Source organism: Gilliamella sp. B2785, from assembly GCF_026537005.1.
In the GTDB taxonomy this organism is placed as follows: Bacteria; Pseudomonadota; Gammaproteobacteria; order Enterobacterales; family Orbaceae; genus Gilliamella; species Gilliamella apicola_E.
The window spans coordinates 1-115,343 of the sequence record NZ_JAFNNC010000008.1 but is presented as its reverse complement, the minus strand read 5'-3'; the positions used below and the strand labels follow the sequence as shown (position 1 = coordinate 115,343).

Here is a 115,343-nt window from a genome sequence, read left to right as displayed (position 1 = left end):
AGCATTAACCGATGTTGCTGTTGCAACAATAATCAAACCAATCTCTTGTTTATCGATTTTCGCCATTTCAATCGCATTAATCGCCGCTTCATAAGCCATACTAGTAACGGTTTCATCGGGTGCAGCAATGCGTCTTTCTTTAATACCAGTACGGGTAGTTATCCATTCATCACTAGTATCGACCATCTTTTCAAGATCGGCATTGGTTCTTATTTGTTTTGGAAGATAGCTTCCTGTTCCTAATATCTTTGTATACATCTAATTATTCGCTCTTAGGTAGTGCAGAAGAAAGACTATTGGCAATCTTCTCAGGTATATTCGTTTCGATAGCTAAAATAGCTTGCTCAATTGCTGCAAAAAATGATTTTTGATTGGCACTACCGTGACTTTTAATCACAATACTTTGAAGTCCAAGTAAACAGGCACCATTATATCGTCCAGGATCTAAATAACCAAAATTTTTTACTATTTTTCGTTGAAGCCATTTACTCAAAAATTTCATAATTAATGAGTTTTGCCCTAATAGCATTTTAAATGATGACATGAAAATTTTGATTAATCCTTCTACTGTTTTGAGCGTCACATTACCAACAAAACCATCACAAACAAGCACATCAGTTTTACCGGTCAACAGCTCATTGCCTTCTAAATAACCGATATAATTAATTTGATCATTGGCTTTCAAAATAGACGCCGCGGCACGAATTTTATCTAGCCCCTTAATATCTTCTTCACCAATATTAAGCAGAGCAACGCGCGGATTTTTAATATGAAGGACTGATTTTGCTAGTATTTCGCCCATTATGGCAAACTGCACTAGCATATCACTATCGCATTCTGCATTAGCACCTAAATCAAGCACAACAGTATTTTGGTTATTTAACGCAGGAATGGTGGCAACTAATGCCGGGCGATCGATACCAGTTAAAGAATGCAACAACAGCTTAGATAGCCCCATCAACGCACCAGTATTACCGGAACTGACACAAGCCTGAGCCTTACTACTTTTCACTAACTCTAATGCAATCCTCATTGAGGAACCTTGGCTATGCCTAATTGCATATGATGGTTTCATATCGTTAGCGATGATCGCAGTAGATTCAGTTAACATCAAACGACCATTTTCTTGATATTGAGTAACCAGCTTTGCATTTTCTTTAGACAAAAAAAAGCCAACTTCCTTTAAATCACCGACAAGAAAGATAGAAAGGTTTGGATAATGGTGTAATGCTTGAATTGCAGCAGGAACAACAATACGAGGACCGAAGTCCCCGCTCATAGCATCTAACGCAATGGTTAGATTATCCAAAATGTCACCTGAAGATTTCTAGTTACTAAATAATTATTTAGAAATCACTTTACGACCGCGATAATAACCATCAGCGGTTACGTGATGACGTAAATGTGTTTTACCTGATTCATCAACTGAGATATTAGCAACAGTTAATGCATCATGAGAACGACGCATACCACGTTTTGCACGAGTTTTACGATTCTGTTGAACAGCCATGGATTTACCCCTTATTCTTTAAACTAACTAAAATTGCAAATGGATTTGGTTTTTCATTCTCCGCTGGAATTTCACCAAATACCATATCTGCCTCTGACACTTCGCAGTGTTTACTATCATGCACCGGCGCAATTGGTAATGAGAGAATAATTTCGTCCTCAATTAACGCTAATATATCTACTTCACCAAACTCGTTAACTAAAACGGGTTCATAATGTTCCGGTAATGCCTCTGCTTGAGCATCGCTCTTAACAGGGCTGAATTTATTCATCACATGGACTTCAGTGATAAAAGGTTTAAAACAACGCTGACAAATCAACTCAAGCGTCATTTTTGCATCAATGGTGATAACGCAAAGTCTTTGTTCATCATAATCAAAAGATAGATGACATTCGATATCACTTTTTGGACTTTCAATCCTCGTTGCACTTTTTGCTGGATAATATCCAACATAATCAAGTCTTTTTTGTGCTGCTTTGATTGGGTCAATTGTTAATGGTAATTTATTTTGCATAAGATATGCATGTCTACCTTAAAAATTATTAAGTGCAGCTAAAAACCACACAAAGCCATAAGGCGCGCATATTACCTTTAAATCACTGTTTCGTCAATGGGTAAGCACAAGATAATTTGTTTTCATTATTAATTATTCCTTTAATATTTATCATTTTTATTTCCTGACATTAGTATTAGAAAAAAAAGTTGAGGAGCGGGGTTTTTTAATATCCAAAATCGTTATTTATTTGATCATTGAAATTCTATTCACTTAATAGAAATCGCTTTCCCAATTTCAAATTTAAAGCAAATTAATTATGATAGCCGCCCAAAACTATCTTTTACTATGGCTTGAAAATCATCGAAATTTCGACTATTTAGTAACCGCTTAGTTGATCTTTCTTTAACAAAATTAACCACTAAATTATAGATTCGCATCGCATCTTCATATTCATCTTTACTGATTGCTAATAAGAAAATAACATGCGCAATCTCATTTTTATTCCATTCAATACCTTGAGGAGCCAAAATAGTTGTTACCACTGTCTTTTTAGCCAACAACCCTACTGAATGGGGAATAGCAATATTTTCACCAATTAAGGTTGATACAATATTCTCTCGCTCCACCACCGATGGATGAAAATCTGATCCAACATATCCTGATTTCTCAATGCGCTGACAAATTATCTGAAACAGTTCATTTTGTGTCATTGGCTTATCAATAATTAGGAAAAACTTTTCATTAAAAAAGCGCTCAATAATATATGGCATTGTGCGATCTACCATAGACAATCGCCCTAATTGTTCAAGTTGATAAGGTGTTGGAAATGGCGCTATTTTTACTATTTGCTTATCTTTTTCGGTCAAGCGAACGGTAGAGACAACAAAATCTTCCTTAATATGAGTTAACTGCTCGTATTCTCGATAAGAAAGCGTTCGTTTAATTAAAATATGAGGGAAATCTCGTTTAATCTTTGATTCAATCATACGCAAGGTGGCATTACCTAATTCACTAACGAGTAAAATTTGCACTAATCTTTCATATCCAGCACTATAGTTACGCTCTAATGCGACGCCTATATGAATTGCTAAATAACTAATTTCATCTTCAGTCATTTTAACATCAGTAAATTTATGAATATTCGCTAATGCCGATAAAGTAATATCATAGGCAAAAGGGTAATATTGCTTAATTTCATGTAGTAATGGATTGGATGTATGAATTTTATATTTGATCCGAGATAGCATCGACGAAATATGGATTAACATATCTTGGCGAAGTTTCATGTCATCTTTCAAATTATAGTGATAAGAATCATTGATATAAGACAATATATGTTCAAATAACTCTAGGCTTTTAGCTTGATTAGGTGATTGCATAATAGTGCGCGACATAATCTGCACACATAAATAATTAAATTCAGCATCTGAAAGTGCACTGCCTAAAAAATAAGAAAAGCCTTCAGAGACCTCTCGTGCAGCTCCAATTACTGTAGAATCAATATGATCCACTTGATAGTCCAATAATTCATGACCTTGCGTAATTCTAGTTATCGAGACTGCACAACAATAGAGCAAATACCCTTGCCCTTCCGAAGTTAATTTCAATTCAAAACGTTCAAACTGGTCTTGTAATAGGCTTTCAAGATACTCTAAATCAATATCAGGCAATATTGCCTGTATTAAACGATTAACATTGATAGTATCGCCCGTTATATGGTGTTGCCATAAAATATCAGTTAAACAAGCTCGGATAGCTGATTCCTCTCCGACTAATCGCATACCAGAATAAGGACGATTATCGAGCGATAAATGGTATTTGTCTAAATACTGCTTAACTTCAATAACATCATTTTGCAATGTATTACGGCTTAAAAACCATTCACCAGCAATATCATCCAATTTTACAGATTTAGATTGTGTTAAAAATGCAATAAGTAAGGCGGAAACACGTTCTTTATTAGTGCGAGGAACCCGTTCAATTTGCTGAACGATGGGTATTGTTGCATAAAGGTTAGAATCAACTATTACAAGGCGATAACCAATATTTTTAATATAATCAACCTGCGCACCATAAGTTTGTAACACATCATTTAAAGCAGAAATATCCGAACGAATAGTTCTTATCGATACTGAAAAACGATTTGCTAGCTCTTTTTGAGGTAGCAATTCATTTTTTATCGTATCAAAAATATAAGCTAATCGTTGATAAGGGAATAGCAATTTAGATGCCATTACTCATCCTGCTAATTTTTGCGTAATAGCTAAAAGTTGTTTAACATCTTCAGTTCTTGTCGCACCAGTTTCTTTATCAATAATTGACGTATAAATATGTGGAATCACTTTTTTTACACCTGCATCTAAAGCAATTTTCAAAATGGCTTCATAATTGTCTAAATCTATTCCCCCTGTAGGTTCTAGATAAAAATCATATTCAGCACAGCATTTAGCTACATATTCATATTCATCTACATGTTTTAAACCACCCATAGGAAAATATTTTATAGAGCTCCCTCCCATATCTTTTAATAACGCAATAGCGGTTTCAACAGGTACGATTGCAGCGGGTGATTTTGAACTTAATGGTCCGGTTGCGATATTAACCAAGCCCACTTTACCTGTTGGTGACACAAGTCCATTGATCACGGTTTCTTTTTGCCCTAATAAAGCGCGACTAGTTCCTACTCCAGTAAAAACTTGATTGACATGTTGAGGCTGAAGAACAGCTGATATTTCCGACACCATGTTAGATTGATTTGGATCTCCCGCGCCAAGACCAACTGAAATTGCATTATCAATGGCTAAAGCATATTTTTTCATATCAGTGATTGCTTGATCATTATCTGGATAGTTTTTTGATAAGACGCCAACAACAACATAAGTTTGAGCGGCTTCATAAATAGCACGCGCATTATCAATTGAATTGGCTAGTACATTCAAACAGACACGGTCATTAAAATAATTTGGTGTTAATTGCATTATTTTACTCCTTGGATAATTTTTTTAATTTTGTTATAGATAATATCAAGCTGTTCGGCAGTGACACTGCGAACATCTGCATCTACTTTGCCTTCATTGGCCTTATATTCCCTAAAATAGACTGCAACTTCACCTTGCTTCATCAGCTCAATCATTTCAATTGCTGTTTTACCAATAACTTTTGAATCAAATGATATTTCGGCTCGAGCAATATCGCGCCCTGCACCATCCCAAACAACTTTTGCTGATATGCCATCAATTGAATTTAATTTTTCAATAAATGGTGTCATTTTAGAAACCATTTCTTGTCCAGTTTCTTGTTTTGGATCATTAATATATAATTCAATAGCCTTTGTTAAACCTAAAATACCTTCTTTCCCCACTTTCATTGGTCTTCCAATACCTTGGGACTGAAGTTTAAGCCACTCAATTGCTTGATGACGACCAATGACTAATCCACTAGTCGGCCCTTCAATAGCTTTTGCACCACTATAGATAACTAAATCCGCACCTTGTTGATAATAGGCTTGTAAATCCTCTTCTGCAGCGGCATCAACAATTAATGGAATATTATATTTTTTGGCAATCGTGGCGGTTTGAGCTACGGATAACATACTTTTTTGCACGCAATGGTGTGATTTAACATATAAAATAGCTGCAGTATCAGGATTAATTAGTGATTCAATATGCTCTGGTTTACACTCATTCGCATACCCCGCCTCAACGACAATCCCACCACCTAAAGACACCATCGTACCGATAGGAGCACCAAAATTAACGTTATGTCCTTTGGGAACGATAATTTCACGAGGTACATATTTATCTGAACTATGGAGATTAAATAGCAGATCACGATCATCTTTAACAATTAAACCCGCGACAGCTTGCGCAATTCCAGCAGAAGCACATGACACAACTACAGCATTTTCTACATTAAGTAATTTAGCAATGTATTGGCCTGTTTTATCAACAAGATCTTTTATTTCAAAATATTCATTTAAGCCATGAGATACGGTATCTACCACTTCTGCTCTAGGGGTTGATACACCTAAAATAGTCATTCGCCCGGAAGCATTAATCACTTTTTTCAAATGGTATTTACTGTATATTTCTTTTTCAGTTTGAGATTCTGAGCTCATTTTTACTACCTTCTTGTATTATTTCAATAATATTATTAACGATAGAAGCCAAAGGAACAAACTGCTCATGACATTCACGCACATCACCTTCTGAATCAGTAAACAAAACAGTCTGCTTTCTTACATCAAAAATAGTCAAATCAGCATCATAGCCAATTGCTATTTCTCCTTTGTTTTTTAAATGCAATATTTGTGCCGCATTTTTCGTCACACTATCTATAATTCTAGTTTTGCTATAACCTAAACAAATAAATTTACTCATGACATTAGCCAAGCTAAATACTGGGCCTTGTAAGCGATTTTTAGAATAAATATCAGAACTGATAGTGTTAGGATAAACATCTAAACATTTAGCGCGCTCGGCAACAGCAAAACTAAAACTTTCACCGCCATGACCAATATCTAAAATGACGCCACGCTCAATAGCGCGTTTAATTGAATCTCGCAGATTATTTTGTTTATCGAATATTTGATTTGGTTTACCATTAAAACAGTGAGTAATAATGTCGCCTTTAGTTAATAAATCTGCAATTTCATCAAGTTCAGGAGGATTATTACCAACATGAATCATCAGTGGTAAACCAGTCTTTTTCTGCATCTCTTTCGCTTTGATTAATGGTAAAATACCATTGTCACCAACAACGCTACGGCTCATCCTAACTTTTATTCCAATAATAAAATGAGGATATTTAGCGAGTGATTTGTCAAATAACGCAGCATCAACATCTTGCATATCAGCAAGCTCATTTTGCCTTATTAAGCCAATTTTTGAGATATTTAAAAAAGAATAAACATGAGTTTTAGCTTGCATAGCTAAATCATAAAACTCATCAATATCTAGGGCACCAACACTGCCGGCGTCAACAACTGTCGTCACCCCAGCCTTAACACCAATTAGATCGGGTTCATCATGATATATAGGTGAGCGTGCAAAGCAGTGAGTGTGAGAATCGATCCAACCAGCACTGATATAGTGTTGACTTTTTAGATCCAACACCCGTTCAGATGGGGCTGTTATATCCTTGCCAATTTCAACAATTTTGCCATGGTTAATAGCGATATCAGTTACTGAATCATTAATAAGTTTGGCATTTTTTATAATTAAGTCATACATAATTTAATCCAACCCCTCCACCATGTTATAAATAGAGGGGAACATGACGTTATATAATTGGGAAGATACCACCAAAGATCATGGCACCCAAGATTGCACCACCAGTAATAGGTTTTTTCCACACATAAAATAGTAGTGCACCAAGCAGTGAACCTATACCGATTGGAATAGAAGCAACCATAGCTGATAAAATAATCATTGGACCAAGAAATCTACCTGAAGCATTCCCCGCGCCCATCATGACATCAGCCCCAAAGGTTGAGCCACCGCCACTGTTAACGGTAAATTTACGTATCAGGATGATAATTAAGCCTATTGCTAAACCGAGAATTAAACCTGTTACTAATGCCACAAAAAAATTCTCAATTGGCAATGTATAGCCACCAGCTAATAACAGCGCAGGTACCCCTAAACCAATACCGGTTTGTAGTGCACCGCCGATATCAAGGATACCAACTAGCGATCCTTCAATAACACGTGCAAATAAAAAGCTCGCCCCAAAAGCTGCTACAGCGCCATAGTCGCCCGTTGTCATTCCTGATTTAAGCATTGCAACAAAGGCAATTTCATTAAAAGCGCCAATACCATATACATAGAAAGTATGCGTCCCAGCAAAAATACCAGCAGAAAGTAATCCACAAAGAATAGGGAAAGACCAATCTGCATACCAAAAACTTTTATTAATGGTTGTTTGAGTATTCATAATGTGTTGTTCCCTATATTATTTAAACCAATAAGACAAACCATCTCGAAATGAATTTATCATCTTCATATCAAAACCACGGAAATATCCGCTCATGACAAATAAGATGATTACTGCAACAAGCATGATTTTCATTACCCGATTCCAACCACTGTCATCTACACCTTTGCCAATCAAGATTCCCAGAACTAATCCTGGCACTGCATTACCCATAATTAATTGGGCAAGGCCACCAAACAATGTCCCCCAAAAACCACTTCTTCGACCAGCATCTAAGGCAGCTAACCAGAAAATAACTGGCATCACTGTAGCCACAAGCAAATTCGCAGCTGGAACTAGGACTTTTGTTGCCGTAATTTTTAATGAATCAGGAATAACTGATGTCGTTGTATTTAAAAATAACACAACAATCACACCGATAAATGCGCAAGCAAACGCCATTTTCTTAGGATCATGTAGCGTTTGAGCTAAATTTCGGTTCTTTATCATCAATAATGCAGCGCCCCAGTTTGGGATAATACGATGATCAACATCTTGCGTGAATGAACCCGCAGCAACTGATGAAGCCCATGCATTAAAAAAGAATCCTAAACCAAATGAAAAGTGAGCAGCTGGATCACCCTCACATGAATTGAGCTCACCTAGGGTACGAAATGCCCCCATACCTTGATAGGTTGGAGCATGAAACATTCGAGCGGCACCCGCTCCTACTCCAAATCCACACAGTCCACCAATTACAATAGACTTTAACGCTATAATTAGAATTTCCATGACTTTCCTTTTACGTTATTTAGAGATAAATTTAATATCGCTTAGATCGATAAACGTAACATTTACTGATACATCAAGAGTGATGTCATAAAATGCTTTTTTTCTAGGTAAAAAGATAAATAAAAAACGTTCTGTAGTTATCTTTTCTGTAGCAGAAACAACACTAATATCTAGGGGTTCAATTCGTAACATTACATTATTCGTATTTTTAAGCACCTGTTTCTGCACTTGGCTTAAGGCTATGGCAAATGCACGCTGCTTTGAATCCCCTTGCCCGGTTACTCTTACTTGTATCTGCTCAGTTTTTTTCATATTTCAAACCTATTTAAGAACGAGGGTATTTTTTTAAAAATGCTTGGGCGATACGCTGACCAAGCTCTACCGTATCCATAAAACCAAAACCAAGCACTTTACAACCATCATTAATGGCAGTTTCACCTTCTTCAATCGAACGCATACCATGTCGTTGTGAATAACCATACTTATTTTGGGCTGTTATCGCACCCGCGCCACCACTTCCACAAAACGAAAGCCCTAAATCCGCATTTTCTTGATTCATCACATCACCTAATTTCATATCGGCGGCCATACCTGGTATAACAATTGCGCGACATCCATCAATAGAATTGATTCCTTCTGCAATTTTTTGTCCTTTTCCCATTCTATCGCCGATTACGATGACTACTTCAGCCATAATTGTTCTCCTATTAATTATCGTTTTTTATATCTAGTAACTTGTTTAGTTGGCCATGGCCACCTCATAATGAACAGCCAATAAATAAACCTCTTCCATTGGAAGATTATTGAATAGTTCTACTGTTTTACGCGAAAGAGCTAAAGCTTGCTCTGATAATTCATCAAATATAGTGGGATCGACTTCGGGGAGTTTTTCTAAAGTTTTTGCTCTTTCTACCATCGCTTTAACATGTGATAACAGCATCGCTTTTTGCACATCATTTTGAGTGATTTGATGCTCAGCTAACCAATGATTAATGATTTTTATCGTTTGCTCAGTAACAACTTCGGGATCTAAATCATCTTCGACCATTCGGAATTGTGGCATAGTCATTATTATTCTCTTGTTTATTTATAAGATGACTTAGCCTAAATGAAATAACAATCAATGTGGAGAGAGACTTTTTCCTATTGCAAAAGGAAATTTATTGTCATGATGAGTGAGTTCTGTAACTAACAAGGATTGTCGTGTTGGACAAGTAATTGAGTAAATTGATTTTAAACTTAATCATTAAAAACGATTAAAAACGTCATTAACACCCTAAATTAATATTAAAAAACCCCGTTCCTCAACTTTTTTTATGGTGACCGGGGTTTTTACGTTAAAGCTGAATTTTGTGGAGAAGATATATAACCAAGATCGTTTTATTAAAAATTACCAGCTACCGGAGGCACCACCTCCACCGCTAGAACCTCCACCGCCGCCGCTAAAGTCGCCGCTATCGCTAAAACCACCGCTAGAATCACCAAAATCGTCACTTCCTCCGTGACTATTTCCTCCTTCGCCAGCTCCAGGAGTTAAAAAGTTGCTAACCAGAAGGCTGAAAAAAAATACGACAAACATTATAACAAACAGAAAAAATGCTATCTCAAGTATATATTCCACATGCCAAAGAGTGTATCCAGCAACAGATAATGCGTTAAATAAACCAGTACGAAAACATTGTTTGGTTTTATCTTTACGATACAATAATTTGGCAAGTATAAAACAAATAACGAATGACACCAGCGCATAATAAGCAAAGTTTTCTGTAAATAACCGTTCAACCCTGAGGCCTTGTTCATTATCTTCACATTTCGGGGTAGGATTATCGATTTTTTGTTTCAGCACAGATAAGGCATTATCAATACCTTGATAATAGTTATTTTGTCGAAATTCTGGCGCTAATTGCTCACGAATGATTTTACTGGCCACTAAGTCGGTAATAGTTCCTTCAAGCCCATAACCAACCTCAATTCGCATGAGTTTATCATCTTTAACAATAAGTAATAAAATACCATTGTCTTGTCCTTTTCGACCGATTTTCCATTGAATAAAGACTCTATCTGCGTATTGTTCTACCGTTTCATCATCCAGTTTGGGAATCATTAAAACCGCTATCTGGGCACTATCTGTTCGAGGCTTTTCAAAGCCAATTAGGCTTGATTCTAATGACTCTTTTTGAGAATCGGTTAAAGTTTGAGTCGTGTCGATAACACGATGTGCAAATTCCGGGATGTCAGTTAGCCCATAACAAAACCAACTGAATATTAACAATAAACTACTTAGAAAATATCTTTTCATTATATTTTCTGCCTCATGACTAACAACGCTAAATAAAACTATTATATAGTCAAATCAAAATCTTACTATTAAAACTTAAAGAGTATGATCTTTGTTCATCTCATTACCAACGACCAGATGCACCGCCACCACCACTGTGGCCACCACCGCCGCCGCTAAAGCCGCCGCTATCGCTAAAACCACCGCTAGAATCACCAAAATCGTCACTTCCTCCGCGACTATTTCCTCCTCCGCCAGCTCCGGGAGTTAAAATGCCGCTAGCCATGGTACTTAAACCAAATACGACACACATTATAATAAACATCAAAAATGCTATCTCAAGTATATATTCCACATGCCAAAGAGTGTATCCAGCAACAGATAATGCGTTAAATAAACCAGTACGTAAACATTGTTTGGTTTTATCTTTACGATATAATAATTTGGCAAGTATAAAACAAATAACGAATGACACCAGCGCATAATAAGCAAAGTTTTCTGTAAATAACTGTTCAATCCTAAGGCCTTGTTCATTATCTTCACATTTCGGGGTAGGATTATCGATTTTTTGTTTCAGCACAGATAAGGCATTATCAATACCCTGATAATAGTTATTTTGTCGAAATTGTGGTGCTAATTGCTCACGAATAATTTTACTGGCCACTAAGTCTGTAATAGTTCCTTCAAGCCCATAGCCAACCTCAATTCGCATGAGTTTATCATCTTTAACAATAAGTAATAAAATACCATTGTCTTGTCCTTTTCGACCGATTTTCCATTGAATAAAGACTCTATCTGCGTATTGTTCTACCGTTTCATCATCCAGTTTGGGAATCATTAAAACCGCTATCTGGGCACCATCTGTTCGAGGCTTTTCAAAGCCAATTAGGCTTGATTCTAATGACTCTTTTTGAGAATCGGTTAAAGTATGAGTCGTGTCGATAACACGATGTGCAAATTCCGGGATGTCAGTTAGCCCATAACAAAACCAACTGAATGTTAACAATAAACTACTTAGAAAATATCTTTTCATTATATTTTCTGCCTCATGACTAACAACGCTAAATAAAACTATTATATAGTCAAATCAAAATCTTACTATTAAAACTTAATGAGTATGATCTTTGTTCATCTCATTACCAACGACCAGATGCACCGCCACTGCGGCCGCCACCTCCGCCTCGGCACTCGAATAGCTATATGAAGATCGACTGCTTCTGCCACTCCCGCTACGACTTCTTCTTATGCCGTTTTTACGACTGATAGCGATGAATAACAAGTTAGCAAACACATAATTTATACCAAAAATAAAAACGACATCGGTAAGATATAAGTAACTAAAATCGTGAACATACCAAGTTACAATAAGGAGAAACAAACTATTTGATAGTGATGTGATGATAATGCGTTTAAATTCACTTTTTTCGAATTTAACTGTGAAAACGAACAAACAAAAAAGAAAACACTTTCCAGCTTTGTCGAATAATCCAGTTAAACATCATATCTAACATTTCACTTAACCCAATTCTATAATTATTCTGGGTTTGTTTCTCTGGATGAATTTCATTACCTATTATGACATCTTTTAATACCGAAATTGCATCATTAATACCCTGATAATAGTTCTTTTGCTTAAATTGTGGGGTTTGCTGTTCTCGAATGATGTGGCTAGCGATTGTTGTAAAAAATAAACTGCTATTAATCGATATGATTAAGGCGCATATAGCGCCTTATTTTTTATCCTATTTACCAGCTACCGGAAGCGCCACCGCCACCACTGCGACCACCACCGCCGCCGCTAAAACCGCCACCTCCGCCGAAGCCACCGCTAGAACCACCAAAACCGCCTCCTCCTCGATGATTTCCTCTTCCGCCACCTGCTCCGGGAGTCACAATGCGGCTGGCAATGGTACTCAAAATAAATACCACAAACATGATAAATACTATAATAAATATATCGCGCATATGCCAAAGGGTAAATCCACCAACAGATAGAGCGTTAAATAAACCAGTAAGAAGACATTGATTGGTTTTATCTTTACGATACAATAATTTGGCAAGTATAAGACAAATAACGAATGACACCAGCGCATAATTACTCAACATGGAAGTAAAATCTTCTGATGATAACAAGTTAAAGCCTTGTTCGTTATCTTCACTTTTCGGGGCAGGATTATCGATTTTTTGTTTCAGTGCAGATAAGGCATTATCAATTCCTTGATAATAGTTATTTTGTCGAAATTGTGGTGCTAATTGCTCACGAATAATTTTACTGGCCACTAAGTCGGTAATAGTTCCTTCAAGCCCATAGCCAACCTCAATTCGCATGAGTTTATCATCTTTAACAATAAGTAATAAAATACCATTGTCTTGTCCTTTTCGACCGATTTTCCATTGAATAAAGACTCTATCTGCGTATTGTTCTACCGTTTCATCACCCAGTTTGGGAATCATTAAAACCGCTATCTGGGCACCATCTGTTCGAGGCTTTTCAAAGCCAATTAGGCTTGATTCTAATGACTCTTTTTGAGAATCGGTTAAAGTATGAGTCGTGTCGATAACACGATGTGCAAATTCCGGGATGTCTGTTAGCCCATAACAAAACCAACTGAATATTAACAATAAACTACTTAGAAAATATCTTTTCATTGTATTTTTTGCCTTATGATTAACAACGCTAAATAAAATTTTACTTTTTACAACAAACAGTTAATTGCGATCCATTTAATAAAGCGTTTAGACAAGATATCATTGGTTAACTAAAACTAGTATATAGCCGAATCATAATCTTACTATTAAAACTTAATGAGTATTATCTTTGTTCATCTCATTACCAACGACCAGATGCACCGCCACCACCACTGCGGCCGCCGCCTCCGCCGGTTCGGGAACTTCTACTCGAATGGCTATATGAAGATCGGCTGCTACTGCCACTCCCGCTACGACTTCTTCTAGTGCCATTTTTAAAACTGATAGCGATGAATAACAAGTTAGCAACTACATAATTTATACCAAAAATAAAAACGACATCGGTTAGATATAAGTAAGTAAAACCGTGAACACACCAAGTTACAATTAGAATAAATAAACTATTTGATAGTGATGTAATGATAATGCGTTTAAATACATTTTTTTCGAATTTAACCGTGAAGGCTAAACAAACAAAAAAGGAAAACACTTTCCAGCTTTGTTGAATAATCCAGTTAAACAACATATCTAACATTTCACTTAACCCAATTCTATGATTATTCTGGGTTTGTTTCTCTGGATGAATTTCATTACCTATTGTGACATCTTTTAATACCGAAATTGCATCATTAATACCTTGATAATAATTATTTTGCTTAAATTGTGGAGCTAACTGTTCCCGAATGATGTGGCTAGCAACTAAATCAGTAACAATGCCTTCAAGCCCATACCCCACTTCAATACGCATCTGTCGGTCATCTTTTGCTACTAACAATAAAATACCATTATCCAGCCCTTTTCTTCCAATTTTCCATTGGTTAAAAACTCTCTGCGCGTACTGCTCTATGGTTTCGTTGTCGAGATTTGCGATCATCAAAACCGCTATTTGCGCCCCATCAGTTTTCGAGTGTTCAAATTGAATTAGGCTTGATTCTAAAGACTTGACTTGCGATGCACTTAAAGTATTGGTTGTATCAATAATATGACTATTAAAAGCAGGAATTTCAGTCAAACCATAACTAAACCAACTAAGCATTAACAACATACTAAAGAAAACATATTTTTTCATTATATTTTGACCAAAATGACCTGCAATAGAATAATATTATTACTTTTAAAAAACGCATATCAAAAGCTAATCTACTCTATTTTAGGTTTAAGTAGTATAAGACATCAATGGGTAGAAATGACTATTATATAGCCAGATAACAATTTTGCTATTAACATCAGCTTTTTTTATCAAGTTTTGCCGTCATGGAAATTTGGCACTATTTATTTTGTATTGGGGAAACTTAATAGAGCTTTAGTGTAAAATATTTCTATGAGATCGAGTTGACGTATGGTCATAACTCGATCTTAAAGGAAGAGAATTTCAGTTGATCGATACCAACTGATGATTAACAGCAAACTTAACACTCAATATTTTTTGAGCAATTATGTTTATTGAAAGTTAACTGCGGGTGCATTTGAAATTTCTTTTTCATTATCAACCGTAAATTGCTGTTTAGGTTCTACACCTATAAAGCCAGCAATCCACTTATTTGGTATTTTTCGGATATAAATATTAAACGATTGAACTGCTTGTATATATCGTCCTCTGGCAACTGCGATCCGATTTTCAGTGCCTTCTAACTGGCTCATAAGATCCTGAAAAAGTGAACTGGCTTTAAGATCTGGATAGTTTTCACTGACAGCAATTAAGTGGCTTAAGGCAGTACTTAATTCTGATTGCGCTTGTTGGAATTTAGCAAATAAAGCCGGATCGGTTAGCTGATCAGCGTTGATTTGAATTGAGCCAACTTTACTTCTTGCTTCGGTCACTTGAGTTAACACTTCTTTTTCGTGTGTAGTATAACCTTTAACCGTATTAACTAAACTTGGAGTTAAATCAGCCCGACGCTTATATTGGTTGACAACTTCTGACCATGCAGCTGCTACACCTTCGTCACGAGTTTGGATATCATTGTATCGACTAAAACAAAAAAATGCTCCAACAATAATTAATACCAAAACACATAATAGAAATTTTGATTTCATTGTATATTCCTATAAATAGTTGAATTTATGGATAGCTTAACAAATGAATACATCAAAAAATAGAATTAAAATAAGCTATCTGCGATTTTTAAACACTTATTTATACCTCAAGTTTAAATCTCACTAACAAATTTATACCGATATTTCGATAAAAAGAACAAGCTCTGAAAAAAACAAGGAATGTAAGTTATCAATCTGTGGACTCACTAATATTGAATTGGCTATATTGCAAATTAATATCGCCTTAATCCACACCGTTTAAGATAATTTACTCAATATTATTATAGCCATTTTTATAATGCATGCTATGTATAATCCTAATTTACGCATAAAAAATATACCGCTTATTTTTATTCTTGATCATAAAACTTTTATTAATGATGATTTAGGTAGATTTTACCAATTTATAATAAGCGGTTTATTATTTGATAATTATTTATAATACACTTTCAAAGCATTCTAACTGTGCCGGCTCATAGTAAATATCGTTATTATTTGGTCTATTTCCGGTATTACGATGTGTATGTTTGAATTGTTCTGAGTTTACCCAAGCGTCGAAATCGGCTTTTGATTCCCACTCAGCAAATGATGAAAATAACGTATAATTTTCCTCAGTTTTCCCCTTTAAAAAATAAAAACGATTAAAGCCTTTCATCTCTTTTAAATGGGTATCACGATTACGCCATATTTCAATAAAAGCCTCTTCACTACCTCGTTTTACTTTAAATCGGTTCATGACAATATACATATCAAAACTCCTTTTTTTAAATACACATAAAAAAATAGCACGTGCTTACACGTGCTATTTTAATAACTTAGTCCTACTGACTATTGATTTTCTTCTGCAGAATTGAGTAATTCTGCTAAGTTAGCTGTTGCTTCTTCAGCTGAAACAGTTGGTTGAATTTCATCATCAATAGGCATTGTACGTTTACGCAAACGTTCTTTATGATAAGCATAACCAGTACCAGCTGGAATCAAGCGACCAACAATAACGTTTTCTTTCAAGCCACGAAGCTCATCATTTTTACCAGCTACTGCTGCTTCAGTTAATACGCGAGTCGTTTCTTGGAACGATGCCGCAGAAATAAATGATTCAGTAGTAAGTGATGCTTTAGTAATACCAAGCAAATCATGCAAGTAAACAATTGGCTCTTTACCTTGTGCCTCAAGCTCACGATTAATAATCTTCAAGCGTGAAACTTCAAGTTGTTCGCCGTCAAGTAAACGAGAACCACCCGGATGAATAACTGTCGCTTTACGTAACATCTGACGAACAATAACTTCAATATGTTTATCATTGATTTTTACACCTTGTAAGCGATAAACTTCTTGAACTTCGTTAACGATGTAACGTGTCACTGCATTAACACCACGTAAACGTAAAATGTCATGTGCAGATTCTGGACCGTCAGAAATCACATCACCACGTCCAACTTGTTCGCCTTCAAATACGTTGAGTTGACGCCATTTTGGAATCATCTCTTCATATGGATCACTACCATCTAGTGGAGTGATAATTAAGCGACGTTTACCTTTGGTTTCTTTACCAAACGAGATAATACCATCGATTTCAGCAAGAATTGCTGGCTCTTTAGGTTTACGTGCTTCAAATAAGTCAGCAACGCGCGGTAAACCACCGGTAATATCTTTAGTACCAACCGATGCTTGTGGAATACGTGCAAGTGTATCACCCACATTGATTTCAGCACCATCTTCTAATTGTACTAATGCTTTACCTGGTAAGAAATATTGAGCAAGCATCTCTGTACCTGCAACATAAATATCTTTACCTTTAGCATCAACAATCTTGATTGCTGGACGTAAATCTTTACCAACACCTGTTCGTTCAGCGACATCTAAAATAACAATTGATGATAAACCTGTTAATTCGTCGGTTTGACGGGTGATAGTTTGACCATCAACCATATCAACAAATTTAACAAAGCCTTTCGCTTCAGAGATAACTGGCATAGTATGTGGATCCCAGTTAGCAACTGTTTCACCAGCATCAACCGCTGCACCATTACCTTTAGTTAGAATCGAACCATAAGGAACTTTATAAGTTTCTTTCATTCGACCTAATTCATCGATAATCGTTAATTCAGCATTACGAGATGTAATAACCAGTTTCTTATCTGGGTTAGTTACAAATTTAGCATTAGATAATTTGATGCTACCTTTGTTTTTAACTTGAACACTTGATTCTGCTGCTGCTCGTGATGCCGCACCACCGATATGGAACGTACGCATGGTTAACTGTGTACCTGGCTCACCGATTGATTGAGCAGCGATAACACCGATTGCTTCACCTTTATTTACTAGGTGACCACGGGCTAAGTCACGACCATAACATTTCGCACAAACACCAAAGTCAGTATCACACGAAACAACTGAACGAACTTTAACGCTATCTACAGATTCTTCTTCAAGTAAATCACAATAGTTTTCATCAAGTAGTGTATTACGAGGAATTAAAATATCCGCACTACCTGGTTTCAATACATCTTCTGCTGTTACACGACCTAATACACGTTCACGAAGTGGCTCTTTAACATCTCCACCTTCGATAACTGGTGTCATCACTACGCCTTCTAACGTACCACAGTCATCTTCAATAACGACTAGATCTTGAGCTACGTCAACTAAACGGCGAGTTAAGTAACCTGAGTTCGCAGTTTTTAATGCGGTATCGGCAAGACCTTTACGCGCACCATGGGTCGAGATAAAGTACTGAAGAACGTTTAACCCTTCACGGAAGTTTGCCGTAATTGGTGTTTCGATGATTGAACCATCCGGTTTTGCCATCAATCCACGCATACCAGCTAACTGACGAATTTGAGCTGCAGAACCCCGCGCACCAGAGTCGGCCATCATATAGATGCTGTTAAATGAAGATTGAACTTCTTCTTTACCTTCATGATTGATCACTTTTTCAGTTGATAAGTTATCCATCATCGCTTTAGCAACACGTTCATTGGCTGCTGCCCAGATATCGATAACTTTGTTATAACGTTCACCAGCGGTAACTAAACCTGATTGGAACTGTTCTTGAATTTCAGCAACTTCAATTTCAGCTTCATTGATGATTTGTAATTTTTTAGCTGGAATTTCCATATCATCAATACCAACCGATACACCAGAACGTGCTGCATAAGCAAATCCGGTATACATTACTTGGTCAGCCAAGATAACAGTTTCTTTCATGCCTAATTGGCGATAACAAATATTTAAAATTCGTGAAATCGCCTTTTTACCAAGTGGTTGATTGATGACAGAGAAGCTCATACCTTTAGGCATAATTAACCATAAGATAGCACGACCAACTGTAGTATCAACCACAGAAGTTGTATCTTCCCACTCACCAATACTATTGCGGTGGCTTTCAGTAATACGTACTTTAACTTTAGCATGTAGCTCAACAAGACCTAAGCGATACAGTTTTTCTGCTTCTTTAGGTCCGGTTAAAATCATACCTTCACCTTTCGCATTAACTTTATCACGAGTCATGTAGTAAAGACCTAATACCACGTCCTGAGAAGGAACAATGATAGGTTCACCACTCGCAGGTGAAAGAATGTTGTTGGTTGACATCATTAACGCACGCGCTTCTAATTGCGCTTCTAACGTTAATGGTACATGAACCGCCATTTGGTCACCATCGAAGTCAGCATTGAATGCCGCACAAACTAATGGATGTAACTGAATCGCTTTACCTTCAATTAGGATAGGTTCAAATGCCTGAATACCTAATCGGTGAAGTGTTGGTGCACGGTTTAGTAATACCGGATGCTCACGGATAACTTCATCTAAGATATCCCAAACAATTGCATCTTCACGTTCAACCATTTTCTTGGCTGCTTTAATGGTAGTTGCATAACCACGACGCTCTAATTTACCGTAAATAAATGGTTTGAATAGTTCAAGTGCCATTTTCTTCGGTAAACCACATTGATGTAATCGTAAGTATGGACCTACAGTGATTACTGAACGACCAGAGTAGTCAACACGTTTACCTAATAAGTTTTGACGGAAACGACCTTGCTTACCTTTAATCATATCGGCAAGTGATTTTAATGGACGTTTGTTTGAACCGGTAATTGCACGGCCACGACGACCATTATCAAGTAATGCGTCAACAGATTCTTGTAACATACGTTTTTCGTTACGTACGATGATATCTGGCGCTGCCAAATCTAATAAACGTTTTAAACGGTTATTACGGTTAATCACTCGACGATATAGATCGTTCAAATCTGATGTTGCAAAACGTCCGCCATCTAGTGGTACTAATGGGCGTAAATCGGGTGGCAACACAGGTAATACGTTTAAGATCATCCATTCTGGTTTATTTTCTGATTGAATGAATGCTTCAATAATCTTAATACGTTTAGTCAGTTTTTTACGCTTAGTTTCAGAATTGGTAGTTTCAAGCTCATCACGTAGTGCTTCACATTCAGCTTGCACATCGATATTACGTAGTAATTCTTGAATTGCTTCGGCACCCATACGAGCATCGAATTCATCACCAAACTCTTCTAACGCATCTAAATATTGTTCTTCTGTTAAAATTTGACCGCGTTCTAAGTTTGTCATTCCGCCGTCAAGAACCATAAATGATTCAAAATAAAGCACACGTTCAATGTCACGAAGTGGCATATCTAATAATAGACCAATACGTGATGGTAATGATTTTAAAAACCAGATATGTGCAGTAGGTGATGCAAGCTCAATATGCCCCATACGCTCACGACGTACTTTAGCTTGAGTAACTTCAACACCACATTTTTCACAAATTACACCACGGTGTTTTAAACGTTTATATTTTCCACATAAACATTCATAATCTTTTACTGGTCCAAAAATACGTGCACAAAACAATCCGTCACGTTCCGGTTTGAACGTACGATAGTTAATTGTTTCAGGTTTTTTAACTTCACCAAAAGACCATGAACGAATCATATCAGGAGAAGCAAGGCCTATCTTGATAGCATCAAAATCTTCAGTTTTAGTTTGTGCTTTTAGAAACTTTAGTAAGTCTTTCACAATTGACTCCTATGGAGTTAAACCAATTAGATAACTTATCATTGCTGATAAGTTATCCCTATAAATAGAAATCATTTCAGTTAGTTAAGATTACTCTTCATCTAACTCGATATTAATACCTAACGAACGAATCTCTTTTAATAATACATTAAATGATTCTGGAATCGCAGGCTCCATACGATGATCACCATCTACAATATTTTTATACATCTTAGTACGACCATTCACATCATCTGATTTAACAGTTAACATTTCTTGTAGAGTATAAGCAGCACCATATGCTTCAAGTGCCCATACTTCCATCTCACCGAAACGTTGACCACCAAATTGAGCTTTACCACCCAATGGTTGTTGTGTAACCAGACTATATGAACCTGTAGAACGCGCATGCATCTTATCATCAACTAAGTGATTCAATTTCAGCATATACATGTAACCTACAGTTACTGGACGTTCAAATTGCTCACCTGTACGACCATCAAACAATGTAATTTGACCTGACGTTGGCAAATCACCAAGTTCAAGTAATGCTTTAATTTCTTGCTCTTTTGCACCATCAAAGACTGGCGTTGCAAGAGGCATACCATTACGTAAATTTTGTGCCAATGTCATCACTTCTTGGTCAGTAAATTCAGCAACATTGACTTTCTGTGCTGCCCCTAAACCAAGGTCATAAGCTTTCTGAATGAAATCACGTAATTTAGCTAACTCTTGCTGTTCTTTTAGCATTGCATCGATCTTCTGACCAATACCTTTTGCCGCCATACCTAAGTGAGTTTCTAAAATCTGACCGATATTCATACGAGACGGAACACCAAGTGGATTCAATACGATATCAACTGGACGTCCTTTATCATCATATGGCATATCTTCAATTGGGTTGATTTTAGAGATAACCCCTTTGTTACCATGGCGACCCGCCATCTTATCACCAGGCTGAATTTGACGTTTAACTGCTAAGTAAACTTTAACAATTTTGAGAACTCCAGGTTGTAAATCATCACCTTGAGTAATCTTCATTCGTTTAGCTTCAAGCTTCTTATTAAATTCAGCTTTGATTTCATCATGTTGTTCAGCAAGTTGTTCTAATTGAGCTTGCTTACTTTCATTAGAAATACCAATGGTTAACCATTTTTCACGTGGTAAAGCATCTAATTTGTCAGCTTTAATACCACCAGAAATTAATACATCACGGATACGAGCAAACAATGCTGCTTCTAAAATTTTAAGTTCTTCAGTTAAATCTTTTCTTACTTGCTTGAGTTGCATCTCTTCAATTTCAAGTGCACGTTTGTCTTTTTGTACACCATCACGAGTGAAGACTTGAACATCAATAACCGTACCTGAAACACCATTTGGTACACGTAATGAAGTATCTTTAACATCAGATGCTTTTTCACCGAAAATAGCACGTAGTAATTTCTCTTCTGGTGTTAATTGCGTTTCGCCTTTAGGCGTTACTTTACCAACAAGAATATCACCACCTTTTACTTCAGCGCCGATATAAACAATACCAGACTCATCAAGTTTAGAAAGTGCTGCTTCACCCACATTTGGAATATCAGCAGTAATTTCTTCGGCACCAAGTTTAGTATCACGAGATACACAAGATAGTTCTTGAATATGAATCGAAGTGAAACGGTCATCTTGTACCACTTTTTCAGAGACTAAAATAGAATCCTCAAAGTTATAACCGTTCCATGGCATAAATGCCACGCGCATATTTTGACCAAGTGCTAACTCACCTAAATCCGTTGATGGGCCGTCTGCAAGTACATCGCCACGCTCAACTTTTTCACCTAATTCCACGCATGGAATTTGGTTAATACAAGTATTTTGGTTAGAACGGGTATATTTAGTTAAGTTGTAAATATCAATACCTGTTTCACCGGCATACATTTCATCATCGTTAACGTTAATAACAATACGTGAAGCATCAACATATTGTACTGTACCGCCACGACGAGCAACCGCAGTTACACCTGAGTCAACCGCAACCGCACGTTCCATACCAGTACCAACAAAAGGTTTTTCTGCTTTTAATGTTGGTACAGCTTGACGTTGCATGTTCGCACCCATCAAGGCACGGTTCGCATCATCATGCTCAAGGAATGGGATTAATGAAGCACCAACAGAAACGATTTGTTGTGTTGATACGTCCATATAATGAACTTGTTCCGGGCTATATAAACCAGATTCACCATTTAAACGGCAAGTCACTAAATCTTCTTTAAAGCGACCATCGTCATCAAGATTTGAGTTAGCCTGAGCTATAACAAACTCACTTTCATCGATTGCTGATAAATAGTTAATCTCATCAGTCACAACACCGTCAATCACTCGACGATATGGCGTTTCTAAGAATCCATACTCATTGGTACGTGAATAAACCGCTAATGAGTTAATTAAACCGATGTTTGGACCTTCCGGCGTTTCAATCGGACATACACGACCATAATGTGTAGGATGTACGTCACGCACTTCAAAGCCTGCACGTTCACGAGTTAAACCACCTGGACCTAATGCAGAAATACGACGTTTGTGAGTAATTTCAGATAATGGATTGTTTTGATCCATAAACTGAGATAATTGGCTAGAACCAAAGAACTCACGAATTGCCGCTGAAATTGGTTTAGCATTGATCATATCTTGTGGCATTAATGAATCAAGATCACCTAAAGATAGACGCTCTTTTACAGCTCGTTCAACACGAACTAAACCAATACGGAATTGGTTTTCAGCCATTTCACCAACACTACGGATACGACGATTGCCTAAGTGATCGATATCATCAACTTCACCATGACCATTACGGATGCTGATTAATTTCTTCATTACATCAACGATATCAGCTTTTGTTAAGACGCTTTCGCCTTCAATATCGTCTCGTCCTAAAGAACGATTGAACTTCATACGACCTACCGCTGATAAGTCATAACGTTCGTCGGAGAAGAATAGATTATCAAATAACGCTTCGGCTGCTTCTTTTGTTGGTGGCTCGCCTGGACGCATCATTCGATAAATTTCAACTAATGCACCTAATCGATCACGTGTTGAATCAACATTTAATGTTTCAGAAATAAATGGTCCATGATCTAAATCATTAGTGAATAATGTTTCAATTTTCTTATAACCAGCATTGGTTAATTCAAGTAATAGTTCTAAAGAAATTGGTGTATTGGCAAAAGCAATAACCTCACCAGTTTCTTCATCAACATAATTTTTTGCTAAAACTTTATTTACAATATATTCAACTGGAACGTCGATTTTAGTTACTTTATCTTTTTCAAGCTCACGAATATGACGAGCTGTAATACGACGACCTTTTTCTGCGTAAACTTTGCCTTTAGATTCGATATCAAATAGCGCTGTTTCACCACGTAAACGCTCTGGCACAAGCTCCATTTTTAATTTTGATTTGCCTACTTCGAAAATAGTTTTTTCGAAGAACATATCTAAAATTTCTTCAGTTTCATAACCTAACGCACGTAAAATAATTGTTGCTGGAAGTTTACGACGACGGTCGATACGAGCAAAAAGATTATCTTTTGGATCAAATTCGAAATCAAGCCAAGAGCCACGATAAGGAATAATCCGAGCATTATATAAAACTTTACCAGAAGAGTGCGTTTTACCTTTATCACTGTCAAAGAACACACCTGGACTACGATGTAATTGTGAAACGATAACACGTTCAGTACCGTTAATCACAAAAGTACCATTGTCCGTCATTAAAGGGATTTCGCCCATATAGACGTCTTGCTCTTTAATATCTTTAACTGTTCCTTCTGGCGCATCTTTATCATAAATAACTAAACGTAATTTAACGCGCAATGGTGCTGAGTAAGTGATCCCTCTGATTTGACATTCTTTTACATCAAACACAGGTTCGCCCATTTTAAAGCTTACGTATTGTAACTCAGCGCTACCACTATAACTTTTTATCGGAAATATTGAACGGAATGCGGCTTCTAAGCCATATTGACCTTCTGGGTCTTGCTCAATAAACTTCTGGAACGAATCAAGTTGAATAGAAAGAAGATACGGTATATCCAAGACTTGTGGACGCTTACCAAAATTCTTACGAATTCGTTTTTTCTCGGTATAAGAGTAAACCATTAGTTCCTCAACTTGCTTATCTGCTATTTTAGCATGATTAAATATTCATCAGGGTACTACGAAATGATAACGCCTGACACCTCATCGAAAATATCTATAAATATCAATTGATTAGGCTTAATAAATATATTATTTCTTTATTACTTTTTATTGATAATCTTCAAATAAAATTATTTGACTTATTACAGCGCAAAAAGGCTGGAGGTATAAAACCCCCAGCCGTTTAGCTTGCTATTGATAAACTTACTTAAGTTCGACAACTGCACCAGATTCTTCAAGTGCCTTTTTAAGTTCATCTGCGTCAGCTTTGCTAACACCTTCTTTAACTGTTGCTGGAGCTGATTCAACAAGATCTTTTGCTTCTTTTAAGCCTAAGCCTGTTGCACCACGAACTGCTTTGATAACAGCTACTTTGTTAGCGCCAACATCTTTTAAGATTACATCAAATTCAGATTTTTCTTCAGCTGATTCAGCTGGACCAGCTGCTGCAACTGCTACAGCTGCTGCTGCAGAAACGCCAAATTTTTCTTCCATCATTGATACAAGTTCAACAACATCCATTACAGACATTTCTGCAACTGCATCTAAAATTTGTTCTTTAGTGATAGACATAATATAGTTTCCCAAATTTACATTTTTTTAATTAATAAAATTCACAATCACAGCGCTATTAAGCAGCTTGTTTTTGATCGCGAACCGCTGCAAGAGTACGAACCAATTTGCCAGCTGCGGCTTCTTTCATGGTTGACATCAAGCGAGCTAATGCTTCTTCATAAGTAGGTAATGTTGCTAAGCGATCAATGTTCGCTGCAGTAATTAACTCACCTTCAAAGGCTGCGGCTTTAATCTCAAAATTATCATTTTCTTTTGCAAACGCTTTAAAAATACGCGCAGCAGCACCTGGGTGCTCATTTGAAAATGCAATTAGAGTTGGACCAACAAACGAATCTTTTAAGCACTCGTATTGAGTTCCCTCAACAACACGGCGTAATAAGGTGTTACGAACAACACGCATATAAACACCAGCTTCACGAGCAGATTTACGTAATGCAGTCATGTTTTCTACAGTTACGCCACGAGAGTCAGCTACAACTGCAGATAGCGCACCTTTGGCGATTTCATTAACTTCAGCAACAATTTCTTGTTTATTTTGAAGATTTAGTGCCATTGGTATTGCTCCTGGATTAAACTAGGCAAAGCCTAGAATTATTTAAACTAACTACAAATGTAGTTAGCACAATCACGATGAGCAGAATGCCTGTATTATATCTTATCAGGTTCTGTCACCGTCTACGTAGGAAGATTAAGTAATTAAATATCAATTACACCTACGGTCTTGGACGGGGTCTGGTTAAGGCCAGACACCAACCGATTCTTTGTTTAACAATTAATTAAACAGATGCATTTAAAGTTGCTTGGTCGATAGCAACACCAGCGCCCATTGTAGTAGAAAGACTAACTTTCTTCACAAATACACCTTTTGAAGATGCTGGTTTTGCACGTTTTAATGCAACAAGTAATGCTTCTAAATTCTCTTTAAGCTTATCTGCATCGAAATCAGCTTTACCGATAGTAGTATGGATAATACCATTTTTATCATTACGGTAACGGATTTGACCAGCTTTAGCGTTTTTCACTGCTTCAGCAACGTTAGGTGTTACAGTACCAACTTTAGGGTTTGGCATTAAACCACGTGGCCCTAAAATTTGACCTAATTGACCAACAACACGCATTGCGTCTGGAGATGCAATAACAACATCAAAGTCCATTTCGCCTTTTTTGATTTGATCCGCTAGATCATCCATACCAACTAATTCAGCACCAGCTTCTTTAGCAGCATCAGCGTTTGCACCTTGAGTAAATACAGCAACACGTACACTACGTCCAGTACCGTGAGGAAGAACGATAGCACCACGCACATTTTGATCTGATTTACGTGAATCAATACCTAAATTAACTGCAACATCAACGCTTTCAGTAAATTTAGCAGTAGCAAATTCTTTTAATAAAGCGATTGCTTCATTGATTTCATATTGTTTAGTCGCGTTTACTTTTTCGCGGATAAGTTTAGCTTTCTTAGATAATTTAGCCATGAATTAACCCTCCACTTCCAAGCCCATTGAACGAGCAGTACCTTCAATAGAACGCATCATCGTTTCAATAGTTGCACCATTCATATCAGCAGCTTTCAATTCAGCGATTTCACGAATTTGAGCGCTTGTTACTTTACCTACTTTTTTCTTATTAGGCTCACCAGAACCAGACTTGATTTTAGCTGCTTTCTTTAATAATACAGCCGCAGGAGGAGTCTTAGTTACAAAAGTAAATGAACGGTCAGAATATACTGTAATAACAACAGGAATAGGTAGACCTTTTTCCATGCTTTCTGTTTTAGCGTTAAATGCTTTACAGAATTCCATGATGTTAACACCATGTTGACCAAGTGCTGGACCAACTGGTGGACTAGGATTTGCTGCACCAGCTGCAACTTGCAACTTGATGTAGGCTTGTACTTTTTTTGCCATTTTAGTTTCCTTTTTCTCGGGTGCAAACGCTTCTATTAATCAATAGACAGCTCCCCTAAGTTAAATGAGGGCGAAATTATCCTACAACTAATACAAAAATGCAAGACTTTTTATTAGCGGATAAAATAAAAGCAGGAATAGCCCTGCTTTTATATAATAATGAATGATATTAAAGTACGTCGATCGCATTAAGTTCTTTAAATGCAAGTTCTAAACGAGCAACTAAAGATTCTTGACCTTTACGTAACCATACGCGTGGATCATAATATTTTTTATTTGGAGCATCAACGCCTTCAGGATTACCTAATTGACCTTGAAGGTAAGCTTCATTTGCTTTGTAATATTCTAAAACACCAGCCCAGTTTGCCCATTGCGTATCAGTATCGATGTTCATTTTAACAACACCGTAACTTACTGCTTCTGCAATTTCTTCAGGAGTAGAACCAGAACCACCATGGAACACAAAGTTCAATGATTTAGCTGGTAAATTGAATTTCTCAGATACATATTTTTGAGAGTTATCTAAAATTTTTGGCGTTAATTTAACATTACCTGGTTTATAAACACCATGAACGTTACCGAATGAAGCTGCGATAGTGAAACGTGGGCTAATTGCACTTAAACGCTCATAAGCATAAGCAACATCTTCAGGTTGAGTATAAAGTGCTGAACTATCCATATGGCTATTGTCAACACCATCTTCTTCACCACCAGTACAACCAAGCTCTAATTCTAATGTCATTTTCATTGCTGACATACGAGCAAGATATTGACAACAAATATCAATATTATCTTTTAAAGATTCTTCTGAAAGATCGATCATGTGAGAAGAGAATAGAGGTTTACCCGTTTTAGCAAAGTGAGCTTCACCTGCGTCAAGTAATCCATCAACCCATGGAAGAAGTTTTTTAGCACAGTGGTCGGTATGAACGATAACTGGCACACCATATTTTTCAGCCATAAGGTGAACATGTTTAGCGCCAGAAATTGCACCTAAAACAGCAGTTTCTTGCCCATCTAATTTCAATCCTTTACCTGCGATGAATTGAGCACCACCATTAGAGAATTGAACGATAACAGCAGAACCAACTTTAGCCGCAGTTTCGATTACTGCATTAATTGTATTAGTGTCAACACAGTTAACAGCTGGTAATGCAAAATTATTTTCACGAGCAACTTGAAACACTTTTTGAACATCATCACCGGTTACAACACCAGGTTTAACGACATCAGAAATCTTTGTAGCCATTTTAATACCTATAGATTTATTTATATAAAAATTAAAGGATGAGTGATTGGCTCATCCTTCATATAGAAAATTATTACGCTTTTGCTCTCTCTTCTAGCATTGCAACAGCAGGAAGTTTTTTACCTTCTACAAACTCTAGGAAGGCACCACCACCAGTTGAAATATAAGAGATTTTATCTTCAATACCAAATAAATCAATTGCAGCTAATGTATCACCACCACCTGCGATTGAGAAACCTTGGCTATCAGCAATTGCTTTAGCAACAATCTCGGTACCACGACGGAAATTAGGGAACTCAAATACGCCAACAGGGCCATTCCATAATATAGTTTTGGCTTTTTTGATAATGTCTGCTAATGCTTCAGCTGATTTATCACCTAAATCAAGAATTTGTTCATTCTCTTTTACATCGGCAACTGATTTTTCAGTAGCTGTTGCAGTTTCACTAAATTCTGTTGCTACACGAACATCAGTAGGAACTGGAATATGACAATTAGCCATTAATTTTTTTGCTTCAGGAATTAAATCAGCTTCATAAAGTGATTTACCCACATTATAGCCTTCAGCTGCGATAAATGTATTTGCAATACCACCACCAACAATAATTTGGTCAGCGATTTTTGATAAAGAATCAAGAACAGTCAATTTTGTTGATACTTTAGAACCAGCAACAATCGCAACCATTGGACGAGCTGGATTATCTAACGCTTTACCTAAAGCATCAAGTTCAGCTGCTAATAATGGACCTGCACAAGCAACTGGAGCAAATTTACCAGCGCCATGAGTTGAAGCTTGAGCACGGTGAGCAGTACCAAATGCATCCATTACATAGATATCACAAAGTGCTGCATATTTTTTAGATAAAGTTTCATCATCTTTACCTTCGCCTACATTAAAACGTACGTTTTCAAGAACAACTAGTTCGCCTTCTTTAACGTCAACACCGTTAAGATAATCTTTTACTAGACGAACAGGGAAAGAAACATGTTCTTTTAAATAATCAACCACTGGTTGTAGAGAGAACTCAGGGTTATATTCGCCTTCAGTAGGACGGCCAATATGAGAAGTAACCATTACTTTAGCGCCTTTTTTAATGGCTTCTTCAATAGTCGGTAATGATGCTTTAATTCGAGCATCAGAAGTAACCTTACCATTTTTGACCGGCACATTAAGATCTGAGCGAATAAATAAACGTTTCCCTTTTAGATCAAGATCTTGCATTCTAATGATAGACATGAGACTTCCTCTTTTAAATATAAAAACAATAAAATTTTTGCTATTCTAACATAAAATTTCTTTTTAGGTTACATCCATTATCGGTTATATAGTAAACATTTAGTAGAAATTAGTAATTTATACTATATAGGAAATTTTTTTATGTAACAGCATTGACAATAGAAAGAAAATCAGGCATATTTCCCCGCCTTATTAATATGTATTTTTTATCTAAACTTGGGAGTTGACTTTGGCTAATATCAAATCAGCTAAGAAGCGTGCGGTTCAGTCCGAAAAACGCCGTAAACATAATGCTAGTAACCGTTCAATGATGCGTACTTATATTAAAAAAGTTTACGCAGCTGTAGCAGCTGGTGATAAACAAACAGCTGAAGTAGCATTCAAAGACATGCAAGCAGTTGTTGACCGTCAAGCGGCTCGTGGTCTAATCCACAAAAACAAAGCAGCACGTCATAAAGCGAATTTAATTAAACAGATTAAAGCATTAGCTTAATTTTCTAATCTGTTGACAATAGAGTTAAAGAAAATTAAAAAAAAGTGGTGTAAGCCACTTTTTTTATTTATATACTATTATTTAAATTTATGTGAATAAAAGAAAAGAGAGCGTATTGTGGTTCAGCGTGATTATGTAAGAAAAAAGAGCCAATCAAAAGGAAAAGCTAAAAAAAATAAGTCACGATTATTCCCATCTTTAATGATATTCCTTGCAATCATCATTATTATTTTGTTTTCTTCTATTCTATATTATCTTTCAACCAATTCTTCTGAAAAACCAGTTGAAAAACCAAAAGTCAAAACTGAATCTCCAGCAATAACCCTGCCGGAAAAACCACAAGAACGCTGGACTTACCTTAAAGAATTGGAAACACCAAATGCTAGTAGCAACTCAAATAAAATGGCAAGTGAACGGCAACAAATATTAGATAGCTTTATGAATAACACCACGACCACATCGACTATATCATCAAGTAATGATAATAATAAATGGTTACTACAATGTGGTGCTTTTAAAGATAAAACAAATGCAGATACATTAAAAGCATCTTTGGCAATGACCGGTATTAGTGGTAACATATCTTTAAGTCAGCAGTTATATCGAGTTACCGTTGGGCCTTATACAAATAAAGGTGATGTGCAAAAAGCATTAAACACTTTAAAAACGAATGGAATTAATAACTGTATTATTTCTAATTAAATAAGATATATTATGAATATACTTAAGCATATACAGACCTTTTTGGTAATGTTATGGTCTCGTATAAATCATGATCGTTTAACCTCATCCTCGGCAGAACTAGCTTATACGACAATACTTGCATTAGTCCCATTAATAACTGTTGTGTTTTCTTTACTTTCTGCGTTTCCTATGTTTAATGAAGTTAGCCAATCATTAAAACAGCTCATTTATAGCAATCTTGTCCCTACTGCAAGTGACACCATTCAAAATTACCTAGAACAATTTATTGCCAATACAAAAAAAATGACATTTATCGGAATTATCGGTTTAATAGTAACATCATTACTACTTATTAATTCTATTAATAATGCACTAAACCGTATCTGGCAAACCAAACGTAAACGTTCATTCATGTATAACTTAACCATGTATTGGACAATTTTAACATTAGGTCCTATTTTAGTTGGCTCAAGTGTTGCAGTAAGTTCTTATATATTTTCCCTAAAATGGTTATCGAATGCTGCTAGTGGTGATCTCCTACTAAGTACTTTACCATTTATCATATCGGTTGTTGGATTTTGGTTGCTCTACAGCATTATTCCAACTGAATCAATTCCATTTAAAGAAGCAGCAATTGGTGCGTTAGTTGCAGCAATATTATTCGAAATTGGTAAACGTGCTTTTGCGCTGTATGTTACTTCTTTTCCGACTTATCAACTTATTTATGGGGTAGTTTCCTCAATTCCCATTATGTTAGTTTGGATCTACTGCTCATGGTGTATTGTTTTGTTTGGCGCCGAATTTGCAGCAACACTCGCTGACTATAATAAACAACAAAAAGCGCTATTAAAGCCCCAATCTTAACTGGAATAATATAAATTATGATTGCCTTAATCCAACGTGTAAAACAAGCATCGGTTTCTGTTGATAATCAAATTATTGGTCAAATCGATCAGGGATTACTTGTTTTACTCGGTGTTGAACAAGATGACAACGAGCAAAAAGCAATACGCTTGAGTGAAAAAGTACTCGGCTATCGTATTTTCAGTGATATTAATGACAAAATGAATCTCAATGTTCAGCAAATAAATGGAAAATTGTTGGTTGTTTCTCAATTCACCCTGGTCGCTGATACTCAAAAAGGTATGCGCCCAAGTTTCACAAAAGGAGCTCCACCCGATAAAGCTAATGAACTTTATCAATTTTTTGTTAGACAATGTCAGCAACAAATTGAGACACAAACTGGACAATTTGCCGCTGACATGCAGGTTTCTCTTATTAACGATGGACCCGTAACTTTTTGGCTACAAGTTTAAAAATTATTTTACTTTATTTAGCCATTCTAAAGATGTGTTATTATCAGTAAGACCCAGTTTACTCAGCTTATTTTCATAAAACTGTTTTACCTCGTCCCAACGGTAGTACGGATAATTATCGGTTTTCAATGGTAAATGCACTTCTCTTTCATTTAACATCACTTTGATTAAAATGGGTTGATGGGGTTGATTGCTTTGGTAAAAAATCCATTGAATATTAGCGCCCATAGGAATAATTTTTTCTGCTTGCCAAACGAATGGATAATCCGCGACTAAGTTAACAGCAGTATAAGTGCCTTCAAGTTCAAGCAATGTTGCTAATGGCGAAATAGTTTCAGCATGAGCAAACCGTAAATTAGCATCAATATTTTTATCAGTTATTGCCTTATCAGCTGTTTTTAACATATCCAACAATAATGGCGCAGCAATTTTAATCTGGATACCATTCGCATCAAACGCTGGACCAATTTGTAAAAAATTTTTAGAAGTGACTACCGTGTCAAACCATGATAACTGATTTTTAGTGAAATAAAGGCTAAAATCAAGATGGTTATCAGCTAAAATTTCAGGAGAAAATGATAATAACTCCTGATAAAGTTGATAAACTGCAATGACAAAATCTGCTGTTTTAATTGAAGATTTTTCAGGTAAAGAAATCCCATTATTCAACTCATTACAAAAGCCTTGAGTAAATATCAAACTTGCAACATTTTGACTCATCTCTACTGTTTTAGTCGAATTTTCTAGCGATTTTAAGGCATTTTTAACACTTTTACTCTTTTTATATTCTTTATAAGTCGGAGAATATTCAAAAAAACGTAATAGAGTTTGTTGATCTTCTGGTTGTTGATAAATATTGATATCAGAATAGTTATTTTTAAATGTTTTAATAAAAATTTCTGCTGTTTCTTTAGCTCTTGGTGAGGTTGATGATATCACTTCGATTTTTTGTCCTTTAAAAACCGTTGGGTTATTGGCTAACATGCGTTGACTAATTAAACTAATATCTTTTCGACCAAGATCAGTAAGCTGACCATAATGATTTTTATTCAATGCTTTAATACGAATAATTTGCCTTAATAATGATTTTCCCATTTCGGTTAATTGATTATTTTTATCAGCTAAAATTAATACGTTATAAGCAATATCTTCATATTTAGGTTTACTAATATAACGTGAACCATGCCGACCAATATGATCAATATAAAATGCTTGATATCCATCTGGTGCAGGAGTCTGTTGTTTATCATACTGATACGCGGTCTTTGAACCTGATGTTATCATTTCTGCAAAACTTAATGGTGAAAACATCAGTAAACTGATGACTAAGATTAAAAATTGGATAAAAAAAGATTGTTTTATAAAAGACATAATGACTCCTACCTAATAATATAAGAGCAAAATAACAAGAGCGTGCTTTTAAAGCATTTTATACCATTAATCACATAATTTAACTGAAAATCATACAATTATTTTTAGAATACTCTTTCAATTTTTTAAAAAAAGATTATCTTATTAGCTACTTTTTATAACTCATTTAACTGCTTTAAAACATAATGAAATTATATGGCCTTTCTGGTATTAAAATAAGCTGTGCGTTTATATCTGCATGCATAAATACTCCTTACAACACAACTCGTTTTCTTAAAGATTTAATTGCCGGAATAACGGTTGGCATTATTGCTATCCCGCTTGCTATGGCTTTAGCTATTGCAAGTGGTGTTGCCCCTCAACATGGCCTCTATACCGCAATTATAGCAGGCTTCGTGATAGCTCTCACTGGAGGATCACGTTTTAGTGTTTCCGGCCCAACTGCGGCGTTTGTGGTCATTCTATATCCTGTTTCCATACAATTTGGCTTATCAGGTCTATTAATTGCCACTCTACTTTCAGGCATTTTTTTAATATTGATGGGTGTAATTCGTTTAGGTCGATTAATCGAATACATTCCTCTACCAGTGGTGCTAGGTTTTACTTCTGGTATTGCAATAACCATCGCCACCATGCAGATAAAAGATTTTTTTGGCTTAACACTAGAACACATGCCAGAAAATTATGTTAATAAAGTTATTGAACTAGTTAAAGCTTTTCCAACCATTAATATCGCAGATACCTTTGTTGGCTTAGTTACACTGATTGTTTTAATCATGTGGCCAAAATTTCGAGTAAAAATATCTGGCCATTTACCGGCTTTAATTGCTGGTATACTAACCATGTTAGTATTCAATCAATTTGGCTATCAAATCGAAACAATCGGTTCACGATTCACTTATACATTAGCCGATAACACTGTTGGTCATGGTATTCCGCCTGTTTTACCAGAATTTATCTTACCATGGGAACATGCAAGTTTCACATGGGATTGGTCAACAATAACCGCTTTAATTCCAATCTCATTAACGATGGCTATGTTATGTGCGATTGAATCACTACTATGCGCAGTTGTATTAGATGAAATGACCCATACCAAACATCATTCAAATAGCGAACTGATTGGCCAAGGTTTAGGAAATATCATTGCGCCATTTTTTGGTGGCATTTCAGCAACAGCGGCTATTGCGCGTTCAGCGGCAAATGTCAAAGCGGGCGCAACATCGCCAATTGCCGCCGTATTGCATTCATTAATCGTATTATTGGCACTTATCTGTTTTGCCCCACTTTTATCATTTATTCCATTATCAGCTATGGCAGCATTATTATTAATTGTTGCATGGAATATGAGTGCCATTCAACGCGTTATCTACATTATTAAATGCGCACCTAAAGACGATATCATGATCATGCTTATTTGCATGTCCCTTACCGTATTATTCGACATGGTAATCGCTATTACGCTTGGAATTGTATTAGCCTCAATACTGTTTATGCGTCGTATTGCTAGTATGACTCGTTTGGTCGAATTGAACCAAAGCAATGAAAAGACGTTAGTGCTAAGAATTAATGGTCCATTATTCTTTGCGGCTGCTGAACGGACTTTTTTAGAGTTATACCAAAAAATCAATGGTTATCAACATATTGTTTTACAATGGGATGCGGTACCTATCCTAGATGCAGGAGGCTTAAATGCACTTATCCATTTTATTGATGAATTACCAGAGTCAGTTGATCTATCTATTTGCGAATTGCAATTCCAACCATTAAAAACCTTAGCTCGGGCGAGAATTGTACCTGTATCAAATAAATTAATGTTTTATTCAACTTTAGATGAAGCACTGAAAGATAAAATTTAATATCAAAATTGATTTTATTATATTGATTAAATATTATACTTAGTGAAAGTAAATCGTCCGAGTTTTCACTAAGTATTTTTTATCAGCTATGTACACTTCCCTTTTTCATATGAGTCAAGATTAACTCAGAAAGATGGTGTTCATTTAATACATTACATTAACAACAGGAAATAAATATGATAGCTAATGAAAACACTATTCAAAGTTTTAAACAAAAATCAAATTGGTTTATTATTATTGGTATAGTTTTAATTATTCTCGGTTGCTTGGCATTAGGGTATCAATTCATAGCCACCGTTTTTTCTGTTTATTTTATCGGTTCACTCCTTTTTATCGCAGGGATTATCCAAGTAATCCACTCTTTTAACATCAAAGGATTTGGCCAAACTGCTTTATGGGCAATCATGGGGATTTTATATATCTTCATTGGCGCTATGTCGTTTTTCCAACCGATCGCGGTCTCAAGCGCATTAACATTATTAATTTCTTTATTATTGACGATTAGTGGATTTACTCAAATTTTTGCTGCAATGAGCAACCGCAACATACCTCGTTGGGGATGGGTCGTCTTTTCTGGGGTGATTAACATCATTTTAGGACTTATGTTAATGGCAGGCTGGCCATATGATAGCGTTTGGGTATTAGGAATGTTTTTAGGTATAGATTTAGTTTTCCAAGGCTTTGCTTATATTGCAATTGGTTTTGCACTAAAAAATCATAGATCTTAAATTTCATTTTATTGCTCACAACATGGCTTGTGAGCAATAAGCCTCAACAGTTCAAAAATAAAACGTTCTAACCAAAAGCAACTATTTATAACTTTTATTGGTTTTCGCTTTGACTTCGCGCATTGAATGTAATATTCGATGGTAATTATCTAACCTTGATGGTGCAATCGCGCCTTGTGCAACAGCTTTCTGGAGTAAACATCCCGGTGTATCTAAATGATTACAATCACGAAATTGGCAACCTCCTAAATAATCATCAAATTCAACAAAACCAGCAATAACTTGCTCTGGCTCTAAATGCCATAAACCAAACTCACGAATTCCTGGTGAATCAATAATATCCCCGCCATTTGGTAAATGATAAAGCCGAGTTGAAGTTGTGGTATGTTGGCCAAGCCCAGATATTTCAGATACTTCACCGGTTAGCGTAGCTTGGTTGTGAGGCAATAGTAAATTGATGATACTGGATTTACCGACACCTGATTGACCAACTAAAATAGAAATTTTACCATCTAAAACCTTCTGTAAAGGTTCAATACCTTGTTGTGACTGACATGAAACAAATAAAACCTGATAACCAATTTTAGTGTAAATAAGAAACTGTTGCTCAATTTCTTGTTTTTTTTGCTCATCAAGTAAATCAATTTTATTCAATACGATAATAGGTTTAATTTTCGTCACCTCACAAGCGACTAAATACCGATCGATGATATTAAACGATAATTCAGGTAAAACGGCTGAAATAATAACAATTTGATCGACATTTGCTGCAACAGGCTTAACTCCATCATAAAAATCAGGCCGTACTAACTCGGAATGACGAGGATGAACTGCTTCAATAATACCATTAGTATTCGGTTCCAAACTCTCACGCCACAATACTTTATCCCCCGTCACTAATGACGGTAAAGTACGGCGAATACTACATCGATAAATAATCCCAGCATTATCTTCAACATCCGCTGATTTGCCAAACCTACTTACCACCACCCCTTCACGAGGCGCAGAGAAATTTGATAGATTTTCATCCATCTTAGTTTCTAAACGTTGTTGATGCTTAGCGGCCATACGCCTTTTTTGATTTTTTGAAAGTTGATTTTTTGCCACGGTTGCTAATTTTTTTGGTCAAACAGTTTAGTACTTATGCTACACTACTCAGCATTAAAAAGAAAATTTATACCACAAATTATGACTACTCTATCAAATAATCTGATATGGATTGATCTGGAGATGACAGGCCTCAATCCAAATAGCGATCGCATTATCGAAATCGCAACTATTGTAACTGATTCTAATTTAAATATTCTCGCTGAAGGTCCAGTCATTGCCATTCATCAAACAGATGAACAACTTGCGCTTATGGATGATTGGAATCAAAAAACGCATGGCAAGTCAGGATTAATCGATCGTGTTCGTCAAAGTACGGTTACCGAACAACAAGCTGAACAACAAACTCTTGCGTTTTTAAAACAATGGGTTCCCGAAAACTGTTCACCAATCTGTGGTAATACGATTGGTCAAGACCGACGTTTTCTGTTCAATTATATGCCAAATCTAGAAAAGTATTTTCATTACCGTTATTTAGATGTCAGTACGATTAAAGAATTAGCCAGACGCTGGAAACCTGAAATATTAAAAGGTATCAGTAAACAGAGTTCTCACCAAGCGTTAGATGATATTCGCGACTCAATCGCTGAATTACTTTATTACCGAGAACACTTTTTCAATCTAACTAATGAGTAATCATGAATATTTTATATACGATTTTACTTTATTTAATCCAACCGCTTGTCTGGTTTAGACTGCTTTGGCGCAGTCGCAAAGCACCAGATTATCGTAAGCGTTGGTTAGAACGCTATGGATTTTGTAAAAATAAAGTCAAATCAGGTGGAATTTTAGTTCACGCGGTATCTGTCGGCGAAACACTCGCAGCAATTCCATTGATAAAAACACTTCAAAAACAATATCCGCAGTTACCAATTACCGTTACAACAATGACACCTACTGGCTCTAAACAAGTTAAGACGCTACTCAAAGATAGCGTTAGCCATGTCTATTTACCTTATGATTTGCCCTGTGCAATACATCGTTTTCTAAAAGCAGTTAAACCTAAATTAGTCATAATCATGGAAACCGAACTTTGGCCAAACTTAATTAGCCAATGCCATAACCAAAAAATCCCATTAATTATTGCTAATGCGCGATTATCTGAACGTTCAGCCAATAGGTATCACAAATTAGGAAAAGCGATTAGTAAACTATTAACTAAAATCAGCACTGTCGCCGCTCAAAACGAACAAGATGGAGAGCGATTTTTATCGTTAGGTTTGCCAACAGAGCATTTAACCGTAACCGGTAGTATTAAATTTGATATTGAACTAACTGATAAACAAAGTCTTGCGCAATTAAAACAGCAATGGCAATTAAATCGACCAGTTCTTATAGCAGCGAGCACACATTCAGGTGAAGATGAAATCATTTTATCAGCATTTCAACGACTACTAAAAAATCACTCTAACTTATTACTTATCTTAGTTCCGCGTCATCCAGAACGTTTTAAAACTGTTGAAGAACTAATTTCCGATAATAAGTTAAATTATATCAAACGAAGCACGAAGCAAATCCCAACTGAGCAGACGCAAGTGATTTTGGGCGACACCATGGGAGAACTATTAGAACTTTATGGCTTAGCTAATATCGCTTTTGTTGGCGGTAGCTTAATTGAACATGGTGGTCACAATCCATTAGAACCGGCACTACACCATATTCCAATTATTAGCGGTAAATACTTTTTTAACTTTAAAGTGATTTGTGAACAGTTAATTGAAGCTAATGGTATGTTGATATGTGACAGCACAGCTGATTCACTCTATTCAACTGTAAACAGCTTATTGAATGACGACAATCGTTGTCAGCAAATCGGCGAAAACGCATATCAAGTATTAAAAAGAAACCAAGGAGCACTAAATCGCCTACTTAAGGTTATCCATCACTATCTTGAACCATATAAGGATAACCGATGAAAAACAAACAGGGAGTATTAATTGTTAATTTAGGTACGCCAAGTGCTGCAACGCCAGAGGCAATTCGCTCTTACTTAACAGAGTTTTTACTCGATCGTCATGTTGTCGATCTTCCTGCTTTTATTTGGTATCCAATACTAAAATACCTAGTATTACCTAAACGCGTTCCCTACATCATTAACCATTATCAAAAAATATGGATAAATGATGAATCACCATTACTCCATTACAGTAAACGCTTGATGAATCAATTACAACAAGCATTACCTGATATACAATGCGAATTAGCCATGACCTATGGTGAACCGAGCTTACAATCCGCACTAAATAATTTAAAATCATGTGAAAAAGTAACACTATTACCGTTATTTCCACAATATTCTACAACTACAACTCAGGCGGTATTAGATAAAATTAAGCAACTTATTCGTGATTGTGCGTTCAAGATTAACTATATTCGTGATTATGCAGATGACGAAAGTTATATCGATGCGCTTTATTCACAAGTGCAACAAGCTTTTTCAACGCAAGGACAACCTGATGTATTGCTTCTTTCCTATCATGGCATACCTCAACGCTATATTGATAAACGGCAAGATGACTATGTGCAAAGATGCCAGTTAACAACCCAGTTATTGATAAAAAAATGCCAAGATAATGGTATCGACTTACCAATCAAAATGGCTTATCAATCAAAATTTGGTAAAGGGAAATGGGTTGAACCAAACACCAGCGATATATTAGAAAACCTAGCTAAAACCGGGACCAAACATGTCCATGTTATCTGCCCGGGTTTTTCGGCGGATTGCATTGAAACACTCCATGAAATTGATGAGCAAAACAGAGAAATATTTTTAAATGCTGGTGGTAAACAGTTTTATTACATTCCAGCCTTAAACGATACGCCATTACAGGTGGAATTAATCAAAAATATACTTCAAAAACCCCGTTCCTCAACTTTTTTGACTAATTGATATTTATTCTAACGATAATAAACTACCCAAAATCACATCAGCTGAACGTAAAATTGATTAAGATTAAAGCTAAATTACCAACTAATTTAACCTAGATGATAACCTGTGTTAGGATGATAGTTAAAAATTATCTGCGCTCAAAGGAGAATTATCGATGAAAATAATCATCATTGGCGCTCAAGCAGCTGGAGCAAGTGCTGCTGCAAAAGCCAAAAGAAGGGACCCCAATACGACAATTTGTATCTATGAAAAATCAGATATAGTTTCATTTGGAGCTTGTGGATTACCTTATTTTATTGGCAATCATTTTGGCGATGAAAATGAAATGATATCCAGAACGCCAGAACAATTTGCTAAAGATGGCATTGAAATCAAAACATTACATGAAGTTATCGCTATTGATCCTAATTTAAAAAAAGTCACCGTCAAAGATATCAAAAACAATAATTGCTTTGACGATGATTATGATAAGTTACTCATTGCCGTTGGGGCGATACCAATAATTCCACCTTTAGAAAATAGACAACTGGAAAATATTTTCACTTTACGCGATATGTATGATGGTCTAGCAATAAAAAAAGCCTTAAACCAAAATACCAATGTCGTGGTCATTGGTGCTGGCTATATCGGGCTAGAAATAACCGAATCGTTAGTAAAATTGAATAAAAACGTAAAATTAATTCAATTAGATGATAGAGTTTTGACCGATGCCTTCGATCCAGAACTTACTGAGATAATTGAAGAAAATCTAAAACAACATTGTGATTTACATCTACAAGAGCAAGTACAAGGCTTTGAAGGTGAACAAAAAGTTACTCATGTTATCACCGATAAAGCTAAATATCCCGCCGACATTGTCATTATTGCCACAGGAGTAAAGCCTAATAGCGAAGTTTATAAACATCTCAATATTGAAACTCTTAGTAATGGTGCAATTGTCGTTGATAATTATGGACAAACTAACATAGCTGATATTTATGCTGCAGGCGACTGTGTCGCGCTTCATCATCGCGTTAGCCAATCAATGACTTATATTCCATTAGCGACCGGAGCGAACAAATTAGGTAAAATTGTTGGTGACAATTTAGCAGGCGGTAACAATCAATTCCCAGGAACCCTTGGGACATCAGCATTAAGGGTATTTGATATTGAAGCCGGTCGAACAGGATTAACCGAACAACAAGCTATTAAAACTGGTATCCCATATAAAACAGTAGTAGTTAAAGATAAAAATCATAGTAACTATGTTGAAGGGCAAACTAGCGTCACGGCTAAACTTATTTATCACGCCGAAACTCGTATTTTATTAGGTGGACAGATTGCTGGGGGCTGTGGTGCTGTATTAAGAACGAATAGTTTAGCCACCGCTATTTGGGCTAATATGAAAATTGATGAATTAGCCATGATGGACTTTTTATATGCACCACCTTTTTCAAGACCATGGGATATTTTAAATATCGCTGGGGGCATTGCTAAATAGTATTGAAATATCTCAAATATTTGCAAAATTATTAAAATTCAAAATATGTGGTTTGGTTTTAATCCAAACCATAAAAGATTATTAAAAATTAATTCAATTTTATCCAAAAGCTGGGGGTAAACATGTCAGATGCCATTTTTCAGGGCACTTTTTTCGAAAAGTTCTTATCCATCACCCATTATCAAACTTTAATCGGGATTGGTTTATTACTGCTTTGCTTTTTTGCCGTCATGCGACCGATGCAAACCAAAAAAGTTAATTTTTCCATTAGAATGTTAGTCGGATTGGTGCTTGGTGCTGTTATTGGTTTAGGTATTCAAGCTGCAGCCGGTTTTCCAGAAAGTTCAACTGTTTGGATGCAAGAAACAGCAACATGGTATGGTTTGTTTGGTCGTGCCTTTATTGCCTTCATACGCATGTTAGTGATTCCATTAATTTTTGTCTCAATTGTAAAAGTGATTATTGATTTTTCTGGTAAAGACAATTTGCCGAAAATAGCATTCAGAGGAATTTTTTGGTTACTATTCACTACAGCCATCGCTTGTATTGTCGGTATTATTTTAGCAAATTTATTATCATTAGGTGAGTTGAGTTCAGCATCAACCAAAACGGCTACCGCCAAACAATATACCAATATTATTGACACTTTCGTGAATCTTATTCCAAGTAATATCATCGGCTCTATGGTAAAAGAGAATATTGTAGGCTTAGTTATCTTTTCAGCATTGATGGGACTTGCCGCTAACCGAATGGAAAAAAAGAATCCACAACCTATTGCTCTTTTTAAAACCTTTATTGAGGCGCTCTATAAAATTATCATGTCAATTGCCATGACGATTATTAAATATATGCCTTATGCGGTGATTGCTTTACTTGCTCGTACAATTATTTCAAACGGTATCCCAGCAATTATTGATGTATCAAGCTTTGTATTAGCGATTTACCTTGCAACCATAATAATGCTTGTTGTGCATATTGTGATTGTCATGCTTCATGGAATTTCACCTATCGTATTTATCAAAAAAGCACTTGGCACATGGTTACTTGCTTTCACTAGCCGCTCATCTGTTGGTACATTACCGATGACTATCTCAACATTGACCGTTAGAATGGGGGTAAATACAGGTACAGCGAATCTAGTTGGCTCACTCGGAAGTACAATGGGAATGAATGGCTGCGCTGGCTTTTTCCCAGCCTTACTCGCGGTTATGGTTGCTCATATGGTAGGCATTAATACTGATATTCAATTCTATATAATGCTAGTCATTGTGGTAGTTATCGGATCAATTGGTATCGCAGGTATTCCAGGCACTGCAACAGTTGCAGCGACTGTCGTACTTTCAGGCATGGGTATGGCTGAATACTTCCCATTAATTGGTATGGTGTTAGCCGTCGATCCAATCATTGATATGGCTAGAACGTTAGCTAATGTATCTGGATCAATGACCGCTGCAATAGCAACCGATCATGAAGTTGGATTAATGAATATGGATATTTATAATGATCCTAATGTGACTTTGGATAATGAACAGTCTGAAGTTTAACAATAAAGATAATTTTCAGTTTAATTTAATTAACAAAAAGACGCCAATTGGCGTCTTTTTATATCAGCGGAAAAACAAAATTAAATGGTTTTTAACCATGCTTTAACATCATCACCTAAACTTTTGTGACGCATTGCGTATTGTACAAAAGTTTGTACATAACCCAATTTATTTCCACAGTCGTGGCTTCGGCCTTTAATACAGTATGCATCCACTCGATCTTCATCAAGTAACATCGCAATTGCATCAGTCAATTGAATTTCACCTCCAGCACCTAAAGGCGTTTTAGCTAAAAGTGGCCAAATTTTTTCAGATAAAACGTAACGCCCAACAACTGATTGGTTAGATGGAGCTTCTTCAATTGACGGTTTTTCAACTACACTATACATTTGCGCTATATTACCAGCTGATAACTCTTCACCACGGCAGTCAACAATACCATAAGATGAAACAAGATCTTTTGGTACAGGTTCGACCATGATTTGGCTATGTTTAGTGTTATGATAATTATTAATCATCGCCGCTAAATTATCTTGAGCAAGATCACTATCATACTCGTCAATAATCACATCCGGTAATACTACAGCAAAAGGCTCATCACCAACTAAAGGATAAGCACAAAGTACAGCATGACCAAGTCCTTTTGCTAATCCTTGGCGAACACTAGTAATCGTCACGTTTTTTGGCAGAATCCCTTGTACTTCTTGCAAAAGTTGACGTTTAACTCGGGCCTCAAGCATAGCTTCAAGCTCAAAACTGGTGTCAAAGTGATTTTCTATAGAATTTTTAGACGAGTGCGTTACAAAAATAATTTCAGTTATCCCTGCCGCAATACACTCTTTGACAACATACTGAATAAGTGGTTTATCAACCACAGGTAACATCTCTTTAGGAATCGCTTTGGTTGCAGGTAACATTCTTGTGCCAAGACCAGCAACAGGAATAACTGCTTTTTTAACTTTTCCTTTAACAGATGATTCAAAATTTAATGGCATTTTAATTCCTTAAAATAATAAAATGATAAATTAATTAATTATATTGTTATGACTTTTACATTGTCCTTCAACAAAGGTATTTACAACTCGCTCTGATCTTAATATATAAGCAGCCCAAATACCGCTCCAAATGAGTTGTTTTACTGTTTTAGCTATCTCTCTTGATTCGATCGGAAGTTTAGTATAATGATAACAAAGATATTGGTCCAAAAGAAGAAATGAACATGAAGTGACTAGATAACCTAGCATATAATAAGGAAATTTATAGTTTTTAGTAAAAAAAAGATAAAGCAAATAAATAGCAAAAAGAATTAAAATTGCGTTTAGACCTATTTCTACAAATAAAATCCAACTAATATTAGGAATATATTGGTCAGAAACTTGATTAATAAAATCACTCCCATGGAACTTCAAAGTCATTACAATAAAGCCAATAGTGAATAGATTTAGTACAAGCGTAAATACGATGAATATTGCAACAACTATAAGCCAGCCACCTAATCCTTTAAGTTTTGGATTATCCGTCATATAAAGATCCTTAATTAATAATAGATAAATCATTAAATTTAATTAATGACGAATTATCACTGTCTTTAGCTAAAGAATCAATGGAAACATAAACAATTTGACACGTTTCTAACACAGCTTCTTTAACAACAAACTTTGCTTTACGATCGCGTTCTTCTTTCTGTTTGGCGCTAATGTAAAGATCATCATAACCATCATCATACATTGATGCTCTTTCAAATATATTAGTACTACGCCAAAAAGTCTCTTTTGGATAATCTCGCTCAAAAGTTTGACCTGTTAATTTGCCTTTTAAGCCAGCATAACTCATGGGTAAGTGTCGACTAGCTCGACTTTGTGAAAGATAAATATGGGGATATTGTGTAAGATTGGATTCAAGTTGGTTTAACTTAAATTCAACACCAGAACGATTTTGATACTGGCAATTATCCATGATTAAAGGTGCAGTTCGAAAGTTCAACGAACCACACCCTACAAGTAAAAATGCTAAAATAAATAGTCGATACATATGGTTTTGTTTGCTTTTAAGAAGCTATAAGCAAACCCATTTATTATTTACAATTTTTCACTAACATCTTCGGCAGTATTGGTAATAGCTTTACCGCCTGATTGCACGTCTTTACCTACACCTTTAACCGTGTTACAACCTACTACAAGTGTTGTCATCGCGATACTTACCAATAAAATAAATACTTTACGTAACATGTGATTCTCCTCTAGTTAGTCACATTATGATTTGATTGTGGCAAATGCTTCTGCTACACGATGTATATTATGGTGATTTAAACCCGCCACACACATTCTCCCGCTGCCCACCAAATAAACAGCGAAATCATCTTTTAGTTGTGCGACTTGCTCTTTAGAAAAACCGGTGTAACTAAACATACCTCTTTGTTTAAGTAGGTAGTCAAAATTCTGTTTAGGTGCTGCTGTTTTTAATAAATCGACTAATGTTGAGCGCATGATAACAATACGATTACGCATTGATTCGACTTCTGTAAACCATAAAGCTTTAAGTTCAGCATTATTTAATACGTATGATACAAGTTGTGCACCGTAAGCGGCAGGACTAGAATAATTTCGACGAACCGTTGCTTGTAATTGACCAAACACTCGATTAGCCACTTGGTTATTATCACATAAAACGGATAAACCGCCCACTCGCTCACCATAAAGTGAAAAAGTTTTAGAAAACGAATTGCTGATAAACCCACACAATCCTCGCTCAGCCACTTTTTTTATTGCATAACTATCACTTTCGATACTTTCGCCAAAACCTTGGTAAGCGATATCCATAAATGGAATGAGATCTCGGTTTTGTAAAACATCAATCACTTTGTCCCATTGTTGGTTTGTTAATTCTGCACCAGTTGGGTTATGGCAGCAAGGATGCAATAACACAATACTTTTAGCTGGTAAGGTATTAAGTGTTTCTAGCATCGCATCAAAATTCACGCCACAAGTCTTAGGATCAAAATAAGGGTATTTATTTACCTTAAATCCTGCGCCATTAAAAATGGCAATATGATTCTCCCAAGTTGGATCACTAACCCAAACTTGAGAATTAGGGAAATAACGATATAAAAAGTCAGCACCGACTTTCAGCGCACCTGATCCCCCTAATGTCTGAACAGTGGCTATCCGCTTCGTTTGAAAAGCAGGATTATCTTCACCAAAAAGCAATGATTGGATTGCCTGACAATAACTCGGTAAGCCACTCATCGGCAAATAAAGTTGTGCGCCTTGTTGATGATGATAAATATAGTCACGAGCCGTTTTAATACACGATAATTGAGGAACCACACTATTTTCATCATAATAATAACCTATACTTAAATTGGTCTTGTTTTCGCGCTTATCATTATTGAATTCAGCAACTAATGATAATATTGGATCCCCTGCGTACGACTCTACTTTTTCAAACATTTTCCCAACCTAATTAAATCAGTAAATATCAATGGATAATTGTAGATTATTGCACCAACTTAATTGGCAATCAATCACTAAATAATAGTTTAAATATAAATAATTTTAGGATACTAAAATAGACCGTTTAAAAGACTGATTTGGATATAAAACGTTAGAATAGATGGTCAAAAAAGAGATTTTAAATAAAAAAAACCTCAAAAACCCCGTTCCTCAACTTTTTTTACTTCATTAGCACCTTTCGGTGCTAACAATTATAAGTCGATTATTTAACCGCAATAACTTCTATTTCAACTTTCGCATCTTTAGGAATGCGAGCAACTTGCACACAAGAACGAGCAGGGAATGTTGCCTGATTCTCTGTAAAAAATGCCTCATAGACACTATTCACATCCGCAAAATCATTCATATCGGCTAAAAAAATCGTCGTTTTAACGATATTTTTAACTTGATATCCTGCCTCAGTAACAATTGCTTTTACATTCGCTAAACTTTGTTTAGCTTGCTCTTTGACACAACTTGGCATCTCACCTGTAGCTGGATTAATTGGAATTTGACCTGATGCAAATAACATGTTGCCCAAATCAACACCTTGAACATAAGGACCTATTGCTGCTGGTGCTTTGTTGGTATTAACAACTTTTACCATATATGATTTCTCCTTTCATCTTGTTATGCATCTCATTTCAACAGGAACCAAATTTGGTGTCAAGTCATGGTAAATTTATGATCATGGGACTTCTGCCAATTTTCTGATATGATAGTTGAAAATTTTTTCATTTGTTGAGAGTTAGCATGTTTGAGAATTTAACTGACCGTTTATCACAGACATTTCGCAATATTAGTGGGCGTGGACGCTTATCTGAAGATAATATCAAAGATGCCCTACGTGATGTCCGTATGGCATTACTTGAGGCTGATGTTGCCCTACCTGTGGTACGAGAATTTATTAACCAAGTTAAACAAAAAGCTGTTGGTTTAGATGTTAATAAAAGCCTAACACCAGGCCAAGAATTCATCAAAATCGTTCAAGCAGAACTTACTATAGCTATGGGTGAAGTTAATAGTTCACTTAACTTAGCCACCCAGCCTCCAGCCGTCATTCTCATGGCAGGTTTGCAAGGTGCGGGTAAAACTACCAGCGTCGCAAAACTAGCAAAATTTTTAAAAGAAAAACAGAAAAAGAAAGTGTTAGTTGTCTCTGCCGACGTTTATCGCCCTGCGGCAATAAAACAGTTAGAAACACTAGCTAAAGCTATTGATGTGGAGTTCTTCCCGTCAGATATCAATCAAAAACCTATTGATATTGTTAACAAAGCAATTTCACATGCTAAATTACAATTTTTTGATGTCCTTATTGTCGATACCGCTGGTCGATTACATGTCGATAGCGAGATGATGGATGAAATCAAAGCACTGCATGATGCAATCAATCCAATTGAAACGTTATTTGTGGTCGATGCCATGACCGGGCAAGATGCTGCTAATACGGCAAAAGCATTTAATGACGCATTACCTTTGACCGGGGTTATTTTAACTAAGGTGGATGGTGATGCTCGTGGCGGTGCGGCGTTATCGATTCGTCATATCACCGGTAAACCAATCAAATTCTTAGGGATGGGTGAAAAGACGGATGCATTAGAACCTTTTTATCCTGACCGTATCGCTTCACGTATTTTAGGGATGGGTGATGTACTCTCTTTAATTGAAGAGTTACAGAGTAATGTTGATCGTGAAAAGGCAGAGAAAATCGCCAAAAAACTCAAAAAAGGCGATAAGTTTGATTTTAATGACTTCCAAGATCAACTTCGACAAATGCGTAATATGGGTGGAATGGGCGCTATGCTGGCTAAACTACCTGGCGTTGGTCAACTTCCTGATCATATCAAAGCACAGATGGATGATAAAATCACCATCAAGATGGAAGCCATAATTGGTTCGATGACATTAAAAGAACGAGCTAATCCCGAAATCATCAAAGGCTCACGCAAACGCCGTATTGCTAATGGTTCAGGTACCCAAGTGCAAGATGTTAACAAGCTGCTTAAGCAGTTTGAAGATATGCAAAAAATGATGAAAAAGATGAAAGGTGGTGGCATGATGAAGATGATGCGCCAAATGAAAGGTCTAATGGGTGGAGGCATGGGCTTCCCACCTAGATAACATTTTACTTCGCTTTTCTTTCAATAAAATACTATCGTGCAAAGTTACACGATAGTATTTCAATAAACTCAATTTTCTCGATTTAGCGCTTTAATTTTAGTTGGACGCTGCATAGTTAATACAGTACCAATCGATGAAACTATAATAAATAAAATAGCAATCCATTGATAATGAGTTAACTGTTCGTGTAAAACAATTAATCCAGAAAACGCAGCAAATACAGGTGACAAGCTCATCAGAGTACTAAAAGTTTGTGCGGGTAATCGTGGCAAAGCGATCATATCTAGGCCATATGGAATAGCAGACGCCAATAATGAAACGACAAAAACGAGAGGCAACAGATCCATCGAAAACATGGTGCTACCACTGTGCCATACACCAATAGGAAAGAGTAATATTGAGGCAATAATCGAACCTACCGCAACACTTGAGGCACCATAAATTTCACCCGCTTTTCGCCCAAAAACAATATAACCAGCCCAACAGCTTCCTGCACATAAAGCTAGTAATATACCGATAGGATCCAAATCGTTAGAAGCCTGATGAATAGGAAGCAACATCACCAATCCAATGATCGCAATAGCTAACCAAACAAAATCAGTTAATCGGCGCCCAGAAAACATCGCAACCATAATTGGTCCAGTTAACTCTATTGCCACAGCAATTCCTATTGGGATTCGAGATATGGCATTATAAAAAGCCAAATTCATACATCCCATAGCGACACCATACAGAATAATATATTTAATGGCTGACTTAGTAATAGTTTTACGCCAAGGTTTAAAGATTATTACCAATAAAATCGCTGAGAAAAACAACCGCCATGCTGTCATCGCCTCAGGCCCTAGTACAGGAAACAAGTATTTAGCAAATGAAGCACTTGCTTGCACTGATATCATCGAAATAAAAATTAAAAAAACAGGCCAAGATCTTTTGAGCATAATGACTACCTAGATTAAAGTAATTGCATATTAAGGGAAGCAATTTGTTTACATAGCAACGTAAAATCAATTTAAGATTATTACGATATTTCGCTAAAAGCTTTATTATTAAACGAATCGTATAAATAATATTTTTTCAATATCACATCACGTTTAGTTATCCCTTTTTACTGATAGTAAAGCCAGATCTTGTAGCGCTTTTTTATAAGGGGAATCAGGTAAGATTGAAATAACATTGAATGCTTTATTGGCCTCTTGTTGAGCCGTTTTTAAAGTAAATTCAAGAGATCCACACGACTGCATAACTTTTAAAATATGATCTAATAAATGCCTGCCATTACCTTGCTCGATAGCTTGACGGATTAATGTCGCATCTTCTGAATTAGCATGATGCATTGCATGCAATAATGGTAAGGTTGGTTTACCTTCATTGAGATCATCACCCAAATTTTTACCTAATTTTTGATTACTATCCGCACTATAATCTAATAAGTCATCAATAATTTGAAAGGCGGTTCCCAAGTATTTTCCATACTCTTGCAGTGCAAATTCTTGCTCTGGTGTTGCTCCTGCTAATACTGCTGCTGAATGCGATGTTGCTTCAAACAGTCTTGCTGTTTTGCGATAAATAACTTGTAAGTATTGCTCTTTAGTAATATCAGGATCATTACAATTTATCAGCTGTTGAACTTCACCTTCAGCAATAATATTTGTTGCTTCTGACATTATCTTCAATACTTTGAATGATTCTGTGCGTACCATCATTTGGAAAGATCTTGTGTAAATATAATCACCAACTAAGACACTTGCCGCATTACCAAATAGCGCATTAGCAGTTGATTTACCTCGCCGTAAATCAGATTCATCAACAACATCATCATGCAATAAAGTTGCAGTGTGAATAAATTCGATAAAAGCTGCGGTAATAATATGTTTATCACCCTGATAATTAAGCGCTTTAGCTATTAACAAAGCAATAACTGGGCGAATCCGTTTTCCACCACTACTAATGATGTAATTCCCTAATTGATTAATTAGTACAACATCAGAACTAAGTTCTGCTTGTATTGCTTCATTAACTTTAACTAAATCATCTTGCACTAGATCGAGTATTTGTTTTATCGATGGATTATTCATCAGTTTAACCACTACAAATGGGAGATATTTATTTACTATTATCTGATAAATATTTTTATGCAACAAGTACTGCTAAATCATATTTAAAAAAATACTACAAATGATAAGCATTTTCATTTAGAATACACACCTTAAATGAACATTAATTACTGTTATGAAGATCAACTTTGATATAGATATCAACAACGAAAAAGAGCCGCAATCACCTGCTTCTAATAAGCAAAAGGATGCCTATATATATACATCGATCTCTGTAATATCACATTTATTTTTATTTGGATTACTGTTCAGCTCTGCACTGTTTGCAAATAATATCGTTGTTGATGAAGGTGATAATTCAATTAAAGCTGTCATGATTGACCTTACTCAGTTAGCAGCTCCGGAACAATCATTGGTTGAAGAAACACCTGAAATCAAAGGTGCTGAAAACAGTGAAATCATTGACAATAAACCAATTGAAGAACCAGTCGTAGAGCCAGAAGTCGTTGAAGAAAAGATTCCGGAACCTACACCTGAAATAGAACAAAAAAAACCAGCAACAGAGCCAGATAAACCAGTTATTGTTAAACCTAAACCAAATAAGAAAAAACCACCGACACAAAAATCATCTCGTCAACAAGTTAGACAAGATGTGGTAAGTGATAATATAGCAAATACTTCAGTAGCTCCTAAAGTATCTGATAATCGACAATATTCTGGTAATCCCTCTCCAATTAGTCGTAATCGACCAGAATATCCTCGAAGAGCACTAGATATGCGCTTAGAAGGTTATGTTGTTGCTATGTTTGATGTAACTAGTGAGGGTCGCGTTGAAAATATTAGGATTATTGAAGCCCAACCTAATAATATTTTTAATCGCTCGGTTATCTCAGCAATGAAAATGTGGAAATATAAGCCGATTGCCGGAAAAGATCTCAAAATAAAAATTGTTTTCAATCGTGATAGTTCAATTAGCTTAGGAAGCAATTAATCACTCATTCCTCAATCAATAACCATTATTGAATAAAAAACTGAAAAAGCACTAATTTTATAATTCAATTAGTGCTTAGTTGATAAATAGTTTATCTATTCTTTTGCATTAAAAGTTCAATTTCCTGCGGTTGTTTAGGTACCGTTGAGGTTAAAATTTCGTTGCCAGATTCGGTAACCAAAATATTATCTTCGATACGAATCCCAATACCTTTATAACATTCTGGCACATCAGCATCTTTATTAATATAAAGTCCAGGCTCAACGGTTAAGACCATACCCGGAGCGAGTATGCGATCACGATCACTGCCAACATCATGCACATCAATACCTAACCAGTGACCTAATCCATGCATATAGAATGCTAAATAAGCTTTGTTTGTAATCAATGTTTCAACATCACCTTGCATAATTCCAAGCTTAACTAATCCTTCAACCATAATCCGAATAATTTTTTGGTTAACTAATGATATTGAGGTGCCTGGTTTCAATAATTTGATAGCTGTACATTGCGCAGTTAACACAATGTTATATATTTCGAGTTGTGCTTGACTAAATTTACCATTAATCGGAAATGTTCGAGTAATATCACCTGCATAATAATGATATTCACAACCAGCATCAATTAAGACTAAATCGCCATCTTTGAGCCTGTCGCTATTATTTTCATAATGCAATATACAACCATTATTACCTCCGCCAACAATAGTATTATATGACGGCCATCGAGCGCCATGCCATGCAAACTCATGTAATATTTCAGCTTCTAATTGATATTCATACCAATTAGCCTGGCATTTTTGCATTGCCCGAATATGGGCTTGAGCACTGATTTCGCACGCTTTACGTAAAAGAGCCATTTCATATTCAGACTTAAACATTCGCATTTCATGAACAATTGGTCGCCAATCAATAACTGTACTCGGCGCAGAAAGTTTAAATCGAGCACCTTGCCGTAATGTATTGATTGCTTTCTTAATTATCTCGTCAGCATAATCATATAGTTGGTCTGCATAATAAATTGCTTTTTTTCCATTTATTAAATTTGGTAGAACACTCTCTATATCATCGAAAAGATAAGCCTCATCGACTAAAATCTTTGTTAATGCCTCTTGCTGGCCTAAGCGATAGCCAGTCCATGTTTCGGCTAAAGGATCTTTCTTGCGATTAAATAAAATATATCGTCCTTGACCGTCTTGTTGTTTAATTATTGCCAAAAGCGCTTCTGGCTCTGCAAAAAAAGTAAAATACCAAAAGTCACTATCTTGTCTATAAGGATAGTGGGTATCATTACTTCGTTTAACTTCTGGTGAAGCAAAAAATAAGGCAATGCTATTTGGCTCCATCTGAGCCAATAATTTATTTCGCCGATCTAGCAGTTCTGTCTTGGTCTGAATATCTATCATAGCGTTTACCTTGATAATCAGTAATATTGAATATTAGTGAAGTGTTGGTGTAATATCGGGTTCATTAAATTCATCAAAACATAACATCGTCGTAATGCGAACGTACTCTTTGATCTCTTCAAATGCAAAGCCCAGCTCTTGCTGATCTTCATCTTCATCATAACCGAGTTTAGCTATTTGTCTTAGATCATATATTGCTTCACCCACATCACCTTTAACTCGATTAAGTTTAGGTTGAACTAAACCAATACCCAATAAAAAATGATTTACCCATCCCACTAAATCGTCAATTTGCGTAAACAAATCTTGCTCACCAAGTAGAAGTTGGAACTCAAAATCTTCATCAATAAATTGTTGTTTAGTTGTATGATATAATTCTTCCACTTCCTTATTTAAAGGTTCAGCTATTTTTTGCCCATCATTCAACATGTCTTGAACTAACACTCTCCAACTTTCGTCATGATTTCCTCCAGCTAATAAGCCAGATAAGAATCCATGTAACTCGGCTGCAGTTATGCCAACTTTATTTTGGATAAGTTGACGATTAAGCTCGTCATAAATCTTGGTATTAGTCATTAACTCCACCTTATTAGTTTATAATAATAGTGAAAATACATCCCTCTGCACTTTCACTCATTATTAGTATATAATTTGTGCCTAGCTGTAAATAATAAACAGGTTATTGTGCTTTATAAAGGAATTATTTTGAACATTTTTAGATTAATTTTAACATCACTATATATAGTTATATCGTTAACTGCTTGTAGTTCATGGCTGAAAAATAAAGGTGTGATTGTTCTTGATGTACAGAATAATACCTATATAACCAGCCAAGACTTACCTAAAGATTATCAGTTAGGCAATGGAGAACAAGAACTTGATAAGTTTGAAGCTTTCTGCCGAGACGAGATCCGTGCCTCACAACTAGATGGTAGCGAAGAGATGGTATTTGAAAATATCAAACGAGGAATTCACGGTCAGGTTGAATTTAAAAAATGTAGTGATAGAGTCACTCGAATTTACCGATATTAATAAATATTTCAGCTTACTTTGTAAAGTATCGCTAATAAGATTGACTAATTGTCACATATCCGTGAAATCTTACTAGCCTTTCAAGCTGTTTTTATTTATATTGTCGCATGAACAAATATATTTTTGGGAGTAAAATAATTATGTACAAGCAAGATGTAACCATTACTGCATCGAACGGTCTTCACACCCGCCCTGCTGCACAATTTGTAAAGGAAGCTAAAAACTTCAATTCTGAAATTACTGTCACATCAAATGGAAAAAGTGCAAGTGCTAAAAGCTTATTCAAATTACAAACATTAGGCTTAACTCAAGGTACAACTATTACTATTTCAGCCGAAGGTGAAGATGAAAAAGAAGCAGTAACTCATTTAGTAAAATTAATTCCTGAATTGGAATAATACTCCCATGTTAGCGTTGAACGGTTTTAATATTAGATAAGGATTAAATGTTATGGTATCAGGTATACTTGTTTCCCCAGGTATCGCTTTTGCAAAAGCGCTATTATTAAAAGAAGAACCTATTGTTATAAATAATAGGCAAATTCTTGATAACAAAATTGACGCTGAAATTGATCGTTTTAAAGAAGCACGTGAAAAATCAAGCGAACAATTACATGCGATCATGGAACGAGCTAAAACCACTTTAGGTGAGGATAAAGCTGCTATTTTTGAAGGTCATATCATGCTTCTTGAAGATGAAGATCTTGAACAAGAAGTTATTTCACGCATCAAAAGTAAACACTCAAGTGCTGACGCAGCTGTCCAATCTGTATTTGAAACCCAAGCAAAAGAGTTAGAAAATCTAGATGATGAATATCTAAAAGAACGTGCTGCCGATATCCGTGATATTGGTAAACGACTGCTAAAAAATATTTTAGGCATCGAAATTGTTGATCTAAGTGCTATTAGCCAACCTTGTATTTTAGTTGCGACTGATTTAACACCGTCTGAAACTGCTCAATTAAATTTAGATATGGTGTTAGGTTTCATCACTGATGCGGGAGGGCGCACTTCACATACATCAATCATGGCCCGTTCATTAGAAATTCCAGCAATCGTGGGTACATCTAATGCAACACAAGAAATCAAACAAGGTGATTTTGTTATTTTAGATGCAATCAACAATGCTATCTACATTAATCCAGATCATGCAACTCAAGAAAAACTAAAACAAGTACAAACAAAATATCTTGCTGATAAAGAAGAGTTAGCAAAATTAAAAGATCTACCAGCTGTAACACTTGATGGTCATCAAGTTGAAATTTGTGCAAATATTGGTACTGTTCGTGATATTGCTGGTGCAGATCGTAATGGTTATGAAGGTGTTGGGCTTTATCGTACAGAATTCTTATTCATGGATCGTGAAGCTTATCCTAATGAAGATGAACAATTCAAAGCATATAAAGAAGTTGCTGAATCAACTAATGGCCTATCAGTTATTGTTCGTACAATGGATATCGGTGGTGACAAAGATGTACCATATATGCATTTACCAAAAGAAGAAAATCCATTCTTAGGTTGGCGTGCAATTCGTATCTGTTTAGATCGTAAAGAAATACTACATGCACAGTTACGAGCAATCTTACGCGCTTCTGCATTTGGTAAATTGCGTATTATGTTCCCAATGATTATTTCGGTAGAAGAAATTCGTATTCTAAAATCTGAAATTAATATCCTTAAAGAACAATTAACATCTGAAGGTAAAGCATTCGATAAAAGCATTGAAATTGGTGTGATGATCGAAACACCAGCCGCTGCGGTTATTGCTAGACATTTAGCTAAAGAAGTTGATTTCTTTAGTATTGGAACTAACGATTTAACCCAATATACACTTGCTGTTGACCGTGGTAATGAGCTTATTTCACATCTTTATAATCCACTTTCACCATCAGTATTAACTTTGATTAAAAATGTAATCGATGCTTCTCACAAAGAAGGTAAATGGACAGGAATGTGTGGAGAGCTTGCTGGTGATGAAAGAGCAACAATTTTATTACTAGGTATGGGGCTTGATGAGTTCAGTATGAGTGCGGTATCAATTCCTAAAATCAAAAAATTAATTCGTAATACTAATTATGAAGAAGCGAAGAAATTTGCTGATACTGTTCTTGAAAAAGCAACAGCTAAAGAAATAACCGATTTAATTGAAAAATATACTGCTGAAAAGCAAATTTGTTAGGAGGCAATGATGGGTTTATTCGATAAAATAAAGCAATTTGTATCTGATGATAACAAAAACAGCATCGAAATTATTGCACCTCTTAGTGGTGAAATCGTTAAGATCGAAGATGTGCCAGATGTAGTTTTTGCAGAAAAAATCGTTGGTGATGGTGTTGCTATAAAACCTTCTGGTAATAAAATTGTAGCACCATTAAATGGTAAAATTGGTAAAATTTTTGAAACCAATCATGCATTTGCTATTGAATCAGATGAAGGTATCGAACTTTTTGTTCATTTCGGTATAGATACGGTGGAATTAAAAGGTGAAGGTTTTACACGAGTTGCCGAAGAAGGACAACAAGTTAAAATTGGAGATACTATCATCGAAATCGATCTGCCTTTACTTGAAAGTAAAGCCAAATCAGTGTTAACACCAGTTGTAATATCTAATATGGAAACTGTTGTTGAATTAACTAAGTTATCCGGCTCAGTTGAGGCAGGTAAAACACCAATTATGCGTGTTAAAAAATAACATCGCACAACGTTACTACTCATAAAAAAACCTTCAGTTTTCGCTGAAGGTTTTTTGTTGAAAATAATCAAACATAGAGTTCAAATAATTCGTTTAACGCCATTTTTTGTATTGATTAATCAAGCTGTTGGTTGATTCATCATGCGAGCTGACTGGTTTATCATCAGCAAGTTCAGGTAAAATGCGACCAGCTAACTGTTTACCCAATTCAACCCCCCACTGATCGAAGCTAAAGATATTTAAAATAACGCCTTGCGTGAAGATTTTGTGCTCATACATCGCCACTAATGCGCCTAAAGTGTACGGTGTGATTTTTTTCACTAAAATAGAGTTAGTCGGTTTATTGCCTTCAAAAACTTTAAATGGAACAATAGATTTAACTTCATCAAGCTTTTTACCAGCGGCAAGAAATTCTTGTTCTACTTGTTGGGCAGTCTTACCAAAAGCTAAAGCTTCTGTTTGAGCAAAAAAGTTAGAAAGCAATTTAGGATGATGATCGCCAACTGGATTATGACTAATTGCCGGTGCAATAAAATCACAAGGAATAAGTTTAGTACCTTGGTGAATTAATTGATAAAACGCATGTTGACCATTTGTCCCTGGTTCACCCCAAATAATAGGACCTGTAGTATAAGTAGTCTTGTTGCCATTACGATCAACACTTTTACCATTTGATTCCATATTCCCTTGCTGAAAATAAGCTGCAAAGCGATGCATATATTGATCATAAGGTAGAATTGCCTCGGTTTCTGCACCATAGAAGTTATTGTACCAAATCCCAATTAAAGCAAGTAATGTTGGGATATTTTTTTTAATTGGTGTGCTTTGGAAATGTTTATCCATCGCATGTCCACCAGCTAAAAACTGTTTAAAGTTTTCAAAACCAATTGAAAGTACAATTGATAAGCCGATTGCAGACCAAGAAGAATAACGACCACCAACCCAATCCCAAAATTCAAACATATTGGCAGTATCAATACCAAATTTTTCTACTTCTTTGGCATTGGTTGATAAAGCTACAAAGTGAAGCGCAACAGCTTTATCATCTTTTGCAGCATCAAGTAACCATTGACGAGCGGTTTGTGCATTAGTCATAGTTTCTTGAGTTGTAAAGGTCTTCGATGCAACTAAAAATAGCGTTGTTTCTGGATTTAAACCTTTTAAAGCTTCAACAATGTGAGTACCATCGACATTAGAGACAAAGTGCATAGTTAGATGGTTTTTATAAGGGCGTAATGCTTCGGTAATCATCACTGGCCCTAAATCTGAACCTCCAATTCCGATATTAACTACATCAGTAATCGCTTTACCAGTATAGCCTTTCCATTCACCACTAATAATTTTTTTACTAAAGGATTCCATCTTCGCCAGCACAGCATTGACGTCATCCATAACATTTTTACCATCAACATAAATTGGTGAATTTGATACATTGCGAAGCGCAATATGTAAAACGGCTCGGTTTTCGGTCCGATTAATTTTTTCACCACTGTACATGGCATTAATAGCCCCGCTTAAATCACACTCGTCAGCGAGCTGATAAAGTTGCTTTAAGGTCTCCTCAGTAATGCGGTTTTTAGACAGATCAACCAAGAACTCATCTTCAAAAGGAATACTTAACTTTTCAACTCGTTTAGGTTCATCTTTTAGAATTTGAGCAATCGTCTTATCGCAATGCTTCTGATAACTAACTTGAAGGGACTTCCAAGCGGATGTAGTAGTTGGATCTATTGACTTTAACATAACTTATTCCTTAATTAATATAGCACTATTAACCATGATATAACTATGGATAACATGATGCAAGATAAGGATTTATCCTTTCAAATCGAGTTGATAGAAAAATAATAGAAGTTATTTTCTTTTCCAAATCAAATAACTTGAATATAATGTAAAAAATAAGATATTTGATACACATAACCGTTCAAAAAATGATTTTTTAATAAATTAGAACCAATAAACTAAATAAATTTCTTACATTATTATATTAGGATATTTCATGCCAAATATTCAGACTCTAGTACCAGCCTTGGATAAAATTGTTCGCATTTGTGATTATTTAGATGGAAATAAAGGTGCAACTTTTAGTCAAATATTTCAAGACCTTAATTTACCTAAAAGTAGTACTTCGACACTGCTTAATGCGTTAGTTATGCATGGTATTTTACGTCAAGATCAAAATAAGTTTTATCTTGGACTAAAATTGCATGAATGGGGAGACAAATCGTTAGAACAGTTCGATATCACAAAAATCGCAGAACCATTGATGACTAAATTAAGAGATCAGACCAACTTAACCTGTCATCTAGGTGTTCTTGATGGGCTTTACTCTGTCTATATTGCAAAAATTGAAAATGACCAAGCTATTGGTATTCGTACTTGGATTGGCAAAAAATTACCATTACATAGTTCTGGTATTGGTAAAGCATTAATAGCTTGGTTACCTGATGAGAAAATCGATCAACTGATACCCGAAGACAAATTGCCCAAATATACCGATACCACTATAACCAGCAAAAAACAGTTAAAAAAAGAGCTAGCTAAAATCCGGTCGCAAGGTTGGGCTTATGATAATCAGGAAGATGTAAAAGGCGTACATTGTATCGCAGCACCGATATTTAATAAAAATCATGAACCAATTGCGGCTATAAGTATTTCCGGCGTTCTTTTTCAACTACCGGTTGATAAAATTGAAAAATACTCAGAGTTAGTCCGTAAAGCCTGCCAACAGTTAACCAATAAGTTTTAAAATAATATTGAATAATTATAATTCAATATTATTTTAACTATTTTATTCAAGAAGTTATTAAGCGATCTGTTTAAATAGCTCAATAAGTTTTTGTTTATCAAAAAATACGGGATTGGCACCAGCACAGGCATCTTTCATTGAATTTTCCGCCAATAATTCAAAATCAGGATTATTAACCCCCAATTCCTTTAATGATTTAGGAATGCCGACTTCTTGCGCTAAATCTTCAATTCTTTTTATCACATAATCAACACATTCTTGATCACTTCTATCTTTTGTATCAAACCCGATTGTTTCAGCAATCACTCTAAATTTTTGTGGTGCATGTTTAGCATTTTCTTTTTCGACTACCGACAATAGCATCGCATTACAAACACCATGAGGTAAATCATAAAGCCCACCTAATTGATGTGCCATAGCATGCACATTACCTAGCCCAGCATTACTAAAAGCGATACCATTTAAAAAGCAGGCATAACTCATCTGTTCTCTGGCTTGAATGTCATTACCGTTTTTAACTGCTCTGGCTAAATATTTAAAAGTTTGAGCTATGGCATATAATGCGGTTGAATCAGTAACATCCATCGCACCTTTAGCAACTACCGCTTCAATTGCATGAGTTAACGCATCCATACCTGTTGCAGCGGTTAAATTGGCAGGTTTGGAAATCATTAAATCAGGATCGCTAACGGTTATTGATGCCAGCGTATTGGGATCGACCATAATCATTTTTACATGTCTACTTTCATCGGTAATAACATAATTAATGGTAACTTCAGCAGAAGTACCTGCAGTGGTTGCTATTGCCACAATAGGTAAACATTTTTGTTTACTTTTATGCATCCCTTCATAATCGGTAATTTTGCCACCGTTAGTGGCCAAAACAGCAACGGCTTTACCACAATCTTGAGGTGAACCTCCACCGATTGATACAATAAAATCACACTCTGATTCTTGACATAATTTTAATGCATTTTCAACATTGGCAACCGTTGGATTTGGTTTCACATCATAAAAAATAACTGATTCAATACCCTCTTTTTTTAAGATATCAACTACTCTATCTACAGTGCCATTACCAATTAAAAACTTATCACTAACAACGAATGCTTTTTTGCAATTTAATTTTTTCACTGGTACGCCTAACTCAGACAGGCAACCTTTACCTAATAAATTAACGGGTGGAATGTAATAAATCATATTTACCTCTTAAATTAATAACACTTTAAAAAATTCCCAGAAAAGAACTCAATTTCATTATACGGAAAAAATAAACTACCCAAAAAAATAATCTTTACAATGAGAGAATGATCACAAAATTAATTTTCTTTTGTATTAATTGATTGCAATTCGAAATTTTTTCACCAATAATTTGTTCACAACAAAGAAATTATGTTCTACTCAGTGAACAAGGAGAAGAGATGAATATAGAAAAATTTAAAGGGATATTCCCTCCCGTTCCGACAATCGTAAATAAACAAGGAAAACTAGATAAAAAAGGAATGGCCAACCTATTAGATCATCTTATTAAAAATGAAGCGGATGGCGTTTTGATTTTAGGTAGCGGTGGTGAGTTTTGTCATATGCCACCTAAACTAAGGCTCGAAGTCGCTGAATTTGCGGTGAGGCATATCAATAAACGTATTCCCGTTATGATTGGAATATCAAGCCCAAGTACCAAAGAAACGATTGAATATGGTCAACATGCTGCTCAAATAGGTGCGGACGCTGTTTTAGTTGTGAATCCTTACTATGCCTTATTGAATAGTGATGCAATTTATCACCATTATAAAACTGTCGCTGAAAATATTAGTATACCGATCCTACTTTACAATTTTCCTGCACTAACTGGTCAAGACATTGGTATTGATGTAATTACCCGGTTGGCAAAGGATCTGCCAAATATCATCGGGCTAAAAGATACTATTGATAACATTAGCCATACACGAGAAGTGATCAACAAAGTCCATTCTTTCCGACCCGATTTTATCATCTTTAGTGGTTTTGACGAATATATGCTAGACACGCTGATTTTAGGTGGTCATGGTGGTATTCCGGCAACGTTTAATTTTGCACCTAAAATTACTAAGGGAATTTATAAAGCGTTCATACAAAAAGATTATGAAACAGCATTTAAATTACAACGTCAATTAGCAAAATTGATGCCTATCTATGCCATTGAAACCCCTTTCTTTGGTGTGATTAAACAAGCAATCAAACTAACAGGTGTGAAAATATCAACTGAAGTTTTAGCTCCAGTAATGCCATTAACTTCCGATAAAAAGAAAATACTTAAAAAATTATTATCTGATTCAAAAATTTTATAAGAATTTATTATTAATTAGTTTTAGGAGCAAATTATGAGCGAAGTATCTAAAGTAATTATACTTCATCCTAATGATGATGTTGCCATAGCTCGTTTTCCGGTAACCAAAGGGTATGTAATTCAAGAAAAAAATATTTCAGTATTAGCTGATATTAAAGAAGGCCATAAAATAGCACTACACAATATTGAAAAAAATCAACCAATCAAACGCTATAATCAAATTATAGGTTATGCAATTTGCAATATCCAAGCAGGAGAACACATACATTTACATAATCTAAAAATGGGTGATTATGGACATGAATATGACTTTTGTGCAGATAAGAATGAAACCCCAAAAGCCAGTGAAAAAAGGACTTTCATGGGCTATAAGCGTAAAAATGGAAAAGTAGCAACTCGTAACTATATCGGCATATTGACATCGGTTAACTGCAGTGCAACAGTTGCACGCCGCCTTGAAGATCACTTTAAAGCAAAAGGATTAGACGATTATCCAAATATAGATGGCATCGTAGCGCTTCCACAAAGTTTTGGCTGTGCCATGGATATGAAAGGTGATTTGATGAAGATTATGCAACGCACAATGAGTGGTTATGCAAATCATCCAAATTTCGCTGGCATTTTAATAATTGGGCTTGGATGTGAATCTAATCAAATCAAAGATCTTATCCAAGTAAAAGAATTGAATGAAGGTCCTATGTTACAACATATGACTATTCAAGAAACTGGTGGATCACAAAAAACTTTCGATAAAGGAATTTCTATTATTGAAAGCATGTTAAATGAAGCAAACCAATACACCAGAGAGGAGGTACCTGCATCGGAATTAGTCTTAGCCCTTGAATGTGGTGGTTCTGATAGTTACTCAGGTATTTCTGCTAATCCAGCCCTTGGCGTAGCTGTTGATTTACTTGTACAACAAGGTGGAACAGCAATACTCGCCGAAACTCCTGAAATTTATGGTGCTGAATATATCCTTACTCGCCGGGCAGACTCGAAAGAAGTAGGTGAAAAACTTATTAATCGAATTTTATGGTGGGAGGATTATGCCAAAAGATGCCACGCAGAATTAAATAACAATCCATCCGCAGGCAATAAAGAAGGTGGACTTACAACTATTCTTGAAAAATCGCTTGGTGCTATTTGTAAAGCAGGAAGTACAAATCTTATGGATGTATATGAATATGCAGAACCAGTAACCGCAAAAGGTTTAGTATTTATGGACACTCCAGGATATGACGCATTTGCATGTACAGGTCAAATTGCTGGTGGTGCAAACATTATGTGTTTTACCACAGGGAGGGGGTCAGCCTATGGTTCAAAACCAACACCGTGTATAAAAATTGCTTCTAATAATTTTTTATGGCGGCGCCAAGAAGAAGATATGGATATTAATTGTGGTGATGTAGCCGAAGGACAAGAAACATTGGAGCAAGCAGGTAAACGTATTTTTGAAAAGATACTAGCTGTCGCTTCTGGTGAGAAAACAAAAAGTGAAAAATTTGGATATGGATCACTTGAATTTGTCCCATGGCAACCGGGTGCAATTATGTAAATATGAATAATCTTACCTCTATTAGCAGTGCATATTAAAGAGAAGTAATGAATGAGCAATATAAGTCCTATAATTAAATTAAATGAGAAAGATGACGTTGTTATAGCCAGAATTCCTATTAGCAAAGGAACGTGTTTATCCAATGAGCTTGTAGTATTAAATAACATACCCGAAGGTCATAAAATTGCTATTCGCAATATTGAACAAGGAGCACAAATCAAACGTTATGGACAAACCTTTGGATTTGCAACAAAACCGATTCTAAAAGGCGAACATGTCCATGTTCACAACGTTGGCGTAGGTAATTTTGATAAAGACTATGCGTTTGGTAAAGACGTACATACACTCCCCCCTGCAGATAAAATTGATACTTTTTTAGGTATCAGAAGAAAAAATGGCAAAATCGCTACCCGTAATTATATTGGGGTAATGTCGTCAGTAAATTGTAGTGCAACTGTAGCTAAGGCAGTTGAAATTTACTATAACAAAGTTGGACTAGTCAATTACCCCAATGTTGATGGTGTCATCGCTTTACCTCAAAGTTTTGGTTGCGGTATTGGACAAGACGGACCTTCCATGACGAATATGAGAAGAACTTTATCAGGTTACGCAACACATCCTATTTTTGCAGGTATGATTATTGTTGGCCTCGGATGCGAATCATCACAAATAAAAAATATGATGAATTTTGCTCATTTAACTGAAAATGAAAATTTACACACACTAACTATCCAAGAAACAGGCGGTTCCAAAAAAACAATTGATAAAATTATATCAATTATTGAGGAAATGTTACCTATAGCCAATCAAGTTCAACGCAAAGAAACCCCTGTATCAGAACTTATCCTCGCTTTAGAGTGTGGTGGTTCTGATGGTTATTCGGGTATATCAGCCAACCCTACTTTGGGTTATGTAGCAGATAAAATTATTCAACAAGGTGGAACGGCTATTTTATCTGAAACTCCCGAAATATACGGCGCAGAGCATCTACTCACCCGACGAGCCGTATCTCAACAAGTTGGTGAAAAACTGATTCAACGAATCAAATGGTGGGAAGAGCATTGTAAACAAAATAAAAGTGAAATTAACAATAATCCTTCTGTAGGAAATAAAGCCGGTGGTTTGACCACAATTTTAGAAAAATCACTTGGAGCAATCACAAAAGGAGGAACATCAAATTTAGTCGCTGTTTATGAATATGCAGAACCTGTCACAAGTAAAGGATTAGTGTTTATGGACACGCCCGGATTTGATCCTATGGCTGTAACGGGCCAAATTGCAGGTGGAGCTAATATTCTTTGTTTTACAACTGGACGAGGCTCAGCACTAGGTTCATCTCCAACACCCACCCTAAAAGTCGCTTCAAATAATTTCTTATGGAACAGACAACAGGAAGATATGGATATGAATTGCGGAGATATTATCGAAGGAAATGAATCAATTGCTCAGGCAGGAGAACGCCTATATTCAATGCTCCTTGAATTTGCATCAGGGGAAAAAAGTAAAAGTGAAAAATTTGGTTATGGAAGTTTGGAATTTGTGCCATGGCAAATGGGCGCTTTTATGTAATGTATTGCTTTAAATTTTAATGATATTCCAAGTTAGGAGAAAACTATGTCATTTGTTGATGAACTACTCAATGATATAAAACTACCAAGAATGGTAAGGATCAGACAGCGCTTCGAATCGCCTGCTGAAATTCAGGATATTGATGAAAAAATTCACATTGAATTTTCTAAACCAGAAATAAAAAATACAATAAAAAAAGATATGGTGATTGCAGTGGGTTTAGGTAGCCGTGGTGTTGCTAAAATAGACTTAATTGCAAGAGCTGTAATTAATGAATTAAAAGCCTTAGGGGCTAAACCTTATGGTGTACCAGCAATGGGAAGTCATGGAGGAGCCACTGCTGAAGGACAAATCCATGTTTTAGAAAAATTAGGCATGACAGAAGAGTTTCTTGGTTGTGAAATACGTTCCTCGATGGAAACAGTAAAAGTAGGAGAGCTACCTAACGGGTTAGAAGTATTAATGGATAAAAATGCGATGCAAGCTGATGGCATTATTTGTATCAACCGAATCAAAGCTCACAACGCATTTACTGCACCTATTGAAAGTGGCATTATCAAAATGCTATCTATTGGATTTGCGAAACAAAAAGGTGCTGATTCCTGCCACACTTATGGTTTTGGCTGTATGGCGCAAAATATCGTCAATATGGCAAGAATTAAAGTCGCTAATACTCCTTTCCTGTTTGGTATTGGCACTATTGAAAATGCCTTTGATCAGGTCGTTGACATTGAAGCTATCCCCGCTAATAAACTTGAAGAACGCGAAAAAGCCTTACTGGCAAAATCAAAAACTTACTTTCCTAAAGTAATGTTTGATAACGTTGATATCTGTATTGTTGATTTAATGGGTAAAATTTACTCTGGTGGAGGTATGGATTGCCATGTTACAGGCAGAGCCTGTACACCATTTATGCAACCCATTGCCTCAATACGCCCAGATAGAATAGTGGTACTCGATCTTCATGAAAAAAGCGGCGGCAATGCAACCGGTATGGGATTTGCTGATTTCTCTACAAAACGTTTACTTGATAAAGTCGATTTTCCTGAAACATACCCAAATGTACTTACATCACGCTTAAGCCAGGACGGTTACGTTCCGGTAATACTAGCTAATGATAAGCAAGCCATACAAGCTGCTGTTAAAACCTGCATTATTTTAGATGGACGAAAAGAAGCACGTATTATCAGGATTGCCAACACTTTACATATCGATGAATTATATATCTCAGAAAATATGCTTGAAGATGCAAAAGCAAATGCACAAATCGAGATTTTAAGTGAGCCTGAATATATTGCATTTGATGAAAATAACAATGTAACTGATATAGGAATTAACTTATAGATATGTAATTTCTAACAGCTTAACAATCAAATTATAACAAAATTAATATAGTCTATATAACGAGGCTAGGGAGTCCCCTTATGAGTAATATTACATTATTGTCGGTAATAAAAAAGACAAAACTTCGCTTAATTCCTTTTATGTTAATACTTTACGTCTTAGCATTTTTGGATCGTTCAAATATCGGCTTCGCCAAAGAGAGTTATCAAATTGACATTGGTTTAAGCAATGAAGCTTATGCTTTAGGTGCTGGATTATTCTTCGTAGTATACGCATTTTTAGGTGCACCAGCTAATTTATGTTTAAAAAAGTTTGGCGCCAGATACTGGATCGGTGCAACAACCTTAGCTTGGGGGCTTTTATCTGCTGGTATGGGATTTGCCGACAGTGAAGCGAAATTCTTAACCATTCGTATTTTATTAGGTATCACCGAGGCTGGTTTCTTTCCTGGTATGATCTATTTAACATCACAATGGTTCCCGCAAGCCAATCGTGCAGCAGTAATGGGATTGTTTTATATGGGAGCGCCTTTGGCAATGGCATTTGGTTCACCGCTTTCTGGTGCTCTTTTAGAATTACATGGTTTCCTTGGTCATCCGGGATGGTTTTGGATGTTTGTAATTGAAGGTGCATTAGCATTTATTGCAGGTATTTGGACATTCTTCTATTTAGATGACACTCCTGCAACCGCTAGATTCCTCTCTAAAGAAGAAAAAACCTTACTAGCTAATCAAATGCTATCAGAAGAGAACAATAAAAAAGCAGCGTCAGCTAAACTTATGGATGCATTGAAAAACCCAAGAATATGGCACTTTGCTATTATTTATGGTTGTATTCAATGTGGTGTATATGGACTTATCTTCTTTTTACCAAGCCAAGTGGCCAGTATTATGTCAAGTAAAGTTAACTTTATGACTTCTCTCGTCACTTCACTACCATGGTTATGTGCATTATTAGGGACATTTTTTATACCTCGATACTCAGATAGAGTTCAAGAGAGACGTAATACCTGTGCAGTCACATTATTAGTAGGCGGAGTTGCATTAGGTTTATCTGCTTACGTTGGCCCTATACCAGCCATTATTGCCTTATGCATTGCCGGTACGGCTTATTTTGCCTGCCAACCTATTTTCTGGATCATGCCTTCATCAATTTTAACGGGTAACGCGTTAGCTGCTGGTATTGGATTTGTCAATATGTTTGGTGCACTGTTTAGTTTTGGAGCCCCTATTTTAAGACAACACTCTGAAAATGTTGTAGGTACTCCTGCAGCTGGTTTATTGTCAATCGGTCTAGTTGTGGTAATTGGTTCAATCCTGATTTTCATTTTACCGAAAAATGTGGGTACAAGTGAGTAGAAACTATTAGTAAAATAATCAATAAATTAATTAATATACGATCGAAGTAACTAGTATAACTAATACAATGTATTTAGAATTAATGTTAAGTACATTGTATTTTAGAAAAATCTGAAAGGTTACATAATGCATATTCATCTAGACATAGTGGGCGGTATAGCTGGAGATATGTTCTGTTCAGCAATGCTAGATGCATTTCCTGAACTGGAAACCCCATTACGTACATTTTTATCTTCATTAGCTATTTTTAAAAAATATCAACTCGAAATAAAGGCTACACGACAAAAAGAGATCTTGGGTAAACAATTTATTATCTTGAAAAATCAACAAGCAATCGAGGATACCCAACATCTCATTTTGAAGCCATTAAACGATCAATCTCACTCAATAATAAAAAATAGATTATTAATGAACGATCAGCATGAACATTATAGCTGGCAAGAGATTTTAACAAAATTAGATCAAATTAAAGATAATGATAAGATTTACCAATGCACTAAAGCAATTTATACCATTTTGGCTAAAGCTGAAAGCGAAGTACACGGCATTACACTAGAAAATATAGGATTACATGAAGTCGGCGCGGATGATGCTATTATCGATATTATTGCAGCGGCATTTCTGATCACTCAGAGCAACGTATCGAGTTGGTCTTGCTCTGCCCTACCTTGGGGGCAAGGCACAATAAAGTGCTCACATGGCACTTTACCTGTACCCGCGCCAGCAACTTTAAAGATACTCACCAATTTTCAGTGGACTTATGATGATGAAATCGGTGAACGAATTACACCAACTGGGGCTGCTATTCTAGCTTGGATTATGCAACATTGTCCTGGCCCTATAAATGGTACGTTCATTAAAAGTGGTTATGGTTGTGGTAATCGGTCTTTTAAACAAAAACCTAATATAATGCGGGCAAACGTTTTTACCACTAACCCCCAAACAAATTTAGAACATGATAGTGTCTATATTATTCAGTGTGATATTGATGATATGACCGCTGAAAGCCTGGCAATATCTGAAGATAAATTAAGATTATCATCGGGGGTGCTTGATTTAGTCAGTCAACAAATAAAAGGCAAAAAAGGACGTTGGATGAGCAGAATAGAAATACTGTGCCAGCCAGATAAATTAACTGATATATGTCTTCAACTATTTACTGAAACAACAACTCTAGGTGTAAGGTATTGGCAAGTTAAGCGTTCTAAACTACCAAGAGAACAAATCACGATAAATGCAGATCAACAATCCTGGCCGATTAAAATTGCTGCCCGACCCAATCACAACTTCACTGCAAAATTAGAGTCTGACTGTATTCAATTACTAGAAACATCCTATGCCGAGCGTCAAAATATAAAATATAAATTTGAACAATCTGCGCTAAATACCTATACCAAGCAATTAAGTCATCATGAAAAGCCGAATGAGAAGGATATCAAATCATGACTAATCAAGATATTGAAGAAACTATTTTAATTCTTACATCATGGTTTAAAAAAATAAAAAAATGTACCATTGCGACCAGTGGTGGTATAGATAGTATGTTACTTGCTTATATTGCTCACAATACATTGGGACAAAATGCACTTATTGCACATTCAACTTCGCTTTCGGTTCCAACATTAGATGCTAAACGAGTTAGAAATTATGCACAAAAATATCGTTGGCATATCGAATTTATAAAAGCAGGGGAGCTAGATAATGAATCTTACCAAAACAATCCGGTGAATCGATGTTATTACTGTAAAAGTTGTTTGTTTGATCGTCTTAAAAAGTTACATCATGGAGTGCTAATCACTGGAACCAATCAAGATGATTTAGGCGATTATCGACCGGGTTTAATTGCTGCGAAAGAACAAAATGTAAGACAACCTTATGTTGAACTCAAGATTGATAAAATAATGATACGTAAGATGGTTGAGCATCTACAACTCAATGATTTAAAAGATATTCCAGCATCCCCTTGCCTATCAAGCCGAATTGAGACAGGGATTAAAATCTACCCGGATTATCTACAAGCGGTCGATCACGTTGAAAACTTTGTTCGTTCAGAACTAAAAACGGATCTTGTTCGTTTTAGAATACGTAATGATAAAGTTGAACTTGAGCTAGAACCCCTCCTTTTTAATCAGTTATCCGATCATCAAAAAGATTCACTGGTTAACAAAATAAAACTGATTATAGAACCTCTAGCTATCTCTCATAATGTTCAAATTTCAACCTATAAAAAAGGTAGTGCTTTTATCGGGGTAAAAAATATCTAATAATTATTAAAGGAAGCAATAAAAAATGAAAACACCGGATATTATCATGGACTTTGAGCGTCCTCAACGATGTGGCATCTCAGAAGCTGTATTTTGCCAGTATAAAACAGTTGAACAACTCGAAACGATATTATCACTTGCTAAGCAAAATCAACAATCATTACTGTTTACTCGTTTAACGAGTCAAAAATATCAGCGTTTAAAACCCAATTGGCAAGCAAAAATCAATTATCATGAAAATTGTCAATGTGCTGTATTTGGTTCACCAAAACCATTAATTGAAGAGGAATCAACCCATATTGCCATTGTTTCTGCCGGCTCATCTGATGCCCCAATTTGTGAAGAAACAAAACTGACGTTAAATTATCACGGAATAAAAGTCGATCTATTTCAAGATATTGGTGTTGCGGGATTATGGCGCCTGCAACAACAATTACCCCAATTACAAACCTACAATATAATTATTGCTATTGCAGGTATGGAAGCAGCTTTACCTACTGTTTTAGCTGGTTTAATTGATACCCCTATTATTGCCGTTCCTACCTCTATTGGTTATGGTGTTGCCGCAGGAGGTCATGTTGCTCTTAACGCTTGTTTATCAAGTTGTACCGGAGGAATTATGACAATGAATATCGATAATGGATATGGTGCTGCTTGTGCAGCAATCAAAATTTACAAAAAAATAATTAAAAACAATATATAGAAGCGAGAAAAGCGAGTGTTACAACCATATAACAATAGCGATGAGGACATTGTAAAAGATCTTATCATTTATTGGACCAATCGAGCCCTAGGATATAGTCAAACTAATCAAGAAGAACTGGCAACACAAAAAAGAACTATTTGGCAAAATTTAATTTTAACTCATGCCCCTAAAAAAGAAAAATTACGCATTTTAGATGTAGGAACCGGTCCTGGTTTTTTGGCTATCATACTAGCGTTAGCCGATCATAATGTAACGGCAGTTGATGTGACTGAAGCTATGTTAGTTCAAGCACAAAACAACGCCACACAATATGGCGTGGAGGTTAATTTTGTGTTATCTGATGTACAATGCTTGCCATTCGAGGATAATAGTTTTGATTTAATTGTATTACGGAATGTCACATGGAACTTAAATAACCCTACATTAGCTTATCAAGAGTGGTATCGGGTATTAAATTCAGGAGGTCGATTACTTAATTTTGATGCGAACTGGTATCTATTTTTGTTTGATAAATACCGCTATTTTCAATATAAACGAGACAGACGTAATACGGCTAATCAAGATATAGACGATCATTATGTACAAACAGATACCGAAGAGATGGAACGCATTGCAAGATTACTACCATTAAGCCAAGAGATTAGACCGCAATGGGATGTTAATACCTTACTGTCAATTGGTTATAAAAAAGTCTTTATTGATACTGATATATCAAAAAATGTTTGGGATAAAATTGAGCAGATCAATTATCATTCTACCCCAATGTTTATGATCAGAGCAGAAAAAGAGTAATAGGCATAATAACTATGAAAATTTTTATTAATTCATACTATATAAAATGCTTCATACTCTTTATAGCGAAAAAAACGGACAAAGACTACAAATTACACTTAATTTTATTATTAAAAATGCGATTAATAAAACCTTGTCTCAAGCAATACAAACTGATTTAAAAGCCATTGGTGCTGAGCTTATATTACAAGGTGAAGAAAAACAGATTTACTTAGATTTGCAACGCGCCAGTGGTTTTGATATTTAATATATTGTATCTTGAAGTAAACCTTGAGACCCTCAATCTTATGTTTCACCATTTTGAGTACCTACTCATGCTGATTATCATGTCCAACTTGGATTACCCCAAAAAAGTTGGATAAATGGATTTCAACTTTATTCATTACGCCAGATGATAATTTACACTAACAATCATATAAACAGGTATTAACCATGCTAGCAAACGAAGTGGTTTATATACAATAATTAACGTATTATTTAATAAACAATTAAATGGTGTAGAATTTAACAGCTATCCATCATTAATTGTTCTTTATGAACCTATCCGCTCCCTTGATGTTGTTCATCAACTCAAGAGCTTAGATCTACTGAAATCACTACTATAAGAGTTTTGACTGAGTTATTTCTCTCGCATGATCTACACGCTGTAACTTATCTTAGTCAATCTATTGCTTTTTATATCAAGACGAGCTGATTAAACAAATCCCTACAACGCAACTATCACAAGTACCAGTGATTATACTAAAAGCCTACTCAATGAATTTTAACACACTATTTTAGTAGGCTTGTAACGGTTAACATAATTTCAATATAAAAGATAAATTTGGTACTCAAACTCAATTTGGAGATTTACTAAGTCAATTATCCCATCATTTAATCATCAATTGTCAAATTGCGAGTTGTTAAATCAAATGGTGTTAATTGATAAACATAATAATTGAGCCAGTTACTAAATAATAAATAAGCATGGCTTCGCCATGTGGCTTTTGGCGTTAAATTTGGGTTATTTTCAGGAAAATAATTGTAAGGAATTTCCGGATTTATTCCAGCTTTCAAATCTCGATTATATTCATTAGCTAAGGTGAAGGAGTCATATTCTGGATGCCCTGTTACAAAAGCCATACGTTTATCCGCAGTTGCCATCAAATATGGACCGGTTAAATCTGATTCAGCTAAAATCGTCAAATCAGTATAACTTTTAATTTTATCTATTGGAAAATCAGCATTACGTGAATGTGGCGCTAAAAAAGTATCGTCAAAACCTCGAGTTAAAAGTGCATTAGGTTGTATGATTTGATGTTGATAGACGCCTGACAATTTTTGTGAGCGAGTAAATTTTGGCATATCATAGAGTACATTTAATGCAGCTTGTACAGCCCAGCAAACAAACATTGTTGAAGTAACATGATCTTTAGCCCAAGTAATTATTTCAGCTAATTTTGGCCAATACACTACATCTGAAAATGCGACTTTACCTAATGGTGCGCCAGTTATGATAAGACCATCAAAATTCTGCTCACGAATATCTTCAAAATCACAATAAAAGCTATTTAAATGCTCTACAGGGGTATTTTTGGATTCACGTTGATCAATACGCAAGAGTTGAATATTGACTTGTAAAGATGAATTGGAAAGCAAACGTAAAAACTGATTTTCAGTTTCGATCTTTTTAGGCATTAAATTTAAGAAGAGAAGCTTTAGTGGACGAATTTCTTGAGTATTAGCACGAGTTGAAGTCATCACAAATACATTTTCATTACGTAACACATCTACTGCCGGTAATGAATCTGGAATACATATAGGCATATTAAAAGCTCCTATTAATTACTTTTTATAACATTTTAAATAGACGTCTAGAAATCCATATAGCTAAATATAGTGTTTTTTAGAAAGATTGTCGAGCGTTTTGTTAGAAAAAATAGATATAATATTTTAAACAAAATCAGAACAATAGCAGATTAAATGAATTAACAAATAAGTGTGATGATAGTAATATAAATAGTAAAAATAAAATTTAAATGATTCGAGTATCGGTCCGCCAAGTATCTGCGGTTAAAGCCTCACCAAAATAGCTATTAATCAGTTTTTGTGTGATTTCGCTTAATGGCGAAGCTAAGACTTCAGCAGTATTACCATATTCAACTAAATCACCATTATGCATAACTAAAATTTGGTCACTGATATGTTTCATCATACCAATATCTTGAGTTACATAGACATAAGAAATATTCTGTTCTTCTTGTAAAGACAACATCAAATTAACAATCTGTGAACGCATTGAAATATCTAACGCAGCTAAAGCTTCATCGAGAATAATAACTTTGGGTTTCAGAATTAAGGCCCTAGCCAATGCGACGCGTTGTTTTTGCCCTGCTGCCATCACTGATGGATAATAAGAAGCATGTTCAGGCAGTAAGCCTACTTGTTTTAAAACATCACTAATCAATTTTTCTCGTTCAAGAGCGCTATAATTGCTATTGCGTTTAAGTGGAATTTCAAGTAATTGACCAATACGAAGTCTTGGGTCAAAAGAGCTTTCAACATGTTGAAAAATCATTCTAATAAGTTGTGACCGATGAACAAAATCACCATATTCAACTTTATTACCGTCAATCCAAATATCCCCACTATCTGGTTTTATCATACCCACCAGCATTTTGGCTAGTGTCGATTTTCCTGAACCATTTTGCCCTATAATGGCAAGTGTTTTACCTTCGTTGAGCGAGAACGATAATGGTTTAACGGCATCAATTTGTAAATGACCAAAGAGTCCTTTAGGAATTTTAAATCGTTTTGATAAATTTCGGACTTTTAATATTGGGTTCATTAACTATTCCTGTATTTACTCATCAGTATTTAATGGGAAATGGCAAGCCACAGAATGATCTTTTATAAGAATAAGTTCAGGTGCTTGAATACATTTTTTTTGAGCATAAGGGCATCGTGGCCCTAATCGACAACCAATAGGTAAATGCTCCAATGAAGGGATAACCCCTGGTAACGTGTTCAATGGACTTTTATGTGGCATGGCTTTACCAAAATCAGGTATAGCATAAATCAATGCCTGAGTATAAGGATGATAAGGCGATTTTATTAAATCTTCACTATCCGCAACCTCAACGGTTTGTCCACAATAAAGGACATTGATACGATCTGTCCAGCGAGTAACCATTTGTAAATCATGACTAATAAGTAAAATAGTCGTCCCCATATTCTGATTCATACTCGCTAATAACCTGAAGATTTGCGCTTCAGTTGTTGCTTCCATAGCATTAGTTGGTTCATCTGCAATAAGTAACTTAGGTTGGTTTGCTAATGCAATTGCAATCATCACTTTTTGACATTCACCTTCCGTTAATTCAAAAGGATATGATTTAAGGATTTCTTTATGATCTTTAATTCCAACGCGATGTAATAATTCAACAGCTCGATGTTTACGCCAAAATAGACGCTGCCACCAATGTCCTTTAAAGGTTCTTCGTGGGATAGCCTCGATTAACTGTTGCCCTATTTTCATTGAGGGATCCAAGCAAGACTGCGGTTCTTGGAAAATCATCGAAATATGGTCACTGATGACTTTTCGACGTTGCTTTGGTGTCAATTTAAGTAAATCGATATCATTAAAATGAAAACGATCAGCAGATATTTTCCAATTATGATTTGTTACACCCAATATAGCTTTAGCAATAAGACTTTTACCAGAACCAGACTCGCCAACTAGACCTCGAATTTCGCCTTCAGACAGCTTCAAATTCACGCGATCAATTGCGCGTAAAAGGCCATCAGGAGTAATAAACTCAATAGTTAAATTACGAATGTCTAATAATGCCATAATTAATGTCCTACTCGCTGGCCAAATAATCCAAAATTGAATAAATAAACCAAAGTAATTGTAGTAGACACAGCAATACCCGGAGCTAAAAAAGCAAGCAAATTAAAATCCATCATATCTTTCATCTTAAACATCATCATGCCTAAATCTGGCCGAGAAAAATCATTAGCAAAACCCAAAAAGGTAATTGTTGTTATCGCTAAAATAACTGAACCAAATAATGAAACAATTTCAGCCAAATAAACGGGTAAAATATTAGGGATAATATAATGATTTAAGATAGAAAATGAGGATAATCCATCGAGTCGATACGCAGTAATATAGGTTTTATTCCATTCCTTAATAACACGTTGATGGATATTATAAATAAAGCGCGGTGAATAGGATAAACCAATCACAATTAAAATATTGGTAATATCATCTTCCAATAACAAGCTAATAACAATTACACCAAGTAATGGCGGAACGACCATAAAAAATCTAAAAATAAATAAAATAAAAGGCCTAATAAATGAAATAAAAAACATTAAATAGTTAATTACTCCACCGATTATGATGACATAAAAAACCGCTTTTAAAGTCATTGAAATGGTTGACCGATAACCAATTAATAAGTAATCAAAAATATCTTGCCCTTGATCAGTTGTTCCTAATATGTGATTAATATCTCCATTAGGCCACCAAGCAGGAGGCAATGAAGTTGCATAGATAGGGTTCAAGTGAGCATGGAAAAGCCATTTGGTTGATAATGCAATAAAAGCAATTGCTAAAACCCCATAAAAACTCATGATCAGATATAAATTGCTATGAAGTCTTTGGAAACATGAATTTATTCGCTTACCTAACAAAATTATCCTAGACATAATGTTCCTTATGACGTAATGGATAAATAGCGATAGCTGTTATCTCACCTAATAAAGTCAATAAACTAATTACTGTTCCACACGCAAGAATTGCTATCGCAATAATAAAATAATTATGGTTACGATAAGCCATCATCACCCATTGGCCTAAACCAACTCGATTGAATAAAATTTCAATAACCATAGTTAAAAATAATAAAGTCGTGGTGTTATATGTCAATTGTGGAATTGTTGCCGGAATTGAATTTGGTAATAAATGTCGACGTAACACTTTAAACGGTGAACGTTCCCGGATAATTGCCATTTTAATATAATTTTGTCTTGAAGTATTTTTGACATTTTCACTAACTAGTTGAATGGTCATAATACTTGGTTGAATAGCTAAAATAATTGTTGGCAAAAGTAAATAGTGAAGCTGATCTAACAATGCAGTGAATTTATCTGGCCTTGATGAAATTAAAATATCTAACAAAGAACTACCGGTTACTGATGGTGCGATATCAAAGTTCATTGAAATCGGCATTGTCGAGGAAAGATAAAACATTACAATTGTTGCGAGCATAACAATCGGGCAAGAATAAAAGATTAAACAGCCTAAACGAATGGTAGTATTCAACCAATTTATATTACTTAAACCTAGAAAAATACCCAAAGGTAATCCAATAAGTAAAGCTACAAGCAATGCTAAAATACAAAGTTCAAACGTTGTTAATAAGGTATCTAAAAATGGTAAAGTTTCACCTGATGCTAACCTAAATTGACCTTGTAGTAATTGTTTAAAAAAAGCATTATAGGCATCAACAAAAGTTAAATCACTAAAAATAGATTGAGGATCAAAATAGACCAGACAAAAGCTGATCTGAGCCAGTACGCAGATAATAAATGAAAACGTCACTATTTTTTTTAAAATATAGAAAATCATTGTTTATCTTTATTATGAGTTAAAAACAACAGTGATATCCATCACTGTTGTTTTAGTTATCTGCTATTCAGGTATGACCGGTTTACTTGCTGCGGCATAAGCATGATCTTGAGCACTTAATCCACCAGCATTACCTTTACCGTCATAACGATAATCCAACTCTTCTCGTGTTTTTATTCCACTATCAGATTCCACATAGTCCGGAGCTGGAGCCTTAGTCATTATTGATGATGAATAACCCGCTGCAGGATCTGCTGTAGATTCTGTTGTTACCTGAGTTGTAGGTGATTTCTCAATATTTGCTTGAGTTGTGATATTTGATTGAGATTCACTAGCAACTACGTTTTTAGCGATGTCTACATCATCTTTAATTACGATTGGTAATAAAAGTGAAGGGATCACTGGAACAGCATTAAGCGATTCATCATGGCTAACTTGACTATAATCAACCGATACACGGCCTAATGCAAGCTCTAATGACGCAGCAGCAAATTGCAATGGCATTGCAGACTGTTTTAATTCGCTATTTTTACCGCGTCGTTTAGTCCGTGGTGTATTCATACGCAAATGACGAGATGTTCTTCGTTGACGCTTCGGTTGTGAATCGTTAGTTACAGCATTATCGCCTGTTTCAGGAACAATAACCGGCAATAATAAAGTAGGGATACACACTTTTTCAGCTTGAGCAGGTACATCACTATTTTTAACACGAACACTCTTCGTTAATGCACGCTGTTGACGTCTTGGTTTCGCTTCTTTTTGCTTAGGTGGTTGTGCCGCCTCATTAACGACTTTATCAGCTTTTATATTATTCGCAGCATTAGATGAATTATTATTTTGTTTTGTACGACGATTAGAGCGTGTAGTCTCTTTAACTTCATCAGTTGCAACATTATTATTTGCAGCTGAATTGTTACGATTATTACGCTGACGTCGATTATTTGAGCGTTGATTATCTCGTTTTTTATTTGATTGAGGCTTAACTTCTGGTTTAGGTTCTACCTTTTCGGAAACAAATAACTGACGAATTTTCTTAAATAAACCACCAAATAAGCCACTAGATTTTTCAACTTTTTTCGGTTCACTTTTCGCTTTAGATGCTTTACTCGCTTCTACTTTAGGACCTGATAATACAGCTTGCTCTACCACTAATTCAGCGACTTGATCTTCTTCTTCCTCTTCAAGCTCACGGATTAGTTTAGGTAAATTGTAGCTTAATACATCTGTCTCTTCACCACTACGTTTACGAATCACTTTATAAAGTGGTGTTTCCATTTCTTCATCGCCAGCAATGACGATTTTAACATCCGGATGCATTCTTTCGATATTATTAATCGCACGGCGCTTTTCGTTAAGCAAATAGCTAGCAATTGGTACTGGCACAATCACATCAATTTGAACCGTATTATCTTTCATCGCCTCTTCTTGAATTAAGCGAAGAATTGAAAGTGATAATGAATTATTATCACGAACTGTACCTGTTCCTTGACAACGAGGACATATATGATGAGTTGCTTCACGTAGAGATGGGCTTAAACGTTGACGGGACATTTCAAGCAAACCAAAACGGGAAATACGAGTGGTTTGGATTCTTGCTCGATCGGTTTTCATCGCTTCTTTTAAGCGATTTTCCACTTCACGTTGATTACGAATTGGCGTCATATCAATAAAGTCGATGACAATCAAGCCACCTAAATCACGTAATCGCAATTGGCGAGCAATCTCTTCTGCCGCTTCAAGATTAGTATTAAATGCAGTCTCTTCAATATCACTACCACGAATAGATTTAGCTGAGTTAATATCGATCGCAGTTAATGCTTCAGTTGCATCAATAACAATCGAACCACCAGATGGTAAGCGAACTTCCCGTTGGAATGCCGATTCAATCTGACCTTCGATTTGAAAATGATTAAATAATGGTACATCACCTTCATAAAGTTTAAGACGACTAACATACTCAACACGACCTAAATCAGCTAATCGTTTTTTTGCAATTTCCAGTACTTTAGGATTATCAATAAGAATATCACCCACATCATCACGTAAATAATCACGAAATGCTCGAGTAATAATGTCACTTTCTTTATGAATTAAGCTTGGTGCTGGATGATTTTTTGACTCATTTTGAATCGCTGTCCAATAATTAACTAACGCATTTAAATCCTGTTGTAACTCTTCTTGGCTTTTACCCACACCCGCTGTTCTAGCTATTACACCCATGCCCTTTGGTTTTTCTAGCGCATCGATAACTCTTTTTAGATCTGCACGCTCTTCTCCCTCAATACGGCGCGAAACCCCACCTGCTCTTGGGTCATTTGGCATTAATACTAAATAGCTACCGGCTAAACTGATATAAGTCGTTAAAGCAGCACCTTTTTTACCACGAATCTCTTTTTCAATTTGGATAAGAACTTCTTGGCCTTCTTGCAGATGTTTAATACTACGCCGACCAGAAATATTTGAAGGGAAATAGCTTTCTGCGATCTCTTTTAATGGTAAAAAACCATCTCGCTCACCACCATATGAAACAAAAGCGGCTTCTAAACTAGGGTTGATTTTAGTGATTTTGCCTTTATATATATTGGCTTTTTTTTGTTCGTGACCAAGGCTTTCGATATCTAAATCATACAAGCGTTGGCCATCAACAAGGGCAACTCGCAGCTCTTCTTGCTGGGTTGCATTGATTAGCATTCTTTTCATTATTCTACACTCTTCATTAATCTAAATTAACTGTAGGTAGAATCTTATTATTAATAAATGCTTATTTTAACAATGATAAACAATAGTACTTAACTTAATATTTTGTATACAGTATTTCATTATTTTATTTATGTTATTTTTGTTATTATTTTATGTGAAATCCGTATATACAACATCAATACATTTTTAGAGGTAATATTACATTCAAAACACTTATATACTTTTTGAACACCACTAAACATACAATTATTGATATTATTTCAATGATGAGTTTGCAAATTTCTACAATTTAACAAACCACTAAATCTTTATATGATTGTTTAAAATAAACATATTAATTAATTATAATAATTCTACTTACGCTATTTTATTTTGACAAACTGTAATGTCTAACGCCATTGCTGCATTACAAGGATAAATTATCCTTGTCTATTATTCACGTTTCAGCAGAGGATAGCAAGTAAATTAAAGTGATTATTTTATAAACAATTAAGTATTAATTTTAAACGCTCAATAAAATAGGCTAAAAGTATAATAAAATGCAGCATTAGTCGCTAGTTTTCTAAATTTGATTTTGTCTAAATTTTCCACATCATTACTGATAGTTTTATGACCTATTTTAGTAATTTACAAACCTAACATTAACACAGGTGCATATCCCAATTTTATCCGTATAATATAATTTAGATTTGCTTACAAAATGAACGAATATTTATCTATGGAATTACCTGAAAAAATTGCCTTAATTGATTTTACCCATCGTTGGATTGCTCAATTTGATGGTGCACCCAAAAGTGAAGAGTTACATTCATTACCTTCTCCTTGTATTACAAAAACCGAAAATCTTACTGTTTATTGGCAGCCTTATTTACTTATTCCACCAAGAAATTTAACCATCGTTGAACAAGTAATTAATATAAAAATACATCAAAGCGCTCATATTTATTATGGCACACAATATGCGGCTAATATGGCTGCAAAGTTTGCCGATATTGATGTAATTTTACTTCAACCATGGAGTGATGACGACTTCTCTAATTTAGAGCAGAATTTAATTGCGCATTTATCACAGCAAAAAAAATTAAAACGCCATCCGACTCTTTTTATTGGCTCAACTAATAAGGACACTGAAATTATTGCAATAAATAATTTAACTGCTGAAATTGTTAAAGAAGATTTAATAACAGGACAATTAATCACATTGGCACCTGATTTAAAATCATTTCTTGAAAAACTTGAAATTGAAAGTTAACAATTTGTATTTGAAAACACCAATAGTGGTAAAATTATTGCTTCGAAGCCTGATTGTTAACGAAATTGTAACTTGCCAAACAATGTGTATATAATGCATTGAAGCTCAAAAAAAGAAATAGGTATATTATGTTTGAATATTTATTAGCAGCGCCTGCAGATCCCATTTTAGGTTTAGCGGATCTTTATAACAAGGACGAACGCACTAACAAAATCAATTTAAGTGTTGGTGTTTATAAAGACGAGACGACCAAAACACCTATTTTAGAAAGTGTAAAAAAAGCTGAGCATCTGATTTTAAATGATGAAATCACAAAAAGTTATTTACCAATTGATGGTCTTAACTCATTTAATAATGCTACCCAAATTCTACTATTTGGTACTGAAAATCAACGAGCTAGAACAGCTCAAGCACCTGGAGGCACTGGTGCATTACGAATTATGGCTGATTTTTTATCTCGACGTACCAAAGTAAAACGAGTATGGATAAGTAATCCATCTTGGCCTAATCATCGTAGCGTATTTCAAACCGCAGGCTTAGAAGTTCGTGAATATCGTTACTACAATCCATTAACGCGAGACCTAGATTTTGATGGTTTAATGACTGATTTAAGTCAAGTTGTCGCTGGTGATGCGGTACTATTTCATGGCTGCTGCCACAACCCAACTGGTATCGATCCAACGCCTGAACAATGGCAAGCTATTTCGGAATTAGCGTTAAAAAACGGTTGGTTACCACTATTCGACTTAGCTTATCAAGGATTTGGACAAGGAATAGAAGAAGATGTATATGGACTTAGACTATTTGCCAATAACCAACCAGAACTCCTAATTGCTAGTTCTTACTCAAAAAACTTTGGACTTTATAATGAACGTGTTGGGGCATTTACTTTAATTGCTGCTGATAGCGAAATTGCCGATCGAGCATTTAGTCAAGTAAAAACTATTATTAGAGCCAATTACTCTAATCCACCAGCACATGGTGCCAAAATTGTCTCTTATATTTTAAATAATGATGAGCTAAAAGAAGAGTGGATTGACGAATTAACCAGTATGCGCCAACGCATTCATCGTATGCGACAGTTATTTGTAAAAACACTACAAGATAAAAGTGCTAACCAAGACTTCAGCTTTATTGCTAAACAAAATGGTATGTTCTCATTTAGTGGTTTAAGTGAAGAACAGGTAATAAAATTGCGTGATGAGTATGGCATCTATATGGTCAATTCAGGTCGTATCAATGTTGCGGGAATGACTATCGATAATATGTCTAGACTTTGTGAATCAATAGTTGAAGTGTTATAAAAATATTATTAGCAAAATTTTGGACGATTTAATTTGTAGTTGTAAGGGCTGTATCATGATATATAGGCATTTTTTATTTAAAGCATCAAGGATTGTAAAATGATTAGTAAAGATTTACGCTCAGTTTTAAATGCGGGTTCGATAATTATTGGTTTAATTAACGCAAAATTTTTTTATTTTTTTATCTCTCTAATTATATTATTCGTTAATCTCTTTGTTAGTTCAAATATACTAAGGAATATCGGTTATCTTTTCTTTGTGATTTTTGTCGTGACTTTCATACTTAGTATTTATATAAATCTAAAAAACTCAAATAAAATAAAATTTTTAGCAAAAAATTTAAATATGAGTTGGACGCCTGATCTTACTATAGGAAAAATAAATGCAACTTCTGTTATATATTATCCCAATAGTAAGACTTTTTATTTTGTGAATCCAGTTGCAAATATATATGCTAGTGTTCATCATGATTTTTTCAGAAATGTTGAACTGGAAGTAACGACAAAAACGGTAGCTAAAACAGAGGGTAATAGAAATTCAGCAAAAACGCATTATAAAGAAAAAGAATATTATAGTTTAATACTTTTTACCAATGATTTTAATATGCCAAGAATTTCAATTCCGATAAAAAATGGCAATGATGCCAGAAACTGGAAAGCAAAATTAGAATTGCATATTGCACCATAGAACTAAGTATGACAGCAATATCGTCTATTCTATTGCTGTCAAGAATCATCATCAAAAACAGTGAATCATACTATTTACCGATTCATCAAGCAGTAGCCTGAATATTATCCGTGCTAAATTATTTTAATGCAAAGATAAATAAGTGTAACAAAATGAAGTTAAACATACTGAGCTAACACAAATAATTATCGATTATCTTTTAATTATATAAAGTCTAATTCTTATTTTTATTCACTTTTATAAATCCCCACTTAAGTAGTCGTCTGATAGCAAATATATAAATTGATATGGAGTATCAACCCAAAATCCAACCAGTTCATCAATAATTGGCAATAATGGTTCGGTTGAAACCAAAATGAGCTAAAACTCAACGTTTTTATTCCATTTTGTTATATCAATAGACAAACTGATTATTAGACGATGATTGAATTATTATGAATAATTATTAAACAGAGTAGAGAATAATTATTGAGGGTGATTTAGTGGCATCACACGTTATAGATTTTTTGATTTTAGGTAATAATTTTGGCACGAGTGAAATGCGCGCCATTTGGTCAGAACAACATCGTTTAGAAAAACAAATACAAGTTGAGGTTGCCCTAGCGCAAGCACAAGGTGAACTAGGTGTGATTCCACGCGAGGTTGCCGATGCAATTATTGAAAAAGCCGATGCCTCTCAACTATCTATTGAACAAATAGCCGATGAAGCAGCTAAAGCCAAACACTCCTTAATGTCAACCATTAATGCACTGCAAAAACAAGTGGGTGAAGCGGGTCAATTTATTCATTATGGTGCAACGACCCAAGATATTGTTGATACGGCGACAGTCTTACAACTAAAACAATCATTTGCAATAATTGAACGTGATACCAAACTGATCGCGAATGAACTCAAACTGTTAGCAAAAAAATATCAATTTTTACCTATGGTAGGTCGTACCCATGGTATGCAAGCATTACCGACAACATTTGGTTTTAAATTAGCGGTTTGGTTAGACGAGTTTGTTCGTCATTTACAACGTCTATCTGAAATAAAACAAAGAGTTTTAGTCGGCAATATTAGCGGAGCTATTTGTACTTATGCATCAATGGGTGAATTGGGTCCACAAGTGGAAAATCGTGCATTAACTTCACTTGGACTAAATACACCCAATATTGGTTGGCAATCTGCACGAGATCGTTTTTCTGAATACGCGTCAGTTATTGCTCTTATTAGCGGTTCGCTTGGCAAAATTGGTAACGAATTTTACAACCTTATGCGAACAGAAATTAACGAAGTCGAAGAACCCTTTTCAGATGGTAAAATTGGCTCAACTACCATGCCTCATAAGCGTAATCCAGCCGCCTTAGAAGGTTTAGCTAGTCTTACCGCACCTCTATTAAAAAGTGTAGCACTTATTCATGAATCAATGAAAGTTGAACATGAACGGGATGCCATGAGCTGGCGGGCAGAATGGATTGCCCTGCCAGAAATTAATCTTTATATTTCAGCACAACTTCAAACCGCTTTAGCTGTTTTAAAAGGACTAAAAGTCAATGCTGATCAAATGTTAGCTAATTTAAAAAAACAAAATGGCTTACTGTTATCAGAAAAAATAATGTTCGAAATTGGCAAGCGATTAGGAAAACAAACTGCTCACCATTTAATTTATGAAAATGCTATGCAAGCATTTGAACAAAACCGGCCATTTAAATCACTCCTATTGGATGATCCACGTTTAAGTGAACAATTTACCGAGTCTGAACTTGATAATTGGTTAAATCCAATTAATTATCTGGGGTCTGCACCACAAAAAGTCGACCAAGTAATCAAATATGCGGAGCAAAGCGGAGTATTATTATGAATTTTCGCTTAATCAGCTGTTCCGATATTCCAGCATATCAACAATTATTGCACCGAGCATATCAAGCTACGTCACAGTTAGGCATTCATTTTGCAGCAGCTACTGTCGAACCTGAAGAAATAATTCATCATATTGATTCGAATGCAGTTTATATAATAGAAAAGGACAATAAATTAATATCAACCTTAAGCATACGTTTTCCATGGGGAAATAACCCAGGACCTTATGGATTACCACATTTAGGCTGGTTTGCAACAGATCCAATTTATAAAGGAAAAGGCTATGGTAATGCTTTATGGGATTGGGTTGAAAAAGAAGTTTTAATTAACCAACTTAAGCTTCCCGCCGTAACTTTAGGTACAGCAGCCAATCATCCATGGTTAGCCAATATATATCGCAAAAAAGGATATCAACAAATAGGGCAAGTAAATTTAACCAGTGATCACACTACCCTTTATTTTGAAAAAATATTAAATCACAAAAACTATTCCGAATGGAAAAAGAGGAGTCATCAATAATGAAAAAAATAATAACATGGTTTTCTGCTATTTTATTAATTACCCTGAGTGGTTGTGATAATCAATCAAACAATCAGGCGGCGGAACAAAACATTATAAAAGTAGGCTCAACCGGTCAAAGTTACCCGAATGGTTATAAACAAGATGGAAAGTTAGTTGGATTTGATGTCGAAGTCACAGAAGCAATTGCCAATGAGTTAGGTTTTAAAGTTGAATGGGTAATTGCTGAATTTGGTGGATTAATGGGCCAATTTGACTCAGGTCGTTTAGATACGGTAGCAAATGCAGTGGCAGTTACACCAACTCGTCAAGCTAAATATGATTTTTCTCAGCCGTATAGTTTTTATGGTAGTCAAATTGTTACACACAAAGATAATAACAATATTAATCAGTTAACTGATTTTAATGGTAAAACTATTGCAGGGGTACTTGGTTCAAACCATATTAATAATCTTAAAAAAGCATTTCCTAATAACGAAATTACGATCAAAACCTATGAAACTCGAGATGGAGCAATGCATGATACAGAATTTCAAAGAGTCGATGGTTATGTCAATTCAAAACCAATTTTATTGGCAGAAATTAAACGAAAAAATCTACCATTCAAATTAGTGGGCGAACCAATTACTATTGAACAAGTTGCCTTCCCATTTAGTAAGGATGAAAAAGGTAAAGCTTTACGAGAAAAATTTAACCAAGCCATCGAAAAATTACGTGTTAATGGAACATTGAAAAATCTTTCAATTAAATATTTTGGTGAAGATATTACCTCATGAATTTTAATATAAACTATTTCTTTAGTGTATTCCCGCAGATATTACCTTATCTGCCAGTTACACTTTTTATTGCCATTATATCATTTATGTTTGCCACTATATTAGGGCTTGCTATTGCTTTGATTAGAAACAATAAAATTATTGTAATTGATTCTTTTTTGGCGCTGTTTATTTCTTTATTTCGTGGAATTCCATCTGTCGTTTTACTGTTTATTATTTACTATGGCCTACCACAAATATTTCCAATTATGAAACAGGTAGGCGCAACCACGGCGGCTATTATCTGTTTTAGTTTAAAATATTCAGCTTATTTAGCCGAGATATTTCGTGCTGGCTTAACTTCGGTTGATCTTGGACAAAAAGAAGCAGGATTAACCTCAGGATTAAGTACAATTCAGGTTTATCGAGGAATTATATTACCTCAAGCGATGATTAATGCTTTACCGAATGCGGGGAATATGTTTATTTCACTACTCAAAGACTCTTCTGTAGCATTTTTTGTCGGGGTACAAGAATTATTAGCAGCAGGAAAAATGTTAACTGCTAATTCTTTTCTCTATTTTGAAACTTACTTAGCCGTCGGTATTGTTTACTGGCTAACAGTTGTCGCCTATTCATGGTTACAAAAGCAGTTAGAACGTAAACTAACTAAACCATATCATCGTTAAGGAGAGCATGATGATTAGTGTATCTCATTTATCAAAACGATTTGGAAATAATGAAGTTTTAAAAGAAATAAATCTTAATATCAAAGAAGGTGAAGTCGTTGCCATTATTGGACCATCCGGATCGGGAAAATCAACCTTATTGCGTTGTCTTAATTTACTTGAAAAACCTAATACAGGAACGATTCGTATTGATAAAGTAATACTAAATAGTGAACATTACAACCATAAGCAAGAGACCAATTTACGCAAACAATCAGCAATGGTTTTTCAACACTACAATTTATTTAGAAATAAAACAGCTTTAGAAAACATTACTTATCCATTAATTGTTGCACAGAAAATGAAGAAAAGTGAGGCACAACAGTACGGAATATCATTGTTAGAGCGAGTTGGAATGTTAGCTTATGCTGATCAATATCCTGTAACATTATCGGGAGGGCAACAACAACGTGTTGCAATTGCTAGGGCATTAGCTGTAAGACCAAAAGTATTATTATTTGATGAACCAACTTCTGCGTTAGATCCTGAGAGAGTTCATGAAGTTTTACAAGTGATGCTGAAACTAGCCAAAGAAAAGATAACTATGCTAATCGTAACCCATGAAATGGAGTTTGCAAAGTATGTGGCCGACCGCATCATCTTTATGGCTAATGGTATTATTGTTGAGGAAGGGCCAGCAAAATCATTAATTGATAACCCACAACACGAGTTAACTCAACGCTTTTTACGGCAACTCAATGATGATATTGATTTTGAAATTTAAGCTTATATTTATAAAATAATTAACTGTTTATAGTAGATATCAAAGCATTTTCCAATGCGATATGAGTAATTGTTTAATATCCATACCATTGGCTAGAGCATAGATATCAGACAATAATTGTTGTGCTTTAATTTCATTTTGCAATGCTCCAAATAACTTAGCGGCCAATTCTTGTTGGCTATAAGGATTTTTAGGTGATCCTTTAGGAATATCCAGTCGTTGGCTAATTTTTTGTCCATCATTTAATACTATTTCAATAACGACATAGCGCTTATTATATGCATCAGGATGAGGAGTTAATTGTATATCATAACTACGCTGCATTTTTTGGATTAATTGTAGGATATTGTCAGCTATTGGCTTTGAAGCAAATTGTTCAAAATCGATAGGTATACCGAGTAAAATCAATGCCAAAATATATTCTGCTGAAAAACGTCCTTGCTCAGCTAATAATGGCTTTTTATAGATCAGTGCTGCATCACTATTAATTGGTGCAAAGAAAAGAGTAATATAATCAATATTATCTACATTAAACTTAGGATGCTTATAAATTAACTTACCCGCATCAGCAATATATGAAGCGGCAGAACAATATGAATAAGTCTTAAACCATAACCCTGGTTCAACAATTTTCCATGGCTTAGCCCAGACAGTTAAATCTAAATTATCATTGCCTTGTCCATATATTGATAAAAAACCGAGGTTATCATCAAGAAAATCCTTATCTGCTGAAATCCCAGCTCTTAACCATTCAACCGATTGTATAGCATGTTGTGCAGCCAATCCCGCATGCAAAAATTTTATTGGTGTCCCCATCATTAATCGCAGACCTGACGCTTGCGTCGCAGCTAAAGTTAATGCTTGAGCAAGAAATGGTTCATCATATAAATAACAAATAGCAGCTGTTGCGGCAATACCACCTAAAGTGATTGTTGTATGCCAACCTTTTTCATAATGTTCAGGATTGACACATCGTCCCAATAAGGCCATAACTTCAATACCTATTACATAGGCAGTTAAAAAACGACGACCATCTAAACGCATTAATGAATCATCTAAGCGGATACTAGAAAATAAGGCTGATAAGATAACCGCTGATGGATGACCACGTACATCAATATGTACATCATCATAATCTAAACAATGTGCTTGAAAACCATTAAATAATGCTGCTTGCCGGCTAGTTGCTAACTTTTTTTGACCAATTAGCCAAGCTCGATTGTTGCCACCTTCATCATTTATCCATGCCAGTAATTTCTGAACATTAGTTTCATTAGATGCCTGTAAGCTACTCGCAAAATAATCAATAACACCATTAATTGCACATTCAAGGACTGATTGTTGCTCAATAATTGGTGTATTTATTATTAACAAACTCAATTGTTGACCTAGATTCATTATAAACTCTCATACAAATCTCAATAAATATTGAGCAAATAGTGGATACTAAATATGCTTTTAAAAGATTATATCGCTATATCTTAATAACTAGAAATAATCATTATTTAGCAATCTAGCTTGATAACACTTTATATGTGCTAAAATATCTCTACGCTTAAACATCACGAAAAAATACATCCAATTATGTCAATATGTTATATTGCCTTAGGCAGTAATCTTAACGATCCATTAGCTCAAGCTAATCAAGCTATTGCAGCCCTAAAACAATTACCCAATACCGTAGTTACTGACATTTCACCATTTTATCGCAGTAAACCGCTCGGTCCACAAGATCAAAATGATTACCTCAATGCAGTTATAAAGTTAACCACCTCACTTAAACCTATAGCTTTATTAGATGAACTACAAGCAATAGAAAAATCACAAGGTCGGGTACGCAAAGATAATCGATGGGGAGCAAGGACATTAGACTTAGATATATTATTATACGATGACTTAATAATAGACAACGATAGACTAACAATTCCTCATTATCATATGAAAAATAGAGAATTTGTACTCTATCCTTTATTTGATATTTCACCAGAACTCATCTTACCTGATAACGATAAGCTGTTTGATTTAATTAAAAAATGTCCTTTGAATAATTTAAAAAAATGGGATGAATAATTAATCTTATTAATAACATATAGTTGTAATATTCTGCACTTTTAGCACAAAAAAAATAGTAAAAAAAATTTGCCAAAGGCTAATTTATTGCTATAGTTTAGCGCTTGAAAATAATGTGTATTTAAGGGGATTGCTGTGAAAAAGGAACAAAAAGTAAATACATCTTCTCTTAGTCTGCTATCAATTGCTGGGCTTGAGCCTTATAAAGAGGCAAAAGGTGAGGAGTATATGAATCCTAAGCAATTGAAACATTTTAAACTAATCTTAGAAGCGTGGCTTTCACAATTACAAGGTGAAATGGGTAAAACTGTCTCTCATATGCAAGATGAGGCTGCTAATTTCCCAGATCCAGCTGACCGCGCAACTCAAGAAGAAGAGTTCAGTTTAGAACTAAGAGCGCGTGATAGAGAACGCAAACTTATCAAAAAAATTGAAAAAACATTAAAGAAAATTGAAACCGATGATTTTGGCTATTGTGAATCATGTGGTGTTGAAATTGGTATCCGTCGTTTAGAAGCAAGACCTACCGCTGATTTATGTATCGATTGTAAAACATTAGCTGAACTTCGTGAAAAACAAATGGGTATGTGATTCTCATTTAACTATTCTTTCTATCCTATACGCCCATGCAATATATTGGTCGTTTTGCTCCGTCACCTTCTGGACCATTACATTTTGGTTCGTTGGTGACAGCTCTCGGTAGCTACTTACAAGCCAAGGCCAGCAATGGTAAATGGCTTGTTCGTATTGAAGATATTGATCCCCCAAGGGAAGTCAAAGGCGCATCATCTTTAATATTAAAAACACTAGAAGCTTTTAATCTTTATTGGGATGATCAAGTTTTATATCAGTCTAACTGTAGTGAACGTTATCGATCAGTGTTAGCATCATTAATTTCTGAGCAAAAAGCTTACTATTGTGATTGTACCAGACAACGGATCCATAGCCTTAAAAACAATATTTATGATGGATTTTGTCGTGAGCGACATTTAGCATTAAATAACGTTGCTATTCGTTTAAAGCAAAATCATCCGATTTTCTCTTTTGATGATAAAATTAGAGGTCAACAAAGCATTGATCATATCAATGCACTAGAAGATTTTATTATTCATCGAAAAGATGGATTATTTGCTTATAATCTAGTTGTTGTATTAGATGATAATTATCAAGGAATAACCGAAATTGTTCGTGGTGCAGATCTATTACCTGTGACCGCTAAACAGATTTCACTTTATCAATTATTTAATTTTACAATCCCAAATTACTGCCACTTACCATTAGCTTTAGATAGTCATGGTAATAAACTCTCGAAGCAAAATCATGCCTCTCCAATTGATATAAAAAAAACCAAATTATTAACGGTGCAAGCATTACAATTTTTAGGTCAACAAATACCCGAAAATTGGCAAGATGCCACACAGAAAGCGTTATTAGATTGGGCGATATCACACTGGGACATTAATCATATTCCCAAACAAGACTGTATGTTAACCACCAATATAAGATAAATTAGGTGTGATACCTAAATGGTGGGTATGTAATAAATGTTTTTCAGGTTTTATTAATAGTGAAGACAAAATTCTAGCTTTAAGTTGCGCTTTTTGCTCAGAGCTTTGTAGTAAATCCCGTAAATCAACCGCTGCATCACCAAACAAGCAATAATGTAATTTACCGATCGACGAGACACGTAATCGATTGCAACTTTTACAAAAATCCTTTGAATACGGCATAATCAGACCTATCTTACCTCGATAATCACTATGCGCATAAACTTTAGCAGGTCCAGAGAACGCCTCTTTTGACTGTAATTGCCAACCTTGTTCAATAAGTTGTGATTCCATCACATGACCAGCTAAATGATAACGATTAAATAATTCACGGCTTTCTGTTGTTTCCATCAATTCTATAAAACGTAACTCAACTGAACGATCTTTAATCCAAGTTAAATAATCAGCCAGATGGTCGTTCATATTTTTCATCAAAACGGTATTAATTTTAACTTTCCTAATACCTACTTCTAATGATTTTTCAACGCCTTGAATCAGCTCACGTAATTTATCTTGGCCTGTTATTTGTTTAAAAATGTAAGGAGAAAAACTGTCAATACTAATATTAATAGCATTAAGTCCTGCTTGTTGCCAATAATGCACATTTTTTAATAACCGTGAACCATTGGTTGTGATAGCGAGTTGTTTGATGCTGGGATAAGCAGAAATTATTGACAAAATATCTATAAAGTCTCGACGCAAAGTCGGTTCACCGCCCGTTAACCGAATTTTATGTACACCAAGTTCAGTAAACGTTGACACAACATTGTCAATTTCATTTAACGATAAAAAGCGATGATCTTTATTAGTTCGATAACCATTAGGTAAACAGTATTGGCACTGAAAATTACACTGCTCGGTAATCGACAAGCGTAGATATTGAAATCGACGCTGAAAATTATCCATTAATTGCATATCACAAACACCTTATCCAAATCGGGAAGCATAGCCATTTCTGCGCTATACCGCGGCTAGTCCACCATATGAAACTCACTTAGGTGAAAAAGCTTCAGAGTTTGTTTAAGTCTAGCATAGACACTATTTATTGACTACGGACAATTATCACTATTCGATGATTGATTAGATGATTCAATTTCATCATTATTCCTTTCAGTATGAATAACGGTAATGTAATTAGGTATCGTCGGCGCACAGCGATAAAGATAGACCCACTGCATTCCATTTTGTTCAATTTTTATGTAATGCTTAATTAATTTGTCACTTTCAGTATCGCTAGGCGATTGTTGATCTTTATATTGATCAAGAAATTCTTTTATTATTTCCTCACCATCGGTTAATGGACCTTTATAATTTGCTATATAATTTGCACTTAACTGCTCTAATTTCTTTAAGAATAATGCTTGCTCTTTTTCAATATTAAACTGCTTAGGATTATGATAGCCTAAAGTGGTATAAATCCTGTCTGCGATCGGTGAACCTGTGTTGACTTGTTTTTTTTTGCGAGAAAATATATTTAAAGGGGGCAACAATATTATCCCAAAAATAAAGAGATACAATGTCGGCACCAATGAGATTTGCAAATAGAGCTGTATCAAGCCCCAAATACAACTTGAAATGCCGATCATCTCCAAGGCCTTTACAATCAGTGATTTGCGAGTTTTAGGATTTTCAATGCTCGCTTCTGTACCCTCTATAACATAAGGATGCATCCATATTATATGATCAGCAGGTCGACGTAGCGCATAGGCAAAATAGCTGCCACCATCAATTGGGTCAACCACTACCTCAACATAATCACCGTCAGCAAAAGCAACACGACTACAAACCCCTTCAATTAGTTTATCACCTAATTTAAATCGGTAATATTGTTCAATATTTGGCGTATCATTCTTGCCGGATGAATCCTGTGCAGCAATCATTTGATTGATTTTATACACCACAGCGAGATAACCGATTGAGTTTAAATCAATATCAGCACACCCAGCTAATTTACGGGCTTGAATAAAAGTCTCTCGTGATGGATAGACTGCTAAATCGGTGATATAACCAGTGATAATTTGATAATGTTCAATCGAGGTTGTCGTGCAAGGTTTCATAAAATTCCTTCTCTATTGCGCGTTGATGCTATCTAATCAATAATTGGTAGTCAGTTAGGCAATGTTGGCTTTTTACAATAATACGCCTTTATATTGTGCTAACAGTTTAAATTCGGCGTCTGCGGATCATTAAATATGTCACTCGTACCTGCAAGATATAATTTTTAATAAGTAAATAAAAATCCTTTCTCATTGATAACTCACTAACCATAAAATCCAGTCTATTTAACATGTTAATTTTTTAACATTTTTTATTATAGAGTAATTATTATTCTGCCTCTAGAGATAATTTTTTACTCACCTAATTGGTTTATATTTAAGCTTATTTTCAGCTTTGCTTAGTATTCATTATATTTCAGTATATAATGATTTCCTTGTCGATAAAACCGTCAAATGGAGGTTGTGATGATTACCCATATAAGTCCGTTAGGATCAATGGATTTACTTGCGCAGGCTGAAGTTGATATTTTAAAAAAATCAGCAAATAGCGAACTTTATCAATTGTTTAGAAATTGCTCATTAGCTACTCTTAATGCGGGTAGTAAAACGGATAACACTAAAGAATTACTAGATAGATTTAAATCGTTCGAAATTAACGTTATCAGTAAAGAGCGTGGAGTTAAATTAGAGCTTATTGATGCACCTGAAAGTGCTTTTGTCGACAAACGCATTATTCGCTCCATACAAGCTAATCTGTTTGCGGTTTTACGTGATATTCTTTTTTTAAATGGCCAAATTACGGCAATTAAACACTTGGTACCTAACGAGAAGCTTGAAAAAGAGCACTCCTATTACATCACCAATCTTGTTTTTTCTATTCTGCGTAATGCCAATGCCCTACACGTTGGCGAAGAGCCTAATCTAATTGTTTGTTGGGGTGGACACTCAATTAACGAAAGTGAATATTATTATGCTCGTCAAGTTGGTATGCAACTTGGATTACGAGAACTTAATATCTGTACAGGCTGCGGTCCGGGAATAATGGAAGCACCAATGAAAGGCGCCGCTGTTGGTCATGCACAACAACGTATAAAAGATAGTCGCTTTATTGGTATGACTGAGCCATCGATAATTGCAGCCGAACCACCAAATGCATTAGTTAATGAACTCATCATTATGCCAGATATCGAAAAACGACTTGAAGCGTTTGTTCGAATGGCGCATGGTATAGTTATCTTTCCTGGCGGACCTGGTACTGCTGAAGAACTACTTTATATTTTGGGGATTATGCTCAATCCTGCTAATAAAAATCAGACTTTACCAATTATTCTAACGGGTCCAAAAGAGTGTGAAGATTATTTTGACGCGATTGATCAATTTATTCGTAATACTTTAGGCGAAGAAGCGACTAAATTGTATGAAATTATCATTGATTCACCTGAACAAGTTGCACGCATAATGAAACATGGGGTAAAACAGGTTAAATCATCACGGTTAGCAACTGGTGATGCTTATGGGTTTAACTGGTTACTCAAAATTGATGAAGCATTACAGCACCCATTTGAACCAACCCATGAAAACATGGCATCACTTAATCTACATAAAGATCAGCCAGTTGAATTATTAGCTGCTGATTTACGCCGTGCTTTTTCTGGAATTGTTGCAGGTAATGTTAAAGAGTTTGGTATGAAGCAAATTGCTGAACATGGTCGCTATAAATTGCAAGGTGATCCTGAAATCATGAAGCAATTAGATAATTTACTGCTTAGCTATGTAAAACAAGATCGCATGAAGCTTCCTGGCGGTAGTGCCTATCAACCTTGTTATGAAATTTGTTATTAATTAACCTTAATATTAGCCAGTTATACTTCGCCGATACAAAAATCGGCGGAGTATTTAGCAATATTTGAACACTCTAAAGATCACTTAAAATATCTAACGCTTCCGACACTTTCTTAACAGCAAAGATCTGCATATTTTCTGGCTTTTTCTTTGGCATATTAGCTATAGGCACTATTGCCTTTTTGAAACCATGTTTAGCGGCTTCAGAAATACGCTCTTGACCACTTGGTACTGGTCGTATTTCTCCTCCCAGACCTATTTCACCAAAAATAACCACATCTTGTGGTAAAGGGCGATTTCGAAAACTGGATATCAATGCAGCAATCAATGCTAAATCGGCACTAGTTTCGGTCACTTTTACCCCGCCAACAACGTTAACAAAAATATCCTGATCAGCCATTTGTAAGCCACCATGGCGATGCAAAACCGCGAGTAAAAGTGCCAGCCGATTTTGATCAAGCCCGACAGTCACTCGCCTTGGATTGCCATATACAGAATGATCAACTAACGCTTGAATTTCAACCAGTAATGGACGAGTACCTTCCCATAACACCATTACCGAACTGCCCGATAACATCTCTTCACCACGACTTAAAAAGATTGCAGATGGATTACTGACTTCTTTCAATCCTTGTTCAGTCATAGCAAACACACCTAACTCATTGACTGCGCCAAAACGATTTTTATGGCTACGTAAAGTTCGAAATCGAGAGTCAGCATCACCATCAAGTAAAATTGAGCAATCAATACAGTGTTCAAGTACTTTAGGGCCTGCTAGTGAGCCATCTTTAGTCACATGGCCAACCATAATAATGGCTATGCCTTTGGTTTTCGCAAAACGCGTTAAATAAGCTGCAGTTTCACGAACTTGAGCCACACTACCTGGCGAAGATTGAATATCAGCAAGATGCATAACTTGAATTGAGTCAATAACCATTAACTTTGGCTGTGACTGTTCAGCAAGTAAACAGATCTGCTCAATACTGGTTTCAGACAACATATTAATATTATCTGTCGGTAAACCTAAACGATGTGCACGCATCGCTACTTGTTGTAATGATTCCTCACCAGTTACATAAAGGGTATTCATTTGTGCTGACAGTTTACTCATGGTTTGCAGTAGCAAAGTACTTTTACCGGCACCGGGGTTACCACCAATTAAGATAGCACTACCTGGTACTACACCACCACCAAGTACACGATCAAATTCAGAAAATCCAGTTGAAAATCTGGGTAAGGCTTCCAGACTAATTTCAGATAATTTTTGGATTTTAGTTTGCCCTGCACCACCGGCATAGCCGGTTAATCGGTCATTGCGTGATGAACTACTAGCTAACCTAACTTCAGTAATGGTATTCCATGCATGACAAGCGCTACATTGACCTTGCCAACGAGGATAGTCAGCACCACAATCATTACAGACATAAGCGCGCTTTACTGTTTTTGCCAAATTCTTCTCCTAGCCTTCACTTAATAAACTGGTAGATAAGATGCACCATAAACCGGTTAAATCAGCATAATTGATGCTGATTCTTGCTTTTTCAACGACTTTAGGCTTTCCATGATAAGCAACACCAAGCCCTGCAATTCTAATCATCATTAAATCATTTGCCCCATCACCAATCGCAACAGTTTGCTCAATAGGAATATCTAAAGAGGTGGCTAATTGTTGTAACATCCGCGCTTTATATTTAGCATCAACAATTTGCCCATTAACTTTACCTGTCAGCTTACCGTTTTTAATTTCTAATTCATTAGCGTGAGCATCAATTAGTTTTAACTTCTGTTTTAAATGATTTGCAAAATAAGTAAATCCACCCGAAACAATGGCAACATGCCAATTTTTTTTATGTAACTCTTTAACTAAATAAGTTAATCCTGGTGTTAATGGTAGACTCTCTTTTACTTGTTCTAAAATATCTTGCTGTGCGCCTTTTAATGTAGCAACTCGTTTACGTAAGCTGGTAGCAAAATCAAGTTCACCACGCATAGCAAGCTCAGTCACGGCAGCAACTTGTTCACCGACACCGTGTAATTTTGCTAGTTCATCAATACACTCAATACCAATTGCGGTCGAGTCCATATCCATGACTAATAAACCTGGGGAATGCAATGTGGGTAAATTATCAATTGGTGAAACATCAATACCTAATGTTAGCGAAATCGATTTGGCTTTTTTCGGCATTACGCCAGCAATACGTACTATTTGATAGGTTTTAATTTTCCAAGATGAAACCACAACCATTGGCATTGCAAGTTGCCTTTGAAATTTTGAAAGCAGTGTTTTATTTAACTTTTTCCCATAAATAATCCAACCCGTTTTACCCGCATTGTAATCCAATGGAACAACTTCACAACCATTTAAAGACAAAGGTAAACCTTGCCAGTATTGAATATTTTCTGGGAGATCATTATAGGTTAATGTATAAGCCATATATCGAAAGTCTTAAAAATGTAAAACAGATTCGGAATTTACCATATCTACTAAAGATTGTCCAAGTAAGGATTATAAGAAGTTATTTCTTAAATTTTACGGCTCAAAAACCCCGTTCCTCAACTTTTTTTGCAAGAAATTTCATTGTTAATCAATAGTAATTAGCTTCAGTTTAGAAATGAAGAAAGAAGACTAAACAGATAGTCCCCACATACAAAGCTGTTCAAGTGCTGGGCCAATTTTTTCACCCAAAGGGGTTAATTTGTATAACACTTTAAGTGGTGGTTTTTCACCATATACACTACGAGTGATAAGTTCATCTTCCTCCAACTTTTTAAGCTGGATGCTCAGCGTCATATCAGTGATTTCAGGGATCACCACTTTTAACTCACTAAATCGTTTTTCACCAGAAAGCAAATAATAAAGGATAACACCTTTCCATTTTCCACCGATTAAATCCATAGCTAAACTTATTGGGCAATAATAAATTTTATTCTTATATCGTATTGATGATCGATGTTCACTGCTTTGCATACACATTCCTACTATCAAATTAGATAGATATTGCTGAAAAAATATTAATCACTAAACTAAAGAGAGTAACTAAATTTTTTATAGTATAAAAACAAAGGAACAATTATGCCATTAATTATTTTAGGTCACCCTAATATTGAACAATCAATTGCCAATAAAACGATTATTGAAACATTACAAGATAAAGTAAAGGATATTGAAATTCGTAATATTCACCAACTTTATCCAGATTACAAAATCAATGTACAAGAAGAACAAGCTGCTTTACTTAGACATGATCTTATCGTTCTACAATACCCTATGTATTGGTTCAACATGCCAGCAATACTAAAAATATGGTTTGATGAGGTATTAACCTATCAATTTGCTTATGGCTCGAAAGGCGATAAATTAAAAGATAAAAAGTTATTGCAAAGTTTAACTGTAGGACAAACAGAGCAAAATTTTCAAAAATATTCCCCTGAATTAATGAATCATTTACTTCAATCCGTAAAAACTTCAGCGCTCTACACGCAAATGAAATACCTTTCCCCTGCCATTTTATATGGCGTGTCGCCTGTTATTGAGGGAGAAAAAACGACAATAAAAGCAAAAGCATTAAAGCATAGTCAGCAATTAGTTCAATTGATTGAAAATTACAGTAAGTAGCGCAATGTTAATACATTAATCATTTTTAAACAGAGCTGGCATTGTAAAAATGTACTAACTACTTTTTTTTAAAACAGCATAGAAAAAACCATCACCACCGTGTACAGTTGGTAAAAATTGTTTCGTATCACCCACAAGTTGGGCATTGCTGTTTTCTTGTAAAAACCGCTCAATTTGTAATCTATTTTCATCAGGTAGTATTGAACAGGTAGCATAGACTAAAGTGCCACCTGTTTTTAAATAAGACCAAATATTGGTTAAGATTCCATGTTGCAATTCAGTGAGTTGCGCAATATCACTATCTCGCCGTAACCACTTGATATCAGGATGGCGACGAATTACGCCTGTTGCCGAGCATGGTGCGTCAAGCAAAATTCGGTCAAATTGTTTACCCGAGCACCATTTTTCAGGTGTAAGACCATCACCCACTTTAACTTCTGCTACTTGTTTTAGGCGAGCCAGATTTTCTTCAATACGTTTAGCACGACCTGCATCAACATCTACCGCTAATAAATTTGCTTTAGGTGCAATTTCTAAGATATGGGTTGTTTTTCCACCTGGAGCGGCACACATATCCAAAATTTGCTCACCATTTTGGGGTTCTAACAAATATGCAGCATATTGAGCAGATAAGTCCTGTACGGTAACGGCTCCTTCAGCAAAATAAGGTAATTTCGTTACATTTACAGGCGATAATAACCTGATAGCACAAGGCAAATCAGCAAAAGCTTCTGATTCAATTTGCCGTTCAGTTAACAATTGTTGATACTCACTAACAGAATAGTGATTAAGATTAACGCGTAACCACATTGGTGGTTTTTGGTTATTGGCAGAAATGATTGCTTGCCATTTCTCGGGGTAAGCTTGCGTAAGACGATTAACTAACCAACTTGGATGCAAGGTTTGAGGTGCTTTATCATCCTGTACAAATTTTCGTTGTAATGATTCTTGTTGGCGTAAAAATTCACGCAATACGCCATTTACTAATCCTTTGAGCGCTGATTTTTTTAAATCATTTACTGCATTAACTGTTTCACCTACAGCTGCATGTTCAGGTATTCTGGTATATAAAATTTGGTAAATACCCACTAACAATAAATAGTGTAGAACTCGATTTTTCCCGGTAAGAACTTTATTCATCAAAGTATGAATATAAAAATTAAGTTCAGGTAAAACACGCATCACACCAAAACAGATTTCTTGCATTAGCGCGCGATCTTTTTCTGCTACTTTATGGCTAAATAACGTTAAGGCCGTACTAAGCGATTGCCCCTCTTCAAGTACGTTAAAAATCGCTTGAGCACAAATAGCTCGAATATTTGAGTGTGACTTTTTATTCATAACCAATAATGACCTTAACTCATCAATCTAAATATTTATAAAATTAATGATCCCACCCAACCAGCTATAAACAATGGAATATTAAAATGGGTAAAGGTTGGAATAACACTATCTCTTATATGATCATGCTGACCATCACTGTTTAAACCAGCAGATGTTGCTAAAATAGTATCTGAAGGAGGTGAACCTGCATCGCCAATCGCTCCTGACGCACCAATTAAACAAACGGTTGCTATTGGTGAAAAGCCCAACTGAACACATAAAGGAACATAGATAGCTGCAATAATTGGTACAGTAGAGAAAGATGAACCAATACCAAGTGTAATGATCAAGCCAACTAACATCATCATAAAAGATGCTACTACTTTATTCCCCGCGAATAATGAGGCACTATTAACAACTAAAGGTTCTATTTCATGAGTCTGTTTTAATACTTCAGCAAAGCCTTGAGCTGATATCATCACAAAGCCGATCATCGCCATCATTTTGATACCATCGGTAAAGATTCCGTCTGCCTCACCCCATTTAATTGAGCCTGAAGCAATAAAACAGATAAAGCCAATTAAAGCACCTAAAATCATCGATCCAGTATAAAGTTGGACAGTAAAAGAGAGAATAATTGCTAATAATGAGACGACAAGTGAACGAGTACTTACATTACTAAACTCTTCGGCATGGCTTTCTTCATGAATCAGTTTATATTGTCTCGGTTTACGATAACTAACGAAAATAGCCCAAAGTAGACCAACAAACATACCAAAAGCCGGAATAGCCATAGCATGCATAACATTAACATGGCTAACATCCATCCCCGATGAAATAATATTTTTTAATAAGATTTGATTTAAGAAAATATTACCGAATCCGACAGGTAAAAACATATATGGTGTAATCAAACCAAATGTCATGATACAAGCAATCATTCGTCTATCTAGTTGCAATCTCGACATTACATATAATAGTGGCGGAATTAACAACGGTATAAAAGCAATATGAATTGGGATGATATTTTGTGAGGAAATACTAACTAACCCGATTATGATAATTAACAACCATTTAATTCGAGTTTTAGCATCATTAGTCGTTAACTGCTTAATGGCTTTGTCAGCTAACAATTCTGGTAATCCTGATTTTGAAATTGCTACTGCAAACGCACCAAGCATAGCATAAGAAAGCGCAATATTAGCCCCGTTGCTAATCCCAGTATTAAAAGCGTCAATTGTTTCTTTTAATGTTAAATGGCTACATAAACCACCGACAAAAGCACCAATGATTAAGCTAATCACCACATGAACACGGCAAAGCGAAAGGACTAACATTAAAATAACTGCAACAACCACTGCATTTACCGAGGAAAACAGCTCAAGAATAGTATTCATAAATAGATTCTTCGTAGCAAAATAAAGATAGTTATTCTAGGCGATAGATATATAAAGTGCAATTGTTAGTATACGCTTACTAGCGTAAATTATTTTTTAGGTAAGACTAAAGAAAACTTATAATAAATTTAATGCTAACATTGCAAATAAAGAATAACCGATTTGTATCCTTAATGAAAATTGTGTGAATAACTTGCTTTAATTAACGGTAATATTCAATTCATGCTGATATGGTGCTGATAGAAATAAACCTTTATAATACGTTGTCATTATCATAATGTAATCACTACAAGATTATGCAAATTTGCTATACTGTAACGCATATATACTTGGATTAATGTTTTTTATATTAGAGTATCATATCAATTTACAGCTTAAACATTCATTATTAGGTTGGTAAATAAATAACTTAAAATGATTTAAGTATATAGTTAGCAACAAAGTATGAGGTTTATTTTTATGTTTTCTTGGTGGACAAAAATTTATTTTTCACTAATTCAAATTCCTGTTAAGCTTTTTGTTAAAAGTAAACCAATTCCTACCGATCCCATTACTGAACTGGACCTCGATATCCATCGTCCAATTTTGTATGTGCTTCCTTATAACTCTCAAATTGATTTAATGGTAGTTAGGTCGCTTTGTCTAAAATATCATTTACCAGATCCTTTATTAGGAATTGATATTAATGATAAAACTGTACCTGCTTATATTTATATCGATAAAGGGCCAGGAATTTTTGCTTCAAGTAAACAAAAAAATAAATCTATCGAAATTTTAAGGGAATACATTTCAGCGCATCAACAAAATGATGAACTTGATGTTCAAATGTTGCCTGTATCTGTCATGTTTGGTCGTAAACCAGATAAAGAAGGCAAAAAAATGCCTTCACTGCAAGTGTTAGGTGCTACCTATAAACTTTATAAAATCTTAATTTCTGGTCGTGACTGCTATACTCGATTTTCTCGGACCGTATCTTTTAAAGATATTAAAGTCGACGATAAACAAGATATTTCTGTTTTAGCTCATAAGCTTGCACGTGTAGCACGTATTCACTTTGCTAAACAAAGAGCGGCTTCTGTTGGTCCTAAATTGCCTGTTAGACAGGAAATGCTTAATAAATTATTAACTAACCCAGCTCTTGCTGAGGCAATACAAGAAGAAGCTAAAAGTAAACATATTGGGCTAGATAAAGCCAAGAAAAATGCTTTATCACTTCTAAATGAAATCGCGGCTAATTTTTCTTACCGCATGCTAAGAGTGACTGACTTTGTTCTTACTTGGGCTTGGAACAGACTTTATCAAGGTTTAAAAGTAACAAACGCTGATCCAGTTCGAGAGCTTGCTGAAAATGGACACGAAATCGTTTATGCACCATGTCATCGAAGTCATATGGACTATTTGTTATTGTCTTATGTACTTTATCGGCAAGGATTAGTTCCACCACATATTGCAGCTGGTATCAATTTAAATTTCTGGCCAGCAGGCCCTATCTTTAGGCGCTTAGGGGCATTTTTTATCCGCCGTTCATTTAAAGGTAACAAACTCTATACCGCCGTATTTAGAGAGTATTTAGCAGAGTTATTTATCCGCGGTTATGCCGTCGAATATTTCATTGAAGGCGGGCGCTCACGCACAGGAAGACTACTCGACCCTAAAACCGGAATGTTGTTGATGACAATCCAAACTTTATTACGAGGTGATACACGCCCAATCACAATTGTCCCGGTCTATATTGGTTATGAACATGTTTTAGAAGTTGCCACTTATGCTAACGAGCTGCGTGGCGCTAAAAAAGAAAAAGAAAGCTTGTGGAGCACAATTAAAGCCTTCTTCAAATTAAAAAAACTAGGCTTTGGCTACGTTAACTTTGGTAGCCCAATACCTTTAAATCAATTTTTAAATCAGCATATACCTGAATGGCGAGATGCTATTGATCCTACAGGAACACAGCGCCCTAATTGGTTAACACCAACAACTAATTTGCTTGCAAAACAAATTATGGAGCACATCAATTCTTCGGCTGCGATTAATGCTATGAATTTATGCTGTTCAATATTATTAGCCGCTGATCAATGCACATTAACAAAAGTAAAATTATTAGAGCATTTAGATTATCTTTTAAAATTATTAAAAAACATTCCTTACTCTGATTTGATTACCATTCCCGATCAAACTGCCGAAGAGATGTTTGAACATGCCAAAGAAATGGGTAAATTTGTCATTACTACTGATGAAGTTGGTGAAATGGTGGGGTTAACTACCGAACAAGCAGTATTGATGACCTATTATCGCAATAATATTCAGCATTTACTGATTATACCGGCAATTGTGGCTAGAATTTTACTTAAACATAATCGCATTTCAATTGATGAAGTACTTATGCAGATTAAATTGCTCTTCCCTTTAATAAAATCAGAGCTATTTTTATATCATAATGAAGATCAATTAACTGAATACGTTAATAAAATTATTGCAACTTATGCTGATTTGAATCTAATAAGTTATTCACCTGATAAATTAACATTGAACTACTTAAAAATGTCAGGATTACAGTTGTTAGCGTCATCATCAAGAGATACATTACAACGCTATGTCATTGCATTTTCATTGTTACAAAAAGATCCAACAATTAGTCGTGCAACCTTAGAAAAAGAAGGACGTTTAATTGCAGAACGGCTTTCAATATTACATGGTATAAATGCCCCTGAATTTTTTGATAAAGGTGTTTTTTCAACACTAGTTGCTTCGCTTCGGGAACAAGGTTATTTAGATGATAAAGGTGATGCAAATTTACCGAAAATCGAAACTATGAATAATATACTTAAACCATTAATTACTAACCGTGTAATGCAAACAATTGATGAAATCAATCCTTAAAAATTAAATTATCTTGGGCTTACTTGATTATTTTGGGTAAGCCGAATAAACTTCAATCATTAAATAAAGTATCTTTTTTTATGCTTTATCACTGTTTTCTAAATAATTTTATTCTTTATAATCTTCATTAACAAATTTAATAAATAGCACTATTGTTTTTTTGACATATGTCAAACTTTTGTGAAAGTATACCTTTATTTCCATTCAATTAAATATTATCATTACAATTAGTAAGGATGTTTATAACATCGAAAAAATTAGATAATAAAATGTAATGTCAGCTTTTTAAGGAGTTCATATGCTATTTAACCGTAGACAGTTCTTTAAGATCTGTGCTGGTGGCATGGCAGGAACAACTGTCGCTACTTTAGGATTAATGCCGAATGTAGCGCTTGCACAAACTCGCCAATATAAATTGTTAAAATCAAAAGAAACGCGAAATAATTGTACTTACTGTTCTGTTGGATGTGGAATGCTCCTTTATAGCCGAGGAGATGGCGCTAAGAATGCCGAATCGTCTATTTTTCATATCGAAGGCGATCCTGACCATCCTGTTAGTCGTGGTTCACTTTGTCCGAAAGGTGCTGGCGTACTCGACTATATAAAAAGCGAACAACGAGTTAAATACCCAGAGTATCGTGCGCCAGGTTCTGACAAATGGCAACGAATCAGCTGGGATGAAGCAATTGACCGCATAGCTCGCTTAATGAAAGCTGACCGTGATAAAAATTTTCAAGAAAAAAATGAGCAAGGAACGACGGTTAACCGCTGGACAACTACTGGCTGGCTAGTGACTTCAGCTGCGAGTAATGAAACGGGTTGGTTAGCATTTAAAGTTGCCCGTTCTTTAGGAATGCTAAGCCTTGAAACTCAAGCTAGAGTTTGCCATGGGCCCTCAGTATCTAGTTTAGGTGCTACCTTTGGTCGAGGCGCCATGACCAATAACTGGAACGATATTAAAAATGCTAATGTGGTTATTGTTATGGGGGGTAACGCAGCTGAAGCCCATCCAGTTGGTTTTAAATGGGCAATTGAAGCCAAAATTACTAACGGTGCAGAACTCATAGCGATTGATCCACGCTTTCATCGAACCGCTTCGGTAGCTGATCATTATGTACCTATTCGTGCAGGTTCAGATATCGCTTTTCTACTTGGTATCATTAATTACCTTATCACTAATAACGAAGTCAACTTTGAATATCTTATAACACACTCTAATGCTAGCTTAATTGTGCGTGACGATTTCAACTTTGATAATAATAGTGGATTGTTCAGTGGTTACGATGCAGAAAATCGTCAATACGATCAAACCAGTTGGGCATATCAAAAAGATGAAAATGGTTTTGCATTAAGAGATAAAACATTAAGTCACCCACGCTGTGTTTGGAATTTACTAAAACAACATGTTAGTCGCTATACGCCAGAAATTGTAAATAAAATAACGGGTAGCCCTGTAGATGGCTTTTTACATGTTTGTCGTTCACTCGCCAGTACTAAAACCAATGATCGTGCGGCAACTTTCCTATATGCATTAGGTTGGACTCAACATACTTATGGTACACAAATCATCCGCACTGCAGCAATGATTCAACTGATTCTTGGTAATATTGGTGTCATGGGTGGTGGTATAAATGCTTTGCGTGGTCACTCAAATATTCAAGGATTAACTGATGTAGGTTTACTGTCTAATCGATTACCTGCTTATCTTGATCTACCAAAAGATTCTCAAACATCGCTTGAACAATACTTAGCAGAAAAAACACCAAAACCTCTTGGTCCAAATGAGGTTAATTTTTGGGGTAATTACCCTAAATTCTTTATTAGTTTTATGAAAGCAATGTATGGTGATAAGGCAACTGGGGATAATAATTGGGGATTTGATTGGTTACCAAAATGGGATAAAACCTATGATATTTTACGTTTTAGTAAAATGATGCGTGACGGGCAAGCTAATGGTTTTATTTGCCAAGGGTTTAACCCACTGGCTGCCTTACCTGATAAAAATAGTATTCGTGAGGGATTATCCAAACTCAAATTCTTGGTAAATATCGATCCATTGCCAACTGAAACAGCCGAGTTTTGGAAAAATCATGGTGAATCAAATGATGTTGATCCAAGTAAAATACAAACAGAAGTCTTTAGACTTCCGGCCAACTGTTTTGCTGAGGAAAATGGGACCATTGTTAACTCATCACGTTTATTACAATGGCATTGGGCAGCTGCTAGACCACCTTATGAATCACTTTACGATCCAGAGATTATTGCGCGAATCTATTTAAGAATTAAAGAGCTTTATGAAGAAGAAGGTGGCGCTTATCACGAACCAATTAATAATTTAACTTGGGATTATCAAGATCCTGAAGGTCCAGCAGCCGAAGAGTTAGCAAAAGAGTGTAATGGTCGAGCATTGGCTGACATAACGGACACTAATGGCAACATCATCCTTAAAAAAGGCCAACTATTAAGTGGTTTTTCTCAATTAAAAGCCGACGGAACGACCTCATCTGGAATTTGGATATTTTGTGGCTCTTGGACTGAACAAGGTAACCAAATGGCTCGCCGAGATCCTAGTGACCCATCAGGTAAGGGTATTCATGCTGGCTGGGCTTGGGCTTGGCCGATGAATCGACGTGTACTCTATAATCGTGCTTCTACTGATGAAAATGGAAAACCATGGGATCCAAATCGGATGTTAATCAAATGGAACGGAACAAGTTGGGTCGGCAATGACGTACCAGATTTTACTGCCACGTTATCACCTGATTCTGGAGCGGGAGCCTTCATCATGAACAATGATGGATTAGGTGGGCTGTTCTGTTTGAATCGTTTAGTTGATGGACCATTTCCTGAACATTATGAACCATTTGAAACACCAATTTCAAATAACCCAATGCACCCTAAACAAGTAAATAGTCCAGTAGCTCGAGCATTTAAAGAAGATTTAGCTCGCTTAGGTAAAGCAGATGAATTTCCTTATGTTGGTACAACATACAGTATTACTGAGCACTTCCACTTTTGGACGCAACATGCAAGATTAGCTTCAATAACACAACCAGAACAATTTATTGAGCTTAGTGAAAATCTTGCGAATAAAAAAGGCATAAAATTGGGCGATACAGTGAAAGTAACTTCATATCGAGGTTATATCAAAGCCAAAGCAGTTGTGACAAAACGTTTACCTACTTTGACAGTTGATGGTAAAGAGATCGAAACCATAGGAATTCCAATTGTTTGGGGATTCACAGGTCAAACTAAAAAAGGCTTTTTGGTTAATGAATTAACACCGCATTTAGGTGATGCTAATTCACAAACCCCAGAATACAAGTCCTTCTTAGTCAACATCGAAAAAGTTACCACAGCGGCATAAGAAGGAGGATAGATTATGTCATTACAAACTCAAGATATTATTCGCCGCTCAGCAACTAATGCCCTAACACCTGCACCTAGGGCAAGAGATTATCAGCAGGAAGTAGCTAAATTAATTGACGTGACCACCTGTATCGGTTGTAAAGCTTGTCAGGTAGCTTGTAGCGAATGGAATGATCTGCGAGCAGAAGTAGGAAATACCGTCGGCGTTTATGATAATCCAGCTGACTTAGAACCAAAAGCATGGACCGTAATGCGTTATTCAGAAGTTGAAATCAATGGCAAATTCGAATGGCTTATACGTAAAGATGGTTGTATGCATTGTGCAGATCCTGGTTGCTTAAAAGCGTGCCCATCTGAAGGAGCAATCATTCAATATGCTAATGGGATTGTCGATTTCCAATCAGAACACTGTATTGGATGTGGTTATTGCGTCGCAGGATGTCCATTTAATATTCCACGTGTTAGCAAAGAAGATAACCACTCTTATAAATGCACATTATGTGTTGATCGAGTTGCTGTTGGTCAAGAACCTGCTTGCGTAAAAACCTGCCCTACTGGAGCAATTCATTTTGGCACCAAACAAGATATGATTCGCCATGCCGAACACCGAATTGTTGATTTAAAAAAACGTGGATTTGAAAACGCAGGACTCTACAATCCAGAAGGTGTCGGCGGTACTCATGTTATGTATGTACTACATCATGCTGATCAACCTGAACTTTACCATGGATTACCTAAAGATCCTCAAATTAGCGAAATCGTTAAATTCTGGAAAGGCGCATGGAAACCACTTTCAGCTGCTGCTTTTGTTGCTACTTTCGGCGGATTACTCTTCCACTACATGGGGGTAGGTGCAGTTGAAGTCGATGACGAAGATATTGAACACGAAAAAGAAGCGGACAAACAAGCAAGAAAACGTTTAGGACTACCTATTTTAGGTCGAAAAAATAGTCCTAATTCAACACAATCGGAGGCTCGTCATGAATAAGAAAGGAATGATATTAAGAACACCACTTATTGTACGCTTCTGTCATTGGTGTATGGTCTGTTTGTTTATATTAACCGCGTTATCAGGTTTATCTTTATTTTTTCCATCAATCAAGTTATTTGGATTATTTCTTGGCACACCACAATTGGTGAGAGCTTTACACCCTATAATTGGTTGTGTGGTATTCATTTTATTAATGTTCATGTTTATCAAATTAGCTCATCACAATATTCCAAATAAAAATGACCTTTTATGGATTAAAAACTTTAAAAACGTGATTATGGGAAAAGAAGAAGGTATCCCAATTGGTAAATATAATGTTGGCCAAAAGTTTTTATTCTGGTGCATTATGAGCTTAATCTTTGTGCTATTCGTTACGGGCTTAATAATGTGGCGCCGATATGTATCTGATTATTTTCCTATTCAAATAGTCCGAATCGCAATATTTTTCCACTCTTTTGCGGCTATTTGTCTTATTTTACTGGCTATTGGTCATGCTTATATGGCAATTTGGGTTAAAGGGTCTATAAAAGGAATGATAACTGGATATGTATCACGAGCGTGGGCATTTAAAAACCACTCCTCATGGTACGAAGAAGAAATGAAAAAAGTCTATCAGCAAGAACTTAAAGACAATCAAAAGAACGATATTGAGCCATCATCTCAAACAGAACAAAAACCTGCTTTATAAGAATAATTAATCTCCGCTGATATAAATCAGCGGAATTCTTAGCCTATTAGATTAATGATGGAAAAAATAACAAAATTGGTAATCAAGAATGAGTATAAAAATCATCCCACGAGAGCAGCTTGAACAACAAAACACCGTAATTAGACAGATTCCCTTACTCTTTTATCCATCACCGAAAACACTTTATATTCATCGCGCCGAGCGTTTAAAAACGCTAGCACGAAACAATTCTTTAAGTGATTATTTAAATTTCTGCGCTAAGATTGTCGAGCAACAGGCTATTTTAATCAAAAAACCTATTGATATCTCTCCATCACTTAATAATGATTTTCCGCCATTAAGTTTGGAAAACTTACCATTAAATGATATTTGGCAAGATTATTTATTAACATTATTAAATTCATTTTCAAATACAACCTATCAAATTCAATCTGTTATTGAACAATTAAAACAAAACGATTCCAATCAACTTCAAGAGAAAGCACGCAACTTACTCAATGGTAAATTTAATTTAGTTGATGGTAATGAATCCATATTTATTTGGTCAGCTTTATCAGTCTATTATTGCCAACTAGCTAGTCAAATTAAAGGCAAAGCCGTCGCTGAAAATACCAATGAAAGCTGGCTATGCCCAGTGTGTAATAGTATGCCAGCTGCGAGTATTATTCAGCTTGGTGCAAATAATGGATTAAGATACCTTCATTGTAGCTTATGTGAAAGCGAATGGTATGTACCACGAGTGAAATGTACTTGTTGTGATAATATGCAAGATATTCAATACTTCTCTTTGGATAAAGAATTAGCTGCAATAAAAACCGAGTGCTGTGATGCTTGCCATAGCTATTTGAAAATATTAGACCAAGATAAAGATCCTCATATCGAAATCATTGCTGATGATGTTGCCTCATTAATATTGGATATCAAGACTGAAGAAGAAGGATTTGCAAAAAGTGGGTTAAATCCTTTTGTCTTTTCCCAATAAGAAATTACAAAAGTTAAAAATATTACTTAACATTTTGTAATATTAAGATTAGAATCATATCACTGTACTAGTTTACGAGTTCTTTATGATGAAACGCGCTATAATTTTAATATTGATGTTAGTAATTACGCCATTTTTCTGTTTGGCTAATGCGGTAAAAAATGTTGCGATAACAGCAATTGTTGAACACCCTTCATTAGACCAAATCCGTGATGGAGTAAAAGATGAGTTAACAGCGAATGGATTTAAGTTAAACGATAATTTAAATGTCCAATATCGAAGTGCCCAAGGTAGTAGTGCAACAGCCGCACAAATTGCCAGACAGTTCGTTGCAGCTAAACCAGACGTCATCGTTGCAATTGCAACACCAAGTGCTCAAGCAACAGTTGCCGCAACTAAACAAATACCCGTTGTTTTTGCAGGAATTACTGATCCAATTGCAGCAAAATTAATTAAAGATTGGAATCCCTCTCATAACAATGTCACTGGCGTTTCAGACTATCAAGAAATAGGCCCTCAAATTGAATTTATGAAAAAAGTTGTGCCTAATGTAAAATCTGTTGGTTATATTTATAGTCCTAGCGAAATTAATTCAACTGTAGTGTTAAAAAATCTTCAAAATGAACTTAGCCAACAAAATATTTCATTGGTGGCGGTGCCTGCCCAACGTACAGCGGATATTTCAACAGCAGCCAATACATTGAAAGGAAAAGTTGATCTGATCTACACCACAACAGATAACAACGTTGTTTCAGCTTATGAATCATTAGTTAAATTTGCCAATGAAAATAAAATCCCACTGTTAGCATCGTTTCCTGATGCCATTGAGCGAGGAGCTGTTGCTGCTTATGGAATGAGCTATTACGATGTAGGTCGTCAATCAGGTAAGCTGGTGGTAAGAGTTTTAAATGGAGAAGATCCTGGCAATATTAAACCCGAAATCGGACAAACATTACGCCTTGTCGTCAATACTGATGCAGCCAAAAAACAAGGAATCTCTTTACCTCCTGACGTTATCGAGTCTGCCTATAAAGTTATTGGTCAAAAATAAAATCATATATCTAAATAAAATCAATTCTTTGTCCATTTTAATGGGCAAAGAATGTTCAAAAACCCCGTTCCTCACCGCAAAATTTTTTAAAGTATTATTGATAAGCCTATTTTATTCATAATTCCTTGCAATAAGGTGTATTAAAATATTTACACATATACTTTTTATTAAATCTAGAAAATTATCTGTTTTTGCTTTATAGTAAACGTATATTTAGGTTGGTTGTAAAATAAATATTACAGGAGCACCACATGCGGAATTTAATCATCAAGCTTTTTATGTTACTTAGTTTGTCTGTAGTAACATTTTTTTCATTAGCAGATAATAAATCTGAGCAAAAATATGTCGCGATAACAGCAATTGTAGAACATCCTGCATTAGATAATGTTCGCAAAGGTGTTGAAGATGAATTAAAAGATAATGGCTATATTGTTGGTCAAAATTTAAAATTACAGTTTGCTAGTGCTCAAGGTAGTAGCGCTAATGCTGCCCAAATAGCAAAACAATTTGTTGCTAATAAGCCCAATGTTATCGTTGGTATTGCAACACCTAGCACCCAAGCTCTAGTGGCGACAACCAAAACGATTCCTATCGTATTCACTGCTGTCACTGATCCCGTTGCTGCTAAATTAACACCTAGTTGGGAAGCTTCTAAAACCAATGTAACTGGTGTATCAGATGCATTATCTTTAGAATCACAAATCGATATGATGTTAAAAATTAAACCTGATGCAAAAAATATTGGTTATGTTTATAGCCCAAGTGAAGTAAATTCCACAATTGTGCTTAAAGAATTACAAGTTGCACTTGGAAAACGCGGCATGAAAATTATTGCTGCACCAGCACAACGAACATCTGATATTTCAACCGCCGCAATAAGTTTAAAAGGAAAAGTTGATCTGATCTACACAACAACCGATAATAACGTCGTTTCAGCTTATGAAGCATTAGCGAAGGTTGCCAATGAAAACAAAATTCCTCTTCTTGCATCAGATCCTGATTCAGCTGAACGAGGTGCAATTGCTGCTTTGGGAATGAGTTATTATGACCTTGGTCGCCAAGCAGGTAAAATTGTTATTCGAATTCTTAATGGTGAAAAACCAGGTGATATTCCACCACAAGTTGGTAACATCACACAATTAACTATTAATAAAAAGGCTGCTGAACGCCAAGGTGTCACTCTATCTGAAGAGGTTTTAAAATCAGCAGCAAAAATTGTTGAAAAATAATTTATTAAACCGTTTTAATAACTAAACCGCCTACTTTGGCGGTTACTTTTTTTAGTGGATATTTTCATGTCATTTGAATTTTTATTAGGCTCAGTTGGAATAGGACTTATTTACGCATTAGTTAGCTTAGGCGTGTTTATATCGTTTCGACTACTTGACTTCCCCGATCTAACCGCTGATGCGAGTTTTCCACTTGGTGGGGCAGTATGTGGTTTGTGTATGTATGTCGGTATTGATCCATGGATTGCAACTTTTCTAGGTATGTTTGCTGGTTGTATTGCCGGTGCAATGACTGGACTGTTATATGTTAAACTTAACATATTACAATTACTATCAAGTATTATCGTGATGATAGGCCTTTATTCAATTAATCTAAGAATTTTAGGATTAGGACCTTATCTCATGGATGAAACACCAAGAATGGCTGGTTCGCCTAATCTATCTTTACTCGATGCAAAAACTATTTTCTCTCCATTTATCAATGAAGATTATAGTAATCAATATTTAGTGCAACCACTTATGGTTTTAGCTTTTGTTGTTGTATTTTGGTTGCTACTTAACCTATTTTTAAATACCCAAATCGGATTGGCTTTAAGAGCGACTGGTACTAACCAACGAATGGCTAAATCCCAAGGAATTCCAACAGGTGGTATCACTATTTTAGGTATGGCAATTTCAAACGGATTAATCGCACTTGGTGGTTCATTATTTGTTCAAACTCAAGGCGGTGCTGACATTACTATTGGGGTGGGGACTATTGTTATCGGCCTTGCATCAATCATTATAGGTGAAAGTATTTTCCCAACAAAACGCATTTGGGCGGTTATGATTGCTGTTATTTTCGGCGCTATCTTATACCGTTTATTTATTGCCTTTGCACTTAGCAATGAATTTTTACAAGAGATTGGTGTCGGTACAGAGGATTTAAATCTTATCACGGCAATATTGGTTGTTTTAGCTTTAGTCTTACCAAAACAACTGAAAAAATACTCAAAAAGAAGAGGGAAGTAAGCATGATCAATGTTGGGCAATTGCAATTGACGTTTAATCAAGGAACACCAATTGAAAATCATGTATTACGAGGTTTAAATCTCAATATCAGTGAAGGTGAGTTTGTTACTATAATCGGTAGTAATGGCGCAGGAAAGAGTTCTTTACTTAATGTGATTAGTGGTGATTTGATTGCTGATTCGGGACATGTGATTATTAATAATAAAGATGTGACTCGTTGGCCTGCTTGGAAAAGAGCCGGTATGGTTGCACGAGTATTCCAAGATCCTATGGTAGGGACATGTGAAAATCTTACTATCGAAGAAAACTTAGCGATTGCTTATAACCGAGGTAATAGTTTCACTTTACTACCAGCATTAAATCGCAAGCTGAGGGCCTTATTTAAAGAAAAACTAGCAACACTCAATTTAGGCCTTGAGAATCGCTTATCAGATATGATGGGATTATTATCAGGAGGACAAAGACAAGCAGTAAGTCTATTAATGTCGACATTACAACCATCTAAGATTTTATTACTTGATGAACACACTGCTGCACTTGATCCTAAAACAGCACAATTCGTTTTGGATCTCACTAATGAAATTGTTTTAAAAAATAAGTTAACCACAATGATGGTTACCCATTCAATGAAACAAGCTTTAGAATACGGCACTAGAACAGTCATGCTTCATCAAGGGCAAGTGGTGCTTGATGTTTCAGGGGAAAAGCGAGATAAATTAACCGTCAATGATTTATTAGAGATGTTCGAAAAAACTCGCGGTGAAAAAGTAACAGATGATGCCCTACTTTTAGGCTAATAATAAAAATTTAAAGCAATATTTATTTAATGAATATTGCTTTTTTCAATCTATTGTTCATTTATTCAATCTCCATTAACACAAAATCTAACACGCTTTTATCCCTCACTATTAATGGTTATTGATTTTGTAGTATTCTCAAAATCCATATTTTATCTACCAAATTAACTTTGGTTTCATTTAAGCGTTATTCATCCAATCATGAATTCATTAAACCCTTTAATTTTTAATTTAATAATTTTGTTAATTTAGATGTATTTAGTATTTTAGAAAAGATTACCTTTTCCCCAAATTATCTTGTTACTAAAGATAATATGAAAGAAATTATGATGTTTTTAAGTATAGGCAAGTAGCATTTAACGCATTAATTATTTAAAGGAAGTGTTTTGTTCTATTCTTTGATTTTCGTCGATTATTAAGCTGCTTAAAATATCAGAGAGATATAGGAATTTATTTGCTCAATAGTATTAAAAATACTGATCCCTTAATGCAAAAAAGCCCAGCATTGCTGCTGGGCTTTCGCTCTAATTTAAAAGTCTGGCGGCACCCTACTCTCACATGGGTAATACCCACACTACCATCGGCACTACGGCGTTTCACTTCTGAGTTCGGCA

105 protein-coding genes and 1 riboswitch (1 of these 106 running past the window's edge) are annotated in these 115,343 nt (G+C 35.5%); of the genes, 50 read left to right on the top strand and 55 right to left on the bottom strand.

The features are described from left to right. The 27 genes from J3U24_RS10120 to pgk all read right to left on the bottom strand — a co-directional run. Positions 1-258 carry the 5' end (the start) of a beta-ketoacyl-ACP synthase III gene (locus tag J3U24_RS10120; protein WP_065561835.1) on the bottom strand. The gene continues 696 nt to the left of window position 1, outside the view, so the window shows 258 of its 954 coding nt (coding positions 1-258); it begins with the start codon at positions 256-258; the stop codon falls past the left edge of the window. A gap of 4 nt (positions 259-262) precedes the next feature. Continuing rightward, on the bottom strand, positions 263-1,309 hold the full coding sequence (gene plsX / locus J3U24_RS10115) for a phosphate acyltransferase PlsX (protein WP_081303428.1): 1,047 nt from the start codon (positions 1,307-1,309) through the stop codon (positions 263-265). Positions 1,310-1,342: 33 nt separating this feature from the next. Then, a complete protein-coding gene (rpmF, locus tag J3U24_RS10110; protein WP_025316508.1) occupies positions 1,343-1,510 on the bottom strand; it encodes a 50S ribosomal protein L32 in 168 nt (55 codons plus the stop codon). A gap of 4 nt (positions 1,511-1,514) precedes the next feature. Then, complete coding sequence (gene yceD, locus J3U24_RS10105; RefSeq protein WP_065561834.1) at positions 1,515-2,024, bottom strand: 23S rRNA accumulation protein YceD; 510 nt, start codon at positions 2,022-2,024, stop codon at positions 1,515-1,517. A 296-nt stretch (positions 2,025-2,320) separates the two neighbouring features. Next, the gene (locus J3U24_RS10100; protein ID WP_267337637.1) at positions 2,321-4,240 is read right to left on the bottom strand and encodes a BglG family transcription antiterminator; all 1,920 of its coding nucleotides are present in this window, start codon (positions 4,238-4,240) and stop codon (positions 2,321-2,323) included. Positions 4,241-4,243: 3 nt separating this feature from the next. Next, on the bottom strand, positions 4,244-4,984 hold the full coding sequence (gene dagF / locus J3U24_RS10095) for a 2-dehydro-3-deoxy-phosphogluconate aldolase (protein ID WP_267337638.1): 741 nt from the start codon (positions 4,982-4,984) through the stop codon (positions 4,244-4,246). Beyond that, positions 4,984-6,123, bottom strand: coding sequence for a DgaE family pyridoxal phosphate-dependent ammonia lyase (locus J3U24_RS10090; RefSeq protein ID WP_267337640.1), 1,140 nt, complete (start codon positions 6,121-6,123; stop codon positions 4,984-4,986). Before J3U24_RS10090 ends, dagF begins: the two co-directional genes overlap by 1 nt. Beyond that, complete coding sequence (locus tag J3U24_RS10085; RefSeq protein WP_267337642.1) at positions 6,101-7,237, bottom strand: amidohydrolase/deacetylase family metallohydrolase; 1,137 nt, start codon at positions 7,235-7,237, stop codon at positions 6,101-6,103. Before J3U24_RS10085 ends, J3U24_RS10090 begins: the two co-directional genes overlap by 23 nt. Positions 7,238-7,286: 49 nt before the next feature. Beyond that, on the bottom strand, positions 7,287-7,940 hold the full coding sequence (locus J3U24_RS10080) for a DUF4310 family protein (RefSeq protein ID WP_065561829.1): 654 nt from the start codon (positions 7,938-7,940) through the stop codon (positions 7,287-7,289). 18 nt (positions 7,941-7,958) lie between these two features. Next, complete coding sequence (locus J3U24_RS10075; protein ID WP_065735203.1) at positions 7,959-8,711, bottom strand: DUF4311 domain-containing protein; 753 nt, start codon at positions 8,709-8,711, stop codon at positions 7,959-7,961. A 15-nt stretch (positions 8,712-8,726) separates the two neighbouring features. Further along, positions 8,727-9,023 (bottom strand): DUF4312 family protein, encoded by a 297-nt coding sequence (locus J3U24_RS10070; RefSeq protein ID WP_065561827.1) that lies wholly within the window; start codon positions 9,021-9,023, stop codon positions 8,727-8,729. A gap of 13 nt (positions 9,024-9,036) precedes the next feature. Continuing rightward, on the bottom strand, positions 9,037-9,405 hold the full coding sequence (locus J3U24_RS10065) for an SFCGS family glycine-rich protein (RefSeq protein WP_065561826.1): 369 nt from the start codon (positions 9,403-9,405) through the stop codon (positions 9,037-9,039). A gap of 45 nt (positions 9,406-9,450) precedes the next feature. Then, positions 9,451-9,780 carry a PRD domain-containing protein gene (locus tag J3U24_RS10060; RefSeq protein WP_065561825.1) on the bottom strand — a complete coding sequence of 110 codons (330 nt, stop codon included), beginning with the start codon at positions 9,778-9,780 and terminating at the stop codon, positions 9,451-9,453. A 321-nt stretch (positions 9,781-10,101) separates the two neighbouring features. Next, positions 10,102-11,010: a TPM domain-containing protein gene (locus J3U24_RS10055; protein WP_267337643.1), complete on the bottom strand. Its 909-nt coding sequence runs from the start codon at positions 11,008-11,010 to the stop codon at positions 10,102-10,104. A gap of 103 nt (positions 11,011-11,113) precedes the next feature. Then, a complete protein-coding gene (locus J3U24_RS10050; protein ID WP_267337644.1) occupies positions 11,114-12,022 on the bottom strand; it encodes a TPM domain-containing protein in 909 nt (302 codons plus the stop codon). Between the two features lie 713 nt (positions 12,023-12,735). Beyond that, the gene (locus tag J3U24_RS10045; protein WP_267337645.1) at positions 12,736-13,638 is read right to left on the bottom strand and encodes a TPM domain-containing protein; all 903 of its coding nucleotides are present in this window, start codon (positions 13,636-13,638) and stop codon (positions 12,736-12,738) included. Between the two features lie 181 nt (positions 13,639-13,819). Beyond that, positions 13,820-14,746, bottom strand: a complete 927-nt coding sequence (locus J3U24_RS10040; protein ID WP_267337646.1) for a TPM domain-containing protein — start codon at positions 14,744-14,746, stop codon at positions 13,820-13,822. A gap of 371 nt (positions 14,747-15,117) precedes the next feature. Beyond that, positions 15,118-15,714, bottom strand: a complete 597-nt coding sequence (locus tag J3U24_RS10035) for a LemA family protein (protein WP_065561819.1) — start codon at positions 15,712-15,714, stop codon at positions 15,118-15,120. Between the two features lie 436 nt (positions 15,715-16,150). Continuing rightward, positions 16,151-16,462: an antibiotic biosynthesis monooxygenase family protein gene (locus tag J3U24_RS10030; RefSeq protein WP_065735208.1), complete on the bottom strand. Its 312-nt coding sequence runs from the start codon at positions 16,460-16,462 to the stop codon at positions 16,151-16,153. Positions 16,463-16,542: 80 nt separating this feature from the next. Continuing rightward, the gene (gene rpoC, locus J3U24_RS10025) at positions 16,543-20,760 is read right to left on the bottom strand and encodes a DNA-directed RNA polymerase subunit beta' (protein ID WP_065561817.1); all 4,218 of its coding nucleotides are present in this window, start codon (positions 20,758-20,760) and stop codon (positions 16,543-16,545) included. A gap of 90 nt (positions 20,761-20,850) precedes the next feature. Continuing rightward, complete coding sequence (gene rpoB / locus J3U24_RS10020; RefSeq protein WP_267331018.1) at positions 20,851-24,879, bottom strand: DNA-directed RNA polymerase subunit beta; 4,029 nt, start codon at positions 24,877-24,879, stop codon at positions 20,851-20,853. A gap of 243 nt (positions 24,880-25,122) precedes the next feature. Continuing rightward, positions 25,123-25,491, bottom strand: coding sequence for a 50S ribosomal protein L7/L12 (rplL, locus tag J3U24_RS10015; RefSeq protein ID WP_065561815.1), 369 nt, complete (start codon positions 25,489-25,491; stop codon positions 25,123-25,125). 58 nt (positions 25,492-25,549) lie between these two features. After that, positions 25,550-26,047 carry a 50S ribosomal protein L10 gene (gene rplJ, locus J3U24_RS10010; RefSeq protein ID WP_065561814.1) on the bottom strand — a complete coding sequence of 166 codons (498 nt, stop codon included), beginning with the start codon at positions 26,045-26,047 and terminating at the stop codon, positions 25,550-25,552. Positions 26,048-26,270: 223 nt separating this feature from the next. Further along, complete coding sequence (gene rplA / locus J3U24_RS10005) at positions 26,271-26,972, bottom strand: 50S ribosomal protein L1 (RefSeq protein ID WP_065561813.1); 702 nt, start codon at positions 26,970-26,972, stop codon at positions 26,271-26,273. A gap of 3 nt (positions 26,973-26,975) precedes the next feature. Beyond that, positions 26,976-27,404: a 50S ribosomal protein L11 gene (gene rplK / locus J3U24_RS10000; RefSeq protein WP_034884321.1), complete on the bottom strand. Its 429-nt coding sequence runs from the start codon at positions 27,402-27,404 to the stop codon at positions 26,976-26,978. Between the two features lie 169 nt (positions 27,405-27,573). Further along, positions 27,574-28,653: a class II fructose-bisphosphate aldolase gene (gene fbaA, locus J3U24_RS09995; protein ID WP_065561812.1), complete on the bottom strand. Its 1,080-nt coding sequence runs from the start codon at positions 28,651-28,653 to the stop codon at positions 27,574-27,576. A 73-nt stretch (positions 28,654-28,726) separates the two neighbouring features. Continuing rightward, entirely contained in the window at positions 28,727-29,890 is a 1,164-nt protein-coding gene (pgk, locus tag J3U24_RS09990) for a phosphoglycerate kinase (RefSeq protein ID WP_065561811.1), read from the bottom strand. Positions 29,891-30,119: 229 nt separating this feature from the next. On the opposite strand from pgk, the gene rpsT reads away from it, so the two are divergent. The 4 genes from rpsT (at position 30,120) to dtd (ending at position 32,383) form a co-directional block, all read left to right on the top strand. Further along, entirely contained in the window at positions 30,120-30,383 is a 264-nt protein-coding gene (gene rpsT / locus J3U24_RS09985; protein ID WP_025316521.1) for a 30S ribosomal protein S20, read from the top strand. 117 nt (positions 30,384-30,500) lie between these two features. Next, positions 30,501-31,085, top strand: coding sequence for an SPOR domain-containing protein (locus tag J3U24_RS09980; RefSeq protein ID WP_065735209.1), 585 nt, complete (start codon positions 30,501-30,503; stop codon positions 31,083-31,085). 12 nt (positions 31,086-31,097) lie between these two features. Beyond that, complete coding sequence (locus J3U24_RS09975; protein WP_065735210.1) at positions 31,098-31,931, top strand: virulence factor BrkB family protein; 834 nt, start codon at positions 31,098-31,100, stop codon at positions 31,929-31,931. A gap of 17 nt (positions 31,932-31,948) precedes the next feature. Next, positions 31,949-32,383 carry a D-aminoacyl-tRNA deacylase gene (gene dtd / locus J3U24_RS09970; protein WP_267337647.1) on the top strand — a complete coding sequence of 145 codons (435 nt, stop codon included), beginning with the start codon at positions 31,949-31,951 and terminating at the stop codon, positions 32,381-32,383. Between the two features lie 3 nt (positions 32,384-32,386). On the opposite strand, the gene J3U24_RS09965 is transcribed toward dtd, so the two are convergent. Beyond that, positions 32,387-33,754, bottom strand: a complete 1,368-nt coding sequence (locus J3U24_RS09965) for a histidine-type phosphatase (RefSeq protein WP_267337648.1) — start codon at positions 33,752-33,754, stop codon at positions 32,387-32,389. A gap of 185 nt (positions 33,755-33,939) precedes the next feature. On the opposite strand from J3U24_RS09965, the gene dauA reads away from it, so the two are divergent. After that, positions 33,940-35,613 (top strand): C4-dicarboxylic acid transporter DauA, encoded by a 1,674-nt coding sequence (dauA, locus tag J3U24_RS09960; RefSeq protein WP_065735213.1) that lies wholly within the window; start codon positions 33,940-33,942, stop codon positions 35,611-35,613. A 176-nt stretch (positions 35,614-35,789) separates the two neighbouring features. Then, positions 35,790-36,341: an HdeD family acid-resistance protein gene (locus J3U24_RS09955; RefSeq protein ID WP_065561805.1), complete on the top strand. Its 552-nt coding sequence runs from the start codon at positions 35,790-35,792 to the stop codon at positions 36,339-36,341. A gap of 81 nt (positions 36,342-36,422) precedes the next feature. Here J3U24_RS09955 and rsgA read toward each other — a convergent pair whose 3' ends face one another. Then, positions 36,423-37,448: a small ribosomal subunit biogenesis GTPase RsgA gene (gene rsgA / locus J3U24_RS09950; protein ID WP_267337649.1), complete on the bottom strand. Its 1,026-nt coding sequence runs from the start codon at positions 37,446-37,448 to the stop codon at positions 36,423-36,425. An 81-nt stretch (positions 37,449-37,529) separates the two neighbouring features. Between rsgA and orn the strand changes: the two genes are divergently transcribed. The 5 genes from orn to J3U24_RS09925 all read left to right on the top strand — a co-directional run bounded on the left by orn (position 37,530) and on the right by J3U24_RS09925 (position 43,362). Continuing rightward, positions 37,530-38,084 carry an oligoribonuclease gene (orn, locus tag J3U24_RS09945; protein ID WP_416379918.1) on the top strand — a complete coding sequence of 185 codons (555 nt, stop codon included), beginning with the start codon at positions 37,530-37,532 and terminating at the stop codon, positions 38,082-38,084. Positions 38,085-38,086: 2 nt separating this feature from the next. Further along, positions 38,087-39,364, top strand: coding sequence for a lipid IV(A) 3-deoxy-D-manno-octulosonic acid transferase (gene waaA / locus J3U24_RS09940; RefSeq protein ID WP_267337650.1), 1,278 nt, complete (start codon positions 38,087-38,089; stop codon positions 39,362-39,364). Then, positions 39,361-40,338: a ferrochelatase gene (gene hemH / locus J3U24_RS09935; protein ID WP_267337651.1), complete on the top strand. Its 978-nt coding sequence runs from the start codon at positions 39,361-39,363 to the stop codon at positions 40,336-40,338. Before waaA ends, hemH begins: the two co-directional genes overlap by 4 nt. A 154-nt stretch (positions 40,339-40,492) precedes the next feature. After that, positions 40,493-41,818 (top strand): CoA-disulfide reductase, encoded by a 1,326-nt coding sequence (locus tag J3U24_RS09930; protein WP_267337652.1) that lies wholly within the window; start codon positions 40,493-40,495, stop codon positions 41,816-41,818. 122 nt (positions 41,819-41,940) lie between these two features. Next, positions 41,941-43,362, top strand: a complete 1,422-nt coding sequence (locus tag J3U24_RS09925) for a cation:dicarboxylate symporter family transporter (protein WP_267337653.1) — start codon at positions 41,941-41,943, stop codon at positions 43,360-43,362. Positions 43,363-43,442: 80 nt separating this feature from the next. Here the strand turns inward: J3U24_RS09925 and galU are convergent, their stop codons facing one another. The 6 genes from galU to J3U24_RS09895 form a co-directional block, all read right to left on the bottom strand. Further along, entirely contained in the window at positions 43,443-44,357 is a 915-nt protein-coding gene (gene galU / locus J3U24_RS09920) for a UTP--glucose-1-phosphate uridylyltransferase GalU (RefSeq protein ID WP_065561799.1), read from the bottom strand. Positions 44,358-44,387: 30 nt separating this feature from the next. Continuing rightward, positions 44,388-44,885, bottom strand: a complete 498-nt coding sequence (locus J3U24_RS09915) for a DUF2569 domain-containing protein (RefSeq protein WP_065735220.1) — start codon at positions 44,883-44,885, stop codon at positions 44,388-44,390. Positions 44,886-44,895: 10 nt separating this feature from the next. Further along, on the bottom strand, positions 44,896-45,393 hold the full coding sequence (locus J3U24_RS09910; protein ID WP_267337655.1) for a hypothetical protein: 498 nt from the start codon (positions 45,391-45,393) through the stop codon (positions 44,896-44,898). Between the two features lie 47 nt (positions 45,394-45,440). Next, the gene (locus tag J3U24_RS09905; protein ID WP_370632592.1) at positions 45,441-45,551 is read right to left on the bottom strand and encodes an entericidin A/B family lipoprotein; all 111 of its coding nucleotides are present in this window, start codon (positions 45,549-45,551) and stop codon (positions 45,441-45,443) included. A 63-nt stretch (positions 45,552-45,614) separates the two neighbouring features. Beyond that, positions 45,615-46,811, bottom strand: coding sequence for an aromatic amino acid transaminase (locus J3U24_RS09900; RefSeq protein WP_267337657.1), 1,197 nt, complete (start codon positions 46,809-46,811; stop codon positions 45,615-45,617). Between the two features lie 265 nt (positions 46,812-47,076). Continuing rightward, positions 47,077-47,460, bottom strand: coding sequence for a RidA family protein (locus J3U24_RS09895; RefSeq protein WP_065735223.1), 384 nt, complete (start codon positions 47,458-47,460; stop codon positions 47,077-47,079). Between the two features lie 146 nt (positions 47,461-47,606). Between J3U24_RS09895 and ffh the strand changes: the two genes are divergently transcribed. Next, the gene (ffh, locus tag J3U24_RS09890) at positions 47,607-48,974 is read left to right on the top strand and encodes a signal recognition particle protein (RefSeq protein ID WP_267337659.1); all 1,368 of its coding nucleotides are present in this window, start codon (positions 47,607-47,609) and stop codon (positions 48,972-48,974) included. Positions 48,975-49,042: 68 nt separating this feature from the next. On the opposite strand, the gene J3U24_RS09885 is transcribed toward ffh, so the two are convergent. Then, positions 49,043-49,915 (bottom strand): EamA family transporter, encoded by an 873-nt coding sequence (locus J3U24_RS09885; protein WP_065735224.1) that lies wholly within the window; start codon positions 49,913-49,915, stop codon positions 49,043-49,045. Between the two features lie 153 nt (positions 49,916-50,068). Further along, entirely contained in the window at positions 50,069-51,052 is a 984-nt protein-coding gene (gene ispB / locus J3U24_RS09880) for an octaprenyl diphosphate synthase (protein WP_065561792.1), read from the bottom strand. 154 nt (positions 51,053-51,206) lie between these two features. Here ispB and J3U24_RS09875 point away from each other — a divergent pair, with 154 nt between their 5' ends. Then, positions 51,207-52,022: a TonB family protein gene (locus tag J3U24_RS09875; protein WP_267337661.1), complete on the top strand. Its 816-nt coding sequence runs from the start codon at positions 51,207-51,209 to the stop codon at positions 52,020-52,022. 91 nt (positions 52,023-52,113) lie between these two features. On the opposite strand, the gene pepP is transcribed toward J3U24_RS09875, so the two are convergent. Both pepP and J3U24_RS09865 read right to left on the bottom strand, forming a co-directional pair. Beyond that, positions 52,114-53,427: a Xaa-Pro aminopeptidase gene (pepP, locus tag J3U24_RS09870; RefSeq protein ID WP_267337663.1), complete on the bottom strand. Its 1,314-nt coding sequence runs from the start codon at positions 53,425-53,427 to the stop codon at positions 52,114-52,116. Positions 53,428-53,460: 33 nt separating this feature from the next. Continuing rightward, positions 53,461-54,003, bottom strand: a complete 543-nt coding sequence (locus J3U24_RS09865; RefSeq protein WP_267337665.1) for a YecA family protein — start codon at positions 54,001-54,003, stop codon at positions 53,461-53,463. 129 nt (positions 54,004-54,132) lie between these two features. On the opposite strand from J3U24_RS09865, the gene J3U24_RS09860 reads away from it, so the two are divergent. From J3U24_RS09860 to crr, 4 genes are all read left to right on the top strand, one after another. Continuing rightward, the gene (locus J3U24_RS09860) at positions 54,133-54,459 is read left to right on the top strand and encodes a hypothetical protein (protein ID WP_065561788.1); all 327 of its coding nucleotides are present in this window, start codon (positions 54,133-54,135) and stop codon (positions 54,457-54,459) included. A gap of 140 nt (positions 54,460-54,599) precedes the next feature. Further along, positions 54,600-54,857, top strand: coding sequence for a phosphocarrier protein Hpr (gene ptsH / locus J3U24_RS09855; RefSeq protein ID WP_065561787.1), 258 nt, complete (start codon positions 54,600-54,602; stop codon positions 54,855-54,857). Between the two features lie 52 nt (positions 54,858-54,909). After that, on the top strand, positions 54,910-56,637 hold the full coding sequence (ptsI, locus tag J3U24_RS09850) for a phosphoenolpyruvate-protein phosphotransferase PtsI (RefSeq protein WP_220225519.1): 1,728 nt from the start codon (positions 54,910-54,912) through the stop codon (positions 56,635-56,637). 9 nt (positions 56,638-56,646) lie between these two features. After that, positions 56,647-57,150, top strand: coding sequence for a PTS glucose transporter subunit IIA (gene crr, locus J3U24_RS09845; protein WP_065561785.1), 504 nt, complete (start codon positions 56,647-56,649; stop codon positions 57,148-57,150). Between the two features lie 93 nt (positions 57,151-57,243). Here crr and pgi read toward each other — a convergent pair whose 3' ends face one another. Then, positions 57,244-58,893: a glucose-6-phosphate isomerase gene (gene pgi / locus J3U24_RS09840; protein WP_267337667.1), complete on the bottom strand. Its 1,650-nt coding sequence runs from the start codon at positions 58,891-58,893 to the stop codon at positions 57,244-57,246. 256 nt (positions 58,894-59,149) lie between these two features. Here pgi and J3U24_RS09835 point away from each other — a divergent pair, with 256 nt between their 5' ends. Next, on the top strand, positions 59,150-59,899 hold the full coding sequence (locus J3U24_RS09835; protein ID WP_267331004.1) for an IclR family transcriptional regulator: 750 nt from the start codon (positions 59,150-59,152) through the stop codon (positions 59,897-59,899). Positions 59,900-59,956: 57 nt separating this feature from the next. Here J3U24_RS09835 and J3U24_RS09830 read toward each other — a convergent pair whose 3' ends face one another. Next, the gene (locus J3U24_RS09830; protein WP_065735230.1) at positions 59,957-61,099 is read right to left on the bottom strand and encodes an iron-containing alcohol dehydrogenase; all 1,143 of its coding nucleotides are present in this window, start codon (positions 61,097-61,099) and stop codon (positions 59,957-59,959) included. Positions 61,100-61,320: 221 nt separating this feature from the next. Here J3U24_RS09830 and J3U24_RS09825 point away from each other — a divergent pair, with 221 nt between their 5' ends. The 10 genes from J3U24_RS09825 to J3U24_RS09780 all read left to right on the top strand — a co-directional run bounded on the left by J3U24_RS09825 (position 61,321) and on the right by J3U24_RS09780 (position 72,060). Beyond that, positions 61,321-62,226, top strand: a complete 906-nt coding sequence (locus J3U24_RS09825; RefSeq protein WP_267337669.1) for a dihydrodipicolinate synthase family protein — start codon at positions 61,321-61,323, stop codon at positions 62,224-62,226. 33 nt (positions 62,227-62,259) lie between these two features. Beyond that, a complete protein-coding gene (locus tag J3U24_RS09820) occupies positions 62,260-63,780 on the top strand; it encodes a UxaA family hydrolase (protein WP_065735232.1) in 1,521 nt (506 codons plus the stop codon). Between the two features lie 51 nt (positions 63,781-63,831). Further along, positions 63,832-65,349: a UxaA family hydrolase gene (locus J3U24_RS09815; RefSeq protein WP_267337671.1), complete on the top strand. Its 1,518-nt coding sequence runs from the start codon at positions 63,832-63,834 to the stop codon at positions 65,347-65,349. A gap of 45 nt (positions 65,350-65,394) precedes the next feature. Next, positions 65,395-66,693 carry a lactate racemase domain-containing protein gene (locus J3U24_RS09810; RefSeq protein WP_065735233.1) on the top strand — a complete coding sequence of 433 codons (1,299 nt, stop codon included), beginning with the start codon at positions 65,395-65,397 and terminating at the stop codon, positions 66,691-66,693. Between the two features lie 80 nt (positions 66,694-66,773). Then, complete coding sequence (locus J3U24_RS09805) at positions 66,774-68,051, top strand: MFS transporter (protein WP_065735234.1); 1,278 nt, start codon at positions 66,774-66,776, stop codon at positions 68,049-68,051. Between the two features lie 126 nt (positions 68,052-68,177). Further along, entirely contained in the window at positions 68,178-69,497 is a 1,320-nt protein-coding gene (locus J3U24_RS09800; protein ID WP_065735235.1) for a LarC family nickel insertion protein, read from the top strand. After that, positions 69,494-70,315, top strand: a complete 822-nt coding sequence (locus J3U24_RS09795; protein ID WP_081303431.1) for a hypothetical protein — start codon at positions 69,494-69,496, stop codon at positions 70,313-70,315. Before J3U24_RS09800 ends, J3U24_RS09795 begins: the two co-directional genes overlap by 4 nt. Before the next feature lie 25 nt (positions 70,316-70,340). After that, a complete protein-coding gene (larB, locus tag J3U24_RS09790) occupies positions 70,341-71,018 on the top strand; it encodes a nickel pincer cofactor biosynthesis protein LarB (RefSeq protein ID WP_065735236.1) in 678 nt (225 codons plus the stop codon). 15 nt (positions 71,019-71,033) lie between these two features. Continuing rightward, a complete protein-coding gene (locus tag J3U24_RS09785) occupies positions 71,034-71,813 on the top strand; it encodes a class I SAM-dependent methyltransferase (RefSeq protein WP_065735237.1) in 780 nt (259 codons plus the stop codon). A 46-nt stretch (positions 71,814-71,859) separates the two neighbouring features. Further along, positions 71,860-72,060, top strand: a complete 201-nt coding sequence (locus tag J3U24_RS09780; protein ID WP_065735238.1) for a hypothetical protein — start codon at positions 71,860-71,862, stop codon at positions 72,058-72,060. Positions 72,061-72,686: 626 nt separating this feature from the next. Here the strand turns inward: J3U24_RS09780 and metA are convergent. From metA to rne, 6 genes are all read right to left on the bottom strand, one after another. Then, entirely contained in the window at positions 72,687-73,619 is a 933-nt protein-coding gene (metA, locus tag J3U24_RS09775) for a homoserine O-acetyltransferase MetA (protein ID WP_065735239.1), read from the bottom strand. A gap of 208 nt (positions 73,620-73,827) precedes the next feature. After that, positions 73,828-74,640 (bottom strand): ATP-binding cassette domain-containing protein, encoded by an 813-nt coding sequence (locus tag J3U24_RS09770; protein ID WP_065561782.1) that lies wholly within the window; start codon positions 74,638-74,640, stop codon positions 73,828-73,830. A gap of 15 nt (positions 74,641-74,655) precedes the next feature. Continuing rightward, complete coding sequence (sapD, locus tag J3U24_RS09765) at positions 74,656-75,645, bottom strand: putrescine export ABC transporter ATP-binding protein SapD (RefSeq protein ID WP_065561781.1); 990 nt, start codon at positions 75,643-75,645, stop codon at positions 74,656-74,658. A 2-nt stretch (positions 75,646-75,647) separates the two neighbouring features. Continuing rightward, positions 75,648-76,508 (bottom strand): ABC transporter permease subunit, encoded by an 861-nt coding sequence (locus tag J3U24_RS09760; RefSeq protein ID WP_267337674.1) that lies wholly within the window; start codon positions 76,506-76,508, stop codon positions 75,648-75,650. After that, positions 76,501-77,430, bottom strand: a complete 930-nt coding sequence (locus J3U24_RS09755; protein ID WP_267337675.1) for an ABC transporter permease subunit — start codon at positions 77,428-77,430, stop codon at positions 76,501-76,503. Before J3U24_RS09755 ends, J3U24_RS09760 begins: the two co-directional genes overlap by 8 nt. Positions 77,431-77,493: 63 nt before the next feature. Next, entirely contained in the window at positions 77,494-80,130 is a 2,637-nt protein-coding gene (gene rne / locus J3U24_RS09750; protein ID WP_267337676.1) for a ribonuclease E, read from the bottom strand. 700 nt (positions 80,131-80,830) lie between these two features. Here rne and syd point away from each other — a divergent pair. The 8 genes from syd (at position 80,831) to J3U24_RS09710 (ending at position 87,942) form a co-directional block, all read left to right on the top strand. Next, on the top strand, positions 80,831-81,382 hold the full coding sequence (gene syd, locus J3U24_RS09745) for a SecY-interacting protein (protein ID WP_267337677.1): 552 nt from the start codon (positions 80,831-80,833) through the stop codon (positions 81,380-81,382). Positions 81,383-81,510: 128 nt separating this feature from the next. Next, positions 81,511-82,686, top strand: a complete 1,176-nt coding sequence (locus J3U24_RS09740; protein ID WP_267337678.1) for an aromatic amino acid transaminase — start codon at positions 81,511-81,513, stop codon at positions 82,684-82,686. A 99-nt stretch (positions 82,687-82,785) separates the two neighbouring features. After that, positions 82,786-83,373, top strand: coding sequence for a hypothetical protein (locus J3U24_RS09735; protein WP_267337679.1), 588 nt, complete (start codon positions 82,786-82,788; stop codon positions 83,371-83,373). 482 nt (positions 83,374-83,855) lie between these two features. Continuing rightward, positions 83,856-85,217, top strand: a complete 1,362-nt coding sequence (purB, locus tag J3U24_RS09730; RefSeq protein ID WP_267337680.1) for an adenylosuccinate lyase — start codon at positions 83,856-83,858, stop codon at positions 85,215-85,217. Continuing rightward, entirely contained in the window at positions 85,214-85,735 is a 522-nt protein-coding gene (locus tag J3U24_RS09725) for a GNAT family N-acetyltransferase (protein ID WP_267330993.1), read from the top strand. The genes purB and J3U24_RS09725 overlap by 4 nt, the downstream gene beginning before the upstream one ends. Further along, a complete protein-coding gene (locus J3U24_RS09720; RefSeq protein ID WP_141673889.1) occupies positions 85,735-86,511 on the top strand; it encodes an amino acid ABC transporter substrate-binding protein in 777 nt (258 codons plus the stop codon). Before J3U24_RS09725 ends, J3U24_RS09720 begins: the two co-directional genes overlap by 1 nt. Beyond that, on the top strand, positions 86,508-87,179 hold the full coding sequence (locus tag J3U24_RS09715; protein WP_267337681.1) for an amino acid ABC transporter permease: 672 nt from the start codon (positions 86,508-86,510) through the stop codon (positions 87,177-87,179). The genes J3U24_RS09720 and J3U24_RS09715 overlap by 4 nt, the downstream gene beginning before the upstream one ends. A gap of 10 nt (positions 87,180-87,189) precedes the next feature. Continuing rightward, on the top strand, positions 87,190-87,942 hold the full coding sequence (locus J3U24_RS09710; protein ID WP_065735247.1) for an amino acid ABC transporter ATP-binding protein: 753 nt from the start codon (positions 87,190-87,192) through the stop codon (positions 87,940-87,942). Positions 87,943-87,981: 39 nt separating this feature from the next. Here J3U24_RS09710 and J3U24_RS09705 read toward each other — a convergent pair whose 3' ends face one another. Further along, entirely contained in the window at positions 87,982-89,340 is a 1,359-nt protein-coding gene (locus tag J3U24_RS09705; protein WP_267346997.1) for an MmgE/PrpD family protein, read from the bottom strand. 186 nt (positions 89,341-89,526) lie between these two features. Between J3U24_RS09705 and folK the strand changes: the two genes are divergently transcribed. The 3 genes from folK to gluQRS all read left to right on the top strand — a co-directional run bounded on the left by folK (position 89,527) and on the right by gluQRS (position 91,520). Further along, positions 89,527-90,012, top strand: a complete 486-nt coding sequence (gene folK / locus J3U24_RS09700) for a 2-amino-4-hydroxy-6-hydroxymethyldihydropteridine diphosphokinase (protein WP_065561770.1) — start codon at positions 89,527-89,529, stop codon at positions 90,010-90,012. A 135-nt stretch (positions 90,013-90,147) separates the two neighbouring features. After that, positions 90,148-90,603 (top strand): RNA polymerase-binding protein DksA, encoded by a 456-nt coding sequence (dksA, locus tag J3U24_RS09695; protein ID WP_065561769.1) that lies wholly within the window; start codon positions 90,148-90,150, stop codon positions 90,601-90,603. Between the two features lie 35 nt (positions 90,604-90,638). After that, positions 90,639-91,520, top strand: a complete 882-nt coding sequence (gene gluQRS / locus J3U24_RS09690; protein ID WP_267330989.1) for a tRNA glutamyl-Q(34) synthetase GluQRS — start codon at positions 90,639-90,641, stop codon at positions 91,518-91,520. Here gluQRS and moaA read toward each other — a convergent pair. Beyond that, complete coding sequence (gene moaA / locus J3U24_RS09685) at positions 91,500-92,474, bottom strand: GTP 3',8-cyclase MoaA (RefSeq protein ID WP_267337683.1); 975 nt, start codon at positions 92,472-92,474, stop codon at positions 91,500-91,502. The genes gluQRS and moaA overlap by 21 nt on opposite strands. Further along, positions 92,467-92,586, bottom strand: a riboswitch (molybdenum cofactor riboswitch). (Overlaps the previous gene by 8 nt.) 22 nt (positions 92,587-92,608) lie before the next feature. Next, complete coding sequence (locus J3U24_RS09680; RefSeq protein ID WP_267330988.1) at positions 92,609-93,616, bottom strand: hypothetical protein; 1,008 nt, start codon at positions 93,614-93,616, stop codon at positions 92,609-92,611. A gap of 405 nt (positions 93,617-94,021) precedes the next feature. Here J3U24_RS09680 and ppnN point away from each other — a divergent pair, with 405 nt between their 5' ends. Continuing rightward, positions 94,022-95,398 carry a nucleotide 5'-monophosphate nucleosidase PpnN gene (gene ppnN, locus J3U24_RS09675; RefSeq protein WP_220225506.1) on the top strand — a complete coding sequence of 459 codons (1,377 nt, stop codon included), beginning with the start codon at positions 94,022-94,024 and terminating at the stop codon, positions 95,396-95,398. Positions 95,399-95,471: 73 nt separating this feature from the next. Here ppnN and radA read toward each other — a convergent pair whose 3' ends face one another. The 3 genes from radA to J3U24_RS09660 all read right to left on the bottom strand — a co-directional run bounded on the left by radA (position 95,472) and on the right by J3U24_RS09660 (position 98,366). Next, positions 95,472-96,848: a DNA repair protein RadA gene (gene radA, locus J3U24_RS09670; protein ID WP_267337685.1), complete on the bottom strand. Its 1,377-nt coding sequence runs from the start codon at positions 96,846-96,848 to the stop codon at positions 95,472-95,474. 9 nt (positions 96,849-96,857) lie between these two features. Further along, positions 96,858-97,832, bottom strand: coding sequence for a phosphoserine phosphatase (gene serB, locus J3U24_RS09665; RefSeq protein ID WP_065561764.1), 975 nt, complete (start codon positions 97,830-97,832; stop codon positions 96,858-96,860). A 192-nt stretch (positions 97,833-98,024) separates the two neighbouring features. Continuing rightward, a complete protein-coding gene (locus J3U24_RS09660; RefSeq protein ID WP_065735253.1) occupies positions 98,025-98,366 on the bottom strand; it encodes a winged helix-turn-helix transcriptional regulator in 342 nt (113 codons plus the stop codon). Between the two features lie 105 nt (positions 98,367-98,471). Here J3U24_RS09660 and J3U24_RS09655 point away from each other — a divergent pair, with 105 nt between their 5' ends. Next, positions 98,472-99,014 (top strand): NAD(P)H-dependent oxidoreductase, encoded by a 543-nt coding sequence (locus J3U24_RS09655; RefSeq protein WP_065735254.1) that lies wholly within the window; start codon positions 98,472-98,474, stop codon positions 99,012-99,014. 54 nt (positions 99,015-99,068) lie between these two features. Here J3U24_RS09655 and rsmB read toward each other — a convergent pair whose 3' ends face one another. Both rsmB and J3U24_RS09645 read right to left on the bottom strand, forming a co-directional pair. After that, the gene (gene rsmB / locus J3U24_RS09650; RefSeq protein ID WP_267337686.1) at positions 99,069-100,355 is read right to left on the bottom strand and encodes a 16S rRNA (cytosine(967)-C(5))-methyltransferase RsmB; all 1,287 of its coding nucleotides are present in this window, start codon (positions 100,353-100,355) and stop codon (positions 99,069-99,071) included. A 35-nt stretch (positions 100,356-100,390) separates the two neighbouring features. Continuing rightward, complete coding sequence (locus J3U24_RS09645; protein WP_065561762.1) at positions 100,391-101,734, bottom strand: Na+/H+ antiporter family protein; 1,344 nt, start codon at positions 101,732-101,734, stop codon at positions 100,391-100,393. A gap of 444 nt (positions 101,735-102,178) precedes the next feature. Here J3U24_RS09645 and plsB point away from each other — a divergent pair, with 444 nt between their 5' ends. From plsB to J3U24_RS09600, 9 genes are all read left to right on the top strand, one after another. Further along, on the top strand, positions 102,179-104,611 hold the full coding sequence (gene plsB, locus J3U24_RS09640) for a glycerol-3-phosphate 1-O-acyltransferase PlsB (protein WP_218060069.1): 2,433 nt from the start codon (positions 102,179-102,181) through the stop codon (positions 104,609-104,611). Positions 104,612-104,909: 298 nt separating this feature from the next. Further along, entirely contained in the window at positions 104,910-107,978 is a 3,069-nt protein-coding gene (gene fdnG, locus J3U24_RS09635; RefSeq protein WP_220225501.1) for a formate dehydrogenase-N subunit alpha, read from the top strand. A gap of 15 nt (positions 107,979-107,993) precedes the next feature. Further along, positions 107,994-108,968 carry a formate dehydrogenase subunit beta gene (fdxH, locus tag J3U24_RS09630; protein WP_081303434.1) on the top strand — a complete coding sequence of 325 codons (975 nt, stop codon included), beginning with the start codon at positions 107,994-107,996 and terminating at the stop codon, positions 108,966-108,968. Beyond that, positions 108,961-109,659: a formate dehydrogenase subunit gamma gene (locus J3U24_RS09625; RefSeq protein WP_065561760.1), complete on the top strand. Its 699-nt coding sequence runs from the start codon at positions 108,961-108,963 to the stop codon at positions 109,657-109,659. Before fdxH ends, J3U24_RS09625 begins: the two co-directional genes overlap by 8 nt. An 88-nt stretch (positions 109,660-109,747) precedes the next feature. Then, positions 109,748-110,641, top strand: coding sequence for a formate dehydrogenase accessory protein FdhE (gene fdhE / locus J3U24_RS09620; protein ID WP_267337687.1), 894 nt, complete (start codon positions 109,748-109,750; stop codon positions 110,639-110,641). 85 nt (positions 110,642-110,726) lie between these two features. After that, positions 110,727-111,692, top strand: coding sequence for an ABC transporter substrate-binding protein (locus tag J3U24_RS09615; protein WP_267330982.1), 966 nt, complete (start codon positions 110,727-110,729; stop codon positions 111,690-111,692). A gap of 251 nt (positions 111,693-111,943) precedes the next feature. After that, the gene (locus J3U24_RS09610) at positions 111,944-112,921 is read left to right on the top strand and encodes an ABC transporter substrate-binding protein (RefSeq protein WP_065561757.1); all 978 of its coding nucleotides are present in this window, start codon (positions 111,944-111,946) and stop codon (positions 112,919-112,921) included. Between the two features lie 66 nt (positions 112,922-112,987). Continuing rightward, positions 112,988-113,932 (top strand): ABC transporter permease, encoded by a 945-nt coding sequence (locus J3U24_RS09605; RefSeq protein ID WP_065561756.1) that lies wholly within the window; start codon positions 112,988-112,990, stop codon positions 113,930-113,932. A gap of 2 nt (positions 113,933-113,934) precedes the next feature. Beyond that, positions 113,935-114,729, top strand: coding sequence for an ABC transporter ATP-binding protein (locus tag J3U24_RS09600; RefSeq protein ID WP_065561755.1), 795 nt, complete (start codon positions 113,935-113,937; stop codon positions 114,727-114,729). Positions 114,730-115,343 lie beyond the last annotated feature (614 nt).

Excerpts from the sequence above, each read along its gene's own strand:
- J3U24_RS09615 (WP_267330982.1), top strand. The coding sequence starts at position 110,727 with ATGATGAAACGCGCTATAATTTTAATATTGATGTTAGTAATTACGCCA.
- metA (WP_065735239.1), bottom strand. The coding sequence starts at position 73,619 with ATGCCTATATGTATTCCAGATTCATTACCGGCAGTAGATGTGTTACGT.
- J3U24_RS09625 (WP_065561760.1), top strand. The coding sequence starts at position 108,961 with ATGAATAAGAAAGGAATGATATTAAGAACACCACTTATTGTACGCTTC.
- J3U24_RS09795 (WP_081303431.1), top strand. The coding sequence starts at position 69,494 with ATGACTAATCAAGATATTGAAGAAACTATTTTAATTCTTACATCATGG.
- J3U24_RS10040 (WP_267337646.1), bottom strand. The coding sequence starts at position 14,746 with ATGAAAAAATATGTTTTCTTTAGTATGTTGTTAATGCTTAGTTGGTTT.
- serB (WP_065561764.1), bottom strand. The coding sequence starts at position 97,832 with ATGGCTTATACATTAACCTATAATGATCTCCCAGAAAATATTCAATAC.
- crr (WP_065561785.1), top strand. The coding sequence starts at position 56,647 with ATGGGTTTATTCGATAAAATAAAGCAATTTGTATCTGATGATAACAAA.
- moaA (WP_267337683.1), bottom strand. The coding sequence starts at position 92,474 with ATGCAATTAATGGATAATTTTCAGCGTCGATTTCAATATCTACGCTTG.
- J3U24_RS09610 (WP_065561757.1), top strand. The coding sequence starts at position 111,944 with ATGCGGAATTTAATCATCAAGCTTTTTATGTTACTTAGTTTGTCTGTA.
- yceD (WP_065561834.1), bottom strand. The coding sequence starts at position 2,024 with ATGCAAAATAAATTACCATTAACAATTGACCCAATCAAAGCAGCACAA.
- J3U24_RS10070 (WP_065561827.1), bottom strand. The coding sequence starts at position 9,023 with ATGAAAAAAACTGAGCAGATACAAGTAAGAGTAACCGGGCAAGGGGAT.
- J3U24_RS09895 (WP_065735223.1), bottom strand. The coding sequence starts at position 47,460 with ATGGTAAAAGTTGTTAATACCAACAAAGCACCAGCAGCAATAGGTCCT.
- ptsI (WP_220225519.1), top strand. The coding sequence starts at position 54,910 with ATGGTATCAGGTATACTTGTTTCCCCAGGTATCGCTTTTGCAAAAGCG.
- ptsH (WP_065561787.1), top strand. The coding sequence starts at position 54,600 with ATGTACAAGCAAGATGTAACCATTACTGCATCGAACGGTCTTCACACC.
- plsB (WP_218060069.1), top strand. The coding sequence starts at position 102,179 with ATGAGGTTTATTTTTATGTTTTCTTGGTGGACAAAAATTTATTTTTCA.
- J3U24_RS09830 (WP_065735230.1), bottom strand. The coding sequence starts at position 61,099 with ATGATTTATTACATTCCACCCGTTAATTTATTAGGTAAAGGTTGCCTG.
- J3U24_RS09760 (WP_267337674.1), bottom strand. The coding sequence starts at position 76,508 with ATGTCTAGGATAATTTTGTTAGGTAAGCGAATAAATTCATGTTTCCAA.
- waaA (WP_267337650.1), top strand. The coding sequence starts at position 38,087 with ATGAATATTTTATATACGATTTTACTTTATTTAATCCAACCGCTTGTC.
- J3U24_RS09705 (WP_267346997.1), bottom strand. The coding sequence starts at position 89,340 with ATGAATCTAGGTCAACAATTGAGTTTGTTAATAATAAATACACCAATT.
- J3U24_RS09720 (WP_141673889.1), top strand. The coding sequence starts at position 85,735 with ATGAAAAAAATAATAACATGGTTTTCTGCTATTTTATTAATTACCCTG.
- fbaA (WP_065561812.1), bottom strand. The coding sequence starts at position 28,653 with ATGGCTACAAAGATTTCTGATGTCGTTAAACCTGGTGTTGTAACCGGT.
- J3U24_RS09810 (WP_065735233.1), top strand. The coding sequence starts at position 65,395 with ATGTCATTTGTTGATGAACTACTCAATGATATAAAACTACCAAGAATG.
- rsmB (WP_267337686.1), bottom strand. The coding sequence starts at position 100,355 with ATGAATAAAAAGTCACACTCAAATATTCGAGCTATTTGTGCTCAAGCG.
- sapD (WP_065561781.1), bottom strand. The coding sequence starts at position 75,645 with ATGGCATTATTAGACATTCGTAATTTAACTATTGAGTTTATTACTCCT.
- folK (WP_065561770.1), top strand. The coding sequence starts at position 89,527 with ATGTCAATATGTTATATTGCCTTAGGCAGTAATCTTAACGATCCATTA.
- J3U24_RS09800 (WP_065735235.1), top strand. The coding sequence starts at position 68,178 with ATGCATATTCATCTAGACATAGTGGGCGGTATAGCTGGAGATATGTTC.
- fdnG (WP_220225501.1), top strand. The coding sequence starts at position 104,910 with ATGCTATTTAACCGTAGACAGTTCTTTAAGATCTGTGCTGGTGGCATG.
- J3U24_RS09735 (WP_267337679.1), top strand. The coding sequence starts at position 82,786 with ATGATTAGTAAAGATTTACGCTCAGTTTTAAATGCGGGTTCGATAATT.
- rplJ (WP_065561814.1), bottom strand. The coding sequence starts at position 26,047 with ATGGCACTAAATCTTCAAAATAAACAAGAAATTGTTGCTGAAGTTAAT.
- dagF (WP_267337638.1), bottom strand. The coding sequence starts at position 4,984 with ATGCAATTAACACCAAATTATTTTAATGACCGTGTCTGTTTGAATGTA.
- J3U24_RS09965 (WP_267337648.1), bottom strand. The coding sequence starts at position 33,754 with ATGTCTTTTATAAAACAATCTTTTTTTATCCAATTTTTAATCTTAGTC.
- J3U24_RS10100 (WP_267337637.1), bottom strand. The coding sequence starts at position 4,240 with ATGGCATCTAAATTGCTATTCCCTTATCAACGATTAGCTTATATTTTT.
- J3U24_RS09680 (WP_267330988.1), bottom strand. The coding sequence starts at position 93,616 with ATGAAACCTTGCACGACAACCTCGATTGAACATTATCAAATTATCACT.
- J3U24_RS09955 (WP_065561805.1), top strand. The coding sequence starts at position 35,790 with ATGATAGCTAATGAAAACACTATTCAAAGTTTTAAACAAAAATCAAAT.
- fdhE (WP_267337687.1), top strand. The coding sequence starts at position 109,748 with ATGAGTATAAAAATCATCCCACGAGAGCAGCTTGAACAACAAAACACC.
- J3U24_RS09755 (WP_267337675.1), bottom strand. The coding sequence starts at position 77,430 with ATGATTTTCTATATTTTAAAAAAAATAGTGACGTTTTCATTTATTATC.
- larB (WP_065735236.1), top strand. The coding sequence starts at position 70,341 with ATGAAAACACCGGATATTATCATGGACTTTGAGCGTCCTCAACGATGT.
- rplK (WP_034884321.1), bottom strand. The coding sequence starts at position 27,404 with ATGGCAAAAAAAGTACAAGCCTACATCAAGTTGCAAGTTGCAGCTGGT.
- rpmF (WP_025316508.1), bottom strand. The coding sequence starts at position 1,510 with ATGGCTGTTCAACAGAATCGTAAAACTCGTGCAAAACGTGGTATGCGT.
- ffh (WP_267337659.1), top strand. The coding sequence starts at position 47,607 with ATGTTTGAGAATTTAACTGACCGTTTATCACAGACATTTCGCAATATT.
- J3U24_RS09835 (WP_267331004.1), top strand. The coding sequence starts at position 59,150 with ATGCCAAATATTCAGACTCTAGTACCAGCCTTGGATAAAATTGTTCGC.
- rplA (WP_065561813.1), bottom strand. The coding sequence starts at position 26,972 with ATGGCTAAATTATCTAAGAAAGCTAAACTTATCCGCGAAAAAGTAAAC.
- pgi (WP_267337667.1), bottom strand. The coding sequence starts at position 58,893 with ATGTTAAAGTCAATAGATCCAACTACTACATCCGCTTGGAAGTCCCTT.
- galU (WP_065561799.1), bottom strand. The coding sequence starts at position 44,357 with ATGCCATTAAATTTTGAATCATCTGTTAAAGGAAAAGTTAAAAAAGCA.
- J3U24_RS10085 (WP_267337642.1), bottom strand. The coding sequence starts at position 7,237 with ATGTATGACTTAATTATAAAAAATGCCAAACTTATTAATGATTCAGTA.
- J3U24_RS10080 (WP_065561829.1), bottom strand. The coding sequence starts at position 7,940 with ATGAATACTCAAACAACCATTAATAAAAGTTTTTGGTATGCAGATTGG.
- J3U24_RS09660 (WP_065735253.1), bottom strand. The coding sequence starts at position 98,366 with ATGCAAAGCAGTGAACATCGATCATCAATACGATATAAGAATAAAATT.
- J3U24_RS09975 (WP_065735210.1), top strand. The coding sequence starts at position 31,098 with ATGAATATACTTAAGCATATACAGACCTTTTTGGTAATGTTATGGTCT.
- rpoB (WP_267331018.1), bottom strand. The coding sequence starts at position 24,879 with ATGGTTTACTCTTATACCGAGAAAAAACGAATTCGTAAGAATTTTGGT.
- J3U24_RS09655 (WP_065735254.1), top strand. The coding sequence starts at position 98,472 with ATGCCATTAATTATTTTAGGTCACCCTAATATTGAACAATCAATTGCC.
- J3U24_RS09740 (WP_267337678.1), top strand. The coding sequence starts at position 81,511 with ATGTTTGAATATTTATTAGCAGCGCCTGCAGATCCCATTTTAGGTTTA.
- pgk (WP_065561811.1), bottom strand. The coding sequence starts at position 29,890 with ATGTCTATCATTAGAATGCAAGATCTTGATCTAAAAGGGAAACGTTTA.
- J3U24_RS09865 (WP_267337665.1), bottom strand. The coding sequence starts at position 54,003 with ATGACTAATACCAAGATTTATGACGAGCTTAATCGTCAACTTATCCAA.
- J3U24_RS09725 (WP_267330993.1), top strand. The coding sequence starts at position 85,214 with ATGAATTTTCGCTTAATCAGCTGTTCCGATATTCCAGCATATCAACAA.
- J3U24_RS10035 (WP_065561819.1), bottom strand. The coding sequence starts at position 15,714 with ATGAAATCAAAATTTCTATTATGTGTTTTGGTATTAATTATTGTTGGA.
- syd (WP_267337677.1), top strand. The coding sequence starts at position 80,831 with ATGAACGAATATTTATCTATGGAATTACCTGAAAAAATTGCCTTAATT.
- rne (WP_267337676.1), bottom strand. The coding sequence starts at position 80,130 with ATGAAAAGAATGCTAATCAATGCAACCCAGCAAGAAGAGCTGCGAGTT.
- J3U24_RS09770 (WP_065561782.1), bottom strand. The coding sequence starts at position 74,640 with ATGAACCCAATATTAAAAGTCCGAAATTTATCAAAACGATTTAAAATT.
- J3U24_RS09825 (WP_267337669.1), top strand. The coding sequence starts at position 61,321 with ATGAATATAGAAAAATTTAAAGGGATATTCCCTCCCGTTCCGACAATC.
- J3U24_RS09930 (WP_267337652.1), top strand. The coding sequence starts at position 40,493 with ATGAAAATAATCATCATTGGCGCTCAAGCAGCTGGAGCAAGTGCTGCT.
- J3U24_RS09885 (WP_065735224.1), bottom strand. The coding sequence starts at position 49,915 with ATGCTCAAAAGATCTTGGCCTGTTTTTTTAATTTTTATTTCGATGATA.
- hemH (WP_267337651.1), top strand. The coding sequence starts at position 39,361 with ATGAAAAACAAACAGGGAGTATTAATTGTTAATTTAGGTACGCCAAGT.
- rplL (WP_065561815.1), bottom strand. The coding sequence starts at position 25,491 with ATGTCTATCACTAAAGAACAAATTTTAGATGCAGTTGCAGAAATGTCT.
- J3U24_RS09710 (WP_065735247.1), top strand. The coding sequence starts at position 87,190 with ATGATTAGTGTATCTCATTTATCAAAACGATTTGGAAATAATGAAGTT.
- J3U24_RS09645 (WP_065561762.1), bottom strand. The coding sequence starts at position 101,734 with ATGAATACTATTCTTGAGCTGTTTTCCTCGGTAAATGCAGTGGTTGTT.
- J3U24_RS10090 (WP_267337640.1), bottom strand. The coding sequence starts at position 6,123 with ATGAGCTCAGAATCTCAAACTGAAAAAGAAATATACAGTAAATACCAT.
- J3U24_RS10050 (WP_267337644.1), bottom strand. The coding sequence starts at position 12,022 with ATGAAAAGATATTTTCTAAGTAGTTTATTGTTAACATTCAGTTGGTTT.
- J3U24_RS09600 (WP_065561755.1), top strand. The coding sequence starts at position 113,935 with ATGATCAATGTTGGGCAATTGCAATTGACGTTTAATCAAGGAACACCA.
- J3U24_RS09715 (WP_267337681.1), top strand. The coding sequence starts at position 86,508 with ATGAATTTTAATATAAACTATTTCTTTAGTGTATTCCCGCAGATATTA.
- J3U24_RS09900 (WP_267337657.1), bottom strand. The coding sequence starts at position 46,811 with ATGTTTGAAAAAGTAGAGTCGTACGCAGGGGATCCAATATTATCATTA.
- gluQRS (WP_267330989.1), top strand. The coding sequence starts at position 90,639 with ATGCAATATATTGGTCGTTTTGCTCCGTCACCTTCTGGACCATTACAT.
- J3U24_RS10075 (WP_065735203.1), bottom strand. The coding sequence starts at position 8,711 with ATGGAAATTCTAATTATAGCGTTAAAGTCTATTGTAATTGGTGGACTG.
- J3U24_RS09780 (WP_065735238.1), top strand. The coding sequence starts at position 71,860 with ATGCTTCATACTCTTTATAGCGAAAAAAACGGACAAAGACTACAAATT.
- J3U24_RS09915 (WP_065735220.1), bottom strand. The coding sequence starts at position 44,885 with ATGACGGATAATCCAAAACTTAAAGGATTAGGTGGCTGGCTTATAGTT.
- orn (WP_416379918.1), top strand. The coding sequence starts at position 37,530 with ATGACTACTCTATCAAATAATCTGATATGGATTGATCTGGAGATGACA.
- J3U24_RS09605 (WP_065561756.1), top strand. The coding sequence starts at position 112,988 with ATGTCATTTGAATTTTTATTAGGCTCAGTTGGAATAGGACTTATTTAC.
- ppnN (WP_220225506.1), top strand. The coding sequence starts at position 94,022 with ATGATTACCCATATAAGTCCGTTAGGATCAATGGATTTACTTGCGCAG.
- J3U24_RS10030 (WP_065735208.1), bottom strand. The coding sequence starts at position 16,462 with ATGTATATTGTCATGAACCGATTTAAAGTAAAACGAGGTAGTGAAGAG.
- J3U24_RS10060 (WP_065561825.1), bottom strand. The coding sequence starts at position 9,780 with ATGACTATGCCACAATTCCGAATGGTCGAAGATGATTTAGATCCCGAA.
- J3U24_RS09820 (WP_065735232.1), top strand. The coding sequence starts at position 62,260 with ATGAGCGAAGTATCTAAAGTAATTATACTTCATCCTAATGATGATGTT.
- J3U24_RS09805 (WP_065735234.1), top strand. The coding sequence starts at position 66,774 with ATGAGTAATATTACATTATTGTCGGTAATAAAAAAGACAAAACTTCGC.
- J3U24_RS10055 (WP_267337643.1), bottom strand. The coding sequence starts at position 11,010 with ATGAAAAGATATTTTCTAAGTAGTTTATTGTTAATATTCAGTTGGTTT.
- J3U24_RS09875 (WP_267337661.1), top strand. The coding sequence starts at position 51,207 with ATGAAGATCAACTTTGATATAGATATCAACAACGAAAAAGAGCCGCAA.
- J3U24_RS10065 (WP_065561826.1), bottom strand. The coding sequence starts at position 9,405 with ATGGCTGAAGTAGTCATCGTAATCGGCGATAGAATGGGAAAAGGACAA.
- J3U24_RS10045 (WP_267337645.1), bottom strand. The coding sequence starts at position 13,638 with ATGAAAAGATATTTTCTAAGTAGTTTATTGTTAATATTCAGTTGGTTT.
- pepP (WP_267337663.1), bottom strand. The coding sequence starts at position 53,427 with ATGATAGATATTCAGACCAAGACAGAACTGCTAGATCGGCGAAATAAA.
- fdxH (WP_081303434.1), top strand. The coding sequence starts at position 107,994 with ATGTCATTACAAACTCAAGATATTATTCGCCGCTCAGCAACTAATGCC.
- dauA (WP_065735213.1), top strand. The coding sequence starts at position 33,940 with ATGAAATTATATGGCCTTTCTGGTATTAAAATAAGCTGTGCGTTTATA.
- J3U24_RS09815 (WP_267337671.1), top strand. The coding sequence starts at position 63,832 with ATGAGCAATATAAGTCCTATAATTAAATTAAATGAGAAAGATGACGTT.
- J3U24_RS09905 (WP_370632592.1), bottom strand. The coding sequence starts at position 45,551 with ATGACAACACTTGTAGTAGGTTGTAACACGGTTAAAGGTGTAGGTAAA.
- J3U24_RS09910 (WP_267337655.1), bottom strand. The coding sequence starts at position 45,393 with ATGTATCGACTATTTATTTTAGCATTTTTACTTGTAGGGTGTGGTTCG.
- ispB (WP_065561792.1), bottom strand. The coding sequence starts at position 51,052 with ATGAATAATCCATCGATAAAACAAATACTCGATCTAGTGCAAGATGAT.
- dtd (WP_267337647.1), top strand. The coding sequence starts at position 31,949 with ATGATTGCCTTAATCCAACGTGTAAAACAAGCATCGGTTTCTGTTGAT.
- J3U24_RS09925 (WP_267337653.1), top strand. The coding sequence starts at position 41,941 with ATGTCAGATGCCATTTTTCAGGGCACTTTTTTCGAAAAGTTCTTATCC.